This window comes from Alistipes sp. Marseille-P2263, from assembly GCF_018101075.1.
In the GTDB taxonomy this organism is placed as follows: Bacteria; Bacteroidota; Bacteroidia; order Bacteroidales; family Rikenellaceae; genus Alistipes; species Alistipes dispar.
In genome coordinates this window covers 1-114,262 of the sequence record NZ_JAGQEJ010000002.1, presented here as the reverse complement: position 1 = coordinate 114,262, position 114,262 = coordinate 1, and the positions used below count along the sequence as shown (strand labels likewise).

The following is a 114,262-nucleotide window of genomic DNA, read 5'->3' as shown; positions in this document are numbered from 1 at the left end:
CCTCAATGTACGCTTCGGTGGCGCTCACGTTCGACACCACGTCGGACGTCGCCATCGCCACGAGCGTCCTGTTCCTCATTCCCGGCGTGCCGCTCATCAACGGCGTGATCGACATTGTCGAGGGGCACATCCTGAACGGCATCGCCCGCCTCACGTCGGCGCTGATGCTCATCGTCTGCATCGCCATCGGTCTCTCCGGGACGCTGATGATCGTAAAATCCGCTCTGCTATGATCGCGTTCGACATGCTCTCCGACGGACTGTTCGCCGCCGTGGCCGCCATCGGTTTCGGGGCGATTTCCGACCCGCCGATGCGGGCCTTCCCGGTCATCGCCCTGCTGGCCGCCGTCGGGCACGCCATGCGTTTCGCGCTGATGCAGTGGGGCGTGGACATCGCTTCGGCATCGTTGTGCGCCTCGGTGACGATCGGCGTGGGCAGTCTGCTGCTGGGCGGCCGCATCCGCTGCCCGATGACGGTCCTGTTCATTCCGGCGCTGCTGCCGATGATTCCCGGCATGTACGCCTACAAGACGATCTTTTCGATGATCATGTTCATGCAGCATCTCGACGATCCCGTGCTGGGGTCGGAGTACATGCAGGCCATCGTCCGCAACGGGTTCGTGACCTTCAGCGTGATCTTCATGCTCGCGGCGGGGGCCGCGGCGCCGATTTTCCTGTTCAACAAGCGCGCGCATTCGCTGACGCGCGCCAAAAAGCGAGTTTCGAAATGACGAGCGAGGTTTTCTGGCAGACGATCGCGGACTACAACCGCGTGACGTGGCCCGTGCAGGCGCTGCTGATTGCGGCAGGGGCGTTGCTTACGCGGCGGCTCTACCGGCGGCCGACGCCGGGAACGAAGGTGGCGATGAAACTCTATCTGGCGCTGCTGAACGCCTGGATCGCCGTGGCGTACTACCTCGTCGCCTGCGACGCGCGGGCCTACAACGGCGTGATGGCGCTGTTCTGGGGCGTGATGGCCGCCGTCTGGATCTACGACGCGGCGGTGGGGTACACCTCCTTCGAGCGGACGCGGCGGCACGACCGCTTCGCGTTCGTCCTCCTGGCCATGCCCTTCGTCTATCCGCTCCTCTCGCTGCTCCGGGGGCTGGAGTTTCCGATGATGACCTCGCCCGTCATGCCCTGTTCGGTGGCGGTGTTCACGATCGGCCTGCTGCTCGCCTTCCCGAAGCGGGTGAATCTCTTCGTGATACTCTTCCTCTGCCATTGGGCGCTGGTGGGGTTTCCGAAGATCTACTTTTTCGGCATTCCCGAGGACCTGCTCCTCTCCGGCGCGCTGGTTCCGGCGCTCTACCTCTTTTTCAAGGAGTATATCGACGTCAATTTCCGCAGCGATACGAAACCCGACCTGCGGGTGATGAACCTGCTGCTGCTGGCCGTGTGCACGGCACTCGGGGTTTTCTTTACGGCGACCATCTGGCAGCAGCTCTCGGCTCTGTTCTGAACGGAGCGGTTTCGGGCATCGGAGAACGGGGAAAACGGACCGGTGCAGTGTCGTCGGTTCGCCCGCCGACCGGTTTTCCCGGGGCGTCCTTGCCCGACGCACGCGTCCTTACCCGGAACGTATCCGTCGGAGGCTCTGCGAAATTTTCCCGGAACATACGTTTCGGTATATTCTCCGTGATGTGATTCCTCCGGGGATTTCCGGCAAGACGCTCCTTGTGGGCCGATTCCGTCCGACGCACTTTCGCACTTTTCCCGGCCGGGAGTGGCTGTGCGGCCGGAGTGACTCCGCCTGTGCGGCCCGGTACGGAAAGATCTTCCGGCGGCCGCTCGTTGCGAGGCCGCCGCTGCGAATGCCCGGAAATAAAAATCCCTCCTTTGGAAAAAGGAGGGATCGGGAATACCGCATTGCCGCGGAGCCGGATCGTCCGGCCGTTTCCGGTTCTTCGGCGCTATTTCGCGTAGGCTACGGCCCGGGTTTCGCGGATCACGGTGATCTTCACCTGTCCCGGGTAGGTCATTTCATCCTGGATCTTCTTGGCGATGTCGTGCGACAGCCCCTCCGACTCCTGATCCGAGAGCTTGTCCGCGCCGACGATCACGCGCAGTTCGCGGCCGGCCTGGATGGCGTAGGTCTTCAGCACGCCGGGATACGAGAGGGCGATGTCCTCCATCTCCTTCAGACGCTTGATGTAGCTCTCCACCACTTCGCGGCGTGCTCCGGGGCGCGCTCCCGAGATGGCGTCGCAGACCTGGATGATCGGGGCGATGAGCGAGGTCATCTCCACCTCGTCGTGGTGCGCGCCGATGGCGTTGCAGACCTCGGGCTTCTCCTTGTACTTCTCGGCCAGCTTCATGCCGATGATTGCGTGCGGCAGTTCCGGTTCGTCGTCGGGCACCTTGCCGATGTCGTGCAGCAGTCCCGCACGGCGGGCGATCTTGGGGTTAAGGCCCAGCTCGGCGGCCATGATGCCTGCGAGGTTCGCCGTCTCCCGGGCGTGTTGCAGAAGGTTCTGGCCGTAGGAGGAGCGGTATTTCATCTTTCCGATCATGCGGATCAGTTCGGGGTGCAGGCCGTGGATGCCCAGGTCGATCGCCGTGCGTTTGCCGACCTCGACGATCTCCTCCTCGATCTGTTTCTGGACCTTCGACACCACCTCCTCGATGCGTGCGGGATGGATGCGGCCGTCGGTCACGAGCTGGTGCAGGGCCAGCCGGGCGATTTCGCGGCGCACGGGATCGAAGCCCGAGAGGATGATCGCCTCGGGGGTGTCGTCCACGATGATCTCGATGCCCGTGGCGGCCTCGAGGGCGCGGATGTTGCGGCCTTCGCGGCCGATGATGCGGCCCTTGACTTCGTCGCTCTCGATGTTGAAGACCGTCACGGCGTTCTCGATGGCCGTCTCCGTGGCTACGCGCTGGATCGACGCCACGATGATCCGTTTGGCCTCCTTCGTGGCGGTCATCTTCGCCTCTTCGATCGTCTCGTTGATGTAGGCGGCGGCTTCGGTCTTGGCCTCGGCCTTCATGTTCTCGACGAGGATGTTCTTGGCGTCTTCCGAACTCATGCCCGAAATCTGCTCCAGACGCACGTTCTGTTCGCGCTTCATCTGGTCGATCTCCTCCTTCTTGTGTTCGAGGATCTGCAACTGGTTCTGCATCTGCTCCTTCAGCCGCTCGTTCTCGCGGAGCCGGTTCTCCAGGTCGCGTTCCTTGTTTTGCAGGTTCTGTTCGATCTGCTTGGCCCGCTGTTCGCTCTGGGCGATCTTCTGGTTGCGTTCATTGACCTGGCGGTCGTACTCGCTCTTGAGCTGTATGAACTTCTCTTTCGCCTGTAGGATGCGCTCCTTCTTGATCATCTCGCCTTCGGCCTCGGCCTCCTTGATGGCGGTCTCTCGGCGCTTGCGGATCGACGTCTTGACCACGAGGTTCGTTACGACCGCGTAGATTGCGACGGAGACCACGGCAGAGATGCAGGCTGTCAAAATGATATCCATTTGGTCTTTGCGTGTTTTTTGTTATTAATAGGGTTTATTCATGGTCATAAAAAAACCGCATAGGATTCCTTATTCTTGTTTGACGAATCTGCAAGATTGTCATGTGTGGAGGCTCCGACAATCGCAATCTTCCAACGGTGCGCCGCAGCGCACTCCCCCGAAGGGTGGTAAGGCCTGATTTTGAAGCGCCGCGAGTTACCCCAATATAAAAAGTGTTCAGTTTCGCAAAGCTTTAAGGAATCTATGCGGGTAGATTATTCCTTTATTGTATGTAAAAGAACCTTCGTCTCTTCCTTCTTTTCCGCCTTTCCGCTTTTCGCTGCGGAGGAGGGCCGGGGCGCTTACCGTGTCGGGTCGTTGAGGTAGGCGTCGATTTCGGCCCCGACCGCCTCGAGCCGCCGGAGGTCTTCGTTGTCCAACTCGCGGCTCTGCCTCATCCCGACGTTCGCGATGGCGAATTTCAATGCGGCCATCGACAGGTAATCCTGGTCGGTCCAGTTGCGGATATTCTGTTGTTTTATCAGTGCGAGGTATTGGTTCACCTCCCGTTCGGCCAGCCGGTACATCTCCTCTTTCCCGCTCTCGATCTGGAACGGATAGCTCTTCCCCGCTATCTTGAGAGTGATCGCCTGCTTCGCCATTTTTTCGTCCGTTTCGTTTTTCTGCCTTCTTCCGTGCGCCTATTCGGCCGTCCGCGTCTCCGGGGCCGACGATGCGTCGAACGGCTGTTCCGCCAGCGCGATGCACTTGTCCACCTCCCGCATAAGACGGTTTACGCGTGCCCGTGCCTTCTCCCGGTTTCGGGATCCTCCCGCAAGCCCTTCGGCCAGTTGCATCCGCGCCAGTTCGGCGTCCAGTTCCCGGACCCGCTCTTCGAGCGAGCGCTTCTCGGCCCGCAGCGCGTCCCGCTGCGCCGTCAGCGACGCACACAACTCCGACACCCGCCGGTGGTCGTCCATGAGCTGCCGCACGCGGCCTTCGATATTTGAGATCACGCCTTTGTCAGCCATCGGAGTGCGGAAAGAATCCTTTTTACATTTCAAAGGTACGAACAAAAACGGAAAAACGCAAATATTATTTTACGTTCCGCAATCCCTCCGGTTTCGGACGTCTCCGCCGGCTTCGTCGCCGGGCTCCGGATGCGGCGTCTCCGGCCTGCGACCGCGGGGAATGGCTTACCGGCTTGTTTCGCCGTAGAGATCGTAGTCGGCCGCCGAGGTGATCCGCACGTCGTAGAACCGGCCGCGCAGGAGCCGCCGGTCCGCTGCCGGGATGAGGATCTCCTGGTCCACCTCGGGCGAGTCGTACTGCGTGCGGCCCACGTAGAAGTCGCCCTGCCGCGAGTCGATGATGACGCGTTCGGTCCGGCCGACGCGGCGGCGGTTGTTCTCGAGCGAAATCCCGTTCTGCAAGGCCATGACGCGTTCGACGCGCTCCTGTTTCACGGCTTCGGGCACGTCGTCGCGCAGTTCCCGGGCCGAATAGGTCCCCTCCTCCTCCGAGTAGGCGAAGACGCCGAGACGTTCGAAGCGCACCTCGCGGACGAAGTCGAGCAACTGGGCGAAGTCGTCCTCCGTCTCGCCGGGGTAGCCCACGAGCAGCGTCGTGCGCAGCGCGAGGTCGGGGACCGCCTCCCGCAGGCGGCGGATCAGCTCCATCGCCTCGGCCTTCGTGTGGCGCCGCCGCATCGACCGGAGTTGCGCGTCGGAGATGTGCTGGAACGGGATGTCAAGGTATTTGCAGATTTTCGGCTCCGAAGCCATCGTGTCGATCACGTCGGCGGGGAATGCCGCGGGGTAGGCGTAGTGGAGGCGTATCCACTTGATGCCGTCGATGCGGCAGAGCCGTTGCAGCAGTTCGCCGAGCGCGCGCCGTCCGTAGAGGTCTATTCCGTAGTAGGTCGTGTCCTGGGCGATGACCATGAGTTCGCGGGCCCCCTGCGCCGCGAGTTTGCGGGCCTCCTCCTCCAGCTCCTCCATCGGCACGGAACGGTGTCCGCCGCGGATGAGGGGGATGGCGCAGTAGCCGCACTTCCAGTTGCAGCCTTCGGCGATCTTCAGGTAGGCGTAGTGCTTCGGGGTCGTCAGGCGGCGTTCGGTGGCCAGTTCCGGGTCTCCGGCGGCGCCCAGCGCCCGCACGATGCCGTCCCACGTGCGGGCCCCGAAATATTCGTCCACTTCGGGAATCTCCTGCCGCAGCTCGTCGGCGTAGCGCTCCGAGAGGCAGCCCACGACGAAGAGCCGTTCGATGCGCCCGGCCTGCTTGGCCGCCGCCGCGCGCAGGATCATGTCGATCGACTCCTGCTTGGCGTCGCCGATGAAGCCGCAGGTGTTGATGACCACCGTCTTGGCGTCGGTGCGGTCGCTGTCGTGCACGACGGAGTAGCCCGCCGCGGCGAGGCGCGCCATGAGGTGCTCCGAATCCACGGTGTTCTTCGAACAGCCGAGCGTGATGACGTTAATTTTCCGCATCGCCGAAGAGTGCATTGACGAATTCGCGGCGGTCGAAGATTCGCAACTGGTCGATTCCCTCGCCGATGCCGATGTAGCGGACCGGGATGCGGAACTGGTCGCTGATGCCGATTACGACGCCGCCTTTGGCCGTGCCGTCGAGCTTGGTGATCGTGAGCGAGGTGACCTGCGTGGCCTGCGTGAACTGACGCGCCTGCTCGAAGGCGTTCTGTCCCGTGGAGCCGTCCAGCACGAGCATCACCTCGTGTGGCGCTCCGGGGATCACCTTCGCCATGACGTTGCGGATCTTCGTCAGCTCGTTCATCAGGTTCACCTTGTTGTGCAGGCGGCCCGCCGTGTCGATGAGCACCACGTCGGCGCCGTTGGCCTTGGCCGAGGAGAGCGTGTCGAACGCCACCGATGCGGGGTCGGACCCCATCTGCTGGCGGATCATCGTCGCTCCGGCGCGGTCGGCCCACACCTGCAACTGGTCGATGGCCGCGGCGCGGAAGGTGTCGGCGGCGCCGATCCAGACCTTGCGGCCCGCCTTGGTGAGCTGCGCGGCGAGCTTGCCGATCGTGGTGGTCTTGCCCGCGCCGTTCACGCCCACGACCATCACCACGTAGGGCGTGCCTTCCGTGGCGTCGAGTCCGAAGTGGCCGGACGAGCCGTGCGCCTCCTCCATGAGCGCCGCGACCTCCTCGCGCAGGATCGACTGCAACTCCGAAGCGTTCATGTATTTGTCGCGCGCCGCGCGCTCCTCGATGCGGCGGATGATCTTCACGGTCGTCTCCACGCCCACGTCCGACGAGATGAGCACCTCCTCGAGGTCGTCCAGCACCGCGGCATCGACGGTCGAGCGGCCCGCCACGGCCCGGGCGAGTTTCGAGAAGAGCCCCGTCTTGGTCTTCTCCAGCCCGGCGTCGAGCTCCTGCCGCTGCTGCCGCACCTGCTCTTCGGAGGGCGGCGTATCCTGTTTTTTGCGGAAAATATCGAAAAATCCCATACTTGTGATATATACCGCAAAGATAGCAAGAAAGTTTCAAAAAAAACGTTACATTTGTGGTATATAAATCGGTTCCCGGGAGCCCGGGAACGTCCGGAGCACGGGTGCGTCCGGTTTTTTTACGGTTTCAGACTTATTCGAATTGAAGATGAAAAAAACACTCTTGCTGCTGCTCGCAGCGTTTTGCGGCGTGCTGACGGCCGCTGCGCAGGATCTGATCGTCAAGACCGACGCTTCGCGGATCGAGGCCAAGGTGGTCGAAATCACGACCGATGCGGTCCGCTATAAGAAATTTTCGTATCCCGCAGGTCCGACCTACGTGCTGCCCGTGAAACAGATCGCCTACATCCGTTATGCCAACGGCGAGACGGAGTATTATGCCGAAAGCGTCCCTGCGGCGGAACTGACGCCGGCCGAACCGGCGGAGGGTACGGAGACCCGCGGCGGCGAGGAGTATGTCGTCAAGCGCTACGAGATCGGCGAGCTGTACGACCGGAACGGCGTGCGGGGCATCGTCTGCTGCCTTTCGGAAGACGGGCGGCACGGGCTGGTCGTCTCGCTGGACCAGATTTACCTCCCCTGGAGCGAATTCCGCAAGCCCGACCTGCGGACGGTGGGGACGACGAACCGTTCCGACGGCCGGGAGAACATGAAGATCGTCGAAGAGTACATCGCGGCGAACGGTCTGTCGTGGGACGATTTCCCGGCCTTCAAGTGGTGCCGCGAGAAGGGCGAGGGGTGGTATCTGCCCGCCATCGACGAACTGCTCAACATCGGACACAACTACAACGGCGGCTCGCGGGCGGTGAACAACCGCCGTGCCCACAAGGCGTTCAACGGAGCTTTGCAGGAGGCCGGCGGCAAGCGTATGGACCGGCTGGTGTACTACTTCTCCTCGACCGAGCTCGACGAGAAGAGCGCCTACACCTCGCACATGAATATCGAGCCGCCCTACGTGGTGGAGATTCCCAAGTACAACAAATTCCTCGTGCGCGCCGTGCACGCGTTCTGACGCGTGAGGCCGGGCGCGGGGCCGGTGGCGGGCGCCCCGCTCCGGCGGTTTGCAGAGAGCTGAAGGCTCCGGATTCGGAAAATCCCGAATCCGGAGTTTCCTTTTTTCCGGAGAAAACGGATTCCCGAAGACGGCGGACGGTTGCAGTGCCCCCCCCCTCGTTGCGGACCGGCCGCGGCGGGAGGGTCGATCGGGGGCTTCCGGCGGTTACCCGGGATTCCCGGCTTTGGTCCGGGCCCGGTCCGGGTTCGGAGCCGTTCAGAAATGCCGCCGCGCCGTTTTCCGGGCGAAGGGTCAGAGCGAGTCGATCAGACGGCGCAGTTTCGGGATGATGACCTCCCAGCCGTACTGCTCGCGGACGTAGGCGGGGCCTTTCTCGCCCAGTTCGCGCCGTAGTTGCGGCGAGGAGAGCAGCCGGCGGAGTTTGCGGAGGAAATCGCGGCCGCCGCGGTAGGCGAGGGCCGCGCCGCTTCGGCGGCAGTGGTCCGCCATCACCTCGCTCCGCCCGTTCACGAGGACCGGCACGCGGCTGGCCATCGCCTCGAGCATCAGCAGCGAGAGGCTTTCGAGGTGCGAAGGGTTCACCATCACCGTCGCGTGGCGGACGATCGCCGCCTTCTCGGCGTCGCTGACGAATCCCGTCGCGACGATCTCCGGAGAGGAGGCGATCTCGTCGGCGAGCTCCGGGTCCGCGCCGCCCGTCAGCACGAGTTTCGTGCGGCCGCCGTAGCGCCGCTTGTAACGCAGGAAGAGCGGGATGAGGTCGTGGATTTTCGGCCGGGTGATACGTCCCAGATAGAGTACGTACTCGTCCGGAAGCGCGTAGCGGCGCTTCACCCCCCCCCACTCCGCTTCGGGCGAGGCGTCGATGCCGCAGCCGAGCAGGCTGTTCGGGGCCAGCGAGGTTCCGAAAATCCGGCGGACGGTCCTCCGTTCGGCCTCCGTGTTGAAGGCGATATGCCGGACGCGGGTGAACATGCGGGCGTTGATGGCCCAATAGAGCCGCCGGTCGGGATGGGCCAGCGGAATGAGGATGGTCTTTTCCGGAGCGATCGTGCAGCCCAGTACGGTCTGGCTGAAGTAGAAGTTCAGGAAGACGAAGGCGGCGTACTCCTCCCGGTGCTCCTCGATGAAGCGCAGCATCGCGGGGGTGTGTTCGCGCTGCGACTCGAAGTAACGGCGCTCCTTCCCGGCGCCCAGCCGCCATTCGGGGCGGAACGAGGAGATCGCTCCGAGCAGGTGCAGCCGGTCCAGGTAGCGGCGGATGCGGCGGGCCGTCCTGCACCGTTTCTCGATCCGCTTGTGCCGGTCGCCTTCGACGGGTTCCGGACGGAACCGCCGCACCGTCACGCCGTGGTCCGTGCTCACGCCCTCGGGATAATCCTCCGCGGGCGAGCCGAACACCCGCACGGTCGTCGTCAGCACCTCGACGTCGTAGTAGGGGACGAGCCGTTCGGCCAGCATGCGGCAGTGCGCCTCCGCGCCGCCGTTCACCTCCGCGCCGTAGCGGATGATGACAAAAGCCACTTTTTTCTTCATCGCGATCGCAATTTCCGGATAAAATTAGTAAAAATATCGCAGCCGGATTCAGCATGCGCCGGAAAAATACAAAGGGCATCCATGCGCGGATGCCCTTTGTATTTAAGAGTCCGGGACCCTTAAAATACTTACTTCTTCTCCTCGAAGAAATCTTTGACCTGGTCGTTGGGAACGATGCCTTCCTTGAACATATAGGCGCCGGTCTTCTCCGACTTGACCATCTTGATACACTTGGTAAACTGCTTACCCGTGCCGGTTTTCAGTGTTGCGACTACTTTCTTTGCCATAGTGCTCTTCTAACTATTTGATTTCACGGTGAACGGTGACACGCTTGAGGAACGGGTTGTACTTCTTGCGCTCCAGACGGTCGGGGGTGTTCTTCTTGTTCTTGGTGGTGATGTAACGGGACATTCCCGCAACGCCGCTCTCTTTCTGCTCGGTGCACTCCAGGATGACCTGGACTCTGTTGCCTTTCTTTGCCATTTGTTACTCGATTTTAGTACACGCTTTTGGGGGCGGCAGCTTCGCGCAGGGCGACTGCAAGACCCTTCTTGTTGATAGTTTTCATGCCGGCGGCCGATACCTTCAGGGTGATCCAGCGGCCCTCCTGCTCCGACCAGAAGCGCTTGGTTTTCAGATTGGGACTGAATTTGCGCTTGGTCTTGTGGTGCGAGTGCGAGACGTTGTTGCCCACGATCGCCACCTTGCCTGTGATTTCGCAAACTTTCATTTTCGTTGTAATGGTTTAAGTTAAAACCCTTTTAAGGGAGTGCAAATATACAATCTTTTCGGCAAATAGCAAAAGCCCCCGCCGTTTTTTTCGGGCAGGGCGGGGCGGGCGCCCGGCGGGCGGCGCTTTCCCGCGGGGTCGTCCGGACCTTTCGGCCGCTAATTGCCGTTCAGGCAGTCGCGCAGCAGCGCGATGGCGAAGGCCGAGGCGCGGTCGATGATCTGTCCCCGGTCGGAGCCGCACTGCCTGCGGACCGCAACGGTTCCGGAGGGCGAGGCCACGGCGATCCAGACCGTGCCGACGGGCTTTTCGGCCGAGCCTCCCGCGGGGCCCGCGATGCCCGTGGTGGCCACGGCATAGTCGGCCGACGCCGTGCGGCGGGCTCCTTCGGCCATCTGGCGGGCGACCTCCTCGCTGACGGCTCCGTGGCGGGCGATGGCATCGGGATCGACGCCCAGCAGTTTCGTCTTCGCTTCGTTGCTGTACGACACCACGCCGCAGAGGAAGTAGGCCGATGCGCCGGGCATGGCCGTGAACCGCGAGGCGATCGTCCCGCCCGTGCAGCTTTCGGCCGTGGCGAGGGTGAGGCCGCGCCGGGTGAGGATCCCGTGGACGAGCTCCTGCATCGTGGCCGTCTCGTAGCCGATGACGTTGCGGGGGATGATGCGGCGGAGGGCTTCGAACTGCCGCTCGATTTCGCGGGCCGCCGCGTCGCCTTCGACTTCGTAGGCCGACAGCCGCAGCCGCACGGCCCCGGGGTTGGGCAGGTAGGCCAGCTTCAGGTAGGGAGGCAGGGCGCTTTCCCACGCCGCGATCTGCTCGGCGAGCATCGACTCGGGCAGTCCGGCCGTAATCATCGTGCGGTGAACGATCTGCCGCAGGGCGAAACGGGCCTTCAGACGCGGCATCACCTCGTCCTGCATCAGGTGCTCCATTTCGAAGGGTACGCCCGGGAGCGAGACGACGACGTGTCCGTCGCGTTCGAACCACATGCCCGGGGCCGTGCCGTAGGCGTTGAAGAGCACCGTGCAGCACGCGGGGACCATCGCCTGCGAGCGGTTCAGCTCGTTGAAGTCGATGCCGCGTTCGGCGAGCATCCGCTCGACGTGCGCGGCCACCCGTTCGTCGTAGCGCATGTCGCTGCGGAACAGTTCGGCGAGCGTCTTTTTGGTGATGTCGTCCTTCGTGGGGCCCAGGCCGCCCGTGACGATCGTCACCTCCGACATGTGGAGCGCCCGCTCCACGGCGCCGGTGATCTGCGCGCGGTCGTCGCCGATCGAGATTTTTTCGCGGACGACGATGCCCGCGGCGTTGAGGTGCTTGGCGATGGATACGGAGTTCGTGTCCACGATCTGGCCTATGAGGATTTCGTCGCCGATCGTGAGAATGGTCGCTTTCATATTCGGATTTCAGGCTTTGGTGGCGGGCTCCTGCGGGGGGCGGGCCTGTTGTTCTGTCGTCGTGCCGGCTGCGGCGTCCGGACGTTCCGGAGCCGCGGCGTCCGTGCCGGACGGGGTGTCCGGTCCGGCGGAGGGATTCGGGCCGGCGGAGGGATTCGGGCCGGCGGGTGCGTCCGATGCCGTGTTCGGAACCGGAACGGCCGCCTGCGCTTGCGCGGCGCGCTCCGCATCGGCGATGAGCGCCCGGCAGATGTCGCCGGCGAATCCCGGTCCTTCGTAAACGTAGCCGGTGTAGATCTGCACGAGGTCGGCTCCGGCGTCGAGCATCGCCCGCACGTCGTCGGGACTCATCAGGCCGCCCGCGCCGATGATCGGGTAGGTGCCGCCCGAGCGGGTGCGGATGCGGCGGACGATCTCCGCGGCACGGCGGGTCAGCGGCGCGCCGCTCAGGCGGCCGCTGCCGATCTTGTCGAGGCTCGTGCGGCTCGTGCGCAGCCCCTGCCGGCTGCCGTGGCTGCCGTTCGAGGCCACGATGCCGTCGAGCGGCGTGGACATGAGCACGTCGGTGACGCGGTCGATCTCCTCGTCCGAGAGGTCGGGCGAAATCTTGAGCATCACGGGGCGGTATTCGCTCTGGCCGCGGCGGAAGTCGAACAGCGGGTCGAGAATGCTCAGCAGATGCCCGCGCGTGTAGGTCTTTTCGTCGTGGCAGGCGTTGTCGCAACTGATATTGACGGTGAAGTAGTCCGCATACTGGTAGAGGTTGCGGAAGAGTCTGAGGTAGTCGGCCGGGGCGTTTTCGGGCGGGGTGTCGGTGTTCTTGCCGATGTTGCAGCCGACGAGGATGCCCTCGTGTCCCCGGCGCAGGTGGCGGACCGTGGCGTCGAGACCCCGGTTGGCGATGCCGATGCGGTTCACGATGGCCCGGTCTTTGGGCAGGCGGAAGACCCGCGGGCGGGGGTTTCCGGCCTGCGGACGGGGCGTCACGGTCCCGATTTCGACGAATCCGAATCCCAGTGCGGAGAGCGGACGCAGCGCCTCGCCGTTGCGGTCGAATCCCGCGGCCAGCCCGACCGGATTGGGAAACCGGATGCCGAAAACCTCGCGTTCGAGCGCCGGATGCTTCACCGCATAGCATTTGCGCAGCAGCCAGAGCCCCCCGGGAATCAGCCCGATGCCGCGCAGCAGCAGCAGCGCGACGCGGTGGGCCCGCTCGATGGTGAGCGAGAAAAGCAGGGGTTTTATGAGTTTCCGGTACATGGAAGGCGGATCGTTCGGACAAAAATACGAAAAAAGTGCGGAATTCGGCTAAAAATATTCGCGCCGGTAGGCGTAGCCGTCGCGCAGGGCCTCGAAATCTTCGGGGTGCGCCTTCAGGCGGCGGCTTTCGGCTCCGATGTCGTAGATGCCGCCGACGGTATCGCAAAGCTCCTGCCAGGCGATGGGGCGCGGAGAGGAGGCGGCCGCCTGCGGGGGATACCACCCCGCGAGGGGCAGGCCGAAACGGCGCGCCAGCGCGGCGACGGAGAGCGCCGTGGCATTGGCTTTGCCCTGCTCGGAGTAGCCGGCGATGTGGGGCGTGGCGAGCAGCGCCTTCCCGAGCAGTTCCCGGTCGATGTGCGGCTCGTGCTCCCAGACGTCGAGCACCCATTCCCGGCCGCTCGCTTTCAACGCTTCGCCGTCCACGACCTCGCCGCGCGAGGAGTTGATGATGACCGCACGGGGTTTCGTCCGCGCCAGCAGGGCGGCGTCGGCCAGGTGGCGCGTCGTGGCGTCGAGCGGCGTGTGGAAGGTTATGAGGTCGGCCTCGCGGGCCACCTCCCCGAGCGGCAGGAACCCGCAGCGCTCCCGCTCCTCGCGGGGCGGGTCGCAGCAGAGGACGCGGAATCCCCACGCTTCGGCGTAACGCTGCACGAGCGATCCGACGTGCCCCACGCCGACGATGCCCAGCGTCCGCTGCGCGGGCTGCCACCCCTGCCGGCGGGAGAGGTCGGCGAGCACGGCCCCCACCCATTGCAGCACGCCCCGGGCGTTGCAGCCGGCGGCCGTCGAGACCTCGATGCCGTGCGCCGCGCACCACGCCGTGTCGATGTGGTCGAATCCGATGGTCGCCGTGGCGATCATCCGCACGCGCGAACCTCCCAGCAGGGCGGCGCCGCATCGCGTGCGGGTGCGGATCACGAGGGCGTCGGCGTCGCGGACGTCGGCTGCCGAGATGTCCGCACCGGGGAGATACCGCACCTCGGCGAAAGGCTCCAGGACGCCCCGCAGGAAGGGAATGGCGCTGTCGGCGACGATTTTCATGGTTTTATATTTTTGCTTTCGGGGTAACAAATATAGCGAAAAAATAAAAATTTTATACCTTTGCTCATTAAAACGAACGATATGGAATGTAAGACATTCGATCCCGACGGCGTCGGCGTGGACAACGGAACCTATTTCGGGCTGCCGTTCGAGCCCGCGACGGCGGAACTGGTGCTCGTCTCCGCGCCGTGGGACGTGACGGTTTCCTACGGGGCCGGCGCGGCCTATGCCCCCGATGCGATCATCGAAGCCTCGACGCAGCTCGATTTCCACGATCCGCTGGCTCCGGGCGCATGGCGCCGGGGAATCGCCACGGCCGACGTGGACTACTCGCTGCAGGAGGCGTCGCAGCGGCTGCGGACCGATGCGGCGCGGGTGATCGACCACCTCGAGGGAGGCGGTTCGCCCGACGACGAGTACGTCGTGCGCAAGGTGCGCCGCGTGAACGAGGGTTGCGCGGCCATGAACGCCAATATCGAGTCGCAGGCGGCGCGCTGGCTCGACGCAGGCCGGATCGTGGGCCTCGTGGGCGGCGACCATTCGACCCCCTACGGACTGATCCGGGCGCTCGGGGCGCGCCACGCCGAGTTCGGCATTCTTCATATCGACGCCCATTGCGACCTGCGCGACGCCTACGAAGGGTTCGAATTTTCGCACGCCTCGATCATGTTCAACGTGCTGCGCGACGTGCCGCAGGCGGTGCGGATCGCCCAGGTCGGGGTGCGCGATTTCAGCGAGGGGGAGGCCGCGCTGGCCGCCTCGTCGGAGCGCATTGCGACCTTCGACGACCTCTCGCTCGCCGCGGCCCGTTTCCGGGGCGAGACGTGGGACGAGCAGTGCCGGCGGATCGTCGGGACGCTGCCCCGGGAGGTGTACGTCAGCTTCGACATCGACGGCCTGACCTTCGAGAACTGCCCCCACACCGGAACGCCCGTGTCGGGCGGCCTGACCTTCAACGAGGCCGTGTGGCTGCTGGCCGTGCTCGCCCGTTCGGGGCGCCGGATCATCGGGTTCGACGTGGTGGAGGTGTGCCCCGCGCCCGACCAGCGGATCGACGCCATCACGGGCGCCCGCATCCTTTGGAAACTCTGCGGACTGACGCTGGCGTCGAACGCGGAAAAAGCCGGGAAGTAGATGCGGCTCATATCCAAATACGGGTGGATCAGGACGCTGCATGTGGCGACGCTCCGCGCGAAGGCGTTCATGCGCGCCCCGTGGGCCGGCGGCGTCGTGCTGCTGGCGTGCGTCGTGGCGGCCATGCTGCTGGCGAACCTGCCCGCCACGAAGATCTATTACCGCCATCTGCTCGAGACCGAGCTTTCGGTGATGGTGCATTCGCCGACGGGGGTGATCGACTGGATCTTTCCGCGGGGGATGAACGTCGAGAAGCTCATCAACGACGGCCTGATGGTGGTCTTCTTCTTCGCCGTGGGGCTGGAGATCAAGCGGGAGGTGGTGCGCGGACAGCTCTCCTCGTTCCGGCAGGCGATCCTTCCGGTGGTGGCCGCCGCGGGAGGCATGATCGCCCCGGCGGTCGTCTTCACGCTCTTCAACCACGGCACGCCCGCGGCTTCCGGGTGGGGGATTCCGACGGCCACGGACATCGCCTTCGCCGTCGGCATCCTCTCGATGCTGGAACGGCGCATTCCCGTATCGCTCAAGATATTCCTCATGGCGCTGGCCGTCGCCGACGACCTGGGGGCCATTCTGGTGATCGCGTTCTTTTACGGCGGCGAGGTCCGGCTGGGCTGCCTCGTGCTGGCGCTGGCGATCATGCTCGGCGTCTATGCGATGAAGCGGCTCGGGGAGAAACGCATGGCCTTCTATCTCGTTCCCGCCGTGGCCGTCTGGAGCCTGTTCTACTATTCGGGCGTCCACTCGACCATTTCGGGCGTGGCGATGGCGCTGCTGATCCCGATGGAACCGCGTTACGGCCGCGAGTATTTTGTGCGGAAGATGCGCCGGCTCAAAGGGTGTTTCGACGGGATAGAAACCGCAGGGGCGGATTTTCCCGACGAGGCCCAGCGGGCCTGCCTGCGCCGTGTCGGCGGCCTTTCGACCGAGGCGGTGGGTATGAGCGACCGGCTGGAGCACGCCCTTGCGCCCTATGTCACGTTCCTCGTCATGCCGATCTTCGCGCTGGCCAATGCCGGCGTCGTGATCGAGTCGGCGGCCTATTTCGACATCTTTCACCGTGCGCCCGGGACCGGTGCGGTGGGTATGGGCGTCTTTTTCGGACTGCTGGCGGGCAAGCCGCTGGGCATTTTTCTCGCCAGTTGGTGCGCCGTGCGCACGGGTCTTGCCGCGATGCCCGAAGGGGCGACGTGGCGCATGCTGCTGGCCGTGGCGTGCCTGGGCGGCATCGGGTTCACGATGTCGCTGTTCGTCGATTCGCTGGCCTTCTCCGATCCCGGGCTGGTCGATCGCGGCAAAATCGCCATTCTGATGGGTTCGGCGGCCGCGGCCGCCGTGGGGTCGTTGCTGATCGTGTTGTTCGGCAAAAAACGGATTCGATGAATATGGACAGGAGATTGTGGATTTTTCCGGCCCTTGCGTTGCTGCTGGCCGGGGCCTGCTCGAAAAAGACGGGCGGAAGCGTGAAGCTGGCGAAGGACACCGATTCGGTGGCTTACGTGATCGGAATGAACGTGGGGCTGAACCTGCAACGGATGGACTCGACGATCAACGTGGAGGCCGTCTGCGAGGGCATCCGCGACGTCTTCCGGGAGAAGACGCGCCTGAGCGGGGAGGAGGCCCGCACCTTCTACCTCGGATATGTCAATTACATGCTTCCCGAGAAGGCGCGCGAATACGAGGAGCGGTTTCTGGAGGATATCGCCAAGTCGAACCGCTCGTATGCCCGCACCGGTTCGGGCGTGACCTATACGGTCACGGCGGTCGGCGACCAGGAGCGGATCCCGGCCACCGACCGGGACAGCGTGGCGCTGCGCTGCGTGATCCGCACGGCCGACGGCCGACAGCTCTACTCCTCCTACGAGCGGGGCGACACGCTGCGCGACGCGCTGGGCTCCCTGCGCCGGGGCGTGCGCGAGAGCGTGAAACTCATCGGACGGGGCGGCCGGATCGAAGCGTGGATTCCCGCGGCGGCGGCCTACGGCGCCGAGGGCGACAAGACGCTGGGAATCGGGCCGAACGCCACGCTGTTCTACGAAATCGAGCTGGTCGGTGTCGATAAGTACGCCGAATGGTCGCGGCGCAACAAATTACGCCGCTGACCGGGTGCATTGTAGTATTATTTTACTATCTTTGTGCGAATTTGAGCCTTCCCGTCCCGGACGGATGCGGGAGGCCGCGGCCGAAGAGAAACTTCGATGTAAAAACGTAATAATTCGAAAACGATGAAAAAAATCTTTTTTGCAGCGGCGCTCGCGGGCGCTGCGATGCTGGCCTCCTGTGGAGGCGGCAATGCGGACGGGGTGCAGAAGGGCAGCCTGTCGAAATTCGACTCGCTGTCGTATGCGCTGGGCGCCAATATCGGGTACAGCCTCGGTTATCAGATGAAGGACATTCCGTTCGACGCCCAACTGATTCGCAAGGGGGTCGAGGAGACCGCGCTGGGCAAGTCCTCGCTCTCGCACGACGACGCGCTGGAGACGCTGCGCACCTACTTCATGACCAAGCGCGGCGAGCGTGCGCAGGCCATCGCCAAGCAGCGCGCCGAGGCCGACAGCGTGCGCCGTGCGGGCGGCGATACGACCAAGGTGGAGTATCCTGCGGCCGATCCGGCCATGTTCGCCACCGAGGAGGAGCGCGACAGCCTCTCCTATGCGCTGGGCAACGACATCGGCTTCACGATCGCCAACGCCGGACTGCCGCTCCAGGTGGTTTGGATCGGCCAGGCGATTCAGGACGTGTTCGACAATACGGCCAAGATGCCCGAGAAGGAGGTGGGCCAGTATTTGCAGCACTACTTCATGGTGACGATGCCGATGCAGAACGCCAAGGCTTCGGAGGAGTGGCTCTCGAAGATCGAGAAGCAGTCGGGCGTGAAGAAGACCGAGTCGGGTCTGCTCTACAAGGTGGTCAAGGAGGGCGACGCTTCGGTGATGGCCAAGGATCCGCGCGACGTGGTGAAGGTGCACTACACGGGCCGCACGCGCAAGGGCAAGGTGTTCGACACGACGCACTTCTCGGAGCGTTCCAAGGAGCAGCAGGAGATGCTCAAGAAGCAGCGCCCCGACAGCTATGACAAGGACGAGCCGATCGAGTTCCCGCTCAACCGGGTGATCCGCGGCTGGACCGAAGGCATGCAGTTGGTGGGCAAGGGCGGTACGATCAAGCTCTGGATTCCCGCCGAGCTGGCTTACGGTCCCACGGGACAGGGCCGCGACATCGGTCCCAACGAGGCACTGGAGTTCGAGGTCGAGCTGGTGGATGTGACGCCCTATGTAGAGCCGGCTCCCGCCGATTCGACCGCCAAGGCCGAGGCTCCCGCAGCCAGAAAATAAGTTCTCCGGGATCCGGGTCCGGAATGCCGGACCGGACGGAACGTCCCGGGTCGCCGGGATCTTCCGGAGATCAGGAATTCGTCCCTGCCGCAGCCGTGCGGCAGGGACGAATCGTTTTTGGGCGGAAGCGTTGTGCCCGGGGGCGGTAGCTGTGCGGCAGTCCGGTCGGCGGAGCAGGGATGTGTCCGGGGACCGGATGACGGCGGCGGCGTTGTCGGGGAGGTGATGGAAACGTGTCGCCCGGGCCTGTCGGGATACGGGAACGGGCGGCCGGGTTCAGGGCGGCCGGGTTCAGGAAGCAGGATTTTCCGGTCCCGGAGCGTTGGCGGATGACCGGAGGCGGTTCGGGGCCGTTCGGACGGCGGCTCCCGGTACGCAACGACCTGCGCCGGGTATTCTCGACGGAATACGGCGCAGGTCGTCGGCGGCATCTGCTTTTTCCGGGCCGCCCGATCCTCTCCCGGACGGGAGGGAACCGGACCCGGTATTTTTCGGTGCGTCAGAACGGCAGGTCGTCGGCCTCGGCCGGAGCGGAGGCGTAGGCGGGCTCTTCGGCGATGGGCGGCATGTCGGGCATCGGAGCCCCGGCGGGCGTCTCCTGTTTGGGCTGGATGCGCCATGCGCGGATGTCGGTGTACCAGCGGCCGTTGTACTCGCGCGACTCGATGTTCACGGAGACGGTGTAGGCCGCGCCCTCCCGCAGCCGGGCCACGTCGTCGGGCTTGTTGAAGAACGTCACGCAGATCTTGCGGGTGAACGAACCTTCGTTCATCTCGAAAACCACGTCCTGACGCTGCCATTCGCCGCGTGCCGAGGTTCCCTTCGTCACGGGCATTATTTTGTAGACGGTTCCTTCGAATTCCATATTTCGGCTTTTTGTTTTGTTTCTGCAAAAATACAAAAAAAATCGGAACGGGCAACGCCGGATTCCGGCAATGCGCCCCGCCGTGTGCCGGTTCCGTCCCGGAACTTCGGTGGTAGTGCGGCTCCGGTGATGATCCGGACGGTGATCCGGACGCGTTCCGGCGATACGTTCCGGAAAACGGCGTCTCCGCCCCCGTCACGGCATGCCGCGGCAGGAGCGGAGACGAAGGCGGGACGTGCATGCCCCGCAGGACGAATACCGGGACGGCAGCGGACTATTTGTAGCTTACGACCAGCACCTTCGAGGATTCCCAGAACCGGACCGGATCGGTGATGAGGAGCTTTTCGACCGACTTGCTGCCGTCGGTCACCAGTTCGTAGGAGCCTTCCGGATGGGTCGAGACGACGGTCACCTTCCGGTGTCCGACGGGGATTTCCGACAGCAGCCGCGAATCGGCCTGCGTGAAGCTCTCCATGCTGCCGTGCTGGCCCACGGTGAGTGTCCGGCCGATGAATCCCTGTTTATTGACGATCTGTGCGTCGCGCAGCTCCTTTTCGGCTCCGACGATGTAGTAAACCGTGTGCAGGCGGTTCTCCAGTTCCAGCTTCTCGCCGCTCAGGTCCTCCACCTCGGCGGTCCGCTTGGCGACCGTCTCCGCCAGGGTCTCCACTTCGGAGCCCATCCGGGTCAGTTCGTCCCGCAACTGCTCCACCTCCGTCTTCTTCTCCGCGAGCTGGCGGTTCAGCTCCGCGATCATCTTCTCCAGTCCTTCGATGCGCAGGTCGGCCTTGCGCAGCAGCGCCGCCGAGCGTTGCAGCGAGGCGATCTTTTCGCGGTTCTCCCGCAGCAGGCGGTCGATGGCCGCGATGTCGTTGTTGATCTCCTCGACGGGGCGGCGGCCGTTTTCGGCCCCGCTGGCCACGGTGATCAGGTTCTCGCGCGATTTGATGAGCGCGAGGTTCTCCGAGATGGCGTTGATGTCCGCGAAGACGGCGTTGATGAGCGAATCCTTGGCGCCGATGACCGTCGTCAGCGAATCGCGCTGCCGCCGGGATTCCGCGACGACCTGCTGCCGCTGCGCGTTGCCGCAGGAGACCGCGAGGACCGCTGCGGCGAGAACCGTCGCCGTACGGACTGCGAATGTCTTTTTCATGTCTCTTTCCGTTTGATTCCGATCGGGTTGTCCCGTGGCGCAAATATATGGATAAAAAAGATACCGTGTACGGAAAATTTTCTCCGGTGAGCGGATTCCGGACGAAAAGGACGAAAAAAAACGGACCGCAATTCTTTGCAGTCCGTTTTCCTCGCTTTGCGGAGCAGGTCTTACTTCGCAGCGTTTTTCTTATCGTAGCGTTTTGCGTAGCGGCTCATAAACTTATCGACGCGACCGGCGGTGTCCACCAACTTCATCTTGCCCGTGTAGAACGGGTGCGACGTGTTGGAAATTTCCATCTTATACACGGGATAGGTTTCGCCGTTCACTTCGATGGTCTCTTTTGTCGAAACGGCGGACCGACACAAAAACACGTGGTCGTTGGACATGTCCTTGAACGCCACCAAACGATAATTTTCCGGATGGATACCCTTTTTCATTTCGTTGTTTTTGTTTTAATTAGTGCTTAAGCGGGACAAAGGTACGAATTTATTTTCAACAAACAAGCCCGGCGGCCGTTTTTTCCGCTTCCGGAAGAGTGCTTCCGGCATTTTATCGCACTTTTTCCCCGTCCGGCGGCCGGAACGGTTGCGCAATCTGAATTGTTTTCGTATCTTTGTCCCCCGGAAACGGGCCGTGCGCCGGCCCGCCCGAGGACCCATAGCTCAGTTGGTCAGAGCAGCGGACTCATAATCCGAAGGTCGTGGGATCATGCCCCTCTGGGTCCACCCGTCGAACGGTCGCGAACTCCCGCGGCCGTTTTTCGTTTGTCCGGGCCGTCCGTCGCCGGGGCGTTTTTCGGATGTGCCTGGGTTGGCGGTTCCGATTTTTTTTGTATTTTTGTATCTCCAATACGGTCTTATTTATGGATTATCAACCCAAACCGCAGTTTGAGGAGTCGGCATTGAGAGAGCGTTGCACTGCGGATTGTAGTAGGTGTCCTACCTTTCCCGCTCCGTTCCGTCGCATCGGCGACGCCTCCTATTGCCGCTTTACCCGCATCGAGTTCGATGCCGGAGAGGGCGTCCGTTTTCCGTCCGACGGCAAGGTGTACGTGCTGTTCGTCCTGTCGGGATCGCTGATGCTGGAACAGCCGGAACAGCCGGCGCGCCTCGTGACCTCGAAGCAGTGTGTCTGCCTGGAGCGCGATGCGGTCTGTCAGGTGACGGCGCAGGACGGCGGAACGTGCGTCGTCGTGCTGTCGTTGCTGCACCACATGGAGTTCTGCGAGCAGGATATTTTCGGGGAAGGACCTCTTCCCGGGACGGCGATCCCCGCGGTGCAGATGCCGGTGCTCACGCTGCATCCGGTGGTCGAACAGTTGCTCTCCTCGTTCTTCCTGGTGCACGGGATGGCCGATTGCGAGCGATACCACAAAATGAAGACCGCCGAGCTGTTCATGCTCATCAAGGTGCTTTACACGCCTACCGAGCAGGCCTGTTTCTTTCAGTCGATGATTCTGCCGCAGGACAACTTCCGCGTCTTCGTCAGCAACAATCACGAACGGGCGCGGAGCGTCGCCGAGCTGGCCGCGATGGCGGGAATGAGCCTTTCGGCCTTCAAGCGCCGGTTCGCCGCCTGCTTCAACGACAGCGTTTACCATTGGATGATGGAGCAGAAGGCGCACCGGATTCTGGCGGATATCCGCGACGGGGAGGGCAGCACGAAGGCGCTGATGCAGAAATACGGATTCCGCTATTACACGCAGTTCAGCCGGTTCTGCAAGAATTACCTGCGGGCCACGCCCGCGCAACTGATCGCCCGCGTCCGGGAGCGGCAGGGCGGGACCGCCGGGGAGCTGTGACGGGGAGCGGACGAGGGCTTTCCGTCGGACGGAGGCTGCCTATATTATAAGGTGTCGGTTTCCGGGGGCGGTCGCCCGGGGTGCGATCCGCCTGCCGGATGGCGTTCCCGGATGCCGGAGATGATATTTTTCGCGCAAACTGTTGTGTTATTCAAAACTTTTCCTATCTTTGCACCCGATTTCGTCCGTGTTCCCGGACAGTCGGACGGGGTTCTTTGAGAAGAGTGAAAAAGTGAAAAATTTATCCCGATTTATTTGGCCGATAAATTTTTTATGCCTACTTTTGCAATCCAAAACGGAGGAATTTGCCGATGTAGCTCAGTTGGCCAGAGCAGCTGATTTGTAATCAGCTGGTCGTGGGTTCGAATCCCTCCATCGGCTCGCGAAGCCGATGATGCGGAGAGGAGCGGGGAACGCCGGAGACGGGTTTTCGGCAGCGGCAGAGGAAAAAAGAGATAAGGGAAGTTACCAGAGTGGCCAAATGGGGCAGACTGTAAATCTGCTGGCGTACGCCTTCGGTGGTTCGAATCCATCACTTCCCACGAGAAAAAGAGCCGGTTGGAGTTGCAAGATCCGGACGATGCGCGGCAGTCGGGCATCGGAGCGGGGGAGGCTGACTCTGATACGGTATGTTTTTGCGGAAGTAGCTCAGTTGATAGAGCATCAGCCTTCCAAGCTGAGGGTCGCGAGTTTGAGCCTCGTCTTCCGCTCCAGAACGCAGCAGCGTGTGATGCGAATGCATTCCGTCCCTCCGGGGAGGAAGCGTTTGTGTCGCCCGCTCGTTCTGCGGAATGAAAATGAAATGAATTTTAAAACTTTAGGGCAATTTTTAACAATACTTTAAATACTTAATACTATGGCAAAAGAAAAATTCGACCGTTCCAAACCGCATGTGAACATCGGTACCATCGGTCACGTTGACCACGGTAAGACCACCCTTACCGCAGCTATCACGACCGTTCTGGCCAAGAAGGGTCTGTCGGAACTCCGTTCGTTCGACTCGATCGACAACGCCCCCGAGGAGAAGGAGCGCGGTATCACGATCAACACCTCGCACGTGGAGTACCAGACCGCCAACCGCCACTATGCGCACGTAGACTGCCCGGGACACGCCGACTATGTGAAGAACATGGTAACGGGTGCCGCTCAGATGGACGGTGCGATTCTGGTGGTTGCCGCAACGGACGGTCCGATGCCCCAGACCAACGAGCACGTGCTGCTCGCCCGTCAGGTGAACGTGCCGAAGATCGTCGTTTTCCTGAACAAGTGCGACATGGTGGACGATCCCGAGATGCTCGACCTGGTCGAGATGGAGGTTCGCGACCTGCTTTCGAAATACGATTATGACGGCGACAACGCCCCCATCATCCGCGGTTCCGCTCTGGGCGCCCTGAACGGCGAGGCTAAATGGGAAGAGAAGGTGATGGAGCTGATGGATGCCGTAGATAGCTACATTCCGCTGCCCCAGCGCGACAACGAGAAGCCGTTCCTGATGCCTATCGAGGACGTGTTCTCGATCACCGGCCGCGGTACCGTCGTAACGGGCCGTATCGAGACCGGTATCATCCATGTCGGCGATCCCGTCGAGATCATCGGTCTGGAGGAGAAGACGCTGACTTCGACCTGCACGGGCGTCGAGATGTTCCGCAAGCTGCTCGACGAGGGCGAGGCCGGCGACAACGTGGGTCTGCTGCTCCGCGGTATCGACAAGAAGGAGGTTAAGCGCGGTATGGTAGTCGCCAAGCCGGGTTCGATCACCCCGCACACCGAGTTCGAGGCCGAGGTCTATATCCTGAAGAAGGAGGAGGGCGGCCGTCACACGCCGTTCCACAACAACTACCGTCCCCAGTTCTATCTGCGTACGATGGACGTGACGGGTGAGGTTCACCTGCCCGCAGGCGTGGATATGGTGATGCCGGGCGACCACGTGACGATCACCGTGAAGCTGATCTACCCGGTAGCCCTGAACGAGGGTCTGCGTTTCGCGATCCGCGAGGGCGGCCGTACGGTAGGTGCCGGCCAGATCCTGAAGGTTCTGAAGTAATCCGGACGGTTATGTCCCGAGGCGGTGTCACCGCACCGCCTCTTTTTTAGGAGCATAGTTCAAGGGTAGAATAGCGGTCTCCAAAACCGTTGATGGGAGTTCGAATCTCTCTGCTCCTGCCAGAGAATAAAAGACGGAAGTATGTTCAATTACGTAAAAGAATCTTACAACGAGCTTGTAAACAAGGTGACGTGGCCCACGTTCCCGCAGCTTCAGAGTTCTACGATCGTCGTGATGGTGGCTTCGGTCATCTTCGCCGTGATCGTGCTTGCCATGGACCTGACGTTCGAGAACATGATGGCCTTCATCTATAAGACCCTGGGTAATCTTGGCCGTTAATTTCGAACCGGAACGATGAGCGAGATTAAGAAACAGTGGTATGTGGTCCGCGCCGTCGGCGGCAAGGAGGGTAAGGTCAAGGAGTATATCGAGGCCGAAATCCGTCACAACCACCTCGAGGACTACATTTCCCAGGTCCTGATTCCCACCGAGAAGGTGTACACCATCCGCAACGGAAAGAAAGTCTCGAAAGAGAAGGTTTCCTATCCGGGGTACGTGCTGGTGGAGGCTGCTTTCGTAGGTCAGATTCCGATGATCATTCGCAATACTCCCAATGTGCTGGGTTTCCTCGGCGACACCAAAGAGGACAGCCGCAAGATGATCGCCACACCCCTGCGTCCGCAGGAGGTGGCCCGCATTCTCGGCCGCGTCGATGAAATGAACGCCATGGAGGAGGAAAACGAAGTCCCATTCTTCGTCGGCGAGACCGTCAAGGTCACCGATGGTCCTTTCTCAAGCTTCCAGGGTACCATCGAAGCCGTCGATAACGAGCGCAAGAAACTCACGGTATCGGTGAAGATATTCGGGCGCAAGACTCCCATGGAGTTGAGTTTCACACAAGTTGAAAAAGAATAATTAACCAAGGAAAACTATGGCAAAAGAGATTGCTGCATTTATTAAATTGCAGATCAAAGGTGGTGCCGCCAATCCTTCGCCCCCGGTTGGTCCCGCATTGGGTTCTAAGGGAGTCAATATCATGGACTTCTGCAAGCAGTTCAATGCACGTACGCAGGACAAGGCGGGAAAAGTTCTTCCGGTCATCATCACGGTTTACAGCGACAAGTCGTTCGACTTCGTCGTAAAGCAGCCGCCTGTAGCCGTTCAGCTCAAGGAAGCAGCCAAGGTACAGAAAGGCTCCGCGCAGCCCAACCGCGACAAGGTCGGTCAGGTGACGTGGGAGCAGATTCAGGAGATCGCCAAGGACAAGATGGCCGACATGAACTGCTTTACGCTGGAGGCCGCTATGCGCATGGTTGCCGGTACGGCCCGCAGCATGGGTATCAACGTTGTCGGTGAATTTCCTAACTTGTAATTCTTGAAGAGATGAGTAAATTGACAAAAAATCAAAAGATCGCCTACGCAAAGGTGGAAGCCGGTAAGGCTTACAAACTTCCCGAGGCAGCCGCTCTTCTGAAGGAAATTACGTTCACGAAATTCGACGCTTCGGTTGATATCGACGTCCGTCTGGGCGTCGATCCGCGCAAGGCGAACCAGATGGTCCGCGGCGTGGTGACGCTTCCGCACGGAACCGGCAAGACGGTGCGCGTGCTGGTGCTCTGCACGCCCGAGAAGGAGGCCGAGGCCAAGGCCGCCGGCGCCGATTACGTGGGTCTGGACGAGTTCGTGGACAAGATCAAGGGCGGATGGACCGACGTGGACGTCATCATCTGTACGCCGAACGTGATGGGCAAGGTCGGCGCGCTGGGCCGTATTCTGGGTCCGCGCGGCCTGATGCCGAACCCCAAGACCGGTACGGTGACGATGGAGGTCGGCAAGGCCGTCGGCGAGGTGAAGGCCGGTAAGATCGACTTCAAGGTCGATAAGTTCGGCATCATCCACACCACCGTCGGCAAGATCTCGTTCTCTGCGGACCAGATCGTGGAAAACGCGAAGGAGGTCCTGAACATGATTCTCAAGTTGAAACCGGCTGCTGCCAAAGGTTCGTATGTGAAGAGCGTATATCTCTCGACCACCATGAGCCCCGGCGTGCAGATTGATTCCAAATCAGTAGAAACCAAATAAGAGGGAGGATAGATAGAGATGACAAAGGAAGAAAAACTGGTTGTTATTAACAGCCTCGCCGAGCAGCTCCAGGCTTATCCTCACTTCTATGTCGCCGACATCGAGGCGCTGAACGCCGAGCAGACCGCTGCCCTGCGCCGCAAGTGCTTCGAGAGCGACGTGAAGCTGGTGGTCGTGAAGAACACCCTGCTCGCGAAGGCGCTCGAGAAGGCGGAGAAGGCGGACGCTGAACTGGTGAAAGTATTGGAGGGTCCCACCTCGGTCATGTTCGCCCACGTTGCGAAAGCTCCGGCCGTTCTGATCAAGGAGTTCCGCAAGACGTCGGACAAACCCGTTCTGAAGGCGGCTTTCGCCGAAGGGGGCGTCTATATCGGCGACAATCAACTGGACACTCTGTGTAACATCAAGTCGAAGGAAGAGCTCATCGGCGACATCATCGCCCTGTTGCAGTCCCCGGCGAAGAATGTTATCTCTGCATTGCAGGCTAATGCAGGCCAAAAGATTGCGGGCCTCGTGAAGACGCTCGAATCGAGAAACAACTAATCACAAACCGAAATTAAAAACAAATTAATAAGCTTACAACTATGGCAGACGTAAAGAAACTTGCTGAAGAACTGGTTAACCTGAAGGTGACCGAGGTAAACGAACTCGCACAGATCCTCAAGGAGGAGTATGGCATTGAGCCGGCCGCTGCCGCTGTTGCCGTTGCAGCCCCCGCTGCAGGCGCAGGCGAGGCTGCCGCTGCCGAGAAGACGTCGTTCGACGTGATCCTGAAGAGCGCAGGCCAGGCCAAGCTCCAGGTCATCAAGGTTGTGAAGGATGTTGCCGGCCTGTCGCTGGGTGACGCCAAGGCTCTCGTGGACGGCGCTCCCAAGGCTGTCAAGGAGGGTGTTTCCAAGGAGGAGGCCGAGCAGATCAAAGGCCAGCTCGAGGAGGCAGGTGCTGAAGTTGAGCTTAAGTAGCATTGCTGCTTAACGCTGCATCAGACGATCAGGTATAGGGCTTACCGGCGTGTAAGCTCTATGCCTTTTCTTGGTCTAAAGACTGGAAGTGCCGAGCAGGAGCTGTGTCCACTCTTTGGAAGTCGAATGCTCCCGGGGCATAGTATGCCCGCATACGGGGGCATTGGCGGGATAGGGACCCGCGCATTTTGGGGAGCGTAACCCACCCAATTACACTTCAACTAATTCGGATTTTACGATGTCCACAGCAAAAACACAACAAAGAATCAGCTTTTCGACAGTCAAGAACCGGGTTCCTTACCCGGATCTGCTGGAGGTACAGCTTAAATCATTCCGGGACTTTTTCCAGATGGACACCACGGCCGAGAATCGCAAAAACGAGGGGCTGTACAAGGTGTTTCAGGAGAATTTCCCCATCACCGATACCCGGAACAACTTTGTTCTGGAGTTTATCGACTACTATATCGACCCGCCGCGCTATTCGATCGAAGAGTGCCTGGAGCGCGGTCTGACGTACAGCGTTCCGCTGAAAGCCAAGCTGAAACTCTATTGCACGGACGACGAGCACGAAGATTTCGGCGTCGTCGTTCAGGACGTGTACTTCGGGACGATCCCCTATATGACCGAACGCGGAACGTTCGTCATCAACGGTGCGGAGCGTGTCATCGTATCCCAGTTGCACCGTTCGCCGGGCGTGTTCTTCGGACAGAGCATGCACACCAACGGCACCAAGCTCTATTCGGCGCGTATCATCCCCTTCAAGGGTTCGTGGATCGAGTTCGCTACGGACATCAACAACGTCATGTACGCCTACATCGACCGGAAGAAGAAGCTGCCCGTCACCACGCTGCTGCGTGCGATAGGTTACGAGGCGGACCAGCAGATTCTCGAGATTTTCGATCTCGCGGACGAGGTGAAGGTGTCGAAGGCCACCCTGAAGAAGGCCGTGGGCCGCAAGCTCGCCGCACGCGTCCTCTCGACGTGGGTCGAGGACTTCGTGGACGAGGACACGGGCGAGGTGGTGTCGATCGAGCGCAACAACGTGATCGTGGACCGCGAGACGGTCCTCGAGGAGGAACATATCGACCAGATCATCGAGAGCGGCGCCAAGACGATCCTGCTGCACAAGGAGAACCTCTCGGGCATCGACTTCTCGATCATCTACAACACGCTGCAGAAGGACCCCTGCAACTCCGAGAAGGAGGCCGTGGTTTACATCTACAGGCAGTTGCGCGCCTCGGAGCCGCCCGATGAGGCCACGGCGCGCGACGTCATCGAGAAGCTCTTCTTCTCGGACAAGCGTTACGACCTGGGCGACGTGGGCCGTTTCCGCATCAACAAGAAGCTGGACCTGGACATCGATCCGGCTATCCGAACCCTGACGCGGGAGGACATCATCGCCATCATCAAATACCTGATCCAGTTGATCAACTCGAAGGCCGACGTGGACGATATCGACCACCTGTCGAACCGCCGCGTCCGCACCGTGGGCGAGCAGTTGTCGAACCAGTTCTCGGTGGGCTTCGTGCGCATGGCGCGCACGATCCGCGAGCGCATGAACGTGCGTGACAACGAGGTGTTCACGCCGGTGGACCTGATCAACGCCAAGACCCTTTCGTCGGTGATCAACTCCTTCTTCGGCACTTCGCAGCTCTCGCAGTTCATGGACCAGATCAACCCGCTGGCCGAAATCACCCACAAGCGCCGTCTGTCGGCCCTCGGTCCCGGCGGTCTGTCGCGCGACCGCGCCGGTTTCGAGGTGCGCGACGTGCACTATACGCACTACGGACGTCTCTGCCCGATCGAGTCGCCGGAAGGCCCGAACATCGGTCTGATCTCGTCGTTGTGCGTCTATGCGAAGATTTCGCCCATGGGCTTCATCGAGACGCCCTACCGTACGGTGGAGAGCGGAAAGGTGGATATGGACAATGCGCATATCCGCTACTATTCGGCCGAAGAGGAGGAGGATCTGGTCGCCGCGCAGGCGAACACCCCCATCGACGAGGAGGGCAACTTCCTGGAGCCGGACCGCATCAAGGCGCGCGAAGGCGCCGACTTCCCCGTGGTGACGGCTTCCGAGGTGCATCTGATGGACGTGGCTCCGAACCAGATCGCCTCGATCGCCGCGAGCCTCATCCCGTTCCTCGAGCACGACGACGCCAACCGTGCGCTGATGGGCTCGAACATGATGCGCCAGGCCGTGCCCCTGGTGACCACCGAAGCCCCGATCGTCGGCACGGGTATCGAGAAGGACATGATTTCGGACAGCCGGATTCAGATCGTGGCCGAGGGCGACGGCGAGGTGGTTTTCGCCGACGCCACGAAGATCCAGATCAAGTACGAGCGCACGGAGGACGAGATCCTCGCGTCGTTCGATCCGGAGGTCACGACCTATACGCTGCCGCGTTACCGCCGCACGAACCAGAACACCTCGATCACGCTGCGTCCCACCGTCCTGACGGGCGACAAGGTCACGAAGGGGCAGATCCTTACGGAGGGATACTCGACGCAGAACGGTGAGCTGGCGCTGGGCCGCAACCTGAAGGTGGCCTACATGCCCTGGAAGGGATACAACTTCGAGGACGCCATCGTGATCTCGGAGCGCATCCAGCGCGAGGACATCTTCACGTCGGTGCACGTGGACGAGTACATCATGGAGGTGCGCGACACGAAGCGCGGCGTCGAGGAGCTGACCTCGGACATCCCGAACGTTTCGGAGGACGCCACGAAGGACCTCGACGCCAACGGTATCGTCCGCATCGGCGCCAACATCCACCCGGGCGACATCCTCATCGGCAAGATCACCCCGAAGGGCGAGAGCGATCCGTCGCCCGAGGAGAAGCTCCTGCGCGCGATCTTCGGCGACAAGGCCGGCGACGTGAAGGACGCTTCGCTCAAGGCGCAGCCTTCGCTGCACGGCGTGGTGATCGACACGAAGCTCTACAGCCGCGCCAGCAAGGAGGGCAAGAAGGGCAAGAGTGCCGAGAAGATGCAGCTCGACAAGCTCGACGAGAAGTTCTCGGCCGAGATCGCCGAGCTGACCAAGCGGCTCGTGTCCAAGCTCTGGACGCTGTTGCAGGGCAAGACCACCACGGGCATCACCGACTACTTCGGCGTGGAGCTCTATCCCGCCGGTACGAAGTTTTCGCAGAAGCTGCTGGAGGAAATCGCCCGCAAGTCCTCGGACGAGAAGACGGGCGTGGTGATGGGCTACCTGAACCTCGGCTCGTGCAACTGGACGGGCGACGCGCATACGGACGCCCTGATCGAGGCCACGATCAACAACTACACGATCGAGTGGAAGAAGGCCGATGCCGCCATCAAGCGCGAGAAGTACAACCTCACGAACGGCGACGAGTTGCCGCAGACGGGCGTTATCCAGATGGCCAAGGTCTATATCGCCAAGAAGCGCAAGCTGAAGGTGGGCGACAAGATGGCCGGACGCCACGGCAACAAGGGTATCGTGGCCAAGATCGTGCGCGACGAGGACATGCCGTTCCTCGAGGACGGAACGATCGTCGATATCTGCCTCAACCCGCTGGGCGTGCCTTCGCGAATGAACCTCGGGCAGATCTACGAGGCCGTGCTCGGCTGGGCCGGCCGCGAGCTGGGCGTGAAATTCGCCACGCCGATCTTCGACGGCGCCTCGCTCGACCAGATCAACGAGTACACGGCCCAGGCCGGACTGCCGCACAGCGGCCGCACGTACCTCTACGACGGCGGCACGGGCGAGCGTTTCGACCAGCCTGCCACGGTGGGCGTCACCTACATGCTCAAGCTGGGCCACATGATCGACGACAAGATGCACGCGCGTTCGATCGGTCCCTACTCGCTCATCACGCAGCAGCCGCTCGGCGGTAAGGCGCAGTTCGGCGGCCAGCGTTTCGGCGAGATGGAGGTCTGGGCGCTCGAGGGCTTCGGCGCCGCCAATATCCTGCAGGAGATTCTGACCATCAAGTCCGACGACGTGATGGGCCGCGCCAAGGCTTACGAGGCGATCGTCAAGGGAGAGAACCTGCCCAAGCCGGGTATCCCGGAGGCGATGAACGTGCTGCTGCACGAGCTTCGCGGTCTGGCCCTTTCGGTCAAACTCGAGTAAGGTGTGTGTTTAACTGAGGAAAGAAAAAAGCAATAAATATGTCAATTACCAAAGACAATAAACCGAACAATGGTTACAGCCGCATTTCGATCGGCCTGGCCTCTCCCGAGGAGATTCTGGCCCAGTCGAGCGGCGAGGTGCTGAAGCCTGAGACCATTAACTACCGCACCTACAAGCCCGAGCGCGACGGTCTGTTCTGCGAGCGCATCTTCGGTCCGGTGAAGGACTACGAGTGCCATTGCGGCAAGTACAAGCGCATCCGCTACAAGGGCATCGTCTGCGACCGCTGCGGCGTGGAGGTGACCGAGAAGAAGGTGCGCCGCGAGCGCATGGGCCACATCTCGCTGGTCGTGCCGGTGGTGCACATCTGGTATTTCCGGTCGCTTCCCTCGAAGATCGGTTATCTGCTGGGCATTCCGTCGAAGAAGCTCGAGGCGATCATCTACTACGAGCGGTACGTCGTCATCAATGCCGGCGCGGCCTCGGAGCAGGGCATCGAGCGGTTGCAGACCCTCTCGGAGAAAGAGTACCTCGACGTCGTGGCCGCGCTGCCGAAGGGCAACCAGGCGCTCGACGATGCGGACCCCAACAAGTTCGTCGCCCAGATGGGCGCCGAGGCGATCTACACGCTGCTCAAGCAGGTGGACCTCGACTCGATGTCCTATGCGCTGCGCCACAAGGCCTCGACCGAGACCTCGCAGCAGCGTAAGTCCGAGGCGCTGAAGTGCCTGAACGTCATCGAGTCGTTCCGTGCTTCGGAGGGCAAGAACAAGCCCGAGTGGATGGTGCTGAGCGTGATTCCGGTGATTCCGCCCGAGCTGCGTCCGCTGGTTCCGCTCGACGGCGGCCGTTTCGCCACGTCGGACCTGAACGACCTCTACCGCCGCGTCATCATCCGCAACAACCGTCTGAAGCGTCTGATCGAGATCAAGGCTCCGGAGGTGATTCTGCGCAACGAGAAGCGCATGTTGCAGGAGGCCGTCGATTCGCTCTTCGACAACTCGCGCAAGTCGAACGCCGTGAAGAACGAGTCGAACCGTCCCCTGAAGTCGCTCTCCGATTCGCTCAAGGGCAAGCAGGGCCGTTTCCGCCAGAACCTGCTCGGTAAGCGCGTGGACTACTCGGCCCGTTCGGTGATCGTCGTGGGTCCCGAGCTGAAGATGCACGAGATGGGTATTCCGAAGGATATGGCCGCCGAACTTTACAAGCCGTTCGTGATCCGCAAGCTCATCGAGCGCGGCATCGTCAAGACGGTGAAGTCGGCCAAGAAGATCATCGACCGCAAGGACCCCGTGATCTGGGGCATTCTGGAGAATGTCATCAAGGGCCACCCCGTGCTGATGAACCGTGCCCCGACGCTGCACCGTCTCGGTATCCAGGCGTTCCAGCCCAAACTGATCGAGGGCAAGGCCATGCAGCTGCATCCGCTGGCCTGTACGGCCTTCAACGCCGACTTCGACGGCGACCAGATGGCCGTGCACCTGCCGCTGGGCAACGCCGCCATTCTGGAGGCGCAGTTGCTCATGCTCGGTTCGCACAACGTCCTCAACCCCGCCAACGGCGCTCCAATCACCGTGCCTTCGCAGGACATGGTCCTCGGACTGTACTATATCACCAAGCCCCGCAAGGGCGTGAAGGGCGAAGGCCACACGTTCTACGGTCCCGAGGAGGCGATCATCGCCTACAACGAGAAGCGTGCCGACCTGCACGCCATCGTGAAGTGTCTGGTGGACGATCTGGACGAGGAGGGCAATCCCGTGCGCGTCCTGAAGGAGACGACCATCGGCCGCATCCTCTTCAACCAGGTGGTTCCCCGGGAGGTGGGGTATATCAACGAGGTGCTGACGAAGCGTTCGCTGCGCGACATCATCGCCGTGGTGATGAAGAAGGCCGGAGCCGACAAGGTGGCCGCCTTCCTCGACGATATCAAGAACATGGGTTACCGCATGGCATTCCAGGGCGGTCTGTCGTTCAACCTCGACGCCGTGATCATTCCCGACGAGAAGGAGAAACTCGTGCAGGAGGGCTACGAGCGCGCCGATGCGATCATGGACGACTACAACATGGGTCTTATCACCAACAACGAGCGTTACAACCAGATCATCGACGTCTGGACCAATATTAATACGAAGCTGACGAAGGCCGTGATCGACACGCTGATCAAGGACGACGACGGTTTCAACCCGGTGTACATGATGCTCGACTCCGGAGCCCGCGGCTCGAAGGAGCAGATCCGTCAGTTGAGCGGTATGCGAGGTCTGATGGCCAAGCCGCAGAAGTCGGGCGTCGAGGGCGGTCAGCAGGTGATCGAGAACCCGATTCTCTCGAACTTCAAGGAGGGACTTTCGGTGCTCGAGTACTTCATCTCGACGCACGGCGCCCGCAAGGGTCTTGCCGACACCGCCCTGAAGACGGCCGACGCCGGTTACCTGACGCGCCGTCTGGTGGACGTGGCGCAGGACGTCATCATCAACGAGGAGGACTGCGGCACGCTGCGCGGCTTGACGGCTACGGCCATCAAGCGCAACGACGACGTCGTGCAGACGCTCTACGACCGCATCTTGGGCCGCGTCGCGCTGAACGACGTGATCCACCCGCTGACGGGCGAGGTGCTCTGCAAGGCCGGCGAGGAGATCACCGAGTCGATCGCCGAGGCCATCGAGAAGTCGCCGCTGGAGTCCGTCGAGATCCGTTCGGTGCTGACCTGCGAGGCGCGCCACGGCGTCTGCGCGAAGTGCTACGGCCGCAACCTGGCCACGGCGCGCATGGTGCAGAAGGGCGAGGTGGTCGGCGTGATCGCCGCGCAGTCCATCGGCGAGCCGGGTACGCAGTTGACGCTCCGTACGTTCCACGTCGGCGGCGTGGCCGGCGGCACGGCTGTCGAGACGAATGTCGTATCGAAGTACGAAGGCCGCCTGGAGATCGACGAACTCCGCACCGTGAAGGGCAAGAACGCCGCCGGCGAGGCGATCGACATCGTCATTTCGCGCCAGTCGGAGTTCCGCATCGTCGATCCCAAGACCGGCATCGTGCTCTACACGCACAACCTGCCTTACGGCGCGACGCTCTTCATGGAGGACGGCGCCGAAGTCAGGAAGGGCGACCTCGTCTGCGAATGGGATCCCTACAACGCCGTGATCATCTCGGAGTACGAGGGCCGCGTCGCCTATGAGAACATCATCGAGGGTGTGACCTACCGCGACGAGCGCGACGAGCAGACGGGACTTTCGGAGAAGGTGGTGATCGAGTCGAAGGACAAGACCAAGAACCCCGTCATCAAGATTCAGAACAAGGAGGGCGAAGAGGTCAAGCAGTACAACCTGCCCGTTTCGGCCCATATCGTGGTGAAGGACAACGCCCGGATCAAGGCCGGCGACATCCTCATCAAGATTCCGCGTGCCGTCGGCAAGTCGGGCGGCGACATCACCGGCGGTCTGCCGCGCGTTACGGAGCTATTCGAGGCCCGCAACCCGTCGAATCCGGCCATCGTCTCGGAGATCGACGGCGAGGTGACGTTCGGCAAGATCAAGCGCGGCAACCGCGAGATCATCATCACCTCGAAGCAGGGCGACGTGAAGCGTTACCTCGTGCCCCTGTCGCGTCAGATCATCGTGCAGGAGAACGACTACGTGAAGGCCGGCGACCCGCTGTCGGACGGAGCCATCACGCCTTCGGACATCCTCAACATCCTCGGCCCGACGCGCGTTCAGGAGTATATCGTGAACGAGGTGCAGGAGGTGTACCGTATGCAGGGCGTGAAGATCAACGACAAGCATTTCGAGGTGATCGTGCGCCAGATGATGTCGAAGGTGAAGATCGAGGATCCGGGGGACACCCGTTTCTTCGAGGATCAGATCGTGGACAAGTGGGAGTTCATGGACGTGAACGACGAGCTTTACGACAAGGTCGTCGTGACGGATGCCGGCGACTCGACCGTGTTGCAGCCCGGACAGATCGTTTCGCTGCGCAAGCTGCGCGACGAGAATTCGAGCCTCAAGCGCCGTGATCTGCGGCCCGTACAGGTGCGCGATATCGTTCCCGCGACTTCGACGCAGGTTCTGCAGGGTATCACCCGTGCGGCTTTGCAGACCTCGAGCTTCATTTCGGCGGCTTCGTTCCAGGAGACGACCAAGGTGCTCAACGAGGCGGCCATCCAGGCCAAGGTCGATCCGCTGGAGAACCTCAAGGAGAACGTGATCTGCGGTCACCTGATCCCCGGCGGTACGGGTCTGCGCGAATACGACGATCTGGTCGTCGCTGCGAAGACCGAGCTGGAAACGCTCCAGCAGGCGCAGTAGCCGCGTGACGCAACTTCTTATGAAAAACCTCCCCGGTCGCAAGACCGGGGAGGTTTCTCGTTGTCGGCGGGAGCGGACGGGAAAACGGGAATCGTCGCGTCGGAGCGCGGGCTATTTCCGCTCGTAGCGCTTCGCCAGACCGCCCTCCGAGGTTTCGCGGTAGAGGCTCGGGAGGTTGTGCCCCGTCTCGTTCATCACCTCCACCACCTTGTCGTACGACACCAGGTGCGAGCCGTCCGACAGCGTGGCGTAGATATTGGCGTCCAGGGCACGGGCGGCGGCCACGGCGTTGCGTTCGATGCAGGGGACCTGCACGAGGCCGCAGACGGGGTCGCACGTCAGTCCCAGATGGTGTTCGAGGCCCATCTCGGCGGCGTATTCGATCTGCGAAGGCGTGCCGCCGAAGAGCTGACAGGCCGCGGCGGCGGCCATGGCGCAGGCCACGCCCACCTCGCCCTGGCAGCCTACCTCGGCGCCCGAAATCGAAGAGTTCGTCTTGGCGATGTTGCCGAACAGGCCCGCCGTGGCGAGGGCCCGCAGGATGCGGATGCGCAGGAAGTCGCGCGAGGTGGCCAGGTGGTAGAGCACGGCCGGCACGACGCCGCACGAACCGCACGTCGGGGCGGTGACGACCACGCCTCCCGAGGCGTTCTCCTCGGAGGTCGCCAGCGCATAGGCGTAGATCTTGGCCCGCGACTTGAGCGAATCGTTGTAGCTCTTCGACTTGACCCAGTAGGTGCTGGCCTTGCGGGCGACCTTCAGTCCTCCGGGCAGTACGCCGTCGTTGTTCAGTCCGCGCTGGATCGTCTCGCACATGACGGTCCAGATCCGGTCGAGGTAGTCCCATATTTCGGGGCCCTCGCAGTCGTTCACGTACTCCCAGTAGGTTTTGCCTTCGTTGTAGCACCACTCCTTGATCTCCGTGACGGTGGTCAGGGGGTAGATGCTGCGGGGCACTTCGAGCCGCGAGGTTTCGTTGGCCAGCGCGCCGCCGCCGATGCTGTAAATCTTCCACGAATCGACGACCTGTTCTCCCTTCAGCCCTTCGAACAGCATGCCGTTGGGGTGGAAGGGTAGTACGGTCTCGGGTTTCCAGACGATTTCGGTCGGCGCTACGGGTTGCAGCACCGAGAGGATCGCCACGTCCGTCAGGTGGCCTTTGCCCGTGGCGGCCAGCGAGCCGTAGAGCGTCACACGGTAGGCGTCCGCGTCGCGGCAGCGGTCGGCGAAACGTTCCGCAGCCCGTTTGGGGCCCATCGTGTGGCTGCTCGACGGGCCGTTCCCGATTTTGTATAACTCTTTGAGTGATTCCATCGTTCGTGCGGTTTGACGGGGCAAAGATAGTGCAAATTCGGCAATGCGCCATGTGGCGGCGCCTCTTTTCGGGGGCGGAGGAGAAACGCCGGAACGGATCGCTCCGTTCCGGCGTCTCGTAGCCCCACCGCGACTCGAACGCGGATTTAGGGTTTAGGAAACCCTCGTTCTATCCCTTGAACTATAGGGCCGAAAACATTGCGGTGCGTCTCCGTCAGGGAAGCGCACCGCAAAGATAGTAAATTTTCCCGGTTTCAGAAATTGAAACGCATGCCGAATGACAGTACGTGGGCGTGGAGCTTGTAGTTGCGCGTGAAGACCGATGCGAGGTCTCCCGACGTGTAGTCATAGACCGGGTAGGAACCCGTGCGCTCGGGGTCGGCCGACGAGACGTAGCAGTAGGCCACGTCGAGCGCCGCGCAGGCGGCCAGCCGGAACGACATACCCAGCGAGTAGCTGATCTTGGTCATCGACGGCGTTTCGGGATTGAGGTAGTTGCTGTCCACGGGGCTTTCGTCGTAGTAGATGCCCACGCGGGCCGCCAGCCAGTCGAGGGCGTCGTATTCGGCGCCGAAGCGGGCCGAAAGCGTGTTCGAATAGTTCTTCACCGAGTAGATGTCCTTGATGCCCAGCTCCTTCTCGTTGAACGACACGTTCAGGTCTTTGTAGGCCGACCAGCCGATCCACTGCAGATCGACGCCCATGCGCCACTTGTCGTTCGGACGGTAGGAGACGCCCCACGTCACGGTCGTCGGGAGCGCCAGTTGGGTGTGGAACGTACCCTTGTCCAGTGCCGGAATCGCGGAGGGCTGACCGGCCGTCTGGAGCATCTGGTTGAGGAACGAAAGCAGCTGCTGCGACTCCTGCGAGGCGTAGATGAGCTGCGCCGTGCCCTTATCGACCTTCATGTCCATCCGCGAACGGTAGCTCATGGCGATCGACCATTCGTCGGTCACGTCCCAGAGAATGCCGGCGTTCACGCCCACGGCGAGGTTGGCGTTGCCCTCCAGCTTGGCCGAGACGATGGATTTGTCCTGCAGGTTGTCGGTGAAGTAGGTCTCGCCCTGCTGGGCCATGGCCTGGTATCGGGCGATCTCCTCGGGCGAGAGGCCGGCGCCCGCACCCAGCGCGGGCAGCAGCTTGCCGATCGTGTTGAATCCCTGGGCGAGGGTCTTGTTGCCGGCGCCGATGGGCAGCATGGCGCGCGACAGGTCGAAGTTGCCCCACGTGAGCATCAGTCCCGCGCCGACGGAGAGACGGTCGCAGATCCTGAACGAGACGGTGGGCTGGAAGGTGTAGGCCGCGAGGTTGATCTGCTGGATGAGGTGCGATCCCGACCAGTTGTCGCCCCAGTTCATCGAGGAGCCGTTCGGGGTGTAGAAACCCAGGCCCACGGCCCAGCGCTCGGCGGGTTTGTAGTTGATGTACATGTGCAGCGGGGTGGACATTTTGTTGTCCGAATCCTCCGTGAGCGAGCTCTCGTAGCCGTTTTCCATCGAAGGGAGCGTCGAGGCCGACACGTAGGAAAGGATACCCGTCGCACCGACGGAGATGTTGAATTTCGACTCCTGGAATGCCGTGGCCGCCGGGTTGAAGTAGATCGACTCCGCACCGAGTTTCATCGCCGTGCCGACGTTGGCCATGCCGGCCTGACGGGCCGAGAAGTTGTTTACCTGGTAACCTTCGGCGAATGCGCCCGAGGCGGTTGCGACGGCGGCGAGCAGGAGAAGTGTTTTTTTCATAACTTGTTGGTTTAGTTTCTATACGCTGTGCCTTGCGGCACGCAAAATCGGGTGCAAAAGTATAAAAACTATCCCCTCGGCCCAAACTTTTTGGTCGAAAAGTCTTGAAAATTGGAGTAAACGGTAGAGCATTGGCCGATATGGCCGGTTCCGGTTTCCTGTCCGGACGAGAACCGGATTCCGTCCGGGACCATCCCTTTCTCCGCGGCCGTTTCCGTCCGGCGCCCCTTATCGCCGGCGTGCGTTCGGTCCTGTCATTCGATCTCGGCCGAGAGGCGGAATTTGACGCTCTTGCGCGGCGGAATCTTGACCGTTGCGCCCGTACGGGGATTGCGTCCCGTGCGGGCGGCCTTGTGCTGCACGCTGAAGGTTCCCAGACCGGTCAGGGTGATTCGTTCCTCTTCGCGCAGGGCCTGTACCGTGACGCGGATCAGAGCGTCCACGGCCTTGCGGGCTTCGATTTTCGAGATATTGGCGTCGAGGGCTATCGCCTCGACAAGCTGCGTTTTGTTCATGGCAGGAGACGTAGTGTGTGGGGAGGCTCGGTTTCAGCCGGTAACAAAGATACGAAAATTCCGGAGAAGTCGGAAATCCCGTCTTTCGTATCGGATGCCGTACGGACGTTCCGGAACAAAAAGACGGCGGGATTTGGCAGAATGGAAAATCCGTACTACTTTTGTCTCCGGAAGGATGGCGGAGCGGTCGATCGCGGCGGTCTTGAAAACCGTTGAGCCGCAAGGCTCCGGGGGTTCGAATCCCTCTCCTTCCGCGCGCCGCACCGATCGCGGATTTTACGATTTCACCCCTGCCGTAATAGCATTACGGCAGGGGTGAACTTCGTTATCGGAATCTGCCGTGTCTTTGCATCGCTTTCCCGGCAGACCGGTCTTATGGCTATTTGAATGCCACGGCGCACTGTACGGCTTTCGGCTTTCCCTGTTGGGCGTATTTGTTGATTACCGTTTTTTTCTTGTTGATGTGCATGTCGGGCGAACCGGAGGCCTCGAATGCGATGGCCGAGACGCATCCCATGTCTTTCAGGCTCTGGGCCATGCTGGGGATCGTCACGCCTTTGCTGCCCTCCACCATTTGTCCGCAGAAAGCGAAAACCTTGTTGTATTTCGTCACGCCGATAGCCGAATGAGCGTAGAAGTTGTCGTCTCCGTAATTGAAGCAGGTGCTTTCGTTGCTCTTGACCTGGTCGGCCGTCAGCACATTGTTATCGAACAGGATCATATGAACGCCATTGACAGCGGTTTGCGGAGCCCATGCTTTGCCTTCGGCCGCCTTGGGCTCTTCGTACTCGCCCGAAGCGCGGAACGGGAAGGAGTACAGTTTGTCTTCGATTCCCCGAACGTATGCGGCGCCGTAGTTGCCGTCTGCGTCGCGATAGATGGCGCCGGTGACGTGGCTGTTGGCATCCGACCTGACGACCTTTCCGTCCTGGATGATGATATTCTGTACGGTGGAGTTCACTCCTACGACATAAACTTTGTACTCGCCGTTGGTTTCGTATTCGTCGATGGTTTTGGGATTAGTGCCGTCGCCGACTATCGCCATAGTGGCTTGGCTGCCCATCATGGCAACGTAGGCGACGTTGTTGTCGATACCGCCGGCTTTGGTCGTCTTGTACACCTTGATATAGGCGGGCAGCGGAGCGAACTCGGTCGTTACGTCGGTCCAGCCCAGCGCAGGCATCGGGTCCACGTAGTCGGTCGCTTTGACCGTGTAGGTGATGTCCGAACCCTGGTAGTTCACTACCAGCGTGCCGTCGCCGAACTCCAGATCGAAGGTCAGGTTTTCGGGCGATTTCACCGTGGCGCCTTCGACCAGATCGAGCGTGAAGACCATGTGGTTGATCTCCATGCCTTCCTGCCATTTGACCGTGATGCTCTTGTCTTCGCCGACCGCGGCTTCCACGTCGCCGACTTTGGCGCCCAGAATGGCTTCGGGGGTCTCGGGAGTGTCGGCGGTCATCTTGTAGGTTTCCTCCGTCTTGCCGTTCATCAGCACCACGACATTGACCGGATTGTTCAGATTGACGGTCGAGGTCAGATTGGCGGGCGTCTTGAGGATATGCCCCTTGTTCATCTTGAAGGTCACTTCGACGGCCGTCAGATCGGTCGTGTTCTGGAATTCCCCGAACTTGATCGTCTTGTCCGTGTCATTGACGGTCGCGGTCATCGTGCTGCTTCCGTCCTTGGCCGTTACGGATGCGAAAGGCGTCGAACCTCCGGAAGGACCGTCGTTTTCTCCGTTGTCGTCATCCGAGCAGGATGCCAGGAATAACCCCCCCCCGGCCAGGAGCAGCGTCATTAAGCTAAAAAGTCGTTTCATAGTTAAAATTTTAAGATTTGTAAAATGTGTGGTTTAGGTTCGTTAATTGGTCCGTTGTTCGGTATTTTCAGGGTGTTGCTATCTCATGTGTTTATATGTTAGGAGCTTGTTGCGTATTTCCTGCGGCCCGAAAATTCGGTCCGAAATAAAAATGTAACATTATTTTAACACAAATGTAGTAATAAAATTTATGAAAGCAATTTTTTGAAGAAAAAATTATTATTCCGGAGGCGTTCGGGAATAGGCATTTAAACTGTTCGCCGCCGTTCCCGGATTCGGCGGCCCGGACGTCGCTTCCGGATACCGGGATATCCGGGCGACGGATTGCCCGGGTGGAAAATTTGACTTATTTTTGCGCTCCGAATCTCACTATATTATATGTCTCCGACTTCCGTTCGCCGCGGCGGGTTCCTGGCGCTGACGCCGCTGCTGGTTTTTCTGGTGAGCTATCTCTCCGTGTCGCTTCTGGCAGGCGATTTCTACAGGATGCCGATTTCGGTGGCTTTCGTCGCCGCCTCGGTCTATGCCGTGGCCCTGATGCGGGGAATGCCCTTCGCCGAGCGTATCGGCCGCTTCTCGTCCGGAGCGTCCGATCCCAACGTGATGCTGATGATCTGGATCTTCGTGCTGGCCGGGGCTTTCGCCGAGTCGGCGCGGAGCATGGGGGCCGTGGACGCCACCGTGGCGCTGACGATGCACCTGCTTCCCGGGAGCCTGCTCCCGGCGGGGCTGTTTCTGGCGGCCTGCTTCGTTTCGCTGTCGGTCGGTACGTCGGTCGGCACGGTCGTCGCGCTGGTCCCCGTGGCCGCCGGGCTCGCCGAACAGACCGGGCTCGGCGAGGCGTGGCTCACGGCGATCGTGGTCGGCGGGGCCTTCTTCGGCGACAACCTCTCCTTCATCTCCGATACGACGATCGCCGCGACGCGCACGCAGGAGTGCAACCTGCGCGACAAGTTCCGCGTCAATGTCCGCATCGTCGCCCCGGCGGCCCTGCTGACGCTCGGGATTTACCTCGTGACGGGCAGCGCGGCGGCGGTCCCCGCGCAGTCCGACCGGATCGAGTGGATCCGGGTCGTGCCTTACCTGCTGGTGCTGGTGACGGCCCTCGCGGGGATGAACGTGATGAAGGTGCTGCTGCTGGGTATCGCCGCTTCGGGGGCGATCGGGCTGGCGACCGGGAGTTTCGGCCTCATGGCGTGGTGCGGCGGCATGGGGCGCGGCATTACGGGGATGGGCGAGCTGATCATCATTACGCTCATGGCCGGCGGCCTGCTCGAAATGATCCGGCTGAACGGCGGCATCGACTACATCATCGACCGCATGACGCGCCGTATCTCGGGGCGGCGCGGGGCCGAGGGGACCATCGCGGGGCTGGTCTGTCTGGCGAACCTCTGTACGGCCAACAATACGATCGCCATTCTGACCGTGGGACCGATCGCCCGCAAGATCGCCGACCGTTTCGGCGTGGACCGGCGCCGCAGCGCCAGCCTGCTCGACACCTTCTCCTGCTTCACGCAGGGCCTGCTGCCTTACGGGGCGCAGTTGCTGATGGCGGCGGGGCTCACGGGGCTTTCGCCGCTGGGGATCATGCGCTATCTTTACTATCCGGTCATTCTGGGCGGCGCGGCCCTGCTGGCCGTTCTGCTGCGCTATCCCCGGAAGTTCTGACCGGCGCCGCGGTGCGTTCTCTCAGGGAGGCGGGCCGTTGTCGCGCGAATCCCGCCGGGCCGCCCCTGTTCGTTCCGCGGCGCTTCACGCAGCGGCTGCCGCGTGAGGGCGGGGGCGGCTGGCGTTGCGGGCGGGATCGCCGGTGTCGTCGTTGCGTGCATCGCTCCGGGTTCGTCCTTCGGCCGTGCCGGGGCGCAGTGCAAATGTACGACGGGGCCGGCCCGGAGGGTAGATGGATTACGGATTCTTTTACCCCGATTCCGGATTTCGCCCGCCGGCCGTGCGCAAAGCCGATAAAAGCCGTATATTTGCGGAAAACGAACCTTGTCATGGAACAGAAAATTCATCATCTGGAGTCCGTCGCCGAGTACAATGCGATGCTGGGCGTCGAAACGCTGCACCCGCTGGTGAGCGTCGTCGATTTGTCCGAGGCGCACCCGATGCGGCATTTCCGGCAGACCTACGGTTTCTATGCGGTCTTTCTCAAGGAGATCAAGTGCGGCGACATGATCTACGGCCGGCACTATTACGACTATCAGGAGGGAACGCTCGTCTGTCTGGCGCCCGGGCAGGTGATCGGGTTCGAGGACGACGGACGGGAGTTCCAGCCGAAGGGCTGGGCGCTGGTTTTCCATCCGGACCTCATCCGCGGCACGTCGCTGGGCCGCAACATGAAGGAATACGGCTTCTTTTCGTACGAGGTGAACGAGGCGCTGCACCTCTCGGAGCGCGAGCGCGGGATGGTCGTGGATTGTTTCGGGAAGATTCGTCACGAGCTGGAGCATGCCATCGACCGCCACAGCAGACGGCTCATCGCCATCAATATCGAGATGCTGCTGGACTACTGCCTGCGTTTCTACGAGCGGCAGTTCATCACGCGGTCGAACGTGAACCGCGACGTGCTGACCCGTTTCGAGGAGCTGCTGGACGGCTATTTCTCCGACGGCCGGGCGCGGCGCGAAGGGCTTCCGTCGGTGAAGTACTGCGCCGGGGAGCTTTGCCTGTCGCCCAACTATTTCGGCGACCTGGTGAAGAAGGAGACGGGCCGCACGGCGCAGGAGTATATCCAGCTCAAGCTACTGGAGGTGGCCAAGGAGCGGATCCTGGACCCTTCGCTCACGATCGGCGAGGTGGCCTACGGACTGGGATTCCAGTACCCGCAGCACTTTACGCGCATGTTCAAGAAGCTGACCGGGCAGACGCCCAACGAGTACCGGAACGTCAATTAACGGTCGAAAATCCCTATTTTTAGGTATGGCGGGGACCGCCCGTTTTTCCTATTTTTGCCGCCGGAAATGGAACGAACCAAAATACCTAATTTGTCATGAAACACATTCTGTTACGCGCCCTGGCCGTCGCCCTCGCATGCGGCGCCTGCGCATCGGTATCCTGCGGCGGCAACGCTTCGACGAAAGCCAAGACCCGGCAGACGGAGGCCGCGCGGCCGGCCGCGCTGGAGATCGACGAGCTGCTGGCTTCGGCCGACTCGCTCGCCGGCAAGACCGTCACGATCGAGGGCGTCTGCACCCATACGTGCAGGCACGGCGCACGCAAGATCTTCCTCATGGGCAGCGACGACACGCAGACCGTTCGTGTCGAGAGCGGCGAGCTGGGCAGCTTCGATCCGCAGTGCGTGAACCGTATCGTGCGCGTCACGGGTACGCTCGACGAACAGCGCGTGGACGAGGCCTACCTCGCGGCCTGGGAGGAGCAGACGAAGGCGCAGACCGGCGAACGGCACGGCACGACCGAGGCCGGCTGCGACGCCGAGAAGGCCGCACGGCAGGAGACGGGCGCCACCGTCGCGGAGCGCATTGCCGACTTCCGCGCGAAGATCGCCGCCCGCAAGGCCGCCGAGGGCAAGGACTACCTCTCGTTCTACTACGTGACGGCGACCTCGTATGAAATTGAACAGTAGCGCGCTGCGGCGCTGGAGCCGCACGCTGCACCGCGACCTTTCGTATTTCTTCGCGGGGATGGTGCTCATCTACGCCCTGTCGGGCATAGCGATGAACCACCGCGACACCTTCAATCCGAACTATTCGGTCTCGCAGACGCGTCTGACGCTCCCGGCTCCGCTTCCGGAGAGGGAGGCGTTCTCGCGCGCCGACGCCGAGGCGCTGCTCGAACGCGCCGGCGTCGGGGAGGGGTACGTGAAGCACTACTTTCCCGACGGGCATACGCTCAAAATCTTCCTCGAAGGCGGTTCGTCGCTCGTGGCCGACACCCGGAGCGGCGAGGCGGTCGTCGAACGGCTGACGCGGCGGCCCGTGTGGAGCGCGCTGACGAAACTGCACTACAATCCGGGATCGTGGTGGACCGCCTTCGCCGACATTTTCGGCGGAGGGCTCATACTCATCACGCTCACGGGACTGGTCATCGTGAAGGGCCCCAAGGGGCTGCGGGGCCGCGGCGGCGTGGAGCTGGCCGCAGGCATCCTCCTTCCGCTGCTGTTCCTCCTCATCTGACACCGCCATGGAATCCGTTATCGAATGCCGCAACCTGACGCATTGCTACGGGCGGCGCAAAATCTACGAAAACCTCTCGTTCGACGTCCCCGAGGGCCGCATCCTCGGCCTGCTGGGCAAGAACGGCACGGGCAAGACCACGACGATCAACATTCTGAGCGGGTATCTCGAACCCCGCAGCGGCGAGTGCCGCATCTTCGGCGAGAACATCCGCCGGATGCGGCCCCTCACGCGGCGGCGCATCGGCCTGCTGATCGAGGGGCACGTGCAGTACCAGTTCATGTCGATCGAGCAGGTCGAACGGTTCTATGCGGCCTTCTACCCGAAGTGGCGGCGCGAAGCCTATTACGAGCTGATGCGCAAGCTGCACGTCGGCCCCGGGCAGCGCATCTCGCGCATGTCGTGCGGACAGCGGTCGCAGGTGGCGCTGGGGCTCATTCTGGCCCAGGACCCCGACCTGCTGGTGCTGGACGACTTCTCGCTGGGGCTCGATCCCGGCTACCGGCGGCTGTTCGCGGACTACCTGCGCGAGTACGCCAAGGCCGAGGGGAAGACGGTCTTCCTCACCTCGCACATCATTCAGGACATGGAGCGCCTGATAGACGACTGCATCATCATGGACTACGGCCGCATTCTGCTGCAACGCCCCGTCGGGGAGATTCTCGACCGCGTGCGGCGCTATACGTGCCGTGTGCCCGAGGGGGCTCCGCTGCCCGGCGACGGGGAGTTCTACCACCCCTCGGTGGTGCGTTCGACGCTCGAATTCTGCTCGTTCCTGCCGTACGGGGAGGTGGCGCGCAGGCTCGCGGAGGCGGGGATTCCCGCCGAAGAGCTGCACGAGGAGCGCGTCTCGCTGGAGGACGCTTTCATCGGTCTGACCGGAAAATACTGAAAAACGCCATGTTGAAAGCCATATTGTACAAGGAGTGGATCAAGTCCCGCTGGTATCTGGCGGTCGCCTTCGCGGTGACGTGCGCCTTCGCGGGCTACGCCATGCTGCGGCTGTACCGCGCGCTGGGAATGATGGGCGCCGGACATATCTGGGAGGTGATGGTGACGCGCAACGCCGTTTTCGTCGAGCAGATGGAGTATGTGCCGCTGCTGGCGGGGCTGCTGCTCGCCGTCGTGCAGTTCGCCCCCGAGATGCACCGCAAATGCCTCAAGCTGACGCTGCACCTGCCCGTGTCGGCGCTGCGGGCGACGGGGACCATGCTGCTGTTCGGCGTCGCGGCGCTGACCGTCGTCTCCGGCACGAGCCTCGCCCTCGTCGCGGGAGCCGCATCGCCGGTGCTGCCGCACGAGCTCGTCGCCAATATCGTGGGGACGCTCATGCCGTGGTATGCGGCCGGACTGGCGGCCTACCTGTTCGCCGCATGGGTGATTCTCGAACCGACGTGGAAGCGCCGGACGGTGAATATCCTGATGGCCGTGCTCCTGCTGCGCATCTTCTTCCTCGCGCCCGTTCCGCGGGCCTATGCCGGCTTCCTGCCCGTACTGCTGGCGCTGACACTGCTCTCGGCCTCGCTCGCATGGCTCTCGGTCGTGCGGTTCATGGCCGGCAGACAAGACTGATTCCTTCCGTAAATCCCGAAAATCCATGACCCGATTCAGCAGAATATTCTTCGGACTGCTCGTCGCCGTGCTGCTCGTCTGGCAGTTGCCGTGGGGCGTCAATTACCTCACGGTGAAGAGCGAGGGCACGCCGTTCACCCTTTACAGCGAAGTGCTGGGCGATTTCGCGATGATCCGCCGCGGCGGAAAGGAGCTCGAGTATCTCGATCGCCGGGGCAACCGGTACGGACAGCGCCAGTTCGATTCGCTGCTGCCGCTCTTCTACGCCCGGCAGCTCGTGGCCGACGGCCGTTTCCCCGATTCGATCGCGGGCCGCGCCGTCTCGCCCCGCGAGGCGCAGGCCGCCACCTTCGTGTTCCGCTCCACGCCGCAGGATGTCAATACCCCGGTTTCCGGCATCCGCTTCCTGCTGGAGTCGATGTCGGGCCGCGTCGATCTGGCGATGCCCGACGATGCCTTCCGCCTGACCGCCTCCGGCATCGAATTCATCGACATGGCCTCGAATACGGTCGATACCGCGAAGAGCGCCCTGTTCACCGGGAAGATGCGCCGCAAGGGAGTGCGCTTCCCGGTGGCGGAGATTTCGGGCAACCCCTCCGCACGCAAGGAGTACGACGAGGGGTATGTGCTGCTCGACGCCGACCGGCGGCTGTTCCATCTCAAGATGGTGCAGGGGCGTCCTTACGTGCGGGCCGTCGGTCTTCCGGAGGGCGTCCGTCCGGAGCACCTCTTCATCACGGAGTTCCACAGCCGCCGCACGCTGGCGCTCCTGACCGATGCGGAGAACCGCCTCTACGCCGTGACGATGCCCGGCTACGGGGTACGCCGCGTCGGGACCGTCGAGTTCGATCCGCGGCGCGAGGCGATGTCGATCGTCGGCACGCTGCTCAACTGGACGGTCTGCGTGGAAGGGGCGGCCGCGGAGCGTTACTACGCCGTGTCGGCCGATGACCTGTCGCAGCTCGATACGCTCGTCTTCCCGCTCTCCGACCGGCACGTCCCCGGCCTGAGCTTCACTTCCGCGACCGATAATTACGTGCGTCCGAGGCTGCGCTGAGACACCCCGTCGGCCGATCGTCTCTCTGGGCCCCGCTGGCAAGCGGGGCCCGTTTCCGTTCCGGGGGGGGCGGCCGTCGCGCGCCGGGTTTCCGAGGGGGCTGCGGAAAAAATTGCGGATTTCAGTTTCCGTTCAGAATCGGTTGCGACATTTGTTCCCGAAATTGAATCGAAGTCTTATCGGAAAAAGAAAATGAAAATGAAAAGAATCGTTTGGAATATGTTGGGTGCGGCGGCCGTTGGGTTGCTTGCCGTCGGATGCGAAAAGGAGAGCGGCTCGCAGGGAAGCGGATCGGATCGGGTTTCCCCGGCCGTGCTGGCGGCTTTCGAAGCGCTCTATCCGGGCGCCGAGCAGGTGCGCTGGGAGGTGAAGGGCGACTACGCCGTGGCGAATTTCTACTGGAGCGGCGTGCGTGCGGCGGGTGTCGCGGCGAATCGCGCCGCATGGTTCGAGAACGGCGACGGCGCATGGTCGATGACCGAAACGGACATCCGGTTCGACCAGTTGCCCGAAGCGGTTAAGAGAGCCTTCGCGGAGGGCGAGTATGCCGACTGGCGGGTCGATGAGGTCGATATGCTGGACCGTGACGGCGTGGAGGTCGTCTATGTGGTCGAGGTCGAGCGCGACGGCCGCGAGATGGATCTTTACTACTCGGCGGACGGCGTGCTCGTGAAGAGCGTGGCCGACGCGGGCGACGATTACGATTACGGGGATTTCATCCCTTCGCGTCCCTCCGACGGGATCGGGGACTTCATCGCGAGCCGTTATCCCGGGGCGCGCGTGATCGACGTGGATGCGGAGTACGAGGGTACGGAGGTCGAACTGATCGACGCCGACCGCGTCAAGCGCGAACTCTTCTTCGACCGCAGCGACGCCTGGCAGTACACCAAGACCGAACTGCGCCGCTCGGAACTGCCGCAGGCGGTGACGGCTGCGTGGGAGGCCTCCGACTACTCCGAGGCGAAGGGCTACCGGCTCGACGATGCCGATCTGTACGAGACGGCCTCCGAAGGGACGTTCTACCGTCTGGAACTGGAGTCGCGCCGCGGCGACGTGAAGGTGAAGGTCACTCCCGAGGGCGAGCTGTCGCTCTACACCCCGCAGGAGGGCGGCGACGGCGCGGCGGTCGGTGCGGATGTCGAAGCCTTCATCCGCACGAACTACCCCGGCGCGGTCGTGCTGGAGAAGGACTCCGACGACGGTTTCCTGGAGGTGGAGATTCGTCACGACGGCCGCGAGAAGGAGCTGCTGTTCAACGGTGCGGGCGAGTGGGTGAAGACCTCGTGGGAGGTGCGCGTCCGCGAGCTGCCCGCGGCCGTGACCGATGCGATCCGCCGTTCGGATTACGCGGCGTTCGGGATCGACGGGGCGGATTTCGTGGAGACGCCCGACGGCGACTGGTACGAGGTCGAACTGGAGGATGGCCGGGACCGTGAGGTGACGCTTCGCGTGACGGCCGAAGGTGCGATCCTGAAGCGTTGAGGCAAGGGTCGGAGAACGATGCGGGCGGGTCCTTTCGGACCCGCCCGCATCGCTTTTCAGGTACGGGGGCCTCTGCCGCGCCGGCGGTCCATCGCGATGCTGATGACGATGGGGACGGCGAGGAACAGCGCCGTGCCGCAGACGACGAGCGTCGTATATATGGCGGGGCTGCCGACGGGCAACTGCGACGGCGGGAAGAAGGTGACGGCGAACGAGAAGAGCACGGCGAGGAAGCCGATGCCGCCGACGGCCCACATGCCGGCGTTGCCTCCCGGAACGCGGTAGTCGCGCTGCAGGCCGGGCTGCGTGTAGCGCAGGCGGATGGCGGCGGCGTACATCATCATATACATGATCAAGTACAGTCCGATCGTGAGGGCGCTCAGCAGGAAGAAGGCGACGCTCACGTCCTTCATGAAGATGTAGAGCGACGAAAGCACCGTCACGATGCAGCCCTGGATGATGAGGATGTTGATCTGCACGCCGTTGCGGTTGGTCTTCTGCAACAGGCGCGGCAGCCGCCCTTCGTTGGCCGTCCAGAGCAGGCCGCGGCTGGGGCCCGAGATCCACGACAGCACGCCCGCCAATGCGCCGAACGCCACGAGCAGGCTCATGACGTTGGTGAGCCATCCGACGCGGTAGTGTTCGAAGACGATCTGGAACGTGGTGAAGAGTCCTGACTGGAGGTTGATCCGGTCGTAGGGCGTGATTACGGCCACGGCCAGCGCGCCCAGCGTGAAGAGGCCGAACGAAATGAGCGCCGCGAGGAACATGGCGCGCGGGAACTGTTTCTGCGGGTTTTTCAGCTCAGGGGCGTGTACGGCGTGCACCTCGACGCCGGCGAACAGCAGCAGAATCCCCGCCAGGAAAGCGATGTCGCTCATGCCGGTGATGTGGGGAAAGAGCCGCGGATGGGCGTGGTGCGCCGCATCCAGATCGACCACCTGCGAGACGGACGCGGGAATGTGTTCGAACTCCACGCCGTTGCCGCCCGCGAGCCAGGCCGCGGCCGCCAGGACGATGACGATGCCCGGAAGCACCGTACCTATGAGAAAGCCCCGGCTGGTGATGCCCGAGATGGCCGACGTGCCGCGCAGCGTGACCCACGTGGCGAACCAGTACATGGCGATCGAGAAGAGTCCGACGAACGGGCCGTTCTGCGCCAGCGCCGGAAGCCCGATCGTGTAGGCGATCGACGCGGCGGCGAATCCCAGCACGGTGGGATACCAGACCACGTTCTGAATCCATTGCAGAAAGATGGCCGTGAACCCGAGGTGGGGGTTGAACGCCTCCTTCACCCAGGTGTAGACGCCTCCGCCCTTCGCCGCGAAGGCGCTGCCCAGTTCGGCGCCCACGAGCGCCGCGGGGATGAGGAAGAGGAATGTGGCGAAGAAGATGTAGAAGAACATGGTGAGCTCCTCCTGGGCCATCATCGGAAGGCCGCGCAGGCTGATGACCGCGGCCGCGGTCATCAGCGCGAGCTGTGAGGTCGAGATGTTTTTGCTTTTTGCCATAGTTTCGTTTGCTTGACGTTTCCCTCTCCGACAGCAGTTTTCGTGCCGGGCTGTGCGCTTCGGGACGGAACGGTGACCGCGGACGGTTTCCGAAGGGCCTCGTGCAGCCGGCGGCAGCCGCCCGGGCGGGTTTTCCGTCCCTCCTGCCGTTTTTCCGCCGGAAAGGGACGCCGTGCGGCGGATTTTTCGTATCTTCGCGGAGGCCCCGGTGCGTGCCGGGGCGTGGCGGCCCGCTGCGGAGGACCGGGCCGGCCGCCGGGAACGGAAAAGACGGAGAACGATGAAAAAAGGACTGATGGCGCTGGCGCTGTGCCTCCTCGCGGGGCGCGCCGCCGTATGCGCGGAGCCGTCGCGGGATGCGGCGGCGGACGACGGGGGCCGGACGGTGCGTCTGGTGACCTATAATGTCGGCGTGTTCAACAAGTATGTCAGGGACGACTACCGGCTTGTGGCCGGCCTGCTGCGGGAGGTCCGTCCCGACGCCGTGTGCCTGAACGAGCTGGACAGTTGCACGGCACGCACGCGCGGCGTCTTCCAGTTGGAGCGCATCGCCGGGATGATGGGCGGCTGGGACTTCCGTTTCGGGGCCGCGATGCCCTTCGACGGCGGCTCCTACGGCGAGGGAGTCATGACGCGCGAGCGGGCCGTGAGGAAGGAGGCGGTGGCGCTGCCCGAGGCCGGCGGGGCCGAGCCGCGCGTGCTGGTCGTCGTGGAGCTGCCCGACTACGTGATCGCCACGACGCACCTCGACCATGTTTCGCCCGAAGCGCAACTGGAGCAGGTGCGGACGATCAACCGCGAAATGATGCGGCGGTACGGCGACTCTCCGAAGCCCGTCTTTCTCGGGGGCGATCTGAATGCCGAGCCCGGTTCCGAGACCCTCCGGCTGCTGGAACGGACGTGGCGGGTGCTCACCCCGACCGACGGGGGGACCTACCCTTCGGACGAGCCGGAACAGTGCATCGACTACCTGTTGCAGTTGCGCAACGGGGTGCGCTGCGAAGTGACCGACGCGCGCGTGCTGAGCCGCTTCGGGACGGGCGACGTCTCCCGGGCCTCGGACCATCTGCCGGTGCTGCTCGAAGTGAGGTGGTAGCCGCTCGGCCGGGCGTTCCGGCTGCGGCGCGGCGGGAGGGGTACGGATTTTGCCGTTTCCCTCCGGCAGGAAGCCGTCGCCGCCGGTTTTCCCGCACTTTTCGTATCTTTGCCGCATGAGAATCGTGAACCGCATACTTCCGTTCCTGCTGTTTGCGGCGTGCTGCATGCCGGTTCGGGCGCAGCAGCGGGAGACCTATTCCGTCGCGGGGCGGGTCATCGACCGCCTGACGCGGCAGCCCGTGCCCTACGCCTCCGTCGTGGTGGCGGGCGACGAGCGGAAAGGCGCCTCGTCGGATTCGACCGGACGTTTCGTCATCGAGCGCGTGCCGCCCGGCATCTGCCGCTTCGCCGCGTCGTCGGTGGGCTACAAGAGCCTGCTGACGTCCGAATACCTCGTCTCGGCCGCCACGCCCTTCGTCGAAATCGAGCTGGAGGAGGATGCCACGCGGGTCGAGGCCGTGACGGTGCGGCCTTCGCCGTTCCGGGCCACGGTCGAAAGCCCCGTGGGGCTGAACGTCATCGGCATCCGGGAGATCGAGAAGAGCCCCGGCTCGAACCGCGACATTTCGCGCATCGTGCGCTCCTATCCCGGCGTGGCCTTTTCACCGGTGGGCTACCGCAACGACCTGATCGTGCGGGGCGGCGGACCTTCGGAGAACAAGTTCTTCATGGACGGGATCGAGATTCCGAACATCAACCACTTCGCCACGCAGGGCGCGACGGGCGGCCCGGTGAGCATCGTCAATGCCGACCTGATCCAGGAGATCAGCTTCTACACCGGGGCGTTTCCCGCCGACCGGGCCGGGGCGCTGAGCTCCGTGCTGGATTTCCGGCTGCGCGACGGCAATGCCGAGAAGCAGACCTTCAAGGCGACGCTCGGTGCATCGGATGCCGGTGTCAGCGGCAGCGGGCATATCGGCGGCCGCACGACCTACGTCTTCTCGCTCCGTCAGTCGTACCTCCAGCTGCTTTTCAAAATGCTGGGGCTGCCGTTCCTGCCCAACTACATCGACGGGCAGGTGAAGGTCAAGACGCGCCTCACGGAGCGCGACGAACTCACGGTGCTGGCGCTCGCCGGCATCGACAACATGAAGCTCAACGTCGATGAGAAGGGCGAGGACGCCGAGTACCTGCTGAGCTACCTGCCGCGCATCCGGCAGGAGACCTTCACCGTCGGGGCCTCGTGGCGGCACTACGCCGGGCGTCACGTGCAGACCGTGACGCTGAGCCACAACTACCTGAACAACCGCAACCTGAAATACCGCAACAACGACGCCTCGTCGGAGGAGAACCTGACGCTCCGGCTGCGTTCCGTCGAGCAGAAAACCTCGCTGCGGGCCGAGAACCGCACCTATGCGGGGCGGTGGACGCTGCGCGGGGGCGTCGAGCTGAACTATTCGCACTATACGAACCGCACGTTGCAGCGGCTCTACGCCGGCGGCGTGCGCCTTTCGGATTACCGGACGCGGCTGGGAATCGTCGGCTGGGGGCTTTTCGCCGGAGCCGACTATGCGTCGGGCGACCGGCGCTTCACCGCCTCGGCGGGCCTGCGGGCCGACGGGTGCGACTACTCCGCGCGCATGGCCCGGCCGTGGCACCAGCTTTCGCCGCGCGCCTCGGTATCGTATGTCGTCGCTCCCGGCTGGACGGTGAGCGGCAGCGCGGGGCTCTACTACCAACTGCCGCCCTATACGGCACTGGGGTTCAAGGAGGAGGGCGCCTTCGTGAACCGGGACCTGCGCTATATGCGCGTGGGCGAGGTGAGCGCGGGGGCTTCGTGGCGGTTGCGCGACCGGCTGATCGTCTCGGTCGAGGGGTTCTGGAAGGGGTACGGCGACGTGCCGCTTTCGCTCGCCGACGGCATTCCGCTCTCGTGCAAGGGAAACGACTACGGCGTGGTGGGCAACGAGGCCCTGCGCTCCTCGGCCGAAGGACGCGCGTACGGCGTCGAGGCGATGGCCCGCTGGCAGATTCCCGGACGGGTGAACGTCGTGGGGTCGGTGACCCTCTTCCGCAGCGAATACCGCAGCGACGGCGCCTCGCCGTGGGTCGCCTCGGCGTGGGACAACCGTTTCGTGGCGAACGTCAGCGGGACGTACGACCTGCCGCGCGGCTGGAGCGTCGGCGCGAAGCTGAGCGCCGTGGGCGGAGCGCCCTATACGCCCTACGATCTGGACAAGTCGTCGCTCGTCGAGGCATGGAATGCGCAGGGACGCCCCTATTACGACTATTCGCGCTACAACGAAGGACGGCTCGACGCCTTTGCGCAGCTGGACCTGCGCATCGACAAGGTGTTCTATTTCCGCGGCTGCATGCTGGGGCTTTATATCGACCTGCAGAACGTCACGGTGAGCAAACTGCGGCAGCCCGACGTGGCGATGTCCACGGGCGAGATCGTGAATCCCGAAGCCCCGGCGTCCGAGCAGCGCTACCGGATGAAGTACCTCCGGCAGGAGAGCGGGACGCTGCTGCCGTCGATCGGCGTGACGGTGGAGTTCTGACGCGGCGGCGCGGCGGGAGCCGCACGGGCATGAAAAAAACAGCAGGGAATCTCCCGATTGCCTGCTGTCCCCGGAGGTTGCCCTCCTAAACTACTAACCCAAACTTAAATAAATGAAGAAACCTCACTGCGGTTCCTTGCCGCAGTTGTCATAGTCATTCGCAAAGTCGGTGCCAAAACGAGAGCCGGCGATCCGCGGATCGCCGGCTCTCGTCGTTTCGGGGTATCCTTGCGCCTGCGGGGCGTATTCGCCTCCCGCGGGCGTCGCGGAGTCGGGGCGGGATGTCGTGTCCGGCGTCCGTCAGCGGCCGAACACGCCCGTATAGGTCGCGGGCGAGAGGGCGCGCAGCTCCTCCTTCACGGCTTCCGGCACGTCGAGCGTCTCGATGAAGGCCGCGATCGCCTCGCGCGTGATGTGGGCGTTGGTGCGCGTCAGGGCCTTCAGCGCCTCGTAGGGTTTCGGATAGCCCTCGCGGCGCAGGACGGTCTGGATGCCTTCGGCCACGACGGCCCAGTTCTGCTCCAGGTCCCTTTCGAGGGCCTCGCGGTTGAGGATCACCTTGTTCAGCCCCTTGAGCAGGGACTGGAAGGCGATTACGGCGTGGGCCACGGGCACGCCGACGTTGCGCAGCACGGTCGAGTCCGTCAGGTCGCGCTGCAGGCGCGAGACGGGGAGTTTCGAGGCGAGGTGCTCGAACAGGGCGCTGGCGATGCCGAAGTTGCCCTCGGCGTTCTCGAAGTCGATCGGATTGACCTTGTGGGGCATGGCGCTCGATCCCACCTCGCCGGCCTTGATCTGCTGCTTGAAATACTCCATCGAAATGTAGGTCCACATGTCGCGCGAGAGGTCGATCAGGATGGTGTCGATGCGTTTCATGCAGTCGAAGATCGCCGCCAGGTTGTCGTAGTGCTCGATCTGCGTGGTGTACTGCGACCGGCAGAGGCCCAGCCGTTCGTTCACGAAACGGTTGGCGAAGTCCGCCCAGTCGATCGAGGGGTAGGCCGCGTGATGGGCGTTGAAGTTGCCCGTGGCGCCTCCGAACTTGGCCGGAACGGCGATGTCGTGCAGCATGGCCAGTTGCCGTTCGAGCCGCTCGACGAAGACCATGAACTCCTTGCCGAGGGTCGTGGGCGAAGCGGGCTGCCCGTGCGTGCGTGCCAGCATCGGCACGCCGCGCCACTGCTCGGCGAAAGCCGCCAGACGGTCGCGGACCTCCTCCGCGGCGGGGTAGTAAACGCCTGCGAGGGCCTCCTTGAGCGAGAGCGGGATGGCCGTGTTGTTGATGTCCTGCGACGTGAGGCCGAAGTGTACGAATTCCTTGTATGCGGACAGTCCCAGCGCGTCCATCTTCTCCTTGATGACGTATTCGACGGCCTTGACGTCGTGGTTCGTCACCGCCTCGATCTCCTTGACGCGCTGCGCGTCGGCTTCCGTGAAGTCCGTGTAGAGCGAGCGCAGGGCTTCGGATTGCGCCCGGTCGATGCCCGCGAGCTGCGGCAGCGGGAGCTCGCACAGGGCGATGAAATACTCCACTTCGACGCGGATGCGGTAGCGGATCAGTGCCTGTTCCGAAAAATAATCGGCGAGTTTTTCCGTTTTGTTCCGGTAGCGCCCGTCTATGGGCGAAATGGCGGTAAGGGGGGTCAGCATAGCGGTTATGAGATTTGTTCGGGCCCCAAATTTACGACATTTATTGAAATCCGCATAATTTTCCCTACCTTTGTAAGGGCGTAAACCGAAAAACGAAAATGAGATTTCTAACCGAAATAGTCGATGCCCTCGCGGGGTTCGTGCAGCGCAATCCGCTGACCGTGCTCCTGGTCGTCGTGCTGGCCGTAGGCGCTCCGGCGCTGCTGAAGGGCATCGCGCTTTTCATACTTTATTTCTTTATGGGACTTCTGCTGTTGGTCGTGGCGGGGCTGCTGTTCTTCCGCTGGCGCGTCTGCAAGATGCGCCGCGAGATGGAGGAGCGGTTCGGCCGGGAATTCGGACCGGAGCGGCCGGGCGGATTCCGGCAGGGCTTCGGCGGCGGGGCGCCGCGGACTCCGCGCGAGGGCGAGGTGAAGGTCCGCAGAACCTCCGGAGCCCCCGAGAAACGGGTGGCGGAGGACGTGGGCGACTACGTCGATTTCGAGGAGACAAAAGAAAACAGGTGAACGATGCTGAAAGTATTCGGACTCATAGGGCGCTACTTCATGCTGATGGGAAAGGTCTTTTCCCGTCCCGAGAAGGCGGGAATCTACCGCCGACGCATCGTTTACGAGATGGAGGCGCTGGGGGTCGATTCGATCGGACTGACGGCCATCATTTCGGTCTTCATCGGCGCGGTGATCACCCTCCAGATGTGCATCAACCTCGACTCGCCGTTCATCCCGCGCTCGCTGGTGGGGTATGCCACGCGCGAGACGATGATCCTCGAATTTTCGTCGGCCGTCGTGGCGCTGATCCTGGCCGGCAAGGTCGGGTCGAGCATCGCCTCCGAGATCGGCACGATGCGCATTACCGAGCAGATCGACGCGCTGGAGATCATGGGCGTCAATTCCGCCTCGTACCTCATTCTCCCGAAGATCGTGGCCTCGATGATCTTCTTCCCGTTCCTGACGATCCTTTCGATCCTCATCGGCGTGGTCGGAGGCTGGCTGATAGCCGCCGTGACGGGCATCATGATCCCCGCGGACTACGTGGACGGCCTGCTGATGGACTTCAAGCCCTATTCGATCACCTACACGCTCATCAAGACCGTTTTCTTCGCCTACATCATCACCTCGATCTCGGCCTTCTACGGCTATTACGCCAAGGGCAATTCGCTCGAAGTGGGCACGGCCTCGACGCGCGCCGTGGTGGCCTGCTCGGTGGTGATCCTGCTTTTCGACCTGATCCTGACACAAGTGCTGCTGATATGATACGCACCGAACACATCGTCAAGTCGTTCGACGGCCGCCGGGTGCTCGACGACATTTCGATCGAATTCGAGACCGGCAAGACGAACCTCATCATCGGCCGCAGCGGTTCGGGCAAGACCGTGCTGCTGAAGACACTCGTGGGGCTGCACGAACCCGATTCGGGCGACGTGTGGTACGACGAAGTGAACTTCACGCGGCTGGGATTCCGCGAGCGCAAGGAGATCCGCAAGGATATAGGCATGATCTTCCAGGGCGGGGCGCTGCTCGACTCCTCGACGGTCGAGGAGAACGTCAAGCTGCCGCTCGACCTGTTCACCTCGAAGAGCGAGCGCGAGAAGATGGAGCGCGTGAACTTCTGCCTCCAGCGCGTGCGGCTCGAGAACGCCAACCGGCTCTATCCGGCCGAGCTGTCGGGCGGCATGATCAAGCGCGTGGCCATCGCCCGCGCGATCGTGATGAATCCCCGCTACCTGTTCTGCGACGAGCCCAACTCGGGGCTGGACCCGCAGACCTCGATCGTGATCGACAACCTGATTCACGAAATCACGCGGGAATACGGCATCACGACGATCATCAATACGCACGACATGAACTCCGTGATGGAGATCGGCGAGAAGATTGTATATATACACGACGGGCTCAAGTGGTGGGAAGGCACGAAGGAGGAGATTCTCCATGCCGACAACCGCGAGCTGAACGACTTCGTCTTCGCCTCGGCCATGGCCAAGCGCGCCAAGCTGGCCGCACGGTAGCCGCACGGCGTGCGAGGCTCCCGGAGAGACCCGAACGGGCTTCCGGGACGCTGCGGAGGAAGAGCCCGGGCTCCGGAAAGCGCGGCGCGGGGATTTTTAAAATAGTTAAATTTTTATTTGCGTAAATTATAGAAAGTGCGTACTTTTGCGCTGGAAAAAACAGAGCGAGTTTTTTACTAACAAATAATTCAAAACGTTATGGCAACTATCAAGATTGGTATCAACGGATTCGGTCGTATCGGCCGTATGGTTTTCCGTGCCGCCTGCACGCAGACTGACAAGTACGAGATCGTAGGCATCAACGACCTCTGCCCGGTGGACTACCTGGCTTATATGCTCAAGTACGACACGATGCACGGCCAGTTCAAGGGCACGATCGACTACAACGTCGAGAAGAGCCAGCTGATCGTGAACGGCCACGCCATCCGCGTGACCGCCGAGAAGGATCCCGCGAACCTGAAGTGGAACGAGGTGGAGGCCGAGTACGTCGTGGAGTCCACGGGTCTGTTCCTCACCGAGGAGAAGGCTCAGGCTCACATCGCAGCCGGCGCCAAGTATGTCGTCATGTCGGCTCCCTCGAAGGACGCTACGCCGATGTTCGTATGCGGCGTGAACACCGATACCTATGCAGGCCAGAAGATCGTTTCGAACGCTTCGTGCACCACGAACTGCCTGGCTCCCATCGCCAAGGTGCTCAACGACAAGTTCGGCATCACCGACGGTCTGATGACCACGGTTCACTCGACCACCGCCACGCAGAAGACCGTGGACGGTCCCTCGATGAAGGACTGGCGCGGCGGCCGTGCCGCTTCGGGCAACATCATCCCCTCCTCGACCGGCGCTGCCAAGGCCGTAGGTAAGGTGATCCCCGCCCTGAACGGCAAGCTGACGGGTATGTCGATGCGCGTTCCGACCCTCGACGTATCGGTTGTGGACCTGACGGTGAACCTGGCCAAGCCGGCCAAGTACGACGAGATCTGCGCTGCCATGAAGGAGGCTTCGGAAGGCGAGCTGAAGGGTGTGCTGGGTTACACCGAGGAGGCTGTCGTTTCGTCGGACTTCCTGGGCGACGCCCGCACGTCGATCTTCGACAAGGCTGCCGGTATCGCACTGACCGATACCTTCGTAAAGGTCGTTGCTTGGTACGACAACGAGTGGGGTTACTCGAACAAGGTGCTCGACCTCATCTCGGTGATGAAGGCTTACAACAAGTAATCGGACACTCCGGTTATGAACGGGAAGGACTCCGCGAGGAGTCCTTCTTTTTTGTCCGGACCTGCCGGGTAGCGGATTTCGGGAGCGGATTTCTCCGGGGGCCGGGGATGGCGGCAAAAAGGGCCGGGTTTCTTCCGGAACCGTCCGCCACGGGACCGGAAGGGGTGGTGGGATCCGGCAGCGGCGGACTATTCGTGCGAATCCACGCGCAGCTCGATCGACGCCCCCGACCACTGGTTGATCCGCCGTTTCTCGGAACGGATGCGGCGGCCGTCGCAGGCGATCTTCAGGTCGATCTCGAAGGGACGCGTCGCGTCGATGTCGTTGCCCGCGGGCAGCGTGTGGGGTACGATGTAGATATAGAGCACCAGATGGTCGCACGGTCCGGTCGTGAGCCTTGCCGTGCGGAACGCGGGAATTTCCGCGGGCCGCTCCGGGAGGTTCGAACCCACGCCGGCGACCTCCGAGGCGGCCGAGGCGAATCCCGTGCGGCGCTCTTCGGCGTCGAAACAGCCGCACATGAGCGCGACGTTGTAGCGCCACCACTCCTCGTAGCGGCTCGTGACTTCGATGGTGAATCCCTTGTGTGCTGCCATATCCGGCAAATATAATACAACTTGCGTGCAATGCCAAATTCGAGCCCCGCGGGATGGACCGCGGGTGCTAAAACTCGCCGTTTTCTTTGCACTTGTCCTATTTTTTAGTAACTTTGCGCACTAAATGTGCACAAATGGAGGTGGCTCAGGGATATTCCATAGCCTTCAAGGGGCTGAAGAACGGGCATCACGATTTCCGGTTCGAAGTCGGGAAGCCGCTCTTCGATGCCTTCGGGAACACCGAGATCCGGGACTGCGCCTGCGAGGTGTCCGTGGGGCTGGAGCGTGCGGAGACGCTGCTCGCTCTCGACGTCCGGATCACGGGCCATGTCGTCGTCGCGTGCGACCGCTGTCTGGAGGACTGCCGCATTCCGGTCGATTTCGAGGGGCGGCTCATGGTCCGCTTCTCCGAGGAGGAGCACGAATACGACGGCGAAGTGCTGTGGCTCGTGCCCGGGGAGGACGAAGTGGACCTCGCGCAGTATATCTACGAGAGTATCGTCCTGTCGCTGCCCTACCAGCGGGTGCATCCCGAGGGGGAGTGCGATCCCGACATGCTCGGACGGTTCCGCATCGTCTCGGACGAGGAGTTCGCCTCGATCGAGGCCGGGGCCGGAGGCGAGGAGCGCCGGGGCGGCGAATGGGCCAAGCTGGCGGAGCTGCGCGAACGCATGGAGCCGGGCGGCCGCTCCTCCGGGGATGACGCGAAAGACTGAAACGAAATACGTTAAACTTATAATTACACTGTAAAATGGCACATCCTAAACACAAAGTCTCGTCGACGCGACGCGACAAGCGCAGAACTCATTACAAGGCTGTCGTTCCGACGGTGGTGACCTGTTCGAACTGCGGTGCAGCCGTGCTGTACCACCGCGTATGCCCCGAGTGCGGTTTCTACCGCGGCAAGCTCGCCATCGAGAAGAAGGCCGCCGAATAAGCTCGGCGCTCCGAAGAGTGCATCCCCCGGGAATGCCTCTTTTTTACTTTTTACGGGAGGTTCCGTAGGCGCGGGACGGGATGGAGCCATCCGTTCCGGAATCCGGTCGTGCGGAACCGGGATTAAACCAAATCGCATTCGAGTATGTTAAGAATAGGTGTGGATGCCATGGGGGGCGATTTCGCTCCCGAAGCGGCTGTCAAGGGAGCCGTCATGGCGCTCGACGCGATCGGGCCGGACAGCCGTATCGTGCTGTTCGGTGACGAACGGAGGATACGCGAGGTGCTGGAGGCCGAAGGGTGTCCGGCCGAACGGTTCGGCATCGTGGCCACCTCGGAGGTTATCGAGATGGGCGACCATCCGGCCAAAGCCTTCCAGGCCAAGGCCGATTCGAGTATCACGGTGGGCTTCGGCTACCTGGCCAAAGGCGGCATCGACGGTTTCGCGAGCGCCGGCTCCACGGGCGCCATGATGGTCGGCTCCATGTACGCCGTCAAGCCGATCGAGGGGGTTATCCGCCCCACGATTTCGTCGATCGTGCCCACCGTCGCGGGACGCCCCGCGCTGTTGCTCGACGTCGGGCTGAACGTGGACTGCAAGCCCGAGGTGCTGGCGCAGTACGGCGTGATCGGGTCGATCTATGCCGAAGCGGTGCTGGGGATCGGATCGCCCCGCGTCGCGGTGCTCAATATCGGCGAGGAGGAGACCAAGGGCAACGCCCTGTCGAAAGCGACTTACGAATTGCTGAAGGCCGAGCCGCGCATCAACTTCGTCGGCAACGTCGAGGGTTCGCACATCTTCTCGGGCAAGGTCGCCGACGTGATCGTTTGCGACGGCTTCGTGGGCAACACGGTGCTGAAGATGGCCGAGGGTCTCTACCGGATCAACAAGGCGCTGGGAGGCGGCAATGCCTTCTGGGACGCCATGAACTATGAAAACGTGGGCGGCACGCCCGTGCTGGGCGTCAATGCGCCCGTCATCATCGGCCACGGCTGCTCGTCGCCCGCGGCGATCCGCAGCATGATCCTCTCGACCGAGCAGGTGGTGAAGGCCGGCCTGACGGCCAAGTTGCAGCGCGCGTTTCAAAATTAGTGACTAACCAAGGTAAACAAGAAGTTAATGAGCAAGATAACAGCAGCGATTACGGGTGTGGGGGAGTACCTTCCCGATTACATCCTGACGAACGACGAATTGAGCCGGATGGTCGATACGAGCGACGAGTGGATCATGTCGCATATCGGCGTCAAGACGCGTCATATCCTCAAGGGCGAAGGCGTGGGAACCTCCTACATGGGAGCCCGCGCGGTCATCAACCTGCTGGACAAGACGGGCGTGGACCCGATGGATATCGACGTGGTGATCTGCGCCACGGTGACGCCCGACATGTTCTTCCCCTCGACGGGCAACCTGATCGCCGACCAGGCCGGCTGCAAGAACGCCTTCGCCTACGACGTGTCGGCGGCTTGCAGCGGCTTCCTCTTCGCCCTCACGACGGGCGCCAAGTTCATCGAGGCCGGTACGAGCAAGAAGGTGATCGTCGTCGGCGCGGACAAAATGTCCTCGATCGTCGATTATACGGACCGTTCGACCTGCCCGATTTTCGGCGACGGTGCGGCTGCCGTGCTGCTGGAACCCGATACGGAGGGTTACGGCGTGATCGACTCGATCCTGCGTTCGGACGGCTCGGGCGAGCTGCAACTCTACATGAAGGCGGGAGGTTCGCGCTACCCGGCGTCGATCGAGACGGTGCAGAACAACTGGCACACGATCATGTGGGACGGCCATGCCGTCTTCAAGGCCGCCGTGTCGAAGATGGCCGACGTGTCGGTCGAGATGATGGAGCGCCACCACCTGTCGTCGGACGATATCCGCTACCTCGTGCCGCATCAGGCCAACCTGCGCATCATCGACGCCACGGCGCGCCGCATGGGCATCACCTCGGACAAGTGCATGATCAACATCGACCGGAACGGCAACACCACGGCCGCGACGATTCCTTCGTGTCTCTACGACTACGAAAAGGAACTCCGCCGGGGCGACAACCTCATCCTGTCGGCCTTCGGCGGCGGATATACCTGGGGCGCCATCTACGTGAAGTGGGCCTACGACGGCGAGAAGGCATAGCTTCGAGCGGTATGACCGGACTTCGGAGGTCCGGGCGGAAAGCGATACGTCTCAAAGGGCGCATCGCTTTTTCGTTTCCGGCCGGAAATTCGTATCTTTGAGAGATGGATGCGACGATAAGGCCGATGATGCGGGCGGAGTTCCCGCTGCTGTCCGGCTTCCTGTACGAGGCGATCTTTATTCCGGAGGGCGCGGCCCCGCCTCCGCGGACGGTGCTCCTGTCGCCGCCGCCGTCTGGGTCCGCTGCGGCGCGGGGTTCGGCCGTGTCGCGGAGGGAGTTCCGGAGCTTGCGGCGGCACTCGATCCGGCCTGCCGGGGACGGGGTGTCGGGACGCGGCTGCTGCGGGCGATGCTGCGGTTGCTGGCCGACGAGGGCTATCCGGCCGTCTCGCTCTCGGTGCAGAAGGCGAATCCCGCCGTGCGGCTGTACCGGAGGCTGGGGTTCCGGGTCGTCCGGGAGCATCCGGAGGAGTATGTGATGGTGTGCGTTCCGGCCTGACGGGCCGGGCGATTTCGGTTTCCTTTCGGATTCGGGGCGTAACTTCGCCCCGGTCCGGCGCCGGAGACCCGGCGTCGTGCGGGAAACGATAATTGAATGGAGTTATGAAGATTCTGATCGTCGAGGACGAACCCTCCCTTCGGGAGATCATGGCGCAGACGTTGCGCCGGGAGCAGTACGTGGTCGAGGAGGCGGCCGATTACGCCTCGGGGCTCGACAAGATCGCAGCCTACGACTACGACTGCATCCTGCTGGACATCATGCTGCCGGACGGCAGCGGGCTGAAACTGCTCGAGGAGCTCAAGCGCCGCGGACTGCGTGCGGGGGTCATCATCATCTCGGCGCGCGACTCGCTCGACGACAAGATCGGCGGGCTGGAGCTGGGAGCCGACGACTACCTGCCCAAGCCGTTCCATCTGGCCGAACTGAGCGCCCGCATACGCAGCGTGCTGCGGCGACACCGGCACGACGGCCGGCAAAGCCTCGATGCGGGCAATGTCCGCCTGTGGCCCGACAGCCGCCGCGTGGAGGTCGCGGGCCGCGAGGTGGAGCTGCTGCGCAAGGAGTACGACATCCTGCACTATTTCATGAGCCGGCCGAACCATACGATCGACAAGGCCGCGCTGGCCGAAGGGGTCTGGGGCGACCATATCGACCAGGCGGACAACTTCGATTTCGTCTATGCGCAGATGAAGAACCTGCGGCGCAAGCTGGAAAAGGCGGGTGCCGACATCGAGATACGGGCCGTTTACGGCTTCGGCTACAAGCTCGTCCGGCCATGAAGCTGGTCTATCGCATCGTGCTCCACCTGGCATGGGTGCTGTCGCTGCTGCTGGCGGCATGGGCCGTGCTCTTCTACTTCGCCCTGACCGACCGGATCGACCGCGAGACGGACGACTCGCTCGAGGCCCGGGCCGAGACGTCCATCAAGCAGTTCCTTTCGGGACGGGCGCTTCCCGACTCCGGGAGCGGCAACGACGGCTGCCTGCTGCGCTCTATTCCGGACGAGTACGCCGCCGTGCGGCCGCAGGAGGTTTACACCGACGAACGGATTTATATTCCCGAGCGCGATGCCCGGGAGCCGGCGCGCGTGCTCCGGATGCTTTTCCGCGACGGCGGGGGCGGATGGCACGAACTGACGGTGATGGCGCCCGCGATCGAGAAGAACGAACTCACGCGGGCCCTGCTGCGGTGGGTCGTGTCGCTCTACCTCGTCCTGCTGCTCCTGCTGCTCGTGGTGACGGCCTGGGTGCTTCACCGCACCATGCGGCCGCTCTACGCCCTGCTGCGGTGGCTCGACGACTATACGGTGGGAAAGCCCAACCCGCCGCTGGCCGACGATACGGCCGTGGCGGAGTTCCGCCGTCTGAACGATGCCGCACGGCGCTATGCCGCCCGGGCCGAGTCGCTGTTCGAGCGGCAGAAGCAGTTCATCGGCAACGCTTCGCACGAGATGCAGACCCCGCTGGCGGTGTGCCGCAACCGGCTGGAGATGCTCGTGGACGACGCCCGGACGCTCACCGGGGAGCAACTGGCCGAGATAGCCAAGGTGCAGCGGACGCTGGGCCACCTCGTGCGGCTGAACCGGTCGCTGCTGCTGCTCTCGAAGATCGAGAACGGGCAGTTCCCCGAAACCGGTCCCGTGGACGTGAATGCGCTGGTGCGGCGGACGGCCGGGGAGCTGGAGGAGATCTATGCGTACCGCGGGATGCGGTGCACGGTGAGCGACCGGGGGCGGCTCGTCGTGCGGATGAATCCCTCGCTGGCCGAGAGCGTCGTGGGCAATCTGCTCAAGAACGCTTTCGTGCACGGCGACGTGCCGGGAGAGGTGACCGTGGAGATCGCGCCGGACGCACTGCGGATTTCGAACGGCGGAGCGGCGGGGCCGCTTGATGCCGGGCATATCTTCGACCGGTTCTACCAGGGGACGAAAAAGGAGGGTTCGACCGGACTGGGACTGGCGATCGTGGATGCCGTCTGCCGCCTCTACGGCCTGCGGGCGGAGTATGCCTATGCGGCGGGAAGGCACTGTTTTTCGATCCTTTTCCCGGAAGGATGCCGTCTGCCGCCGGAATAGCCGCCGCCTTTTCAGATTCCTTTCAGTTTCGGCCCCTACTTTTGTACCGAGAAAAAACATTCAGCCTTAAACCGAAAAAAACGTATGAGAAAATTCCCGATCCTGCCGCTGATCGCATTGCTGGCCGCCGGTCTGACGACGGCCTGCGAGAACAGCCGCCCCCTGACGGAGGCCGAACTCCCGGCAGCCTCGCAGCGATTTCTTTCCGAACATTTCCCCGGGGTGGAGATTTCCTTCGCCAAGGTGGACACGGAGCTTTTCGACAAGGAGTACAAGGTGGTATTCGTCACCGGCTCGAAGGTCGAGTTCGACCGCCGGGGCGCATGGAAGGAGATCGACTGCAAATACGGCGAGGTTCCGTCCGGCATCGTGCCGCAGCCGATCCGCGTCTATGTGGAGAAGCATTTCCCGGGGCGCCGCATCGCGTGCCTCGAGCGCGACCGCCGCGACTACGAGATCGAGCTGGACAACGGCTTCGAGCTGAAGTTCGACCTCGATTTCCGGCTCGTCGATTTCGACGACTGACGCCTCTGCGCGGCCCGGGATTCCGGCATGGCGTGTCGGAGCGGTGTGCGGATGCATACCCGGCGGCGCCGGAAAGCCGCGTTCCGGTCATTCGGGACGGCAGGGCCCGTATTTCCGCTGCGGATTCCGGGGTGCGGTGCAGCCCGGCGAACTGGATGCACGCGCCGGCCGGATGTGCGGGACTCGGTCGGCGGACCGGTCGGCCGCGGAGGCTCCGGTGCGGTTTCGTGCGATAAAATAGCCGGATTTTCCGATACGATTTTCCGAAAACTTGTGTACCTTTGTCCTAAGAAAGGAAAGTGCAAGACTTAAAATCCGTAATAGCTATGTTGAGTAAAAAACTGCACGAGGCGCTCAATGCGCAGATCAATGCCGAGCTGTGGTCGGCGTACCTCTATCTTTCGATGTCGATGGACGCCGAGGCCAAAGGACTCAAGGGCGTCGCCAACTGGTTCTACATTCAGTTCCAGGAGGAGCAGGATCACGCCCGGATCTTCATGAACTACATTCTTTCGCGCGATGCCGAGGTGACGCTTCGGCCCATCGCCGAGGTCCGCACGTCGTGGGCTTCGCCGCTGGAGATGTTCCGGGATACGCTCGAGCACGAAAAGAAGGTGACGGCCCTGATCAACGACCTCGCGGCCATCGCCGCCGAGGACAAGGACTACGCTTCGTCGAACATGCTCGTATGGTTCATCGACGAGCAGGTCGAGGAGGAGGAGTCCGCACGCGGGATGATTACCGCCTGCGAGGCTGTCGAGGGCAACAAGTTCGGGATGTACATGCTCGACAAGGAGCTGGCCGCCCGCACCTATTCGCAGGCCGCACCGCTGGCTTCGTCGAACGACTGATAACGGTTGCCATAGCCGTTAAGCTTCCGGCTCTTCCGCTTTTTCGGGCGGAGGGCCGGATTTTTCTGTTGCCGTGCGCTGTCCGGAGGCGGCTTCTTTCGGGCGGTTCCCTCCGTGCGGTTCCCGTTGCGGCCGCATTCCGGTTCCGGACACCGCTTCGGGGCTATCGTTCCGGGCGGTAGTCGATACCCGCCTTGCGGGCCTGGGTGTGCTGGTGTTCCCGGCGAATGCGGTAGAGGCGCCCCTCCTTGACGAACCGGGCGCCGGTCTGGTGGAAGGTGAAGGAAACTCCGGCGGCCGCGCACTGCCCGCGGAGCGCGAGGACCCATGCGAAGTCGCACGGCCGTGCGTCGTTGCCCGACTCGCCGCCTGCGGAGACCTCCCCGACCGCGGGTCCGAGCCAGGGCGTGAGGTCGATCCGTTCGAGCAGCGGCGCACAGACGATCACCCGGTGGCGCAGGGGCGTTTCGAGGAAAAGCGGCAGCCGCAGGTCGGCAGCCGCCTGGTTCTCCACCGTGCAGCCGACCGTGACGTTCTCGTAGCCGTCGCCCCAGTCGGGCGGCAGCTGTTCCCGGAGCCGTCCGATCCGCTTGGTGATGAAGAAAAACTCCAGATCGCGGCGCAGCCGCATCATCTCCCAGGCTTCGGCGCGCCAGCCGTCCGCCTCCTCGACGAGGAAGTCCGACGTGAAACAGGTATAGACCCGTTCGCCGGGCGGGATTCTGAACCGCCCGTCGCGGCCACGGCGCACGGGAAGCCCGAAGGCGGCGGTCCGCACCACCTCGCGGCTGTCCCGTTCGTGCAGCGCATCCTGCCGATAGACGTAGCAATGGCGGCATCCTTCGCTGATCTTGCGGCAGCCGTGCCAGGGATTCCACGAGACGGACATGGTTTTCGGATTTGTGCGGGTGTGCGGTGTTCGGGTTCTTGTCGGGATTTTACCGCCCGGCGGGCGGGACCGGCGTCCGGGCCGGGGCGGATGCCGGTTGCGGCGAGGGGTTACAGCTCCATGCTCATCCGTATCATGTGGCGGCATTCGACGCCGTTTTCGAAGATCGGGGCGGGATAGTATTTGCGGAAGTAGTCCTCGTCGATGCCGCAGCGTACGAACCCGCAGCGCAGATAGAGGGCGATCTGCCCCGTACCCGAATCTCCCGTACCGATTTCGAGACGGCGGAAGCCCGCCTCCCGGGCCGTTCGGACGGCATGGGCGAGAAGGGCCGTGCCGATGCCCTGCCGCTGGAACCGGGGAACGACGGCGATATTCACCACCTCGGCCGTGAAGGGGCGGGTGTGGAGCAGTACGTATTGCCCGGCGAGCGTATCGCCGCAGCGGGCGGCATAGCAGGCCCCGCGGCCGATGTAGTCGGCCACGGAGGCTTCCGATTCGTCGGCCAGCAGGAGCAGTTCGTGCGAAGGGGCGTTTGTCCGTTCGATCGTCAGTTGCATGGTGTCCGGGATTAAAAGAGTGTGGCGACCCCTTTGAAAGAGGCCAGAATGACGGCGTAGCGCAGGGCCTTTCCGGCGAGCATCGAGACGCCGGTGAGCCACGCGTTGCTGCGCATCAGCCCCAGCACGATGGCCACCGCCTCGCCGATGGTCGGCAGAAAGGCGAAGAATCCCATCAGGGCGCCGCGTCCGGCGAGAAACTTCCGGGCCCGGGCCAACTGGCGGGTCGAGACGCCCAGCCGGGTGATCCACTCGGTGCGTCCGAGCGTTCCGATCCAGTAGCAGGTCATGCCTCCCAGCGTATTGCCCGCCGATGCGGCGACGAGACACCACGCCGGATCGAGCCCCATGCCGATCAGAATGACCATCACCGCTTCGGAGCTGAACGGCAGGATGCTTCCGGCCACCAGCGCCGAGACGAAGAGGCCCCAGTAGCCCCAGTCGATGAAGAATTGCGTGACGGTTTCCATGATCGTCGGAAGGCGGATTCGTTTAGATAGGAGTGTATCCTGCGGGATGCGGACGGGAAACGGAGCGAGCCGGTAGGACAGAGGCTATTCCAGCTTTTTCCGATATGCCTCGTCGAGCGTCTGTCCGCTTTTGTCTTTCCATTCGTTCCAGCCGTTCGTATGTCTGCCCAGACAGATGCTTGCTGCCATACTCGGGCTGTTGAAAGTGTAGTCTGTTTCCAAAACGATGTTTCCGTCCTGCGGGGCCGTATATTTCTTGATGAAATCGTCCCGTTTTTCTTTCATTTTGAATAACGGTGCGCTTCCTTTTGCCAATGTGCTGCCTTTCAGTACGGTAAATCCGTTTTCGTCGTAAAATCCTCTGATGTTTGCCCCTTTGCTTTTACTGAAAAATATATGGCGGTCCCTGGGATCGATCACGTCGAATATGGGACAACCGATGAATGATGTCAGTAATCGGATATCGTCGAAAAATTCATTCATGGAATCTTTCTGATGCTCCGGCAGATTCGGCTCTTTCGGGATTTGTTTGTTGTCGCACAGGTCAAAGCGTTTGGCCTTGTTTGCGGTTTTTACGGCCAGATATTCCAGATACTGGACATCGGCTTTTGTCATGGCGCCGTCCTTGGAGATGAAAACCAGCGCTTTTTGCCAGAAAGCCTTGTTGTATTCGTGGTTCTTGATGCGCTCCCGGAAGTTCTCCGTTTCTCCCAGATACGCTTTGGAGGTGATTCCGTCGTCTTCGCCCAAGAGTATGTAAAATGCGGGACTGTGCAACTCCTCCCTTTCGTTGATTATCGAGAGGGCAGCCCGTGGAATGACCAGCATTTTGCATATTTTATTGCTTATGAAAACGGATTGTGTTCCTTGCGGATTTCCGTCTATCAGATAGGTGGTAATCGTCTTGCCCATATTGATTCGTATATCGGAGACATCAAAAATAGCGATAATTCTCCGAATTCCGCCGTTATATCCGGCTACTTTTTCTTCACTCGAAATTTTTATACCTTTTATATGATTCTGTACCAGCCCGTTGTTGTGGATTATAAGGCGAAGTTTCGGCCGGGATCGTTTGCGGCGGTTACTTGCCGATGTGTTATTGTATTTCTATTGATTATCAATAGTTTGCAACTTGAAAAATAGAATCCTCAAAAATTTACTTGTTTTTTCGCAAAAAAGCGACGATTTAACGATTTTTTTCATCGGTTCCCTCCGAACAGAGGGAAAAGAGGCAAAAACAGCCCTTTCGGGCCCCGACGACCCTCGCTGCAAAGATAGGGCATGTCGGGGTTTATTTCGCCAAAATGGGCTGTAAAATTGAAGATGGATTCACGGATATATTCGGATTCCGATTGTGGTATCTTGTGCCTGGTCGGAGGGGTATTTTGGCCGACTTTAACACCCAGCTCGCTTATAAGTTTTGCAGCCAAAAGAAAAATGGCTGAGGCTATTATATCATGGCGCAGCCATCTCTTTTCTTCCCTTATTTTGACTTTACTTTATTGAACATATATATGAATACGGGGATAAAGTAAAGCGGTTTTATTAGTAGAATGGAGAATCTTTTATAAATTTGATAGAGGAACTGTTTTGAAATATATCGCTATAATTGAAGAGGTCCGTTATAACAACAAAATACTTTCTCCTCAAGAGCGAGTGGAGTTTTGTAAAATGGCAGATGCAACCATTAAGGATTTTTCTGATTCTATAGAAGGTATGCACCAATGCATGGAGGAGATTAGATCTTCTCCTGATTCGGATTTTAATAAGGTGTTACGCATCTTTATTGAGGTTAGCAGTTTTATAGGATTTTCTTTCTGTGATTGCGTCGTATTGACTAAATCATTCATTATGGCGTCAAATTCATATGAAAAGAGTTTCTTCAGAGGCAAGCTGCAGGTTCAGCTTAATGAGAGCTTCAAAAAACTATATGGATTTGCGGAGAAAAATCGCAAAGATTCTTATAGTTCGAAGCTCGGTGAAATTATGTTTATGTTTCCCGGTTTTCAGACCGAATATATCGATATAATGTCGGACCTATGTTGTATTGCGACTCTGGATTCATGGTGGAGAGAAACACGAAATATTGAGGTTCATATTGATGCTGATCGGTTATATGCATCAAGGCATAAGCCTATAAATGAAAGTAAAGTTGTTATGGAGGCCTGTCAGTTGATAAATTTATTCACTTGTTTTAATCGTCTTATGGCACGAATGAATCGAGCGTATATCATTTTATGATGTGACATCTAATGGTACAATAATTATGACTTTTCTGCCGAAATATGTATCTTTATAACTCAACTTTATTCTAAATTGATAAATGAAAAAAACTTTAGCCTACTATTGCGAACGGATAAATCGTGATGACACATGGGCTCAATCGTATAAACATTTTGTCCCTTTATTTATCCAAGAAGCGAAAACTAAAACGCGTTGGGAAGATTGGGATAAGGATGTTTTTTGGGAATTCTTTGAGCGTCCAAATGATCAGTGTGTGTCTTCTCTACAGCAAGGCTATTTCTCTCGAGATGAAAGGGTAGAGTTGAAAAATCATTGGAACGAAATATCTCCTTTGCTGAAGGTAATAGCAGATAATCAAGATGTTCCACAATGGAATGCATACGATCGATTGGCAAATGTTATTCGGCAATATACGAAGAAAAATATGCGAGCTGCAGTGTGCAGATTGGCTGCTGCCTTGCAACCTCAATTATTGTGTACAATTGTCAATGATACAAAATTATGCAAATTGTATAAGTTAATGGGGAAATATGTGTCGGAAGAAATCCCTTTGTGTAAAGGATCTTTGTTCCAGAAAAGCCGTGTAATGTGTAGATTGTTTCAATCAAATCTTAAAGATGGTAATCCTATGGAGATTGCGACATATCCTTGGAAAATATTGCAACTGTTTGAATCGATGGAAAAAAATAATAACAATATGGGCGACAATATTAAAGAGAAAAGGACTCTTCTCGAGGAGGTGCACAATCTTGTGTTTACCGGAGCTCCCGGAACCGGGAAAACTTATCTTGCAAAACAGTTAGCCAAACAAATGATAGGGGTGGAAACGGATGATGCTTTGGATAAAAGCGGACAGTTTGCCTTTGTGCAATTTCACCCATCATACGATTATACCGATTTTGTGGAGGGGTTACGTCCTACACCTCCTGATACGTCGGAAAATATCGGTTTTGAATTGAAAGATGGTGTATTCAAGGAGTTCTGCGAAAAAGCTAGGAAAAATCTGGAGGACAGTCAAAAAGATGATGAGGCTCTGTCGTTTGAACAACAGATAGAAGATAAATATAACCAGCTGATAGATGCGATTCAAAACGACGAAATCAACGAACTTTGTTTAAAAACAGGGAAGAAAGCTGTTATAGCGAGAGTCTCGAAGAGTAATAATATTTCCTTTAAGCGCCGTGTTGATGAGGAACCGAGCACTAATGGCGTATCACTACCCCGTTTAAAGCGTTTGGCTGCGAAATATAAGGCAGCAGAAGATTTGGAAAATCTTAAGAATATAAATCAAGGCATACGAGATGTTATAGGCGGCTGTAATGCGACATGGTATTGGGCAATTCTACACCATCTGTATAAAACATACGGAGATGTGACGGATAATGTAACAGCCAATAAAGTCGATCGGAAAAATTATGTGTTTGTCATTGATGAGATCAATCGAGGGGAGATCTCCAAAATATTTGGAGAATTATTCTTTTCAATCGATCCAAGTTATAGAGGAGAAAAGGGTGCTGTCTATACTCAATATGCCAATATGCATGAGACGGATGAAAAATTCTATGTGCCAGAGAATGTGTATATCATAGGAACGATGAATGATATCGATCGGAGTGTGGAGAGCTTTGATTTTGCCATGCGCCGCCGCTTTGTTTGGCAAGAAATTACGGCAGAAAAGAGTGCTGAGAATATGAATCTTTCCAAAGAGTGTAAGGACAAGATGAAAAGTCTCAATGATAAGATATCAGGGATTGAGGGGCTAGGTTCTTCATATCATATCGGTGGGGCATATTTCCTTGATGAGGATGGAGCTCCTATTAAAGATTTTGAGGAAACATGGAATTTGCGGTTGGAACCTCTGTTGCGTGAATATTTGCGAGGTATGCCCAATGCGGATAACAACCTGGATGAATTAAGAGAAGCATATGAAAATGCTGTCAACAACTGATAATAACGGAGGAAATTATCGGGTGCCCGAGGAGCATTGTGATAACCTGTTGGCAATAGGAAATCGCAATGTCGGGATGTTGTGTCAGGAAAATCCGGACTTGCTGATCTTTCCGCAGTCTCTGGGCCTCTATCATGATGATATTGCCAAGGTCCCCATTTTTGTGTTGCAGGATGGAATCTTGACTACTTGTAACATGATGGGATTTGTGGGAAAAGATGAGACGAGGTTGACTATATCTTCTCGGTTTTGTAAGGACGATCAGCATGACTACTTTCTGCATTATATGTTGCAGCGTGTGCTTGCTATCAATATGTTTAATTTTGAGCAAACATCTAATGATGAGAGTGTCTGGGACTTTTTGTTGTATCTTTTCCCTTATTATCTCAAGCAGGCTTTTAGGCAGGGAATATATAGAATTTATGTAAGAACCGAATATGATGATGCTCATGTTAAAGGACGTATTGATGTCAACCGGCACATACGAATGAATTTTCCTTTTCGTGGGCAGATAGCATATTCTACAAGAGAATATAGTGCTGATAATCCTGTAATTCAGCTGATACGGCATACGATTGAGTGCATATCGAATCATCCTTTTGGCAAAGGAGTGCTGACCTCTGATGCAGAAACCCGCAATGTCGTCGATAAAATTCGTATGATGACTCAAACCAGCTATAGGAAAAATGATCGTCAGCGGGTTGTGGCGACCAATCAGAAAAGGTTCTCTCACCCTTATTTCACTGCGTATGTGATGTTGCAAAAGATTTGCATGCAGATTTTGCGACGGGATAAAATCAGTTTTGGCGAGAAAGAGAGTAAAATATATGGATTGCTTTTCGATGGAGCTTGGCTTTGGGAAGAATACCTAAATACGGTGTTGAAACAAGATTTTGAACATCCCGAGAATAAGACAGGGAAGCATCGACGCTATCTGTTTAATTGTGGTGCTAAATCTTTTCAAGCAATTTACCCCGATTTCATAAGTAAAAATCCACCAACGATTGTGGGAGATGCCAAATATATGGCATTGGAGACAAAAGAATATAATGAGGACTCGGAGCGGGCAACAAGCGTGTATTATAAGACCATTACTTACATGTATCGATTTAATTCTACTTTAGGCTTCTTGTTATTTCCCCATCCGAGAGGTGGGTCTGAGGAAACATACGGAATCAAAGAAACTGCTGGCAAGTTACGCAAGATCGGACTGTCCATTCCTCAGAATGAGATAAATTTTGCTGCATTTCAGACTTATATGAAAGCGCAGGAAGAATGGTTGCGCTCTACAATCATGCAATTATAAATAAAATGTTGTATCGAGGGATATGGACGGGTATTATCATTGATTCTTTATACTTGATTGATAGGTTTTGTTGTTAGATTGTTAATAGTTCAATTCTGATTCGTTGAGCCATTAACTGGGCTATAAGAGCTCACAAATGAAGTTTTGTTAAGATCCGTGTAGAGGATTGCTGGTAAGAATCTATGTGTAATCTGTAAAGAATGTTGACCGTTTCCCTCTAAAGAAATTTGCTGGTCCTCAAGAAAATCCGTAATTTCGCACCGTCAATTGAATAAAAACATAAAGTTTACAATGCTGCAAAGAAGAATAAACAACTGGATCACCGTATCAGATCGAGGCATAAAATGCCTTGAGGTGTTATCATGTGTCCATACTTCAGGTATTGGGGCATTCTATACTTTTAGAGACATTTTCCGACGAACGTTTGATAACCATCGGGGATACGATGATGCTGGTATCCCGCAGAAACGATAAATGAAAACCGTCGGAGAGTCCTTACCAAACTTTTCGACGGTTTTTGTTTTGTGTCTGTTGGTGACGTTCGCACGATGCGCTCTTCTTCGTCAATTCCGTCCACGGGCTGAATTGTAAGTATTATTAACCGCGCAGTGATGCGCATGATTGAAAAGATTATGAATTATCGATTTGACGAAGGTGGTTGGCCTGAATACCTCGCATTTGGAGGCGTTGGGCGAAAGCCGCCACTGGGAGATTGTCGTAGGCGACGATATGTTGGAGCGGCTGGTTGGTATTCAGTGCCAATTCGAGCGACTGGCCGTGATGGGCGACGATGAGTACCGGGGATTCTATATCGAGGTGCCGCGGCCTACGCCGGAAGAGTGGGGCAATGCCGAGGAATTGATCGTTTCGGGGGAATATGACAACCGTGAAGCTTTTTTAGCGAATTGACTTGCATTCAACCCGATGGAGACCAGGTAGTTCCATGTCGCTTTGAGCAGATACGGGGATTCCTGGTCAATCCGTGTTACGAACCGGAAGCGGACCAGCTTTATCATTACGAATGACTCCAAGTGTACGGATGTAAAGCCAGATGATGAATGGTGCAGGGAGAACCTAACCCGCCTCTTCGACTATCTGCAACGGATGATAGATATAGATATCGTTGTCGCTAATCCCGACGGGTTCAACGATTACGTGGCGCACCACCTGCCGTACCAGCAGCGTACGGGACGGATCGCACAAAAGGAATTTAACCGCATAGTACCGAATTGCAAAATTGAGGTGGAAGACCGGGCAACGGCCATCAAGGCGTTGGAGGACTCGGTTCACGGACGTTCTGCCCCTCTTCTGGAAGCTATGACCATCCGAAGGTATTGCACCTATTACCGCATTGCTAACGAGGTGTATGAGACTTATCACCGGAAGCGAGGATTCAGGGGCGTATTTATACAGATCCGCAGGATATTCTTGAAGAACTGCGTGATGTGGCCTATTACAAGCGGAAGAAGTTCGTGGATGTGATAGAAATGTACGACATTGACAGTCCGGCGGATTTCATGCGGTTCGCAACTGACCATTACGGTGAACTGGGGTTTTCTGAATATCTTTGCCTCAAACGACCGGCAGCAGGCGTGGAAGATTGTTGTTTCCAACAGTTATTCGGCCAATGCCGGACTGGCCATCGAAGTAGCGACAGCTTTGTATAAGGCCGGGGCACCGCTGCTGATATATGACGCAGAGAAACTCCTAAGAGTCCTGCTCAAAGAGGATTATGTGCGTCTGGTTCCCGACCCATATCACAATTATATAGGCTATCAGGAAGAGGGTTCCGTTTACGAACTGCCCTGGGAATACGAATGCTCGGAGGATGCTAATTCGGCTCTGACTCTGGAGCAGTCAGGCGATTGTCTCTATTGCAGAATGGCAGCCCGAGGAAAGGGTGAAGGTCAGCGTTTGGCGGGGCTGCAGTTATGTAACTTAGCTTATCTCTATTCAGGTTAGTATAGAGGTTTGCTGAGTTTTTTTATTAAGTTTTTGTTTGACTAAAGTTTATACTGCTTTCATAAGATGGCGAATGCTATAAAGTATATAGTGATAATAGAGAGATTTTTCTAAAGATAGAAATTGGCGACTGGAAATATTCACTATTTTTGCATATTGAACAATAGTAGAATTAGTTTCGTGCCAACGGCATACTTTTGTTGACCTATTTGCTGTGTATGAAGGGTGGGTGGAGAGTTTTTAATGGACAGACAATACAGGGTTGAAATGTAAAAGAGTAAATAAAAATTTGAGAGATAGTATAAATATGGAATCGTATAGTAAGATTATTAGTAGTATTTGTTCTAAAATCCATACTGGTTTAGTCGATTTTAGCGAACCACGTAGTGAAGCTTCAATGCCGACACAAGCATCTTCTGAGTTTATCACAAACAAGCAACAAGGAGATTGGGCAGAAGATCTCTTGTTTAGAGCAATTAATGAAAATTCTGATGCTATTGTTGCGGTTCGTTATGGAAAATCAGACGACTTAGTTGCAGGAGATGAGGGTTTTGAGACCTTCTTTCATGACTACCAAAATGAGTTAGATACCATTGGTAAACGTCCTGACTTATTACTTTTCCATAAAGCGGATTACAATGAGGCATTAGGTCTTGATATAAGCAGGCATACAAGTGCAGAAATACATGAATATGTTAAGAAAGCTATAGCTGGCATAGAAGTTCGTTCCAGTGCCTTTCTTATTGACAAGTACATGCAAGAAGCGAATAGGATAATAGAGTATCATACAAATCTTGCATTAAGCTTAAAGCAGACAATACTCAGTGATTACCAGGACTTACTTAAGGAGAAGAGACCAGAGTTGATAACCATTTTAAATCAGCTCGATTCGACATCTGTAAGAAGTATTGATTTTCGTTTAACATCTTGGAGGTCATCAGAAAGACTCGAACAATTATCTTCTTGTTTGTGTAAATTAAAGTCGAGTCTAAAAGTTATACAAAAACGTAATTCGTTATCTATCACTCCTAAAGTGGAAGACCTAAAGGTAGTTAAGAAGTGGATTGACACATATGATGTCCCTCATTTCTATGTACAGGTCTTTTTTGATAAGGTTTATGGAATTTCATTTAAGAACATTCTAGAACTTATTTCACAACCAGATTTAGAAGGTGAGAAATACTATATTGAAGCAGATTCAAAGAATCAAAACAAGACTACCATCAAGATTCCATCACAAGATGGTACATGTTTGGTTACAAAGTCATTAACGGAACCTAATCATCACAGCGTTAGAAAAGAACTAAACAAAGGTCGTTTGTTATTCTATGTAAAATTTGAAGGTGGTGAAGCTTGTCTCGACAAGAGAGCTTTTGACACTTTATTCGGTTGTAACCTATGATAACAGAGAAAGAGTATTCTGCAAAAGTAGGATTAGAGCATAGAAAAAAGTACGCTCAGTTCTTTACTCCAGAATTCATTTCAGATTTTATGACTGATTGGATTTTTCACGAGAACCCTACTTGTTGTAAGATTCTTGAACCTGCATTTGGTTTAGGAGTATTTAGTCGTTCTATACTCAAAAGGAAGTCTCAAATATGTATTACAGGTTATGATATAGATGACACAGTGCTAGGAGTTGCAAAAGCAAATTTTGCATCAAAATCAGACATCATATCAATAGCTAAGGCTGATTATCTTGAGAGTAAATGGGATGCTAAATATGATGGGATAATTTGTAATCCTCCATACTTAAAATATCACGACTACGATAATGGAAGATACATATCTCAGATAAATAGTCATTTAGGAACAAACCTAAATGGATTTACAAACATTTATACCCTCTTCTTATTAAAGTCTATTGCACAACTCAATGAAGGTGGGCGTTTAGCATATATTATACCATCAGAATTTCTTAATTCAGATTATGGAATAGAAGTAAAACGTTTCCTCTTACAAAGTGGCACATTAAAGCATATTATCATCGTAGATTTTACAGAATGTGCTTTTGACGATGCGTTGACTACTGCTTGTATCCTCTTTTGTCAAAAAGATAATAGTGAACATGATATACGTTTTTCAGTAATTAAGGATGTTTCAACCTTGTCTTCAGCTTTGACTAACTATGTATCCTATGAGATATCAGAGTTGGATGCGGAAATTAAATGGAGGCAATATTATGAAACAACAAGTTCTTCTAAATATATGCATTTGGTTCCATTTAGTACATTTGCCAAAGTAACTAGAGGTATTGCCACTGGGGCAAATGAATTCTTTACGTTCAAAATTTCAAAAAAAGATAAATATCATATTACTGAAAGATGTTTACTTCCATGTATTTGCCATGCCCAAGATGTAACGTCGCTGATTTTTACTAAAGATGATTTTCATTTATTAGCAAATGAAGACAAAAGTGTGTATCTGTTCAATGGTAGTGCTGACGAACGAAACCATAATGTAGAGTCTTATTTGCATATAGGCATTAAGAATAAATATAATGAAAGATATCTTTGTGCAAGCAGAAAGCCTTGGTATGCATTGGAAAATAGATCTCCATCCCCAATTTGGGTATCTGTATTTAATAGGAGAGTTTTAAGGTTTGTGCGTAATGAAGCAAACATTCACAATTTAACTACCTTCCATTGCGTTTATACCACAGAAGAAATTGATACGGATATCCTATTTTCTTATTTACTGACCAATGTTGCAAAAGATATATTCCTCGATAATTCACGTCAATATGGCAATGGATTAATTAAATTTGAACCGAACGATTTGAATAAAGGAAAGTGTGTAGATTTACGATTACTTTCTGATGATGAAAAATTATACATTATTAATATATTCGAAAGAATAAAGAGGACAAGATTTAGTTGTGATAACCTATTGAAACTATTGGATGAATTCTTTACAGCAAAATATACTGGCAAGGTAATAAATATAGATGATTTGAATTGTGAACTTGCAGGACTGCCTATTGAAAATTTACCAGATTTATAAAGTAACTTCAGCCGTCTGCCGGTATGGCAGGTGGGCTGTTGGTGATCGTAGGACGCGGCTGTTAGCAACCTCCCGGAAGTCGAATTCTTCGTTGAAGTAGTCGAGCATGTGTCTCGGGATATAGAAACGTTATTCCGTTCCGCTATAGGAGGACCTCGTGTAGGATACGGAGCCGTAACGGTAAGCGGATGTAATCCGTGGCGGATGCCGGTTTTTGAGCCGGTTCCGGCCGACGGTTTTGAGTGGTGTTTACCTTAGCGGTAGGCATTTCCCGGTAGTGGAACTTTTGTCATGTACGGGAAGTTTTGAAATCATCAGGTTGCGGGCCACTCCTGATTCAGAAGTCTTGTATTTGGTATTTCCTTTTACATTGCATATCCACGGAGAGCTTCTTTTTTGTCTTTCTGTTCGGACATGAGCGATCTTTCCCATTATTCCCCGATATAGCCTATAAATCTGGATATTATTAGTTAATCCCACGGTTTTTTCTTTCCAGTCGAAACCGTTTCGTCCGACAGTCGATAAATGTTCTTCAAGGTAATCTTTACCTGCTTGATTAACCTGTCCTTTGTGTAATTCTTTGGCCAATCGTGCCGCTGCGTATGCTACATGTATCTTATATCCCATGATATCTTCATAGGCATCTTTTGTTTCTTTTGCAGCTTGAGGGTTAAATGTTTCCAAGTATTTGATATATTTCATATAAGTCCGTTCTCCCGCACCTGATAGCCCTGACATAGTGTCAAATAGTTGGTCTGCAATCCGATCCAATACATTACTATCTTGGTTATTGTTGCGCATTGCTTCATTCAACTGTTTTCCCGCCTGTTTCGCCATTCGTTGTTCCAATGCGACGCTCTGCTTGCAGGATGCTATAAAATCTGCGTCAAGTTCCATACTTTCACACGCTTCTTAATAATTCCTCTTGTTTTTAATTATGTAACTAATTATAGCATATTTGGCAGACTATCATTGTCTGCCAAATATATTGACAAAAATCGAAGATTTAACGATTTTTTTCATTGTCTCTCTCTGAACAAAGGGAAAAGAGGCAAAAACAGCCCTTTCGAGCCCCGACTGACCCCGTCTGCAAAGATAGGGTATGTCGGGGTTTATTTCGCCAAAATGGCCGGTAAATCGAGGATGGATTCACGGATGTTTTCGGGTCCCAGATGAGGTGTTTTTTGCTTGAACGGAGTGACCGTTTGGGACCAACCTTTACATCCGGATTGCTTATAAGTTTTGCAGCCAAAAGAAAAAAGGCTGTAGCCATTTCGCCATGGCGCCAGCCATCTCTTTTTCCCCTCATTTTGACTTTACTTTATGAACGTATATATGAATACGGGGATAAAGTAAAGTTATTCGCCGTCGAGTAGGCAATTTTCTCTCTTTATATCTGGATTTGGTGAATAATGACCAGATACCCGAGGAAATAGGGTGGATAATGTCATTTTGAAGGAGTAGTTATATAGCATAGAGCATACAATACAAATGGTATTGTTTTAAGGTTATCCTGAACTTGTATTGAATTGCGTTGGGCAAAGATTAATAAAAAATAATTTATTAAATTTGCGAGAGAGTTTAATTTATTAGATTTACAGCTATGGGTAAAGACTTAAATAGGATTAAAGTCGTCTTAGTGGAGAAACATCTGACAAGCAAATGGCTGGCGGAAAAATTAGGTAAGTCAACTTGTACTGTGAGCAAGTGGTGCTCTCAAAAGTCGCAGCCAGATTTGCATACCATGAACCAAATAGCAGTCCTGCTTGACGTGAAATTGAGCGAGCTTATTGTGGATTGAGAGAAGCTTTTTAGGTTAATCTAACGCACGACGATGAAAATTCCATTTGCAATATCAGCAAGAACAGCGCATCTTATTGGCATGGAGAATTTTGCCAATGCAGAAGGGGCTATTGTAGAACTAGTGAAGAATGCTTATGATGCAGACGCGGAAACGTGCGTGGTAGTGGCAGATATCCGAGAAGATAAGTCAAAATCCAAGTTGTTCATAATTGATAATGGTTCAGGAATGACTGACGAAATCATTGTCAAGCATTGGATGACGATTGGTACAGATGATAAGCTTCTCAATGCCCGTTCTTCAAGTAAAAAGCGGGTTAAAAGTGGTGCAAAAGGTATTGGCCGATTTGCTTTAAACAGATTAGGGACTTCTGCAGAGATGTTGTCTTTTGCTAGTAGCGAGTTGGGTAAAGGTTATGTGTGGAATGTTGATTGGAAAAAGTTTGACCAAGCGCGTGTACTTTCAGATGTAGAGGCAAATCTAGAAGAAATTACTCCAGATTGTTTGGTAGGTAAACTTAATGAGTATGGTATTGACAAATTGCCAATATATGATAAATTAGTTTCTGAAAATTTTCACGGAACAATCCTTTGTATATCCCATCTGAATGATGATTGGAATGACGATGCTCTGAATGGATTGTTGAAGAACCTTGAGATGCTCATCCCTGCAGAGTTACAATCATCTTTTGAATTGTATCTGTACAAGATGCATGATTTGCAGTGGAGTGGAAAGGTTAATCCGATGGAGTATGAGGATTATGACTATAAAATTTCTGCTCAGTATGAAGGAGGACGTGAAATACAGATAAAGATTGAGAGAAATGAATTGAACTTTTCTAAACTTGAAACACTTTACAGCAAAGTATTTCTGCGAGATGCGATGAAAGTAGCACCATTTCGTTTAGAGGATTTTCAGAAAAGAGAAATCACTCAAACTATTCAAATAAACGAAAAGGTTGATGCTCATCTGCTAGAGCAGGTCGGAAAATTTGGATTTACGTTTTTCTTTCTAAAAAATACGTTAAAGGATGATCGAGACAAGGATGGGAATCAAAAATATCCATACAATTTATTTGATGAATCAGCCCGTACTCATTGGCTTGACAGGTTTGGCGGTGTGCGTATCTATCGCGATGAATTCCGTGTCCGTCCGTACGGAGAGAACGGGGATGATTGGTTGGGTTTAGGTCGCAGACAGGCAAAGAGTCCTGGTGGTGTCGGTCAGAAAATGGGCGGTTATAGAATCCGTCCCAATCAGATTGCTGGTGTCGTCAAGATTTCGAGATTGACAAATGCGGCTTTCGAGGATAAATCAAGTCGAGAGGGTATTCAAGAAAACGAGGCTTTCGCTTTGTTTAAAAATCTGTTGTTGCAGATAATCTCGGTTTTTGAGCTTGATCGTAATACCGTCATGTACAATCTGTCGGAACTGTACAAAGAAGAACATCCACAGACAGCACAAGCAAAGGAGATTGCCAATAAGGCTCTTGAGTCTAAAGATGAGAATTTGTCGAAAGAAGCAGAAAATTTAAAGATTCTTGCTGCCGATTATAAGTCTTTGGAGACAGAACTCAGTGACAAGGAGGCAGAACTTTCAATGCTTCGTGGACTGGCGAGTATGGGAATATCTTCTGCTACATTTACCCATGAACTCCGAAGCGTAATGCTTCGTCTTTTACCGAGAAACGAGTTGCTTAAGAATATTCTTCTGCAATATCTACCAGAAAAACAGTTTGAGGGAATGCGTTTCGACAATCCTTATCGGGAGTTAAGAAACATGAAAGAAGAAGACGAAAAACTTTATAATTGGCTCCTTTATTCTTTAAATTCAATACGTCGAAGTAAAAGGGATTGGGTAGATATTGATTTGTCGAATTACTTTACTTTGTTTATAGAGTCCTGGAAGCCTATTCTATTAAGAAAATTAATACATATTGACCTCCAATTAATAAACATGGATGGTGCGTTCATAAAAGGATTCGAAATGGATTTGGATAGTATATTCAATAATTTTGTAACAAATTCCATATCTGCATTCCTCACTTCAAATGAAGAGAATAAAACGATTTCAGTAAGTGTGAGCAATGACCATGGATACGCTGTAATAGATTTTGTTGATAATGGTATCGGGCTTTCTCAAGAATATAAAAATAACCCAGATGCTATTTTTAATGCTTTCGAGACATCTATAGTGGATAATCAGAACAATAAGATTGGCACTGGCATGGGATTGTTTATTGCGAAAGGAATTATCAGCAAATATCCAGATGCAATGATTGCATTACTGCCTGTTGAGAAAGGATTTGGAATAAGAACAATATTAAAGATCAAATAATTATGAACGATAAAATCAGATTAGTCTATTTAGATGAAGATGAAGGCTGGCAGTCACAAGCTCATTCTGTACTGAAGAACGACTTTCAGCTTCTCATTCCACCGTATATGCCTCATAATATAGAAGACATCTGGTTGGAAATATGCGAATTCGATGCACAAGCTGTATTAATTGATTATCGTTTGAATAATACAGGTGTAGTATCATATACAGGAGATGATGTTATACGTGTACTTCATCGTCATAACAAACATCTACCAATGTTCATTATAACATCATATGAGGACAATGCATTAAAAGAGTGTAAAGAAGCCCAAATAATCCGTGGTAAAGAATTATTTACTGATGCAAATCAGTACGAAAAGTTAAAGAGTATCATTACGGCAAATGTAAATAATTACAATAGTCGCAAGGCATCGGCTAAAAATATAATCAAACGGCTTCAAGATAAAGTTTCCAAAGGGGAGAACTTGACAAATGAAGAGTCGGCCGCCAGGTTTGAGGCTGAACTTTACTTGTCAGAGTTGGATTTGGATAATAGCGTTCGTGCTGATTTGATTACAAGCAAATCAAATGAGACATTAGAGGAATTGCTGAAAGTCGCCCAAAGTATTGTTGATTTACACAAGAAGTAAACTATGTCAGATTTCAGAAAAATAACCCCTGCTCGTCGAGAATCAGTACCGGTATATAAGACTCATAACGAATATAAGCCATTGCTACGTGAAGATTTTCATCAACGCTGCGGTTATTGTGGGGATCATGAGTTCTTTAGGGATAATTATTATGAGGTTGATCACTTTGTCCCTCAAAAGTGCCTTGTGAATATATCTCCTACAGAATATTCTAATTTGGTTTATTCATGCCGTTCTTGCAATAATTCCAAACGCGCAAAGTGGCCTACTGGGGATGAGAATGTCCATAACGATGGGGAACAAGGTTTCATAGACCCTTGCGATGATGCTTATGCAGCACAATTTGAGAGACTGGCAGATGGCTCTATCCACTCAATTACTGATCTTGGTGATTGGATGTGGTCTGCACTTAATTTCGGAAATCCTGCTCACCGAGTGAGATGGAAGTTAGAAGAAATTAAAATTATGCTTAAAGAATTAGATGAAGTGAACATTGATTCGCTAGAGGAACTAAGAGCTAAAGAAAAACTGAATAGATTATATCACAACCTAGAGGAACAGTTAAGAGGAGAACCAAACTTTGCCTAATCAATGAACTCTCAAATTTTCGCATATCTCAAACGGAAACAACTCACAGATACACGGACTGTTAATCGCCTGTTCGTGTCTTCTTTTGTTTTGCTTCGTAATCTGAAGATTGAGAATAATCAGATATTAAAAGAGTTGCTTATAGATAAAGAGGACGAAAATTTTGATTTGTTGCAGGAATTTGTATCAAAGATTCGCCATTTCCATCCTACGCTAATGACAATTGAAGACATGATCAGTCTCTTTGAATTTGTCGTTTCGCCAGCTGACCGTATTGTAACAGGAGCCGTTTATACACCTAGGTCTGTAAGGAAAAACATCATTGAAACTTGCTTAAATACAATGCCAAATGAGCAGATGCAACATATTCGTGTGGCGGACATCGCTTGCGGTTGTGGTGGCTTCTTAATGGATGTTGCATTGTTTCTGCACAATAATACAGGAAGGACATTTTGTGATATCTATCAAAGATCAATATATGGAATTGATGTTCAAGAGTATTCTGTAGAAAGAACTAAAATCCTGCTTTCACTTTTGGCCTTGCTTTATGAAGAGGATTCAGACTTTAATTTTAATGTTCTACAGGCAGATACGCTGGATTTTAATACTGTGGAATGGAATCAGACTTACACGCATTTTGATGTTATTGTTGGCAATCCACCATACGTTTGTTCGCGAAATGTAGATGCCTCCATAAAGGAAAAGATGTTGCAATATGAGGTTTGTTTGTCGGGACATCCCGATTTGTATATTCCTTTTTTTCAAATAGCAACGGAAATGCTTAATGACGGTGGACGGTTGGGATTCATCACAATGAACAGCTTTATCCGTTCAGTTAATGGTAGAGCTGTGCGGAATTATTTTTCTCGTGGAATTCACGATATTTCAATATTGGATTTTCGTGGCTATCAGGTTTTTCAAAAGAAAAGTACATATACATGTCTTTTCTTCCTTACGAAAAATCAAGTATCTGATGCACTACATTACGCCGTTAATGAGAATGGAGATTTAAGCGTAGCACCAGAATTTACCAATATCTTATATAATCAACTTGATAATAAAAAAGGATGGAGCCTCAATGATTTTGATGCAGTACGCCAAATGGAGTCCACAGGAGTTCCGATTGGCAAATATTGCCAGTCCCGCCATGGTATAGCAACACTCAGTAATAAGACTTACATTTTCAAGCCGGTCGTGGAGGATGATAACTATTATTATTTAGAATCTAAAGATGGACGCTTCCCTATAGAAAAAGCAATATGTAGAAATGTCGTTAATTCCAATAAACTCAATTCGGAGGTTCCCTTTGAAAGTATTATTGAGAAATTGATTTTTCCGTACTACATTAAAGATGGACAAGCCATAATTATTGGGGAGTCAGAACTGAGGATCACTTTTCCTTATACTTATACTTATCTTTTATCCCAACGCGAGCAACTCGCCGAGCGAGACAAAGGTAAGACAGATAAGTATCCCACATGGTATGCATACGGCAGAACTCAGTCTCTAATAATGCCAAGATATAAATTATTCTTTCCGAAGTTCGCAAACAAACCTCTTCATTGTGTTTTGAGAGACGATGCAGATCTGATGCTATACAATGGTGTTGCATTTGTTAGCGATGACCTTGAGAAACTACAAGTTTTGAAAAGTATTCTTGATAGTAATCTCTTTTGGAGCTATCTTGTCAAGAACGCAAAACCATATTCAACGGGATATTACTCGCTTAGTGGAGTTGACATTAAGAATTTTTGTATCCCTACTAAAGAATAGAAGAAAACTATGACCTATTTAGACCGTGTAAAAATAATTAATACCTTAAATCTTAACAAGTTTTTCGTATGCTTTACGGAGTGATATTAGCCGTATTGAGTAAGTGAGCTAAGGATTGCTAGTAATTAAGTGTACAAACTGAATATGTGTTTGCACGTGCACTTTTGCACTATGGGCTCCACAGTTCGCTCTCTGTTGTCTTTTTTCTAAAGAAATTTGCTGGTTCTCAATAAAATACGTAATTTCGTGCTGCCGATTGAAACATAAGCTTACAATGCTGCAAAGAAGAATGAACAACTGGAACACCGTGTCGGATCGAGGCATAAAATGTCTTGAGAGGTTGTTGTGTGTCCATACTTCGGGCATTGGGTCATTCTATTTTAGAGATATTTTCCGACGAACGTTTGATAAACCATCGGGGATACAATGACACCGGTATCCCGCTGAAACGATAATTGAAAACCGTCGTAGAGTCCTTACCAAACTTTTCGACGGTTTTTGTTTTGGATGTTTCAATCAAGGAAAGGAGAATGGTAAATGAAGATACGATACATGAGCGATCTGCACTTGATTTAGGTGTGATATGTCCTCGAGCACGAATACCTTGCGGATGGGTTTGATTCTAGAAAGTTAATTGAGATTTAATGAGCATAAAGAAATGAACGAAAGAAAAATCATAGATAGAAAACTCTTTTCCGATTTGGCAAAGGAGGTCGGCCTGAATGCCTCGCATTTGGAGGCGTTGGGCGAAAGCCGTCATTGGGAGATTGTTATTGATGGCGATATGTTGGAACGGCTGGTTGATATTCAGCGACAATTCGAGCGGCTGGCCGCAATGGGCGATGATGAATACCGGGGATTCTATATTGAAGTGCCACAGCCAACACCGGAAGAGTGTGGGATGCCGAGGAATTGGTTACTTCAGGGAAATATGACTGTTAGGAAGCATTCTTAGCTGACTGGTTGGTATTCAACCCGTGGAGACCAGGTGGTTCCATGTTGCTTCAAGCCGATATGGAGATTCCCGGTCAATCCGTGTTACGGACCGGAAACATACTCGCTTTATTATTATAAACCGGCCTAAGTGTGCTGATATAGAGCCTGATGATGCTTGGTGCAGGGAGAGCCTTATCCGCCTCTTCGACTATTTGCAACGGGTTATCGATATCGTAGTCGCGGATCCTGGCAGGTTCAACGATTGCGTGGCGAATAACCTGCCGTACCAGCAGCGCACAGGACGGATTGCACAAAGGGAATTTAACCGCATTGTGCCGAAATTCAAAATTGAGGTGGAAGATCGGGAAACGGCCATCAAGGCATTGGAAGACTCGGTGCACGGGCATTCTGCCCCTCTTTTGGAAACCATGACCATCCGAAAGTATTGCACCTATTACCGCATTGCCAACGAGGTATATGAAGCTTATTACAGAAAACCGGGATTAAGCGGGCGTATCCATACAGATCCGCAGGATGTTCCTGAATACTTACTACAAGCGGAAGAAGTTCGTGGATGTGATGGAAATGTACGACATTGACAGTCCGGCGGATTTCATGCGGTTCGCAACTGACCATTACGGTGAACTGGGGGTTTCGCGTCTGAATATCTTTGCCTCAAACGACCGGCAGCAGGAGTGGAAGATCGTTGTTTCCAACAGTTATTCGGCCAATGCCGGACTGGCCATCGAAGTAGCGACAGCTTTGTATAAGGCCGGGGCACCGCTGTTGATATACGATGCGGAAAAGCTCCTGAGAATACTGCTCGAAGAGGATTATGTACGGCTGGTTCCCGACTCCTTTTACAACTATATGGGTTACCAGGAAGAGGGTACTGTCTATGAACTGCTGTGGGAATATGAATGCTTGGACGATACTAATTCGGTTCTGACTAAGGAGCAATACCAAACGATTGTCTCTCTTGCAGAATGGTAGAAAGTGGAGAAGATTAGGGCTACTTAACTCTTATTTTCATCGGCTGACGTACATCGGCAATCTATTTGAAAATCGGTAGTATGCAAATTATCAGCACTGGTTCGAAATAGTGCTGATAATTTGCTTGATTCTGATATTTGATAATACGATTCTTGATAACTTTCAACAGCCAGGCATTATCCTATTCGACAGAATTGTCCACAACCATATGGTTTATCAGGAGGAAGAAGCTGTTAATGGGCTATCATGTGAATATACATGTAGTGACAGACGGCAGACGTTTAAGTGATGAGGATGTTTTTATAATATTCCAATCAGAATATCATTTGTTATAACTTCATTTATGATGCATCACATTTGTATGTCAATATTGTAATATATGTTTGTATATCTGTATGTTGGATGGTTCTAGAGAATTATAATTGTCCATGGCGTTACCCGAGTAGACAGTGATGATAATATTTCTTGAACATTCCCAACTGAATACCATTTGCTGTAACTTCTGCTACAATATATTTGAATTGTAGTATATTGTATATCAATGCTATAATGTGTTTATGTATATTACCAATTCTATGAAATCCTAATAGCTTCGAATAATTAAGTTTTTACAGTTTTGAAGTTGTATGTGTCCAAAATATGTTTGGGGACATAATTTTGTCCCCCGAAGCCTCACTGGGAGACAACTGGGGGACAAAAATACGGTAATAATAAGCAAAGAAGAGAAAATATGACTTCTAAAACAGCCGATTTTACCCCTATTTAAGTGGTTTGCCGGCAGTATTTTAGTTTTCTGTGCATTATAACTTAATGATAATCAATTAATTGTATTATTTACCGATGCAAAAATTCGAAAAGATGTGCGAGAGCACTTCGGGGGCGGAAATGTCGCCTCCGGTAATCGAGCCGAGGTGGCGGATCACCTGACGGATCTCCTCGCTCAGCAGGTCGGTCGGCAGGCCCTCGTCGAGCCCTTCGATGGCGCGGGAGAGGGCTTCGCAGGCTTGGGTGAGCGCCGCGTAGTGGCGGCTGTTCGATACGACGGTGTCGCCGTGGTAGAGCGCCGAAGTGTCCACCGCCTCGCGCAGCGCCCGGCAGAGGCGGTCGATGCCTTCGCCGCTTCGTGCCGAGAGGCCGACCGCGCCTTCGGGCAGCGGTGCGTCGGGGCGTAGGTCGAGTTTGTTGACGACCCGGAGCAACGTCTGATCCGGCCGCAGCGCGAATTGCTCCGGCGGTTCCGGGGCGGTCGCGTCGGTCAGGCGGATGACGATCCGGGCCCGGCGGATGCTTGCCATCGTGCGCTCGATGCCCATTCGCTCCAGATGGTCGTCGGTCGTGCGGATGCCGGCCGTGTCGAGGAACCGGAAGAGGACCCCGCCGATGTTGGCGCACTCCTCGATGACGTCGCGCGTCGTGCCGGCGATCTCCGACACCATGGCGCGCTCCTCGCCGAGCAGGCGGTTCAGGAGCGTCGATTTGCCGACGTTCGGCGCGCCGGCTATGGCCACCGGGACACCCTCCTTGATGGCGTTGCCCAAGGCGAACGAATCCCGCAGGCGGTCGATCTCCCGGGCGATGTCCCGCATCGTTTGGCGCAGTTCCCGGCGGTCGGCGAACTCCACCTCTTCCTCGGCGAAGTCGAGCTCCAGCTCCAGCAGGGCGGTCAGGTGCAGCAGCCGGTCGCGCAGCGCCGCGAGAGCCGCCGAATAGCCACCGCGCATCTGGTTCGAGGCCAGCGCGTGGGCGGCCTGCGACGAGGCGGCGACGAGGTCCCCGACGGCTTCCGCCTGCGCGAGGTCCAGCTTGCCGGCCAGGTAGGCGCGGACGGTGAACTCGCCCGGCGATGCCATGCGCGCCCCGGCGGCGATGAGCAGCCGCAGGATTTCGGAGACGATGTAGGAGGAGCCGTGGCAGGAGATCTCGACCGCATCTTCGCCCGTGTAGGAGTGCGGGGCGCGGAAGACGGCGGCCAGCACATCGTCCACCGTGCGATCTCTGTCCGCGATACGGCCGTAGTGCACCGTATATCCGGCCGCTTCGGCGAGCGGTGTCCGGCCCCGGAAGAGGGTGTCGCAGAGTGCCAGCGCCCGTTCGCCGCTGACGCGGACGACGGCGATGGCGCCGCCCGGGGCGGTCGCCGGGGCGACGATGGTATCGTGGTCGGCGGTCATGCGCGGATGTCGTTTAACGGCCCTCGATGCGGAGCCGCTGTCCGATGCGGAGTTTGTGGGCGCTCTTGAGGCGGTTCCAGCGCATCAGTTGCGAAACCGTCACGCGGTAGCGGCGTGCGATGGCGCCGAGCGTGTCGCCGCTCTTCACGACATAGACCGTGCCGCTGCGCTGCTGGCGTTTCTTTTCGATGTTGGCCGGGTTGATGTACTCCTTGAGATACATGGAGTCCTTGGCCATGATCTCCTTTTCGTGGGCGATGTACTGCGAGACGCTGCGCTGCGGCAGTACCAGCGTGTAGCTTTTGGTCGTCGCGGGGACGATGTCCAGCTTGTATTGCGGATTGAGCAGCCGCAGGGTCTCCAGCGGCAGGTCGATCGTCGAGGCGATCTGTTGCAGGTGCAGCAGGCGGTCGATGCGGACCGTATCGACCGACAGGGGGATCGGAGCCGGCTGGGGTTCGATGTCGTGCTGGCGGTGGTAGGCGTAGGCATAGGTGGCGCCGATGAAGGCCGGGACGTAGCCGCGCGTCTCGCGCGGGAGGTAGTCGTAGATCTCCCAGAAGGTCTTGCCTCCCGAGCGGGCCATGGCCTTATTGACGTTGCCCGGGCCGCAGTTGTAGGCGGCGATGGCCAGCGTCCAGTCGTTGTAGATGGCATAGAGGTCTTTCAGGTAGCGGCAGGCGGCCTGCGTGGCGCGGACCGGGTCGCGGCGTTCGTCCACGAGCGAATTGACCTCCAGTCCGTAGCTCTTGCCCGTCGAGGGCATGAACTGCCACAGACCGACGGCTCCGACGGGCGACACGGCCGTGGGGGATAGCGCCGACTCGATGATCGGCAGCGCGCGCAGCTCGATCGGGAGGTTCTCCTTGAGCAGCTCGTCCTCGATCATCGGGAAGTAGTACTGCGACGAGCCCAGGATGCGCCCGATCGTCCCGTAGCGGGGATTGACGTAGCGGTTTATGTACCCTTTGACGATGTAGTTGTACGGCAGCGGGATCGGCGAGACGAGGGCCCGCAGCCGTCCGGCGTAGAGCGAATCGGTCGCCGCGTCGGTCGCCGGGGCGTCGGCCACGGCCGTGGAGTCTTCGAGCACGAAGCGGTCGAAGAACTCCGTGAAGGAATCCGCCTGCTGCCGCTCGCGCCAGACGGCCACCAGCGAGTCGGCCTGCTCGGCCGAGAGACCCAGCGTGAGGTCGTTGAGCGGCTCCTCTTCGGCGACGGGAACCGCCTCGGCGGGTTTCTCCTCTTCCGCGGGCTTCGCAGTGTCCGGCGCGGGGGCGGGAGCCGCTACCTGCTCGGTCTTCGCCTTTCTGCGGTTGCGTTTTTTCTTGCGGGGATTGCGGTCCGCGGCCGCAGCCGAGGCGGCCACGGCGAGGAGCAGCGCGAGGGTGAGGAGTTTTTTCATCGTCTAAAATTTGAGACTCATGTTGAACCCGAACACGGGGCGGTTGCCGCCCAGCGTGGGGACGTAGGTGTAGTCCACCAGCGGTTCGAGATTCATCGAGAGGTCGTCCGAAATGTCGTAGTCCTTCAGGTGCGCGTCCACGTGCGCGTCGATGATCTGCAGGACGTAGAGCGCACCCGAGATGATGATGCAGAGGTCGCGGTTGCGCCGGAAGTTGTTGCGCAGGTTGAGGATGTACGAGGCCGAGTAGCGGCCCCCGAACTCGTCCACCGGGCCGTCGGGGTACTTTTCCGGGTGTTGCTCGTAGTCGCTGATCTGGTTGTAGGCTTTCTTGAAGCGTTGGTAGCCGCGGTTGTTCCAGTCGATGCAGTAGATCATCGAGGCGAATCCGCCCACGACGAACGGCACTTTCCAGTAGCTCTTGTTGTAGATCTGTCCCGCGCCGGGGAAGATGCAGGCCAGCGTGGTGGCCTTCTTGACCGAGGAGACCTCGTTGGTCGAGTAGTTCACCGCCGCGTCGCCGATGAAATAGACGTACGAGGCGATGGTGATGCCCAGGTAGATCTGCCGCCGGGTGTTGCTGCGGATCATCTTGGTTTGCAGGGCGTCCAGTTCGGGCGTGCGTGCGAGACTCGTGTTCGTGTAGGATTCGTAGGCCCGTTTGAGGGGCTTGTAGGTCTTGTTTTCGTGGAGGAAGAGGGCCAGTCCGGCGCCCACCGTGCCGTAGAGCACCGGCAGTTTCCAGTATTGCCGGTTGTAAACCTGTCCGTAGCCGGGCAGCACGGTCGAGAGCCAGCACACCTTCGAGAGCGACATGGAGTCGCTCATGAACCAGCCCTTCTTGAGCCGGGGGCGTTTGGCGGTGGTGTCGAGTCCCTGCAGGGCCGCGGCATAGCGGGCCGCGGCGAGGGAGTCGAGCGTGCGGCGGTCGTCGGTGCGCAGGGCGGCGACCGCCGCCGAGTCCGCGGCGTAGTCGGGAGCGGCGACGGAGTCCATTTCGAGCAGCAGTCCGGCCAGCCGCAGCGAGTCGCGTTCGGCGCGCAGCGAGTCCGGTTTCGGCATCAGACCGCTCCGCACGAGCGTCCGGGCGCCGCGATGGAGCTGCGCTGCGGCGGGCAGCCCCAGCAGGAGGGCCGCCGCGAGAAGCAGGAGTCTGGTCCGGAGGCTTGCCATCGTGCCGGCTCAGGAGCGTTTCGTGAAACGTTCGATGAAACGTTCGATGTCCTTGTCGTCGTTGAAGCCGATCACGATGCGTCCGCCGCCGTTTTTCGAGCGCTTGATCGCGATCTCCTGCGAGAAGCAGGGCTCCAGCAGCTCGACCAGCCGCGAATAGCTCTCGGGGTACTCCTCGTCCTCGGCGGCCGTCGCCCCCTTGGCGGGCGCTTCGGCGAGCGAGCGCACCAGCTCCTCGGCCTGACGGACCGAAAGCCCCTTCTTGACGCACCGCTTCAGCACGCGCAACTGCTCCTCCGCGGGTGCGCCCGCGATGGCCTTGGCGTGCCCCATCGAGATCAGCCCCTCCTTCAGGGCGAGCTGCACCTCGTCGGGCAGCTTCAGGAGCCGCAGGTAGTTCGACACCGACGAGCGTTTCTTGCCCACCTTCTCCGAGAGTGCGTCCTGCGTGAGGTGGCACTCGTCGATCAGGCGCTGCATCCCCAGCGCGATTTCGATGGCGTTGAGGTCCTGCCGCTGGATGTTTTCCACGAGCGCCATGGCGTGCAGGTTCTCGTCGTCCACCTCGCGGATGTAGGCCGGGAGGGTTTCGAGATCGGCGCGCTGCGCGGCCCGCCAGCGGCGTTCGCCGCTGATGATGACGTATTTGCCGTCGGCGGCCTTCTTGACCGTCACGGGCTGGATGACGCCCAACTGGCGGATCGAGTCGGCCAGCTCGTCGAGGGCCTCCTCGTCGAACTGCGTGCGCGGCTGGGTGGGGTTGGGTATGATGTCGCCGATTGCGATTTCGGCCATCTGGCTCATCGGCTTGAGCCGGGCGTCGATCGGATCGCTGCCGAAAATGGCGTCGAGTCCGCGGCCTAATCCCTTCTGTTTCATATCGTCGTGTTTTTTTATTTGCTGCGGCTTTTGCGGTTGCGCTTGAGGAACTCCCGGGCCAGGTTCAGGTAGTTTTCCGAACCCACGGCGCCCGCGTCGTACAGCATGACGGGCTTTCCGTGCGAGGGCGCTTCACCCAAACGGATATTGCGCTGGATTATTGTGTCGTAGGCCAGTTCGCCGAAGTGTTCGCGGACTTCGGTGACGACCTGATTGTTCAGGCGGTTGCGCATGTACATCGTGAGCAGGAAGCCTTCGATGTCGAGCGCGGGGTTCAGCCCCGACTTGACCTTGCGGATCGTGTTGAGCAGCTTCGAAAGCCCTTCGAGCGCGAGGTATTCGCATTGCACGGGGATCAGCACTGTGTCGGCGGCCGTGAGGATATTGACCGTCGTGTAGCCCAGCGAGGGGGAGCAGTCGATGAAAACGTAGTCGAACCGTTCGCGCACCGAGTCCACGATGCGTTTCATCACGTGGTGGGCGTTCTCCATCTTCGGCAGTTCGGTGTCGGCGGCCACCAGGTCGATCGACGAGGGGAGCAGCCAGAGGTTCTTGACGTCGGGGCTCTGGAGGATCACCTCTTCGGCGCGCTTCTGCCCGGCGATGCACTCGTAGATGCCCTCCAGGTTGATGTCGAAGCCCAGTCCGGAGGTGGCGTTGGCCTGCGGATCGGCGTCGAGCAGCAGCACCTTTTTGCCCAGCAGGGCCAGCGACGCCGCTAAGTTGATGGCCGTCGTGGTTTTGCCCACGCCGCCTTTCTGATTGGCTAATGCGATAACCTTTGCCATAATGATTCGATACCGTATAATAAGCGGACAAATTTAGTGAAATTCTGCGGAAATCCGCAATCGTCATGCAAAATTACCCGTTTCCCGCTTCCGTGCGGCCGGCCGCGGCGGAGGCTTCCGGCAGACCTGCACCGCTTTACGCGGGGCGGAAAATAAGGACGGCGGAACGCAAATAAATTTGGCATTGCGCCGCTCTTGCACTATCTTTGAAGTCGCAAAGAGAAGTAACCGGAATCGCTTATGGAAGAGAATCGAACCGAACCGGCCGCTCCGCATGCCGGAGACCCGTCGCAGGAGACCGCCGCGGCCCGCGGGCCGCGCGGGGAAAACGGTCCGGAGCCCGTCTCCGGACAGGGCGGCGCTGCCGCCGCAGGGGAGCCGCATGTCTTTCCGGAGCCGGGGGCGGCCGCTTCCGGAGGGGGAAAACAGACCGCCTCCGGAAAGGACGGGAATGCCGCACCGGAGCGGACGGAAGGGACTGCTTCAGCCGCCGGCGGAAGCGCCGCACCGGGCGGAGCGGGACCGGAGAGCGCCGTCCGGCGGCGGTTTCCCACGACGGGCGACCTGTTCGCCATGCTGGGCATCGCGCTGGGCGCGCAGGCGCTCGTGGGACTTTTCGGTCTGCTGTTCTCGCTCTTCGCCGGACACGGGGCGAACTACAACACGATGGAGCCTGCGGCTTTGGGCCGGCTGGTCGCCGCGCTCTACTTCGTTTCGATGGCCGTGGCGCTCGGAGGACTCCTCTATTACCGTCGCGTGCGCGGCGGGCGCGGGCGCTGGGCCCGTTTCTCGACACGGGGGCTCAATCCGGCGCTGCTGTTGTGGGCCTTCGTGATGATGTGCGCCGTGGGCGTGGTGCTCGAACCGCTGCTGGCCCTGCTGCCCGAGCTGCAGATCAACGTGGGACGCGGTTTCTGGACGATTCTTTCGCTGGTGCTCTTCGCGCCGGTCTTCGAGGAGCTCATCTGCCGCGGCGTGGTGCTCGGTTCGCTGCGTTCGCGTTACGGCGTGACGATCGCGTGGCTCGTGTCGTCGCTCTTTTTCGGCATCCTCCACGGACAGCCCGTACAGGTGGTCAATGCCTTCGTCGTAGGGCTGGTGCTCGGTTACGTTTACATCGCCACCGATTCGCTGTGGGCCGCGATGATCCTCCATGCGCTGAACAACGCCGTGGCTTACCTGATGCTCGTCACGGGCCATGCGAACACGCTGCTGATCGACCTGATTCCGGGGCGGACGCTCTACGTGGCGGTCTATGTCGTCGCGCTGGCCGTGCTCGTCGTCTCGGGCTACATGATGTGGCGCGCGCTGCGCCGCATGAAGGAGGCGGAGAAAAATCGGGCCGGGGCGTAATAATCCCCCGCGCCGATGCGTTAATTACGGGTAAAAACCCTATCTTTGCCCTTCGGAATATGAATTTGCGAGCGAAAATAACGGTCGCGGCGGGTGCGTTGCTGCTGGCGGGTTGCCGGGAGATGCCCCGCTATTTCTCGGGCGACGAGACCGTCGCCCGCGCCGGAGGGCGGGAGCTTCGCATGCGTGACGTGCGGAGAGTCATTCCGCAGGGGCTGACGGGCGGGGACAGCGCCGCCTATGTGAAGATGTACGTGGACCGCTGGGTGCGCAAGCAGTTGAAGTTGCAGGAGGCCGAAATCCTCTTCTCCGAGTCGGCCGGGGATATCGACCGCATGGTGGAGGAGTACCGGCAGGCGTTGCTGATCCGCAAGCTGGACCAGCATTACGTTGACCGTTCGGTCGATACGGTCTTCACCGACGACGAGATCGCGGCGTACTACAACGCCCACAAGGCCGATTTCAGGCTCGACCGGCCGATCGTCAAGGGGCGCATCGTGCGGTTGGGGCTGCACTACCGGCAGGCCGCGAAGCTCAAGTCGCTCATGGCCTCCGGATCGGCGGCGCAGCAGCAGGATTTCAGCGACCTCTGCGCGAAGAACGATTTTGCGGTCAATGATTTCCGCGAGCAGTGGATCGACTTCCCGGAATTCCTGAGCTACCTGCCGACGCTCCGCTCGCAGAATTACGACGCGATGCTGGCGACGACTGCCGTGCAGGAGATGCGCGACAGCCATTCGCAATACTATTTCCAGATCGACGAGGTGCGCCGCGAGGGCGAACCCATTCCGCTCGAACGCCTGCGGCCGACCATCCGCCGCATTCTGTTCAACCGGCGGCAGGGCGAGGTGATCCGCCGTCACGAGGAGGAGCTTTTCGACCGCGCCTCGGAGAACGGCGAGGTGAGCGTCTATGGTCTGGAGGAGACGGACAACGAAGAGACCAAATAGAAACTAAACGCAAACGAGCATGTTTAAAAAAGGTATATTGGCGGCATTGATCCTCATTTCGGCCGCAGGCGCATCGGCCCAGCGGCGGCAGGTGATGCTCGACAAGGTGGTGGCCGTGGTGGGCGGATCGTCGATCCTCTACTCCGAGGTGGACGAGTACGCGCGGCAGCTCGTCGAGCAGCGCCGGCAGGAGGGCTACACCTCCGACCGCGACCCGATGAACGAGGCGCTCGAAGGGCTGATGACGCAGAAACTGCTTTACAACCAGGCGCAGATCGACTCGGTGGAGATCGACCAGGGCGGCATTCTGACGAGCGTCGAGAACCAGGTGCAGCAGATGGTCGATCTGGAGGGCTCGATCTCGAAACTGGAGGCCAAGCACCACATGCCGATCTTCACGCTCCGCGAGATACTCCGCCAGCGCTACGAGGAGCAGGCCTATGCCAGCCGGATGCAGGAGGAGGTGATCAACAAGGTGTCGGTGATCCCGGGCGAGGTCGAGCGCTTCTACAAGTCGATCCCGAAGGACAGCCTGCCGCTGATCGCCGATCAGTACGTCTATGCGCAGATCACCAAGTTCCCCAAGTCGATGAAGGAGGCCAAGCAGCGCACGCGCGAGCGGCTGCTGGACATGCGCGAGCGCGTCATCACGGGCAAAGCCCGTTTCGAGAGCCTCGCGCGCATGTATTCGCAGGACGGTACGGCCATTCGCGGCGGCGAGATGGACCCCACGCCGCTGTCGGGTCTCGACGAGGCGTTCGGCCGGGCGCTGGAGGGGCTGAAGCCCGGCCAGATTTCCGAGGTCGTCGAGTCGCAGTTCGGATTCCACATCATTCAGTTGCTGGACAAGCGCGGACAGCTCTACCACTTCCGCCATATCCTGCTGCATCCGGTCTTCACGAGCGACGAGCTGAGCGAGACGCTGACGCAACTGGACAGCATCGCCGACCTGATTCACAAGGATTCGATCACTTTCGAGAAGGCGGCGCTGCTCTATTCGGACGATGCCTCGTCGAAGATGAACGGCGGTCTGGTGTCGAACCACGAGGTGCTGGAGCGTTACATGCCCGACGCGAAGATGACGGTCACGAAGTTCCTCAAGGAGGATTTCGGCCATTTCAACCGGCTGCCCGACTACAATGCGCTCATCCAGCTCGAGCCCGGCGAGGTGTCGGGGGCTTTCCTCACGGAGGACATGCTGAGCAACCAGATGGGCAAGATCGTCAAGCTCGTGGAGGTGATTCCCGCGCATACGGCCTCGCTCAACGAGGACTACCTGCGGCTGGAGGAGATGGCCCTGCATGACAAGCAGGAGCGGGCCTTCAGGGAGTGGCTTTCGAAGAAGATCGACGGCATGTACGTCTATATCGACCCCGAGTTCCGCGACGGGGAGTTCGAGAACAAACACTGGGTGAAGTAGTCCGGTGCGCAGGATCGTCTCCATAGCGGTTGCGGCATTGGCCGTCGCGGGGGTGTTCGCCGCGCGCAGCGGTATGCGGCAGCCTGCCCCGGAGGAGGGCGGGAAGAAACTCATCGACCTCAAGTCGGACCTCATGGGGCCCGTGGCCCCGGGCGATTCGGTGGTCTTCCTGGTGGGGAATTTCGCCGCGCAGCACAACGGGGCCGTCATCACGTGCGACTCGGCGGTGCGCTATTCGGACATGCGCATCGAGTTCTTCGGCAACGTGCTCATCAACAAGAATACGACCTATATCTACGGCGACCGGGCCGAATACGACGGCGACCTGAACGAGGCGCGGGTCTATTCCGACATCGTGAAGGTCATCGACGGCGACGCCACGCTCTACACCTACGATTTCCGGTTCAATACGAAGACCAACGTGGGGCGGTTCGACCGGGGCGGCGTGCTCACGAACCGCGAGAATCTGCTCGAGGCGGTCCGCGGCTACTACTATGCCGATGCGAAGGAGCTGGTGGCCGTGGAGCGGGTGGAGATGCGCAACGACGAGTACGAACTCAGGGGCGACTCGGTGGTCTATAACATGGCCACCGACAACGCCTTTTTCTACGAACGCACGAATATCTGGAACCGCGACGGCGACTACCTCTATGCCGACCGCGGGGCCTACGAGAAGCTCGACACGCTCTATCTGGTCACTCGCAACGGCTACGTGCTGACCGAAAAGCAGGAGATGTGGAGCGACAGCATCGACTTCTACCGTCCGCGCAACCACGTGATCTTGCGGCGGGACGTGCAGATCGACGACACGGAGCACAAGGTGCTGGCCTTCGGCGATTACGGCGAATACTGGAAGGAGCCGGGCAATGCGCTGCTGACACGCGATCCGGCGGTGGTGAGCTACGACCTCTCGCAGGGCGACTCGCTCTTCATGCGTTCCGATTCGATGTTTCTCTTCACGATCAACGAGGCGGCCGAGCGGCGTGCTGCCGAACGGCGCGCCGCCGATTCGCTGGCCCGCGCGGCGGGGGAGATTCCGCCGGCCGATTCGGTGTCGGCCGCGCCGCACCCCGAAGCCGGGCAGACGGACGGAGCGCATCCCGCGGGAATCGGCGGCGATTCGTTGCGCCGTGCCGCGGAATCTGCGGCGGCCGTTGCCGGACGGCCCGATTCGCTGGCGGCGGAGACGTTGCCCGACTCGCTGCGGAGCGCGCCGGATTCGTTGCGGACGCCGGCCGTCAATCCGCTCGACACGCTGACGGGGGATGCCCGGAAAGCCTATCTGAAGGAACAGGCGCGGCAGGCCAAAGCCCGGGAGAAGGCGGCCAAGGCCGAAGCGCGGAAGAAGAAGCTCGAGGAGATCGCCGCGGCGCGGCAGGAGAAGGCGACGGCCAAACTGCTGGCGCAGAAGGAGCGCGAGGAGAAGCGCCTCGCGGCCCGGCGGCTCAAGGCCGAATCGAAACTGAAGGCGCGGCAGGCCCGTGCGGCGCGGAAGGGGAAACGCATCGAGGTCGATTCCACTGAGCTGCGCGAGCTGGATTCGCTGCTGGGGCGCAATGCCGTCGAGCAGGATTCGCTGCATCTGGCCGCCGATTCGCTCGCCCGCGACTCGCTGGCCGTCGGGGCCGACTCGCTCGCGGCGGCCGATTCGCTCGGACAGGAGCCGCTGCGGGATTCGATCTACCGGCTGCTGAAGGGCTACCGCGACGTGCGGATCTACCGTTCCGATTTCCAGGCGGTCTGCGACTCGATGACGGCCATCAGCACCGATTCGACGATTCACCTCTATATCAACCCCGTGCTGTGGAATCAGGGCAATCAGATCACGTCCGACGTCATCGACGTCTATACCGAGCGGCAGCAGCTCGCGCGCGCCGAGTGCGTGGGAAGCCCGATCATGTCGTCGCAGCTCGATACGCTGCACTACAACCAGGTGGCGGGCAAGGAGATGACCGCATGGTTCCGCGACAACGAGATTTACCGCAACGACGTGAACGGCAACGTGCAGACGATCTACTACATGCAGGACGGCGAGCCGCCCGAGATCACCGACGTCGGTTTCATCGAGAGCGGCGACTGCTCGTTCTATATCGAGGGCAAGCAGGTGGTGCAGATCACCTACCGTCAGGAGCCCGTCTGGCATATCACGCCGCTGCCCAAGCTGGCGCCCGACCGAGAGCTTTATCTGAAGGGATTCAAGTGGGAGGGTGCCCGGCGCCCGACGCAGCGCGAGGTCTTCGGCCGGCGGGTGCGCCCCTCGGAGCGTGCCGTGCGTTCGCGGTTGCGGCGGCCGGATTTCCCGCTGCGGCAGGCGCTCGAGGTGCGCAAACGGGAGCTGACCGAAGCCGGACGCTGGGCCGACCGGAACGACCAGGTCGATGCGGCCACCGTGGAGTGGATGCGTGCGCTGGGTTTCGAGGTGGGGCAGCCCCGCGAATCGGGCCCGCGGCTCTGACGTCCGGCTGCGGCCGGTGTGCCGGTCCTGCGGGGCGGGAGTCCCTGAGGAGACGGGGTATTCCGGTGGCGGTCCGGGAAAAAACGGCGGAAAGCGTTGCGCTTTCCGCCGTTTTTGTACTACTTTTGCAGCCGGTTGAAAAGTCAGGTTTCAGATTCTTTCCCGATGAAGAAAAGTCTTGTCGCGCTGGCGTTCGGTACGCTGGCGCTCGGTATGTCCGAATTTGTCATGATGGGCATTCTGCCCGACATCGCCCTGAGCCTCGGCGTCTCGATCCCCGAGGCGGGGCATCTGATCTCGGCCTATGCGCTGGGAGTCTGCTTCGGGGCGCCGCTCACGGTGCTCGTGGCCCGCACGCGTCCGCTGAAACACATTCTGCTGGTGCTCGCCGGGCTGATCGTCGCGGGCAACCTCTGCGCGGCCGCCGCCCCGAACTATTGGACGCTGATGGCCATGCGCTTCGTCTCGGGACTGCCCCACGGCGCCTTCTTCGGCGTGGGGTCCATCGTCGCCGAACGGGTCGCCGCCCCCGGGAAACGCGCCGGGGCCGTGTCGGTCATGATCGTCGGCATGACCGTCGCCAATCTCTTCGGCGTGCCGCTGGGAACCTATATCAGCCATGCGCTGACATGGCGCGCCACGTTCGCCATCGTCGCCGTGTGGGGCGCCGTCGCCCTGCTGCTGATCCGCATGTGGGTCCCTGCGCTGCCGGCGCTTCCCGACACGGGGCTGCGGGGGCAGTTCCGCTTCCTGCGGAGCCTCGCGCCGTGGCTGGTGCTCCTCTCGGTGATGCTCGGCAACGGCGGCATCTTCTGCTGGTACAGCTATGTCGGCCCGCTCATGGTCCGCACCTCGGGCTTCGCGGCGGACGATCTGACGCTCGTCGTCATGCTGGCGGGTTTCGGCATGTTCGCGGGCAATATCGTGGGCGGCCGCTATGCCGACCGTTTCACGCCCGAGCGGGTCGTCTGCTGCACGCTCGGCGTGGCGTGCCTCGCGCTGCTCGCCATCTTCTTCGGCGCGCAGGTCCGCGACCTCTCGCTGGCGCTCATGTGCCTGACGGCCGCCTGCCTTTTCTGCGTGTCGTCGCCGCAGCAGTTGTTGATTCTCGAGAACTCGCGCGGCGGGGAGATGCTCGGTGCGGCCCTCGTGCAGGTGGCCTTCAACCTGGGCAATGCGCTCGGGGCCTACTGCGGCGGACTGCCGATCGAACGGGGGCTGGACTACCGTTATACGGCGCTGCCCGGCGCGGCGTTCGTCTTCGTCGGCATGCTGACCGTGCTCATCTACCTGAAAAAATACCCCCGTCATGCTGTGCGATGACAGGGTGCGGCCGGAAGCCGCCGCGTGCCGCGACGACGGCGGGGAGCTTTTTCCCGTGGTGGACGAGACGGGGCGTGTCGTGGGCCGGGCCACGCGCCGCGAGTGCCACGGCGGGTCGATGCTGCTGCATCCGGTGGTGCACCTGCACCTGTTCAATTCGCGCGGCGAACTTTACCTTCAGCGGCGTCCGGTGTGGAAGGACATTCAGCCCGGACGCTGGGATACGGCCGTCGGGGGTCATGTGGACTGGGGCGAAACGGTGGAGGAGGCCTTGCGCCGCGAAGTGCGCGAGGAGCTGGGCATTACGGAGTTCTCACCGTTCCGCATCGCCGTCTATCCGTTCCGTTCGGACCGCGAGCGGGAACTGGTCTATGTTCACCGCGCGGTGTACGACGGGGCGATCTTCCCCAGCGACGAGCTGGACGGCGGCCGTTTCTGGACGCCCGGGGAGATTCGCGCTTCGCTCGGCAAGGGTGTCTTCACCCCCAATTTCGAGAGCGAGGCGGCGCTGATTCTCGGATAGCTCGGCACGGGGCGGCCCGGATTTTGCGGGTTCCTCCGGTATGCGGAACTTACTCAAGCATTGGACCGACCTGCTGCTCGGGTGGCTGGGGGTCACGTCGGACACCGGAGGGTGGGATCGCTGGATCGCCTTTCTGCTGGTGCTGCTCTTCGTCGTACTGTTCGATTTCGCCTGCCGGCTGGTCATCGTCCGCGGCGTGCGGCGGCTCGTGGCGCGTACGCGCGCCGTGTGGGACGACACGCTGTTCAGCGTCCGGGTGCTGCGCTGCGCCTGTCACATTCTGAGCGCCGTGCTGCTGGCCGTCGTGCTCCCGATCGTGTTCGAGGAGCGTTCCGGCGCGCGCGTCGTCGTGATGCGCCTCATGCAGTCCTATGTCGTCATTTCGGTCTTCCGCTTCATCGACGCGCTGCTCTATGCCGCCTTCCGTATCGCCGCATCGCGCCCCGCCTGGCAGAACAAGCCCATCAAGGGACTGCGGCAGACGGCGCAGGGCATCGCGCTGCTGGTCTGTACGATTCTCGTCGTGTCCATCCTGATCGGCAAGTCCCCGGCGATCCTGCTGACCGGGCTGGGCGCTTCGGCGGCCATCGTCATGCTGATCTTCCGCGACAGCATCCTGGGGTTCGTGTCGGGCATCCAGCTCTCGGCCAACGACATGTTGCAGGTCGGCGACTGGATTTCCGTGCCGAAGTACGGGGCGGACGGCACGGTGGAGGAGGTGTCGCTTACGACCGTGAAGATCCGCAACTGGGACAATACGATCGTCATGCTGCCTCCCTACCTGCTCACCTCCGATTCGTTCCAGAACTGGCGCGGCATGCAGCTCTCGGGCGGCCGCCGCGTGATGCGTTCGGTGTCGATCGACATGACGAGCGTCAGGTTCTGCACGCCGGAGATGCTGGCGCGTTACCGGGAGATCGACCTCGTCCGGGAGTATATCGACGAAACGGAGCGGCGCATCGAAGCCTACAACGCCGCGCACGGCATCGGCCCGGGCGAGCGGAGGATCAACGGCCTGCACCAGACCAATCTGGGCGTTTTCCGCGCCTATCTGGTCCGCTACCTGCGGCAGGAGGTTCCGGTGAACCGGAGCATGACGCTGATGGTGCGGCAGATGCAGCCCACGGAGACGGGGCTTCCGATGCAGCTCTATTTCTTTACCGATACCGTGGTGTGGGAGGATTACGAAGGGATTCAGTCCGACGTCTTCGATCATGTGCTGGCGGTGATTCCGGCTTTCGACCTGAGGGTGTTTCAGAATCCGTCGGGCAACGACGTGGCGGCGCTCGGCCGGCCGGGATTTGCGGCTCCGGCCGCTGCGGGAACCGCTGCGGATGCGGCGGGGAAAGGGCAGGCGGCGGCTCCGGCCGCTGCGGAGAATGCGGAACCGGCGGCGGCTCCGGGGACGGAAAACCCCGGCTCTGCTGCGGTCAGATGAAAAGCATGAGCGTGATCTGGATGACGATCACGCGCAGGAACATGCAGACGGGATAGACCGTGGCGTAGGAGACCGACGGATTGTCGCCTTCGATGGTGTCGTTGGCGTAGTTGAGGGCCATGGGGTTGGCCATGCTGCCGCACAGCAGTCCCGCTACGGAGCCGAAATCGACCTTCAGCAGCCGCATCGCCGGCAGACCCACCATGACGACCGGGACGAACGTCAGCACGAAGCCCACGCCCAGCCAGAGAATGCCTTCGGGCCGCATGACGGTTTCGAAGAAGTGCGCCCCGGCGTCGAGGCCCAGACAGGCGAGGTACATCGAGAGCCCCAGCGCGCGCAGCATGAGGTTGGCGCTCTGCGTGGTATAGGTAATCATGTGCATCCGGGGGCCGAACGTGCCGATGAGAATGCCCACGATGATCGGGCCGCCCGCCAGTCCCAGTTTCACGGGGATCGAGACGCCCGGCACGGCGATCGGGATGCTTCCGAGCGTGAGGCCGAGGATCAGGCCGATGAAAACCGCCGCGAGGTTCGGTTCGTTGAGGCTCTTCACGGCGTTGCCGAGGATCTTCTCGACGTTGCGGATCGCCTGCGCCTCGCCCACGACCGTCAGGCGGTCGCCCAGTTGCAGTCTCAGGTCGGGCGTGGCGAGCAACTGCACGCCCGAACGGTAAACGCGGCTGATGTTGATGCCGTAGTTGTTGCGCAGGCGCAGTGCCGAGAGCTTCTTGCCGTTGATTTCGGGGCGCGTCACCAGGATGCGCTGCGACATGAGCTGTCCGTCCACCGAGTTCCAGTCGATGTTCTCCGTGTTCCAGTCCTTCTGCTCCTGTTCGCCGAAGATGAGCCGCAGGGCGTCGGCCTCGTCGCGGTTGGTGATGACCAGAATGACGTCGTCGCGTTGCAACTGCCTGTCCGACGTGGGAATCGAGACCTGTCCGTTGCGCCAGAGGCGCGAGATGACGAAGTGGTGGTGGCTCTCGGCGGCGATGTCGTGGATGCTCTTGCCGAAGACGGCGGGATTCGTGAGGTGGTAGCTGGCGATGAAGAGGTTCTTCTTGTGCTCGGCGTCGGGTCCCGGCATGTCCGCCGGGCGGACGAAGAGTTTGCGCAGGGTGACGATCGCCAAGATGACGCCCACGACCCCCAGCGGATAGGTCACCGCGCAGCTCAGCGCCGCGCCGTTGGCATCGAGCCCCGCCTGCTGGAGGGTCTGCTGCGCCGCGCCGAGTGCCGGGGTGTTGGTCGTGGCGCCGCAGAGGATACCCGACATGTCGGGCATCGGAATCCCGAAGGCGTAGCTCAGGGCCACGGCCAGCGCCGTTCCAGCGAGTACGACGGCGATGGCCGGGGAGACCAGCCGCAGTCCGTCGGCGCGCATCGAGCTGAAAAAGCCCGGGCCGACCTGCAGGCCGAGGGCATAGACGAAGATGATGAGGCCGAAATCCTCGGCATAGGTGAGCATCGCCGGGTCGAGCGACAGTCCGAAGTGCCCGGCCAGAATGCCCACGAAGAAGATGAAGGCCGTGCCGAGCGAGATGCCGAAGAACCGGATTTTTCCCAGTCCGATGCCGATTGTCGAGATGAGCGAAATCACCACGACGGCCTGTAGGGCCGAATGCTCGACGAGCAGATCTTTAAGCCATTCCATCCTAACCTTGTGCGTGCTAACCGCTGCAAAAGTAGGTCAAATTTTCGGGATTGCCGCCTTTCGGCGCGGAAATTTGCATCGCGGGCCTCCCGGACGTGCCGCGATCCGCCGGAAGCGGGGGCGGAGGAATGCGGCCGCAGTCGGTGACAGGTGATCTGCAACGGTGAAGACGGCGGCGGGAAGCCTCTTCGGGCGCCTTCCCGCCGCCGTTCCGTTCGGACGCCGGAGCCGGGTTCGGACACCGGGTCAGAGCCGCAATGGCTCGCCGCGGTAGTAGTCCAGAATCTTGGCGCGGAAGACGAACTCGTATTTGGCCTGCACGGCTTCCGAGGCAGCCTTCTCCATGCGCGTCTTGGCGTCGCTGAAATCGAAGACGGTCGAGCGGCCCGCCGCGGCCTTCTGCTCCTCGTAGCGGAAAGCCACCTCGGCCGAAGCCAGCGCGGCGGCGGCCGAGAGGTATTTGGCGTAGGCGGCGTCGGCGTAGTACCACGCCTGCTCGATCTCCTTGCGCAGGGCCTGTTCGGCGGCCGTCACGGCCAGTTGCTGGTTGCGGACGGCGATCTTCGCCGTGCGGACGTTGTTGCGCGAGGCGCGGCGGTTGAAGATCGGAATGCCGAGCGACAGCCCCACGTATTCGCGGCTGTTGTGGCGAATCTGGGCCCAGAATTTCGAGTCGTCGGCGCTGTAAACTCCCGTGCCGTAGCCGCCCGAGAGCGAGAGCGACGGGTAGAGTGCCGACCGGGCGATGTCCACGGCGTGCTCCGAACTGCCGAGGCGCAGCCGCTCGGCCTTGATGTGGGGCCGGTTCTCGGCCGCATAGGCGTAAACCGCATCGACGGACCCCGCCGTGCGGTGCAGCGTCTCGATCGTGAGGCTGTCCAGCTCGGGGAAGACGACGTCGAAGCCTGCGGCGCTTTCGCGGTTGAGCGCCTGGCTCAGGTCGAGCAGGGCCAGTTGCAGTTCGTTGCGCGTCTGCGTGAGGGTCATGCGGTCGTTGGCGGCGAGTGCTTCGCTTTCATAGACGGCCGATTCGGGCTCTTTGCCCTCGGCAGCCAGCCCCCGGCTGCGTTCGGCCTGGAGGGTGCTCAGTTCGAGTTGCCGCCGGGAGACGCCGACCAGCTCCTTGTAGTAGAGCACCTGGAGGTAAAGCGTCATGACGTTGATCGCCACGTCCTCGCGGATGCGTTCGAGGTCCTGCACGGCGGCCGCGAGGTCTAATTTCCCGGCCTTGATCTGGTGGTTGATGCGCATGCCCTGGAAGAGCGGCATCGAGGCCGAGACGTTCAGCGATCCCGAGGTCTGGTTGTTGTCACGGTAGGTGTTGTCGCTCGTGAGCGCCCGGCCGAACGAGGCGTCGCCGCCCAGCGAGGCGTTCAGGTCGGGGAGCCGGCTGTAACGGGCCGTCGAAAGCTCGATGTCGTTGCGTTCGACCTCGAGGGCGCGCTGCTGCACCTCGGTGTTGTGCTGCTGGGCGTAGCGGATGCACGCCTCGAGCGTCCACGGTTCGCCCGGGGCCGGAACGGCGGCTTCCGGCTGTCCGGTCGGTTCCGCCGGGGCGGTCTGCGCGCGGAGCGGCACGGACGGCAGGGCGGCGAGGCCCAGTGCGAGGAGGGCCAGGAGCCGTCCGCGGCCGGAACTCCGGCGATCGCTGCGGAACGGCCCGGATGCGCTGCGCCGGCTGCGGAGCGGGAGTATGGGAATGATGCCTGTTTTCATCTTGCGGAAAGTCGTTTGGTCGCGGTTATTTCTGGTCGATGCGCGCGCCGCGGACCTTGTCGTCGGCGGTCACGCCCTCGGTGATTTCGATGTTCACTCCGTCCGAAAGCCCGACCTTCACTTCGCGCCGTTCGAAGGTCTGCTCCTCGGCGTCCTCGGGGCCGGTGAGCACCTGCACGTAGGTCTTGCCCTCCTCGAACTCCACGCACCCTTCGGGCAGGGTCAGCACCCCTTCGCGGCTCCGGATCACGACGCTGGCGTTGGCGCTGTACCCGGCGCGCACGAAGACCCCTTCGGGAATCTCGACGGCGGCCTTCACCTCGAAGAGGATCACGCCGTTGCTCTCGGTGGATTTCGGGGCGACGTATTCGAGCCGGGCGTCCAGTTCGACGTTCTGCAGGGCGCCGATGGTCAGCTGCACGGGCATTCCCTCGTGCAGCTTGCCCACGTCCGTCTCGTCCACGTTGCCCTGGAACTGCATGTTCGACATGTCGGCCACCGTGGCGATCGTCGTGCCGTCGTTGAACGTGTTGGCCTGGATCACCGAGTTGCCGACCTTGATCGGCACGTCGAGGATCATGCCGTCGATCGTCGATCGGATCTGCGTGTTGCTCAGCTCGGCGAAGCGGCTGGCGATGCCCTCCTTGACGATTTCGAGATTCTCCTGTGCGTTGCGCAGCTCCTCCTCGGCCTTCGCCAGCTCCGTGCGGCTCTGCTCGGTCTCCTCGTCCGAGACGATGCCCTTTTCGTGCAGGGCCGCCGTGCGGTCGTATTCGCGCCGCACCTGCGCCAGCGATATTTCGGCCACCGAGACGCGCGATTCGGCGCTCGACAACTGGCCCATCTCCGGGACGACCTTCACCGTGGCGATCACCTCGCCCTGGCGGACCGTCTCCCCGGCCTCCTTGTAAACGTCGGAGATGATGCCCGAGATCTGGGGCTTGATCTCCACCTCGTCGCGGGGCTGGACCTTGCCCGTGGCCACCACGTACTGTTTGAGCGTGTCCGTCGCCGGCTGCACGATGGCGTAGAGGATCTTCACCGGACGGGTTTTCCGCCACAGGAACCAGAACGTTCCGACAAGCAGCGCGGCGAAGAGCACGCCCGAGAGAATTTTCAGCACTTTTTTCATAGCTTTATCGCATTGTATTGTTTCGTTCGTATCGTCCTATTCTTCGCGGATGGCGTCCACGGCCTTGATCTTCAGCGCACGGCTGGCGGGGATCACTCCGGCCAGCAGGCTGCCCGCGACGAGGATCGCCAGCGAGAGCATGCCCGTCTGGAAGGAGATCTGCCACGAGACGTTCGTGCCGTCCTGCGCGACGACGACGGCCTGGTAGTAGATCGAGTCGGCGAGCGACAGCAGCCCCACGGCGGCCGTGAGGCCCAGCACGCCGGCGATGAAGGTCAGCACGAAGCTTTCGGAGAGTATCTGCGAAATGATGGCCCGCGGCGGCGCGCCGATCGCGCGGCGGATGCCGATTTCCTGCGTGCGCTCCTTGACGAGGACCAGCATGATGTTGCTCACGCCGACGATGCCTGCGAGCAGCGTGCCGAGGCCGACGATCCACGTCAGGAGACCGATTCCCCGGAAGAGGCTGTTGATCTTGGTGATGAACTCGGCGGTGGTCATCACCCAGGCCGCCTTCGGGTCGTCCGGAGAGATGATGTGGCGCGCGAAGACGGGCTCCTTGACGGCGCGTTCCAGTACGCGGGGCGGCACGTCGTTGCCGCCCACGGCGGCGAGCATGTGGATCGTTCTGCCCATGCCGAACATCTGCTGCACGAGCGTGGCGGGGAGGACGATCGTGCGTTCGACGTCGCTGAAGGACATCATTTGGCTCTGGCGTTTCTGGACGCCGATGACCGTGAACTGCGTGCCCTGCAACGTGATGATCTCGCCCGTGGGGTCTTCGCCGCCCGGGAAAAGGTCTTTCCATATCTGCGTGCCGATGAGGCACACCTTGCGCTTGCGCTCCATGTCGAGCTCGTTGATGTAGCGGCCGAAGAGGAGCCTTTCGGGATTGATCTTCTGATAGTCGGGCATGTGGCCCATCACGGCGTACTCTCCCTTGCGGTCGCCGCGGCTGGCGTAGAACTGGCTGGCCCACACCATGCCCGTGGCGTATTTCACTTCGGGAAGCTCCTTCACGGCCGCGATGTCGTCGTTCTCGAGGTTCCACCACCGGCCCGTGGGCATTCCCTTGTAGGGGACCGACGTGCGGCCGGGGTTCATCAGCACCGTGTTGGTCGAGGTTTCGCCCAACTGCGCACGGAACAGGCGTCCCAGCCCCATGCCGGCGCCCAGCAGCACCGTGAGCATGAAGATGCCCCAGAAGACGCCCAGCGCCGTCATGATGCTGCGCTTGCGGTTCCGGCGGATCGTCTGCCAGATTTCGTTCCAGCGGTCTGTGTCGAAGAATCCCATCGTCTCTCTATTTGTTATAGCGCAAGGCGTCGATCGTTTTCAGTTGGGCGGCGCGGTAGGCCGGGACGTAGCCGGCGATGAGTCCCGCGATGACGAGCACGACCGTGGCGCTCACCGCCACGCCGAGATTGAGCGTCGGATCGAGGAAGATCGTCGGGGCGAAGCCCGTCTCCGACGTGTCGGCCGGAGTTTGTGTCAGGTAGTAGTTCACCGCCTCCATCACGGCCACGCCGAGCACCATACCCATGTATCCGAAGGCCGCGGTGATCATCACCGATTCGGTGAGGATCAGCCGGATAATCGACCGGGGCCTGGCGCCGAGCGCCTTGCGGATGCCGAACTCGGCCGTGCGTTCGGTCACCGTTACCAGCATGATGTTGCTCACGCCGACGATGCCCGCGAGCAGCGTGCCGAGGCCGATGATCCAGACGAAGAGGTTGATGCCGCCGAAGACGATCATCATGTCCTTGTACCGTTCCATCGTGTTATTGATCCAGATGGCGCTCTCGTCCGTCGGATCGTAGTGGTGCTCGGCGGCCAGCCGGCCCGTGAGTCGCTTCTCGAAATCCTCCATCTCGGCGTCGGTGCGGATGTCGCGCACGGTGATGATGGCGTTGTTCACGTAGGGTTCGTTGGCGTTGTAGATGAGCTGCCCGGTGGAGAGGGGAATGATGCAGACGGCGTTGTTGCGCATGGCGTCGCCCTGCGTGACTCCGACGATCTTGAACGTGAGGCTGTCCACGCGGATGAACTTGCCCAGCGGGTCGGCTCCCTTGAACAGCACGAGCGACGTCGCCTCGTCGATGAGCGCCGACTTGCGGTAGTCGCGGATGTCCGCGTCGTTGATGAAACGCCCCCTGGCGACCTTGATGCCTTCGATCCGGGCCACTTCCGGGAGCGAGCCGCGCAGCGAGACGTCCATGAACTCCCCCTCGTAGGCGATCTTTTTCGACGAGAGCCACGTGTTGGCGGCGACCTGCTCGACTTCGGGGAACTCCCGTTCGAGGATTTCGAGGTCCCGGTTCGTCAGGCGGATGCGGCGGTTGCGGTCGTAGCCTTCCCACGGTTTCGAGGTCCAGCCGCCGTAGAGGTCGATCGAGTTGGTGGCGTAGTCGCCGAAATTGGATTCGACACCGTTCTTGAGCCCGTTGCCCGATCCGAGCAGAATGACGAGCATGAAAATGCCCCACGCGACCGAAAAGCCCGTGAGGAACGTGCGCAGCTTGTTCCGGCGCACCGAAGTCCATATTTCCAGCAGCAGCTCCCTCATCGTTGTCCCAGCCCGGTTTCGGTGATGCTGCTGATGACGCCGTCGCGCAGGCGGATGATCTTGTCGGTCTGGTCGGCGATCGACTGTTCGTGCGTGACGCAGATGATCGTCATGCCCATATCGACGTTCACCCTGCGCAGCAGGTTCATCACCTCCTGCGAGGTCTTGCTGTCGAGGGCGCCCGTAGGCTCGTCGGCCAGGATGATCTGCGGCTTGTTGATGAGCGCCCGCGCGATGGCCACGCGCTGCTTCTGCCCGCCCGACATCTCGTTGGGCATGTGTTCGGCCCAGTCGCGCAGTCCCAGCATGTCGAGGTATTCGAGCGCCAGGGCGTTGCGTTTGCGCCGTGCGACGCCCTGGTAGTAGAGCGGCAGGGCGACGTTCTCGACGGCGTTCTTGTAGCTGATGAGGTTGAACGACTGGAAGATATATCCGATCATGTTGTTGCGGGCGGCGGCGGCCTGCGTCTCCGACAGTCCCTTGATGAGCCGTCCGGCGAGGTAGTAGCTGCCGCTGTCGTAGTCGTCCAGAATGCCGAGAATGTTCAGCAGGGTCGATTTGCCCGATCCCGAGGCGCCCATGATCGACACCAGCTCGCCCTTCTCCACCTCGAGGTCGATGCCCTTGAGCACGTGCAGCGGCGAGCCGTTGTTGTAGGTCTTGTTGATATTTTCCAGTTTGATCATCGTCTTTGCGCTGTTCGTCGTCCTGTTTTGCGGCGAATGTGACGATTTGTCACTCCGCCCGGAATCCCCGGCAACAAAGATAATGAATAAAAAATGAAAAACAATTATTTTTTATCGAAAATCAATAAGAAGCCGCCCCCCCCCGAACGGGTGTGGTTTCGGATTATAGTCGGGGCGGAATATCTCGTTGAAAAACAATCGCTTATTCGTTCCCGAGCAGCAGGCGGCGCAGTGTTTCGACGTCGGGGACGATCCGTAGCGGGCGGGCCGCCTCCAGCTCGCCCGGCGGTGCGTAACCCCATTCCACCGCAATGGCGGGGAGCCCCTCCTCGGCGGCTCCCTCGACGTCGTGGCGGCGGTCGCCGATCATCACCGCCTCGCCGGGGGCGATGCCGAGCGCGGAGAGGGCGTGGCGGATGACGTCGGCCTTGGTCTTCCGCCGGCCGTCGAACGTGCTGCCGCTGATGAGGCGGAAGTGGCGGTCGATGCCGAAATGCGCGGCGATCCGTTCGGCGAAAGGCTGGGGTTTCGACGTGGCGATGACGTTCACCCGTCCGGCGGCCGCCGTGGCGGCGAGCAGCTCCGGAATGCCGGGATAGAGTTCGTTCTCGAACATGCCCCGCGGGACGAAATATTCGCGCGAGACGGCCACCGCCCGGTCGGCCTCCTCCGGGCTCATGCCGTAGAACTCCATGAAGGAGTCGCGCAGCGGGGGACCGAGGAACGGTTTGAGCGCGGCGAGGTCCTGCACGTCGATTCCGAAACGGCGCAGGGCGTACTGCACGGCGCGCGCGATGCCCGGCATCGAGTCGGTCAGCGTGCCGTCGAGGTCGAAAAAGAGGTATTTGCGCGAGGTCGGTTCCATGCGGCAAAGGTACGGATTTTTTTCGTCGTTCGCGGATTGTTCCGAGACGGACTGCGGTAGGGAGCTGCCTTTGCGGCTGCGGTCACTCGCCGAGCAGCTCCCGCAGCAGCGGGGGAATCTCCACCTCCCGGCAGTCGAGCGCGGCCAGCAGCGCACGCCCTTCCCCGGTCAGCGAGTAGTACATTTGCCGGCGGTCCGCACAGCCCGGTTCGCGCTTCACGAGTCCTTTGGATTCGACGGCGCGGAGCACTTTCGAGGTGTTCGAGGGGGTCAGTCCCAACCGTTCGCCCAGCTCCCCCGGGCAGAGCCGCCCGCTTCTGGAGAGGGTGCAGAGCGTCATGCCTTCGTTCAGGCACAGTCCGTAGCGGCGTTCGAAAGCCGCCTCGAAGCGGGCCACGGCGTGTTGCAGGTCGCGTATCTTGCAAAGTCGCTCCATCTTGGGTCGGGGTCAGTTGCGTTCGCGGACGGCCTGTCTGCCGCAGGCGGCCGCACACAGACCGCATTCGACGCACCGCCCGGGGTCGATCTCCGGAAGGGCGAACCCTTCCTGCGAGATGGCCCCTGCGGGACATGCCGCGACGAGCGGGCAGCGGTGGTTCTGCGGGCATAGCCCGGGGTCGATCGTAAACGCCATCGTTACTTGCCGAGCAGAATCCGGTCGATATTGGCTTTCAGCGTGGCTTTGGGCATGGCTCCGACGGCCATCTGCGGATCGCCCTCGAGCGGGATGAAGAGCAGCGTCGGAATCGAACGGATGCCGAATGCCGCGGCGAGGTCCTGGCTCTCCTCGGTATTGATCTTGTAGATGTAGATCCGGTCCCCGTATTCGGCCGCCAGCTCCTCGAGCACCGGAGCGAGCGCCTTGCAGGGGCCGCACCACGTGGCGTAGAAGTCTATGAGCGCGGGCTTGTCGCCGAGGTATTTCCACGTTTCGGGATTGTTTTCGTAGTCGGCCACCTTCTTCAGGAAATCGGCCTTGTTCAGTGCGATCGTTTTCATATTCGTTTTCTGGTTTTTGTTGTCATTCGCTTTCGCTTCGCAGACGCCCGTGAGCGTCAGAAGGGCCAGTGCGGCCGCCATCAGTTTTTTCATGCGTTCTCGTCGTTGTTCGTAAGTGATAACGGGACAAAGGTAGAAATTATTTTCCGATAAAACAAATTTCCTGTGGAAAATATTTTCGGAAAGGGAAACGCGCGGAGGAGAAGGCGGGAAAAAGAGGCGGAATAAAGAGAGAACGGAGCGAAGGGAATAGGGAGAATGGGGCGGACCGGGGCCGGATCCGGACCGGGCGCCGTATGTGTGGGAGGCAGGGACAGCAGGCGGCAGGGACAGTGGCCGAGGGGATAAGGACCGGGCGGGGCATCGTATGTACGGGCGGTTGGCGGGGGGGGAGGGCAGCAGCCGGAGAGGCGCTGCG

At 58.9% G+C, this 114,262-nt stretch carries 100 protein-coding genes, 7 tRNA genes and 2 pseudogenes (1 of these 109 cut by a window edge); 66 read left to right on the top strand and 43 right to left on the bottom strand.

Going from position 1 to position 114,262, the window contains the following annotated elements; genetic code table 11:
• The 3 genes in view from KB554_RS03680 to KB554_RS03670 are tightly spaced (each overlapping or abutting the next) and all read left to right on the top strand, a layout consistent with a single transcriptional unit that may run on beyond the window.
• A protein-coding gene (locus KB554_RS03680) for a threonine/serine exporter family protein (protein ID WP_211035022.1) crosses the window boundary here: on the top strand, positions 1-233 show its 3' end. 535 nt of this gene lie to the left of the window's left edge; the window shows 233 of its 768 coding nt (coding positions 536-768); its start codon lies beyond the left edge, outside the window; it ends in the stop codon at positions 231-233.
• Positions 230-730 carry a threonine/serine exporter family protein gene (locus tag KB554_RS03675; protein ID WP_211035021.1) on the top strand — a complete coding sequence of 167 codons (501 nt, stop codon included), beginning with the start codon at positions 230-232 and terminating at the stop codon, positions 728-730. Before KB554_RS03680 ends, KB554_RS03675 begins: the two co-directional genes overlap by 4 nt.
• Positions 727-1,461 (top strand): DUF6064 family protein, encoded by a 735-nt coding sequence (locus KB554_RS03670; protein ID WP_141428031.1) that lies wholly within the window; start codon positions 727-729, stop codon positions 1,459-1,461. The genes KB554_RS03675 and KB554_RS03670 overlap by 4 nt, the downstream gene beginning before the upstream one ends.
• A gap of 451 nt (positions 1,462-1,912) precedes the next feature.
• Here the strand turns inward: KB554_RS03670 and rny are convergent, their stop codons facing one another.
• The 5 genes from rny to ftsY form a co-directional block, all read right to left on the bottom strand.
• Positions 1,913-3,457, bottom strand: a complete 1,545-nt coding sequence (gene rny, locus KB554_RS03665) for a ribonuclease Y (protein ID WP_141428030.1) — start codon at positions 3,455-3,457, stop codon at positions 1,913-1,915.
• A 341-nt stretch (positions 3,458-3,798) separates the two neighbouring features.
• Positions 3,799-4,098, bottom strand: coding sequence for a cell division protein ZapA (locus KB554_RS03660; protein WP_141428029.1), 300 nt, complete (start codon positions 4,096-4,098; stop codon positions 3,799-3,801).
• A 39-nt stretch (positions 4,099-4,137) separates the two neighbouring features.
• Entirely contained in the window at positions 4,138-4,467 is a 330-nt protein-coding gene (locus KB554_RS03655; RefSeq protein ID WP_141428028.1) for a hypothetical protein, read from the bottom strand.
• A 165-nt stretch (positions 4,468-4,632) separates the two neighbouring features.
• The gene (gene rimO / locus KB554_RS03650; protein WP_211035020.1) at positions 4,633-5,928 is read right to left on the bottom strand and encodes a 30S ribosomal protein S12 methylthiotransferase RimO; all 1,296 of its coding nucleotides are present in this window, start codon (positions 5,926-5,928) and stop codon (positions 4,633-4,635) included.
• On the bottom strand, positions 5,915-6,913 hold the full coding sequence (ftsY, locus tag KB554_RS03645; RefSeq protein ID WP_141428026.1) for a signal recognition particle-docking protein FtsY: 999 nt from the start codon (positions 6,911-6,913) through the stop codon (positions 5,915-5,917). Before ftsY ends, rimO begins: the two co-directional genes overlap by 14 nt.
• Before the next feature lie 148 nt (positions 6,914-7,061).
• Between ftsY and KB554_RS03640 the strand changes: the two genes are divergently transcribed.
• Positions 7,062-7,925: a hypothetical protein gene (locus KB554_RS03640; protein ID WP_211035019.1), complete on the top strand. Its 864-nt coding sequence runs from the start codon at positions 7,062-7,064 to the stop codon at positions 7,923-7,925.
• Between the two features lie 294 nt (positions 7,926-8,219).
• Here KB554_RS03640 and KB554_RS03635 read toward each other — a convergent pair whose 3' ends face one another.
• The 7 genes from KB554_RS03635 to KB554_RS03605 all read right to left on the bottom strand — a co-directional run bounded on the left by KB554_RS03635 (position 8,220) and on the right by KB554_RS03605 (position 13,898).
• Complete coding sequence (locus KB554_RS03635) at positions 8,220-9,464, bottom strand: glycosyltransferase family 4 protein (protein ID WP_141428024.1); 1,245 nt, start codon at positions 9,462-9,464, stop codon at positions 8,220-8,222.
• A gap of 128 nt (positions 9,465-9,592) precedes the next feature.
• Positions 9,593-9,751, bottom strand: a complete 159-nt coding sequence (locus KB554_RS03630; protein WP_141428023.1) for a DUF4295 domain-containing protein — start codon at positions 9,749-9,751, stop codon at positions 9,593-9,595.
• Positions 9,752-9,764: 13 nt separating this feature from the next.
• On the bottom strand, positions 9,765-9,947 hold the full coding sequence (gene rpmG, locus KB554_RS03625; protein ID WP_015547264.1) for a 50S ribosomal protein L33: 183 nt from the start codon (positions 9,945-9,947) through the stop codon (positions 9,765-9,767).
• 13 nt (positions 9,948-9,960) lie between these two features.
• The gene (gene rpmB / locus KB554_RS03620; RefSeq protein WP_009596398.1) at positions 9,961-10,194 is read right to left on the bottom strand and encodes a 50S ribosomal protein L28; all 234 of its coding nucleotides are present in this window, start codon (positions 10,192-10,194) and stop codon (positions 9,961-9,963) included.
• A gap of 158 nt (positions 10,195-10,352) precedes the next feature.
• Positions 10,353-11,594, bottom strand: coding sequence for a competence/damage-inducible protein A (locus KB554_RS03615; RefSeq protein ID WP_211035018.1), 1,242 nt, complete (start codon positions 11,592-11,594; stop codon positions 10,353-10,355).
• 9 nt (positions 11,595-11,603) lie between these two features.
• A complete protein-coding gene (locus KB554_RS03610; protein WP_211035017.1) occupies positions 11,604-12,854 on the bottom strand; it encodes a quinone-dependent dihydroorotate dehydrogenase in 1,251 nt (416 codons plus the stop codon).
• Positions 12,855-12,902: 48 nt separating this feature from the next.
• Positions 12,903-13,898, bottom strand: coding sequence for a 4-phosphoerythronate dehydrogenase (locus KB554_RS03605; protein WP_211035016.1), 996 nt, complete (start codon positions 13,896-13,898; stop codon positions 12,903-12,905).
• 81 nt (positions 13,899-13,979) lie between these two features.
• On the opposite strand from KB554_RS03605, the gene KB554_RS03600 reads away from it, so the two are divergent.
• The 4 genes from KB554_RS03600 (at position 13,980) to KB554_RS03585 (ending at position 18,367) form a co-directional block, all read left to right on the top strand.
• Positions 13,980-15,032: an agmatinase family protein gene (locus KB554_RS03600; RefSeq protein ID WP_211035015.1), complete on the top strand. Its 1,053-nt coding sequence runs from the start codon at positions 13,980-13,982 to the stop codon at positions 15,030-15,032.
• Entirely contained in the window at positions 15,033-16,415 is a 1,383-nt protein-coding gene (nhaA, locus tag KB554_RS03595) for a Na+/H+ antiporter NhaA (RefSeq protein ID WP_211035014.1), read from the top strand.
• Positions 16,416-16,417: 2 nt separating this feature from the next.
• A complete protein-coding gene (locus tag KB554_RS03590) occupies positions 16,418-17,134 on the top strand; it encodes an FKBP-type peptidyl-prolyl cis-trans isomerase (RefSeq protein ID WP_211035013.1) in 717 nt (238 codons plus the stop codon).
• Between the two features lie 123 nt (positions 17,135-17,257).
• On the top strand, positions 17,258-18,367 hold the full coding sequence (locus tag KB554_RS03585) for an FKBP-type peptidyl-prolyl cis-trans isomerase N-terminal domain-containing protein (protein WP_211035012.1): 1,110 nt from the start codon (positions 17,258-17,260) through the stop codon (positions 18,365-18,367).
• A 499-nt stretch (positions 18,368-18,866) separates the two neighbouring features.
• Here the strand turns inward: KB554_RS03585 and KB554_RS03580 are convergent, their stop codons facing one another.
• The 3 genes from KB554_RS03580 to KB554_RS03570 form a co-directional block, all read right to left on the bottom strand.
• Entirely contained in the window at positions 18,867-19,232 is a 366-nt protein-coding gene (locus KB554_RS03580) for a DUF3127 domain-containing protein (RefSeq protein ID WP_141428015.1), read from the bottom strand.
• Between the two features lie 274 nt (positions 19,233-19,506).
• A complete protein-coding gene (locus KB554_RS03575) occupies positions 19,507-20,385 on the bottom strand; it encodes a hypothetical protein (RefSeq protein ID WP_211035011.1) in 879 nt (292 codons plus the stop codon).
• Positions 20,386-20,555: 170 nt separating this feature from the next.
• Positions 20,556-20,825: a type B 50S ribosomal protein L31 gene (locus KB554_RS03570; protein ID WP_022307565.1), complete on the bottom strand. Its 270-nt coding sequence runs from the start codon at positions 20,823-20,825 to the stop codon at positions 20,556-20,558.
• 214 nt (positions 20,826-21,039) lie between these two features.
• On the opposite strand from KB554_RS03570, the gene KB554_RS03565 reads away from it, so the two are divergent.
• The 15 genes from KB554_RS03565 (at position 21,040) to rpoC (ending at position 35,674) form a co-directional block, all read left to right on the top strand.
• Positions 21,040-21,113: transfer RNA gene (locus KB554_RS03565), tRNA-Ile, on the top strand.
• 137 nt (positions 21,114-21,250) lie between these two features.
• On the top strand, positions 21,251-22,189 hold the full coding sequence (locus tag KB554_RS03560) for an AraC family transcriptional regulator (RefSeq protein ID WP_141428013.1): 939 nt from the start codon (positions 21,251-21,253) through the stop codon (positions 22,187-22,189).
• Between the two features lie 307 nt (positions 22,190-22,496).
• Positions 22,497-22,570: transfer RNA gene (locus KB554_RS03555), tRNA-Thr, on the top strand.
• Between the two features lie 78 nt (positions 22,571-22,648).
• Positions 22,649-22,731 (top strand) — tRNA-Tyr (locus KB554_RS03550).
• A 95-nt stretch (positions 22,732-22,826) separates the two neighbouring features.
• A tRNA-Gly gene (locus KB554_RS03545) sits at positions 22,827-22,902 on the top strand.
• Positions 22,903-23,045: 143 nt separating this feature from the next.
• Positions 23,046-24,233: an elongation factor Tu gene (tuf, locus tag KB554_RS03540; protein WP_141428012.1), complete on the top strand. Its 1,188-nt coding sequence runs from the start codon at positions 23,046-23,048 to the stop codon at positions 24,231-24,233.
• A gap of 48 nt (positions 24,234-24,281) precedes the next feature.
• Positions 24,282-24,355, top strand: a tRNA-Trp gene (locus tag KB554_RS03535).
• A 19-nt stretch (positions 24,356-24,374) separates the two neighbouring features.
• The gene (gene secE, locus KB554_RS03530; RefSeq protein ID WP_141428011.1) at positions 24,375-24,572 is read left to right on the top strand and encodes a preprotein translocase subunit SecE; all 198 of its coding nucleotides are present in this window, start codon (positions 24,375-24,377) and stop codon (positions 24,570-24,572) included.
• 15 nt (positions 24,573-24,587) lie between these two features.
• On the top strand, positions 24,588-25,148 hold the full coding sequence (nusG, locus tag KB554_RS03525; RefSeq protein WP_141428010.1) for a transcription termination/antitermination protein NusG: 561 nt from the start codon (positions 24,588-24,590) through the stop codon (positions 25,146-25,148).
• A 16-nt stretch (positions 25,149-25,164) separates the two neighbouring features.
• A complete protein-coding gene (rplK, locus tag KB554_RS03520) occupies positions 25,165-25,605 on the top strand; it encodes a 50S ribosomal protein L11 (RefSeq protein ID WP_141428009.1) in 441 nt (146 codons plus the stop codon).
• A gap of 11 nt (positions 25,606-25,616) precedes the next feature.
• Positions 25,617-26,315, top strand: coding sequence for a 50S ribosomal protein L1 (gene rplA, locus KB554_RS03515; RefSeq protein WP_141428008.1), 699 nt, complete (start codon positions 25,617-25,619; stop codon positions 26,313-26,315).
• Between the two features lie 18 nt (positions 26,316-26,333).
• Complete coding sequence (rplJ, locus tag KB554_RS03510; RefSeq protein WP_141428007.1) at positions 26,334-26,858, top strand: 50S ribosomal protein L10; 525 nt, start codon at positions 26,334-26,336, stop codon at positions 26,856-26,858.
• 41 nt (positions 26,859-26,899) lie between these two features.
• Entirely contained in the window at positions 26,900-27,277 is a 378-nt protein-coding gene (rplL, locus tag KB554_RS03505) for a 50S ribosomal protein L7/L12 (protein ID WP_141428006.1), read from the top strand.
• A gap of 238 nt (positions 27,278-27,515) precedes the next feature.
• Positions 27,516-31,376: a DNA-directed RNA polymerase subunit beta gene (gene rpoB / locus KB554_RS03500; RefSeq protein WP_211035010.1), complete on the top strand. Its 3,861-nt coding sequence runs from the start codon at positions 27,516-27,518 to the stop codon at positions 31,374-31,376.
• Between the two features lie 38 nt (positions 31,377-31,414).
• Positions 31,415-35,674 carry a DNA-directed RNA polymerase subunit beta' gene (rpoC, locus tag KB554_RS03495; protein WP_141428004.1) on the top strand — a complete coding sequence of 1,420 codons (4,260 nt, stop codon included), beginning with the start codon at positions 31,415-31,417 and terminating at the stop codon, positions 35,672-35,674.
• Positions 35,675-35,785: 111 nt separating this feature from the next.
• Here the strand turns inward: rpoC and KB554_RS03490 are convergent, their stop codons facing one another.
• From KB554_RS03490 to KB554_RS03475, 4 genes are all read right to left on the bottom strand, one after another.
• A complete protein-coding gene (locus KB554_RS03490; RefSeq protein ID WP_141428003.1) occupies positions 35,786-36,988 on the bottom strand; it encodes an L-serine ammonia-lyase, iron-sulfur-dependent, subunit alpha in 1,203 nt (400 codons plus the stop codon).
• A 119-nt stretch (positions 36,989-37,107) separates the two neighbouring features.
• Positions 37,108-37,179 (bottom strand) — tRNA-Arg (locus KB554_RS03485).
• A 63-nt stretch (positions 37,180-37,242) separates the two neighbouring features.
• A complete protein-coding gene (locus KB554_RS03480) occupies positions 37,243-38,730 on the bottom strand; it encodes an outer membrane protein transport protein (protein ID WP_141428002.1) in 1,488 nt (495 codons plus the stop codon).
• Positions 38,731-38,984: 254 nt separating this feature from the next.
• Positions 38,985-39,245: an HU family DNA-binding protein gene (locus KB554_RS03475; RefSeq protein WP_141428001.1), complete on the bottom strand. Its 261-nt coding sequence runs from the start codon at positions 39,243-39,245 to the stop codon at positions 38,985-38,987.
• A 169-nt stretch (positions 39,246-39,414) separates the two neighbouring features.
• On the opposite strand from KB554_RS03475, the gene KB554_RS03470 reads away from it, so the two are divergent.
• Positions 39,415-39,499: transfer RNA gene (locus tag KB554_RS03470), tRNA-Ser, on the top strand.
• A gap of 125 nt (positions 39,500-39,624) precedes the next feature.
• On the opposite strand, the gene KB554_RS03465 is transcribed toward KB554_RS03470, so the two are convergent.
• Positions 39,625-41,067, bottom strand: a complete 1,443-nt coding sequence (locus KB554_RS03465; protein ID WP_211035009.1) for a phosphodiester glycosidase family protein — start codon at positions 41,065-41,067, stop codon at positions 39,625-39,627.
• A gap of 378 nt (positions 41,068-41,445) precedes the next feature.
• Between KB554_RS03465 and KB554_RS03460 the strand changes: the two genes are divergently transcribed.
• The 8 genes from KB554_RS03460 (at position 41,446) to KB554_RS03425 (ending at position 49,314) form a co-directional block, all read left to right on the top strand.
• Positions 41,446-42,735 (top strand): Na+/H+ antiporter NhaC family protein, encoded by a 1,290-nt coding sequence (locus KB554_RS03460; RefSeq protein WP_211035008.1) that lies wholly within the window; start codon positions 41,446-41,448, stop codon positions 42,733-42,735.
• 329 nt (positions 42,736-43,064) lie between these two features.
• Positions 43,065-43,964, top strand: coding sequence for a helix-turn-helix domain-containing protein (locus KB554_RS03455; RefSeq protein ID WP_141427998.1), 900 nt, complete (start codon positions 43,065-43,067; stop codon positions 43,962-43,964).
• A gap of 95 nt (positions 43,965-44,059) precedes the next feature.
• Positions 44,060-44,653, top strand: a complete 594-nt coding sequence (locus tag KB554_RS03450; protein ID WP_211035007.1) for a hypothetical protein — start codon at positions 44,060-44,062, stop codon at positions 44,651-44,653.
• Entirely contained in the window at positions 44,637-45,203 is a 567-nt protein-coding gene (locus tag KB554_RS03445; RefSeq protein WP_211035006.1) for a PepSY-associated TM helix domain-containing protein, read from the top strand. Before KB554_RS03450 ends, KB554_RS03445 begins: the two co-directional genes overlap by 17 nt.
• 7 nt (positions 45,204-45,210) lie before the next feature.
• A complete protein-coding gene (locus tag KB554_RS03440) occupies positions 45,211-46,095 on the top strand; it encodes an ABC transporter ATP-binding protein (protein WP_211035005.1) in 885 nt (294 codons plus the stop codon).
• 11 nt (positions 46,096-46,106) lie between these two features.
• The gene (locus KB554_RS03435) at positions 46,107-46,775 is read left to right on the top strand and encodes a hypothetical protein (protein ID WP_141429941.1); all 669 of its coding nucleotides are present in this window, start codon (positions 46,107-46,109) and stop codon (positions 46,773-46,775) included.
• Positions 46,776-46,800: 25 nt separating this feature from the next.
• The gene (locus KB554_RS03430; protein WP_211035004.1) at positions 46,801-47,832 is read left to right on the top strand and encodes a DUF4857 domain-containing protein; all 1,032 of its coding nucleotides are present in this window, start codon (positions 46,801-46,803) and stop codon (positions 47,830-47,832) included.
• Between the two features lie 198 nt (positions 47,833-48,030).
• On the top strand, positions 48,031-49,314 hold the full coding sequence (locus KB554_RS03425; protein ID WP_242116283.1) for a PepSY-like domain-containing protein: 1,284 nt from the start codon (positions 48,031-48,033) through the stop codon (positions 49,312-49,314).
• A 56-nt stretch (positions 49,315-49,370) separates the two neighbouring features.
• Here the strand turns inward: KB554_RS03425 and KB554_RS03420 are convergent, their stop codons facing one another.
• Positions 49,371-50,825, bottom strand: a complete 1,455-nt coding sequence (locus tag KB554_RS03420) for an amino acid permease (protein ID WP_211035002.1) — start codon at positions 50,823-50,825, stop codon at positions 49,371-49,373.
• A gap of 280 nt (positions 50,826-51,105) precedes the next feature.
• Between KB554_RS03420 and KB554_RS03415 the strand changes: the two genes are divergently transcribed.
• Complete coding sequence (locus tag KB554_RS03415; RefSeq protein ID WP_141427991.1) at positions 51,106-51,921, top strand: endonuclease/exonuclease/phosphatase family protein; 816 nt, start codon at positions 51,106-51,108, stop codon at positions 51,919-51,921.
• Positions 51,922-52,087: 166 nt separating this feature from the next.
• Complete coding sequence (locus tag KB554_RS03410) at positions 52,088-54,424, top strand: TonB-dependent receptor (protein WP_242116291.1); 2,337 nt, start codon at positions 52,088-52,090, stop codon at positions 54,422-54,424.
• 300 nt (positions 54,425-54,724) lie between these two features.
• Here KB554_RS03410 and purB read toward each other — a convergent pair whose 3' ends face one another.
• Positions 54,725-56,074, bottom strand: a complete 1,350-nt coding sequence (gene purB, locus KB554_RS03405) for an adenylosuccinate lyase (RefSeq protein WP_141427989.1) — start codon at positions 56,072-56,074, stop codon at positions 54,725-54,727.
• 98 nt (positions 56,075-56,172) lie between these two features.
• On the opposite strand from purB, the gene KB554_RS03400 reads away from it, so the two are divergent.
• From KB554_RS03400 to gap, 4 genes are all read left to right on the top strand, one after another.
• Entirely contained in the window at positions 56,173-56,580 is a 408-nt protein-coding gene (locus KB554_RS03400; RefSeq protein WP_211035000.1) for a DUF4834 family protein, read from the top strand.
• Positions 56,581-56,583: 3 nt separating this feature from the next.
• Positions 56,584-57,327 (top strand): ABC transporter permease, encoded by a 744-nt coding sequence (locus KB554_RS03395; RefSeq protein WP_141427987.1) that lies wholly within the window; start codon positions 56,584-56,586, stop codon positions 57,325-57,327.
• Positions 57,324-58,079, top strand: a complete 756-nt coding sequence (locus tag KB554_RS03390; protein WP_141427986.1) for an ATP-binding cassette domain-containing protein — start codon at positions 57,324-57,326, stop codon at positions 58,077-58,079. Before KB554_RS03395 ends, KB554_RS03390 begins: the two co-directional genes overlap by 4 nt.
• A gap of 198 nt (positions 58,080-58,277) precedes the next feature.
• Positions 58,278-59,294 carry a type I glyceraldehyde-3-phosphate dehydrogenase gene (gene gap / locus KB554_RS03385; protein ID WP_141427985.1) on the top strand — a complete coding sequence of 339 codons (1,017 nt, stop codon included), beginning with the start codon at positions 58,278-58,280 and terminating at the stop codon, positions 59,292-59,294.
• Between the two features lie 188 nt (positions 59,295-59,482).
• On the opposite strand, the gene KB554_RS03380 is transcribed toward gap, so the two are convergent.
• Positions 59,483-59,890, bottom strand: a complete 408-nt coding sequence (locus KB554_RS03380) for a hypothetical protein (RefSeq protein ID WP_141427984.1) — start codon at positions 59,888-59,890, stop codon at positions 59,483-59,485.
• Between the two features lie 134 nt (positions 59,891-60,024).
• Here KB554_RS03380 and KB554_RS03375 point away from each other — a divergent pair, with 134 nt between their 5' ends.
• The 9 genes from KB554_RS03375 (at position 60,025) to KB554_RS03335 (ending at position 66,903) form a co-directional block, all read left to right on the top strand.
• Entirely contained in the window at positions 60,025-60,606 is a 582-nt protein-coding gene (locus tag KB554_RS03375; RefSeq protein WP_211034999.1) for a DUF177 domain-containing protein, read from the top strand.
• A 35-nt stretch (positions 60,607-60,641) separates the two neighbouring features.
• Positions 60,642-60,827 (top strand): 50S ribosomal protein L32, encoded by a 186-nt coding sequence (rpmF, locus tag KB554_RS03370; RefSeq protein ID WP_141427982.1) that lies wholly within the window; start codon positions 60,642-60,644, stop codon positions 60,825-60,827.
• Positions 60,828-60,971: 144 nt separating this feature from the next.
• Positions 60,972-61,919 (top strand): phosphate acyltransferase PlsX, encoded by a 948-nt coding sequence (plsX, locus tag KB554_RS03365; RefSeq protein WP_141427981.1) that lies wholly within the window; start codon positions 60,972-60,974, stop codon positions 61,917-61,919.
• A gap of 27 nt (positions 61,920-61,946) precedes the next feature.
• Positions 61,947-62,951, top strand: a complete 1,005-nt coding sequence (locus tag KB554_RS03360; RefSeq protein ID WP_141427980.1) for a beta-ketoacyl-ACP synthase III — start codon at positions 61,947-61,949, stop codon at positions 62,949-62,951.
• Positions 62,952-63,048: 97 nt separating this feature from the next.
• Positions 63,049-63,450, top strand: coding sequence for a GNAT family N-acetyltransferase (locus KB554_RS03355; RefSeq protein WP_211034998.1), 402 nt, complete (start codon positions 63,049-63,051; stop codon positions 63,448-63,450).
• Positions 63,451-63,554: 104 nt separating this feature from the next.
• Entirely contained in the window at positions 63,555-64,232 is a 678-nt protein-coding gene (locus KB554_RS03350) for a response regulator transcription factor (RefSeq protein WP_211034997.1), read from the top strand.
• On the top strand, positions 64,229-65,527 hold the full coding sequence (locus tag KB554_RS03345) for a HAMP domain-containing sensor histidine kinase (protein WP_211034996.1): 1,299 nt from the start codon (positions 64,229-64,231) through the stop codon (positions 65,525-65,527). Before KB554_RS03350 ends, KB554_RS03345 begins: the two co-directional genes overlap by 4 nt.
• Before the next feature lie 84 nt (positions 65,528-65,611).
• The gene (locus tag KB554_RS03340) at positions 65,612-66,052 is read left to right on the top strand and encodes a PepSY-like domain-containing protein (protein ID WP_211034995.1); all 441 of its coding nucleotides are present in this window, start codon (positions 65,612-65,614) and stop codon (positions 66,050-66,052) included.
• A 326-nt stretch (positions 66,053-66,378) separates the two neighbouring features.
• Complete coding sequence (locus tag KB554_RS03335; protein ID WP_141427975.1) at positions 66,379-66,903, top strand: ferritin; 525 nt, start codon at positions 66,379-66,381, stop codon at positions 66,901-66,903.
• Between the two features lie 163 nt (positions 66,904-67,066).
• Here KB554_RS03335 and KB554_RS03330 read toward each other — a convergent pair whose 3' ends face one another.
• The 4 genes from KB554_RS03330 to KB554_RS03315 all read right to left on the bottom strand — a co-directional run bounded on the left by KB554_RS03330 (position 67,067) and on the right by KB554_RS03315 (position 69,734).
• Complete coding sequence (locus KB554_RS03330; RefSeq protein ID WP_211034994.1) at positions 67,067-67,792, bottom strand: DUF5131 family protein; 726 nt, start codon at positions 67,790-67,792, stop codon at positions 67,067-67,069.
• A gap of 110 nt (positions 67,793-67,902) precedes the next feature.
• The gene (locus KB554_RS03325) at positions 67,903-68,352 is read right to left on the bottom strand and encodes a GNAT family N-acetyltransferase (RefSeq protein WP_211034993.1); all 450 of its coding nucleotides are present in this window, start codon (positions 68,350-68,352) and stop codon (positions 67,903-67,905) included.
• An 11-nt stretch (positions 68,353-68,363) separates the two neighbouring features.
• Positions 68,364-68,822, bottom strand: a complete 459-nt coding sequence (locus tag KB554_RS03320; protein ID WP_211034992.1) for a DedA family protein — start codon at positions 68,820-68,822, stop codon at positions 68,364-68,366.
• An 84-nt stretch (positions 68,823-68,906) separates the two neighbouring features.
• Entirely contained in the window at positions 68,907-69,734 is an 828-nt protein-coding gene (locus tag KB554_RS03315; RefSeq protein ID WP_211034991.1) for a GIY-YIG nuclease family protein, read from the bottom strand.
• A 678-nt stretch (positions 69,735-70,412) separates the two neighbouring features.
• On the opposite strand from KB554_RS03315, the gene KB554_RS03310 reads away from it, so the two are divergent.
• From KB554_RS03310 to KB554_RS03285, 6 genes and pseudogenes are all read left to right on the top strand, one after another.
• Entirely contained in the window at positions 70,413-71,063 is a 651-nt protein-coding gene (locus KB554_RS03310; RefSeq protein ID WP_211034990.1) for a hypothetical protein, read from the top strand.
• An 82-nt stretch (positions 71,064-71,145) separates the two neighbouring features.
• Positions 71,146-73,014, top strand: coding sequence for an AAA family ATPase (locus tag KB554_RS03305; protein WP_211034989.1), 1,869 nt, complete (start codon positions 71,146-71,148; stop codon positions 73,012-73,014).
• Positions 72,992-74,320 (top strand): hypothetical protein, encoded by a 1,329-nt coding sequence (locus KB554_RS03300; protein ID WP_211034988.1) that lies wholly within the window; start codon positions 72,992-72,994, stop codon positions 74,318-74,320. Before KB554_RS03305 ends, KB554_RS03300 begins: the two co-directional genes overlap by 23 nt.
• Before the next feature lie 636 nt (positions 74,321-74,956).
• Positions 74,957-76,262: pseudogene (locus KB554_RS03295) on the top strand (hypothetical protein).
• Positions 76,263-76,589: 327 nt separating this feature from the next.
• A complete protein-coding gene (locus tag KB554_RS03290) occupies positions 76,590-77,684 on the top strand; it encodes an AccI family restriction endonuclease (protein WP_211034987.1) in 1,095 nt (364 codons plus the stop codon).
• Positions 77,681-79,285 carry an N-6 DNA methylase gene (locus tag KB554_RS03285; protein WP_211034986.1) on the top strand — a complete coding sequence of 535 codons (1,605 nt, stop codon included), beginning with the start codon at positions 77,681-77,683 and terminating at the stop codon, positions 79,283-79,285. Before KB554_RS03290 ends, KB554_RS03285 begins: the two co-directional genes overlap by 4 nt.
• A 249-nt stretch (positions 79,286-79,534) precedes the next feature.
• On the opposite strand, the gene KB554_RS03280 is transcribed toward KB554_RS03285, so the two are convergent.
• Positions 79,535-80,182, bottom strand: coding sequence for a hypothetical protein (locus KB554_RS03280; RefSeq protein WP_242116282.1), 648 nt, complete (start codon positions 80,180-80,182; stop codon positions 79,535-79,537).
• A 706-nt stretch (positions 80,183-80,888) separates the two neighbouring features.
• Between KB554_RS03280 and KB554_RS03275 the strand changes: the two genes are divergently transcribed.
• The 6 genes and pseudogenes from KB554_RS03275 (at position 80,889) to KB554_RS03250 (ending at position 88,348) form a co-directional block, all read left to right on the top strand.
• Entirely contained in the window at positions 80,889-81,086 is a 198-nt protein-coding gene (locus KB554_RS03275; protein WP_211034985.1) for a helix-turn-helix transcriptional regulator, read from the top strand.
• A gap of 33 nt (positions 81,087-81,119) precedes the next feature.
• Positions 81,120-83,423: a sensor histidine kinase gene (locus tag KB554_RS03270; RefSeq protein WP_211034984.1), complete on the top strand. Its 2,304-nt coding sequence runs from the start codon at positions 81,120-81,122 to the stop codon at positions 83,421-83,423.
• Positions 83,424-83,425: 2 nt separating this feature from the next.
• Positions 83,426-84,058, top strand: coding sequence for a hypothetical protein (locus KB554_RS03265; protein WP_211034983.1), 633 nt, complete (start codon positions 83,426-83,428; stop codon positions 84,056-84,058).
• 3 nt (positions 84,059-84,061) lie between these two features.
• On the top strand, positions 84,062-84,646 hold the full coding sequence (locus tag KB554_RS03260; RefSeq protein ID WP_211034982.1) for an HNH endonuclease signature motif containing protein: 585 nt from the start codon (positions 84,062-84,064) through the stop codon (positions 84,644-84,646).
• A 3-nt stretch (positions 84,647-84,649) separates the two neighbouring features.
• The gene (locus KB554_RS03255) at positions 84,650-86,419 is read left to right on the top strand and encodes an N-6 DNA methylase (protein WP_211034981.1); all 1,770 of its coding nucleotides are present in this window, start codon (positions 84,650-84,652) and stop codon (positions 86,417-86,419) included.
• 658 nt (positions 86,420-87,077) lie between these two features.
• Positions 87,078-88,348 (top strand): annotated as a pseudogene (locus KB554_RS03250) (hypothetical protein).
• Positions 88,349-89,178: 830 nt separating this feature from the next.
• Here KB554_RS03250 and mnmE read toward each other — a convergent pair.
• From mnmE to KB554_RS03225, 5 genes are read right to left on the bottom strand one after another with little or no spacing between them, the layout of a single operon-like run.
• Complete coding sequence (gene mnmE, locus KB554_RS03245; protein WP_211034980.1) at positions 89,179-90,519, bottom strand: tRNA uridine-5-carboxymethylaminomethyl(34) synthesis GTPase MnmE; 1,341 nt, start codon at positions 90,517-90,519, stop codon at positions 89,179-89,181.
• Between the two features lie 13 nt (positions 90,520-90,532).
• Positions 90,533-91,924 carry a lytic transglycosylase domain-containing protein gene (locus KB554_RS03240; protein WP_211034979.1) on the bottom strand — a complete coding sequence of 464 codons (1,392 nt, stop codon included), beginning with the start codon at positions 91,922-91,924 and terminating at the stop codon, positions 90,533-90,535.
• Between the two features lie 3 nt (positions 91,925-91,927).
• Positions 91,928-93,097 carry a DUF5683 domain-containing protein gene (locus KB554_RS03235; protein ID WP_141427969.1) on the bottom strand — a complete coding sequence of 390 codons (1,170 nt, stop codon included), beginning with the start codon at positions 93,095-93,097 and terminating at the stop codon, positions 91,928-91,930.
• A gap of 9 nt (positions 93,098-93,106) precedes the next feature.
• Complete coding sequence (locus KB554_RS03230) at positions 93,107-93,976, bottom strand: ParB/RepB/Spo0J family partition protein (protein ID WP_141427968.1); 870 nt, start codon at positions 93,974-93,976, stop codon at positions 93,107-93,109.
• 14 nt (positions 93,977-93,990) lie between these two features.
• Positions 93,991-94,764 carry an AAA family ATPase gene (locus tag KB554_RS03225; protein WP_141427967.1) on the bottom strand — a complete coding sequence of 258 codons (774 nt, stop codon included), beginning with the start codon at positions 94,762-94,764 and terminating at the stop codon, positions 93,991-93,993.
• Positions 94,765-95,004: 240 nt separating this feature from the next.
• Here KB554_RS03225 and KB554_RS03220 point away from each other — a divergent pair, with 240 nt between their 5' ends.
• From KB554_RS03220 to KB554_RS03190, 7 genes are all read left to right on the top strand, one after another.
• Positions 95,005-96,117, top strand: coding sequence for a type II CAAX endopeptidase family protein (locus tag KB554_RS03220; protein WP_232522929.1), 1,113 nt, complete (start codon positions 95,005-95,007; stop codon positions 96,115-96,117).
• A gap of 59 nt (positions 96,118-96,176) precedes the next feature.
• Complete coding sequence (locus KB554_RS03215; protein ID WP_141427966.1) at positions 96,177-97,067, top strand: hypothetical protein; 891 nt, start codon at positions 96,177-96,179, stop codon at positions 97,065-97,067.
• Positions 97,068-97,086: 19 nt separating this feature from the next.
• The gene (locus KB554_RS03210; RefSeq protein WP_141427965.1) at positions 97,087-98,487 is read left to right on the top strand and encodes a peptidylprolyl isomerase; all 1,401 of its coding nucleotides are present in this window, start codon (positions 97,087-97,089) and stop codon (positions 98,485-98,487) included.
• Positions 98,488-98,491: 4 nt separating this feature from the next.
• A complete protein-coding gene (locus KB554_RS03205) occupies positions 98,492-100,942 on the top strand; it encodes an OstA-like protein (protein ID WP_211034978.1) in 2,451 nt (816 codons plus the stop codon).
• A gap of 165 nt (positions 100,943-101,107) precedes the next feature.
• Positions 101,108-102,265 carry an MFS transporter AraJ gene (gene araJ / locus KB554_RS03200; protein WP_211034977.1) on the top strand — a complete coding sequence of 386 codons (1,158 nt, stop codon included), beginning with the start codon at positions 101,108-101,110 and terminating at the stop codon, positions 102,263-102,265.
• Positions 102,252-102,788, top strand: coding sequence for an NUDIX domain-containing protein (locus KB554_RS03195; RefSeq protein ID WP_211034976.1), 537 nt, complete (start codon positions 102,252-102,254; stop codon positions 102,786-102,788). Before araJ ends, KB554_RS03195 begins: the two co-directional genes overlap by 14 nt.
• Before the next feature lie 40 nt (positions 102,789-102,828).
• On the top strand, positions 102,829-104,226 hold the full coding sequence (locus tag KB554_RS03190; protein ID WP_211034975.1) for a mechanosensitive ion channel domain-containing protein: 1,398 nt from the start codon (positions 102,829-102,831) through the stop codon (positions 104,224-104,226).
• On the opposite strand, the gene KB554_RS03185 is transcribed toward KB554_RS03190, so the two are convergent.
• From KB554_RS03185 to trxA, 10 genes are all read right to left on the bottom strand, one after another.
• Positions 104,219-105,880 (bottom strand): putative transporter, encoded by a 1,662-nt coding sequence (locus KB554_RS03185; protein ID WP_141427960.1) that lies wholly within the window; start codon positions 105,878-105,880, stop codon positions 104,219-104,221. The two genes, KB554_RS03190 and KB554_RS03185, sit on opposite strands and share 8 nt — an antisense overlap.
• A gap of 246 nt (positions 105,881-106,126) precedes the next feature.
• Positions 106,127-107,596, bottom strand: coding sequence for a TolC family protein (locus KB554_RS03180; protein ID WP_211034974.1), 1,470 nt, complete (start codon positions 107,594-107,596; stop codon positions 106,127-106,129).
• 25 nt (positions 107,597-107,621) lie between these two features.
• Positions 107,622-108,728: an efflux RND transporter periplasmic adaptor subunit gene (locus KB554_RS03175; protein WP_211034973.1), complete on the bottom strand. Its 1,107-nt coding sequence runs from the start codon at positions 108,726-108,728 to the stop codon at positions 107,622-107,624.
• 36 nt (positions 108,729-108,764) lie between these two features.
• Complete coding sequence (locus KB554_RS03170) at positions 108,765-110,024, bottom strand: ABC transporter permease (protein ID WP_211034972.1); 1,260 nt, start codon at positions 110,022-110,024, stop codon at positions 108,765-108,767.
• A 7-nt stretch (positions 110,025-110,031) separates the two neighbouring features.
• A complete protein-coding gene (locus tag KB554_RS03165) occupies positions 110,032-111,294 on the bottom strand; it encodes an ABC transporter permease (RefSeq protein WP_211034971.1) in 1,263 nt (420 codons plus the stop codon).
• On the bottom strand, positions 111,291-111,980 hold the full coding sequence (locus tag KB554_RS03160; RefSeq protein WP_211034970.1) for an ABC transporter ATP-binding protein: 690 nt from the start codon (positions 111,978-111,980) through the stop codon (positions 111,291-111,293). Before KB554_RS03160 ends, KB554_RS03165 begins: the two co-directional genes overlap by 4 nt.
• 202 nt (positions 111,981-112,182) lie before the next feature.
• Positions 112,183-112,845, bottom strand: a complete 663-nt coding sequence (locus KB554_RS03155; RefSeq protein ID WP_211034969.1) for an HAD family hydrolase — start codon at positions 112,843-112,845, stop codon at positions 112,183-112,185.
• Positions 112,846-112,927: 82 nt separating this feature from the next.
• A complete protein-coding gene (locus KB554_RS03150; RefSeq protein WP_141427953.1) occupies positions 112,928-113,281 on the bottom strand; it encodes a MarR family transcriptional regulator in 354 nt (117 codons plus the stop codon).
• A 12-nt stretch (positions 113,282-113,293) separates the two neighbouring features.
• The gene (locus KB554_RS03145; RefSeq protein ID WP_141427952.1) at positions 113,294-113,479 is read right to left on the bottom strand and encodes a 4Fe-4S binding protein; all 186 of its coding nucleotides are present in this window, start codon (positions 113,477-113,479) and stop codon (positions 113,294-113,296) included.
• 2 nt (positions 113,480-113,481) lie between these two features.
• Positions 113,482-113,937: a thioredoxin gene (gene trxA, locus KB554_RS03140; RefSeq protein ID WP_211034968.1), complete on the bottom strand. Its 456-nt coding sequence runs from the start codon at positions 113,935-113,937 to the stop codon at positions 113,482-113,484.
• Positions 113,938-114,262 lie beyond the last annotated feature (325 nt).

What these genes read in the sequence shown, in the direction of transcription:
- KB554_RS03655 (WP_141428028.1), bottom strand. Translation starts at nt 4,467, where the DNA reads ATGGCTGACAAAGGCGTGATCTCAAATATCGAAGGCCGCGTGCGGCAG.
- rpmG (WP_015547264.1), bottom strand. Translation starts at nt 9,947, where the DNA reads ATGGCAAAGAAAGGCAACAGAGTCCAGGTCATCCTGGAGTGCACCGAG.
- KB554_RS03425 (WP_242116283.1), top strand. Translation starts at nt 48,031, where the DNA reads ATGAAAAGAATCGTTTGGAATATGTTGGGTGCGGCGGCCGTTGGGTTG.
- KB554_RS03145 (WP_141427952.1), bottom strand. Translation starts at nt 113,479, where the DNA reads ATGGCGTTTACGATCGACCCCGGGCTATGCCCGCAGAACCACCGCTGC.
- rpoC (WP_141428004.1), top strand. Translation starts at nt 31,415, where the DNA reads ATGTCAATTACCAAAGACAATAAACCGAACAATGGTTACAGCCGCATT.
- KB554_RS03235 (WP_141427969.1), bottom strand. Translation starts at nt 93,097, where the DNA reads ATGGCAAGCCTCCGGACCAGACTCCTGCTTCTCGCGGCGGCCCTCCTG.
- gap (WP_141427985.1), top strand. Translation starts at nt 58,278, where the DNA reads ATGGCAACTATCAAGATTGGTATCAACGGATTCGGTCGTATCGGCCGT.
- KB554_RS03410 (WP_242116291.1), top strand. Translation starts at nt 52,088, where the DNA reads ATGCCGGTTCGGGCGCAGCAGCGGGAGACCTATTCCGTCGCGGGGCGG.
- plsX (WP_141427981.1), top strand. Translation starts at nt 60,972, where the DNA reads ATGTTAAGAATAGGTGTGGATGCCATGGGGGGCGATTTCGCTCCCGAA.
- rplA (WP_141428008.1), top strand. Translation starts at nt 25,617, where the DNA reads ATGAGTAAATTGACAAAAAATCAAAAGATCGCCTACGCAAAGGTGGAA.
- KB554_RS03675 (WP_211035021.1), top strand. Translation starts at nt 230, where the DNA reads ATGATCGCGTTCGACATGCTCTCCGACGGACTGTTCGCCGCCGTGGCC.
- KB554_RS03285 (WP_211034986.1), top strand. Translation starts at nt 77,681, where the DNA reads ATGATAACAGAGAAAGAGTATTCTGCAAAAGTAGGATTAGAGCATAGA.
- tuf (WP_141428012.1), top strand. Translation starts at nt 23,046, where the DNA reads ATGGCAAAAGAAAAATTCGACCGTTCCAAACCGCATGTGAACATCGGT.
- KB554_RS03475 (WP_141428001.1), bottom strand. Translation starts at nt 39,245, where the DNA reads ATGAACAAAACGCAGCTTGTCGAGGCGATAGCCCTCGACGCCAATATC.
- KB554_RS03240 (WP_211034979.1), bottom strand. Translation starts at nt 91,924, where the DNA reads ATGAAAAAACTCCTCACCCTCGCGCTGCTCCTCGCCGTGGCCGCCTCG.
- KB554_RS03390 (WP_141427986.1), top strand. Translation starts at nt 57,324, where the DNA reads ATGATACGCACCGAACACATCGTCAAGTCGTTCGACGGCCGCCGGGTG.
- KB554_RS03460 (WP_211035008.1), top strand. Translation starts at nt 41,446, where the DNA reads ATGTCTCCGACTTCCGTTCGCCGCGGCGGGTTCCTGGCGCTGACGCCG.
- KB554_RS03225 (WP_141427967.1), bottom strand. Translation starts at nt 94,764, where the DNA reads ATGGCAAAGGTTATCGCATTAGCCAATCAGAAAGGCGGCGTGGGCAAA.
- KB554_RS03420 (WP_211035002.1), bottom strand. Translation starts at nt 50,825, where the DNA reads ATGGCAAAAAGCAAAAACATCTCGACCTCACAGCTCGCGCTGATGACC.
- KB554_RS03590 (WP_211035013.1), top strand. Translation starts at nt 16,418, where the DNA reads ATGGACAGGAGATTGTGGATTTTTCCGGCCCTTGCGTTGCTGCTGGCC.
- KB554_RS03340 (WP_211034995.1), top strand. Translation starts at nt 65,612, where the DNA reads ATGAGAAAATTCCCGATCCTGCCGCTGATCGCATTGCTGGCCGCCGGT.
- KB554_RS03185 (WP_141427960.1), bottom strand. Translation starts at nt 105,880, where the DNA reads ATGGAATGGCTTAAAGATCTGCTCGTCGAGCATTCGGCCCTACAGGCC.
- KB554_RS03335 (WP_141427975.1), top strand. Translation starts at nt 66,379, where the DNA reads ATGTTGAGTAAAAAACTGCACGAGGCGCTCAATGCGCAGATCAATGCC.
- secE (WP_141428011.1), top strand. Translation starts at nt 24,375, where the DNA reads ATGTTCAATTACGTAAAAGAATCTTACAACGAGCTTGTAAACAAGGTG.
- KB554_RS03480 (WP_141428002.1), bottom strand. Translation starts at nt 38,730, where the DNA reads ATGAAAAAAACACTTCTCCTGCTCGCCGCCGTCGCAACCGCCTCGGGC.
- rimO (WP_211035020.1), bottom strand. Translation starts at nt 5,928, where the DNA reads ATGCGGAAAATTAACGTCATCACGCTCGGCTGTTCGAAGAACACCGTG.
- KB554_RS03270 (WP_211034984.1), top strand. Translation starts at nt 81,120, where the DNA reads ATGAAAATTCCATTTGCAATATCAGCAAGAACAGCGCATCTTATTGGC.
- KB554_RS03255 (WP_211034981.1), top strand. Translation starts at nt 84,650, where the DNA reads ATGAACTCTCAAATTTTCGCATATCTCAAACGGAAACAACTCACAGAT.
- araJ (WP_211034977.1), top strand. Translation starts at nt 101,108, where the DNA reads ATGAAGAAAAGTCTTGTCGCGCTGGCGTTCGGTACGCTGGCGCTCGGT.
- KB554_RS03490 (WP_141428003.1), bottom strand. Translation starts at nt 36,988, where the DNA reads ATGGAATCACTCAAAGAGTTATACAAAATCGGGAACGGCCCGTCGAGC.
- KB554_RS03330 (WP_211034994.1), bottom strand. Translation starts at nt 67,792, where the DNA reads ATGTCCGTCTCGTGGAATCCCTGGCACGGCTGCCGCAAGATCAGCGAA.
- KB554_RS03155 (WP_211034969.1), bottom strand. Translation starts at nt 112,845, where the DNA reads ATGGAACCGACCTCGCGCAAATACCTCTTTTTCGACCTCGACGGCACG.
- KB554_RS03585 (WP_211035012.1), top strand. Translation starts at nt 17,258, where the DNA reads ATGAAAAAAATCTTTTTTGCAGCGGCGCTCGCGGGCGCTGCGATGCTG.
- mnmE (WP_211034980.1), bottom strand. Translation starts at nt 90,519, where the DNA reads ATGACCGCCGACCACGATACCATCGTCGCCCCGGCGACCGCCCCGGGC.
- KB554_RS03360 (WP_141427980.1), top strand. Translation starts at nt 61,947, where the DNA reads ATGAGCAAGATAACAGCAGCGATTACGGGTGTGGGGGAGTACCTTCCC.
- KB554_RS03430 (WP_211035004.1), top strand. Translation starts at nt 46,801, where the DNA reads ATGACCCGATTCAGCAGAATATTCTTCGGACTGCTCGTCGCCGTGCTG.
- KB554_RS03290 (WP_211034987.1), top strand. Translation starts at nt 76,590, where the DNA reads ATGGAATCGTATAGTAAGATTATTAGTAGTATTTGTTCTAAAATCCAT.
- rpoB (WP_211035010.1), top strand. Translation starts at nt 27,516, where the DNA reads ATGTCCACAGCAAAAACACAACAAAGAATCAGCTTTTCGACAGTCAAG.
- KB554_RS03175 (WP_211034973.1), bottom strand. Translation starts at nt 108,728, where the DNA reads ATGAAAAAAGTGCTGAAAATTCTCTCGGGCGTGCTCTTCGCCGCGCTG.
- KB554_RS03640 (WP_211035019.1), top strand. Translation starts at nt 7,062, where the DNA reads ATGAAAAAAACACTCTTGCTGCTGCTCGCAGCGTTTTGCGGCGTGCTG.
- KB554_RS03280 (WP_242116282.1), bottom strand. Translation starts at nt 80,182, where the DNA reads ATGGAACTTGACGCAGATTTTATAGCATCCTGCAAGCAGAGCGTCGCA.
- KB554_RS03165 (WP_211034971.1), bottom strand. Translation starts at nt 111,294, where the DNA reads ATGAGGGAGCTGCTGCTGGAAATATGGACTTCGGTGCGCCGGAACAAG.
- KB554_RS03670 (WP_141428031.1), top strand. Translation starts at nt 727, where the DNA reads ATGACGAGCGAGGTTTTCTGGCAGACGATCGCGGACTACAACCGCGTG.
- rplJ (WP_141428007.1), top strand. Translation starts at nt 26,334, where the DNA reads ATGACAAAGGAAGAAAAACTGGTTGTTATTAACAGCCTCGCCGAGCAG.
- KB554_RS03215 (WP_141427966.1), top strand. Translation starts at nt 96,177, where the DNA reads ATGAATTTGCGAGCGAAAATAACGGTCGCGGCGGGTGCGTTGCTGCTG.
- KB554_RS03580 (WP_141428015.1), bottom strand. Translation starts at nt 19,232, where the DNA reads ATGGAATTCGAAGGAACCGTCTACAAAATAATGCCCGTGACGAAGGGA.
- KB554_RS03415 (WP_141427991.1), top strand. Translation starts at nt 51,106, where the DNA reads ATGAAAAAAGGACTGATGGCGCTGGCGCTGTGCCTCCTCGCGGGGCGC.
- KB554_RS03230 (WP_141427968.1), bottom strand. Translation starts at nt 93,976, where the DNA reads ATGAAACAGAAGGGATTAGGCCGCGGACTCGACGCCATTTTCGGCAGC.
- KB554_RS03305 (WP_211034989.1), top strand. Translation starts at nt 71,146, where the DNA reads ATGAAAAAAACTTTAGCCTACTATTGCGAACGGATAAATCGTGATGAC.
- KB554_RS03630 (WP_141428023.1), bottom strand. Translation starts at nt 9,751, where the DNA reads ATGGCAAAGAAAGTAGTCGCAACACTGAAAACCGGCACGGGTAAGCAG.
- KB554_RS03445 (WP_211035006.1), top strand. Translation starts at nt 44,637, where the DNA reads ATGAAATTGAACAGTAGCGCGCTGCGGCGCTGGAGCCGCACGCTGCAC.
- rpmF (WP_141427982.1), top strand. Translation starts at nt 60,642, where the DNA reads ATGGCACATCCTAAACACAAAGTCTCGTCGACGCGACGCGACAAGCGC.
- KB554_RS03320 (WP_211034992.1), bottom strand. Translation starts at nt 68,822, where the DNA reads ATGGAAACCGTCACGCAATTCTTCATCGACTGGGGCTACTGGGGCCTC.
- rplK (WP_141428009.1), top strand. Translation starts at nt 25,165, where the DNA reads ATGGCAAAAGAGATTGCTGCATTTATTAAATTGCAGATCAAAGGTGGT.
- ftsY (WP_141428026.1), bottom strand. Translation starts at nt 6,913, where the DNA reads ATGGGATTTTTCGATATTTTCCGCAAAAAACAGGATACGCCGCCCTCC.
- KB554_RS03450 (WP_211035007.1), top strand. Translation starts at nt 44,060, where the DNA reads ATGAAACACATTCTGTTACGCGCCCTGGCCGTCGCCCTCGCATGCGGC.
- KB554_RS03190 (WP_211034975.1), top strand. Translation starts at nt 102,829, where the DNA reads ATGCGGAACTTACTCAAGCATTGGACCGACCTGCTGCTCGGGTGGCTG.
- KB554_RS03600 (WP_211035015.1), top strand. Translation starts at nt 13,980, where the DNA reads ATGGAATGTAAGACATTCGATCCCGACGGCGTCGGCGTGGACAACGGA.
- KB554_RS03195 (WP_211034976.1), top strand. Translation starts at nt 102,252, where the DNA reads ATGCTGTGCGATGACAGGGTGCGGCCGGAAGCCGCCGCGTGCCGCGAC.
- KB554_RS03660 (WP_141428029.1), bottom strand. Translation starts at nt 4,098, where the DNA reads ATGGCGAAGCAGGCGATCACTCTCAAGATAGCGGGGAAGAGCTATCCG.
- KB554_RS03315 (WP_211034991.1), bottom strand. Translation starts at nt 69,734, where the DNA reads ATGGGCAAGACGATTACCACCTATCTGATAGACGGAAATCCGCAAGGA.
- KB554_RS03275 (WP_211034985.1), top strand. Translation starts at nt 80,889, where the DNA reads ATGGGTAAAGACTTAAATAGGATTAAAGTCGTCTTAGTGGAGAAACAT.
- KB554_RS03260 (WP_211034982.1), top strand. Translation starts at nt 84,062, where the DNA reads ATGTCAGATTTCAGAAAAATAACCCCTGCTCGTCGAGAATCAGTACCG.
- trxA (WP_211034968.1), bottom strand. Translation starts at nt 113,937, where the DNA reads ATGAAAAAACTGATGGCGGCCGCACTGGCCCTTCTGACGCTCACGGGC.
- KB554_RS03400 (WP_211035000.1), top strand. Translation starts at nt 56,173, where the DNA reads ATGAGATTTCTAACCGAAATAGTCGATGCCCTCGCGGGGTTCGTGCAG.
- KB554_RS03615 (WP_211035018.1), bottom strand. Translation starts at nt 11,594, where the DNA reads ATGAAAGCGACCATTCTCACGATCGGCGACGAAATCCTCATAGGCCAG.
- KB554_RS03325 (WP_211034993.1), bottom strand. Translation starts at nt 68,352, where the DNA reads ATGCAACTGACGATCGAACGGACAAACGCCCCTTCGCACGAACTGCTC.
- KB554_RS03300 (WP_211034988.1), top strand. Translation starts at nt 72,992, where the DNA reads ATGAAAATGCTGTCAACAACTGATAATAACGGAGGAAATTATCGGGTG.
- KB554_RS03395 (WP_141427987.1), top strand. Translation starts at nt 56,584, where the DNA reads ATGCTGAAAGTATTCGGACTCATAGGGCGCTACTTCATGCTGATGGGA.
- KB554_RS03560 (WP_141428013.1), top strand. Translation starts at nt 21,251, where the DNA reads ATGGATTATCAACCCAAACCGCAGTTTGAGGAGTCGGCATTGAGAGAG.
- KB554_RS03575 (WP_211035011.1), bottom strand. Translation starts at nt 20,385, where the DNA reads ATGAAAAAGACATTCGCAGTCCGTACGGCGACGGTTCTCGCCGCAGCG.
- KB554_RS03455 (WP_141427998.1), top strand. Translation starts at nt 43,065, where the DNA reads ATGGAACAGAAAATTCATCATCTGGAGTCCGTCGCCGAGTACAATGCG.
- KB554_RS03635 (WP_141428024.1), bottom strand. Translation starts at nt 9,464, where the DNA reads ATGAAGAAAAAAGTGGCTTTTGTCATCATCCGCTACGGCGCGGAGGTG.
- KB554_RS03150 (WP_141427953.1), bottom strand. Translation starts at nt 113,281, where the DNA reads ATGGAGCGACTTTGCAAGATACGCGACCTGCAACACGCCGTGGCCCGC.
- rny (WP_141428030.1), bottom strand. Translation starts at nt 3,457, where the DNA reads ATGGATATCATTTTGACAGCCTGCATCTCTGCCGTGGTCTCCGTCGCA.
- KB554_RS03345 (WP_211034996.1), top strand. Translation starts at nt 64,229, where the DNA reads ATGAAGCTGGTCTATCGCATCGTGCTCCACCTGGCATGGGTGCTGTCG.
- rplL (WP_141428006.1), top strand. Translation starts at nt 26,900, where the DNA reads ATGGCAGACGTAAAGAAACTTGCTGAAGAACTGGTTAACCTGAAGGTG.
- nhaA (WP_211035014.1), top strand. Translation starts at nt 15,033, where the DNA reads ATGCGGCTCATATCCAAATACGGGTGGATCAGGACGCTGCATGTGGCG.
- KB554_RS03220 (WP_232522929.1), top strand. Translation starts at nt 95,005, where the DNA reads ATGGAAGAGAATCGAACCGAACCGGCCGCTCCGCATGCCGGAGACCCG.
- KB554_RS03440 (WP_211035005.1), top strand. Translation starts at nt 45,211, where the DNA reads ATGGAATCCGTTATCGAATGCCGCAACCTGACGCATTGCTACGGGCGG.
- KB554_RS03210 (WP_141427965.1), top strand. Translation starts at nt 97,087, where the DNA reads ATGTTTAAAAAAGGTATATTGGCGGCATTGATCCTCATTTCGGCCGCA.
- nusG (WP_141428010.1), top strand. Translation starts at nt 24,588, where the DNA reads ATGAGCGAGATTAAGAAACAGTGGTATGTGGTCCGCGCCGTCGGCGGC.
- KB554_RS03610 (WP_211035017.1), bottom strand. Translation starts at nt 12,854, where the DNA reads ATGTACCGGAAACTCATAAAACCCCTGCTTTTCTCGCTCACCATCGAG.
- KB554_RS03380 (WP_141427984.1), bottom strand. Translation starts at nt 59,890, where the DNA reads ATGGCAGCACACAAGGGATTCACCATCGAAGTCACGAGCCGCTACGAG.
- KB554_RS03180 (WP_211034974.1), bottom strand. Translation starts at nt 107,596, where the DNA reads ATGAAAACAGGCATCATTCCCATACTCCCGCTCCGCAGCCGGCGCAGC.
- KB554_RS03160 (WP_211034970.1), bottom strand. Translation starts at nt 111,980, where the DNA reads ATGATCAAACTGGAAAATATCAACAAGACCTACAACAACGGCTCGCCG.
- KB554_RS03570 (WP_022307565.1), bottom strand. Translation starts at nt 20,825, where the DNA reads ATGAAAAAGGGTATCCATCCGGAAAATTATCGTTTGGTGGCGTTCAAG.
- KB554_RS03265 (WP_211034983.1), top strand. Translation starts at nt 83,426, where the DNA reads ATGAACGATAAAATCAGATTAGTCTATTTAGATGAAGATGAAGGCTGG.
- purB (WP_141427989.1), bottom strand. Translation starts at nt 56,074, where the DNA reads ATGCTGACCCCCCTTACCGCCATTTCGCCCATAGACGGGCGCTACCGG.
- KB554_RS03350 (WP_211034997.1), top strand. Translation starts at nt 63,555, where the DNA reads ATGAAGATTCTGATCGTCGAGGACGAACCCTCCCTTCGGGAGATCATG.
- KB554_RS03375 (WP_211034999.1), top strand. Translation starts at nt 60,025, where the DNA reads ATGGAGGTGGCTCAGGGATATTCCATAGCCTTCAAGGGGCTGAAGAAC.
- KB554_RS03605 (WP_211035016.1), bottom strand. Translation starts at nt 13,898, where the DNA reads ATGAAAATCGTCGCCGACAGCGCCATTCCCTTCCTGCGGGGCGTCCTG.
- KB554_RS03465 (WP_211035009.1), bottom strand. Translation starts at nt 41,067, where the DNA reads ATGAAACGACTTTTTAGCTTAATGACGCTGCTCCTGGCCGGGGGGGGG.
- KB554_RS03170 (WP_211034972.1), bottom strand. Translation starts at nt 110,024, where the DNA reads ATGGGATTCTTCGACACAGACCGCTGGAACGAAATCTGGCAGACGATC.
- rpmB (WP_009596398.1), bottom strand. Translation starts at nt 10,194, where the DNA reads ATGAAAGTTTGCGAAATCACAGGCAAGGTGGCGATCGTGGGCAACAAC.